The organism is Jeotgalibacillus sp. JSM ZJ347 (assembly GCF_044383825.1).
Taxonomy (GTDB): Bacteria; Bacillota; Bacilli; order Bacillales; family Jeotgalibacillaceae; genus Jeotgalibacillus.
Genome location: NZ_JBISEN010000006.1, coordinates 1 through 87,331, shown reverse-complemented (window position 1 = coordinate 87,331; position 87,331 = coordinate 1). Strand labels below are relative to the sequence as shown.

The window sequence follows — 87,331 nt, the reverse complement described above, 5'->3', positions numbered from 1 at the left end:
CGAACACGGAAGTTAAGCTCTTCAGCGCCGATGGTAGTTGGGGGTTTCCCCCTGTGAGAGTAGGACGTCGCTAGGCAATCTGAGTCTTCCCTGAGGGGGAGGCTTTTTTTGTGCGTTGGAATGCTTCTGAGGGATAAGATCCCAAAGGCATCTAAGGCAAAAAGACGAAACCCTAAGTGCATATGTGGACGACGGAATTCCTTCTATTCGAAAGTTGTTGCCTCAATCCTGGGATCGATCACTTCAATATTCAGTTTGATCCCCTCAACCCAGATATTAATTCCTTCAGCAGCCACAATATCACCCTATATTCCCCTCATTTGACCGCGCCACCACCCTTCACCCTCTGAACCCAGTTTAGAAAGGTGAAATAGGTCTTAATTTTTATAGTTTCGTTTAATGGAGTGTAGAAAGGGTATCTAAATATAGTGTAAGAAGATAACATCCATTACTGAAAAGGTGGTATGTAGACGATGAGTAAAAGAGTATTAATGGTATTAACGAATACGAGTGAAATTGATAAAGATCATCCGACTGGACTATGGCTGTCTGAATTCGCTGAGCCTTATGTAGAATTTAAAAATAATGGTTATGAGGTTACAGTGGTGAGTCCTAAGGGCGGCGGAATTCCGCTTGACCCAAATAGTCTGGATGATGGTGAAAATCCTGCTGAGTGGAAGCAAGCTGAGGAAGAACTTCAGAATACTGAAAAGCTCTCAAGTGTAGTTTTTGAGAACTTTGATGGCATTTTCCTGCCAGGCGGACACGGCACGATGTTTGATTTGCCGAATGAGCCACAGCTTCAGGATGCACTAGCGCATTTTGCTGAAAATAATAAAGCAATCGGAGCTGTATGTCACGGACCAGCCGGGTTTGTGGATGTAGAGCTGTCAGATGGCACGTATCTAGTGAAGGGCAAGAAGATGACTGGTTTTACAGATGAAGAGGAAAAGGATACTGGACTAGATTCATTAATGCCATTCCTTCTTCAGTCTAAGCTTGAGGAGCAGGGTGCTCATTTTGTTGCGCAGGGTAACTGGGCAGAGCACGTTTTGACTGATGGAAAGTTTGTGACTGGACAGAATCCACAGTCCAGCCAAAAAGCTGCTGAAGCATTTGTAAAAGTCTTATAATCGAAACCAAAAGGGCAAATCCAAGTGGGTTTGTCCTTTTTTATATGCTACTTAATTTGAAACAATTGCGCTTTCTATCCTTATATTAGTCAAGGAGGGTATAATGTATATCATTGTTACGATCCTGCTCATTAGTTTATTACTGTTTATCTTGTTCAATTGGCTGATGGGTTATAAAAAAGGAAATAATATTATTGATTTCAATGAAAGTTACTTTAATTTTAATGAATATATTGAAGCGATTAAAAAGAAGCTGGAGGATGATGGGAGAGAGGTTACTTAAAAGGGGAATGGTCAGTTTGAAACCGATGGTAAGGATTATTTATTTATTGAACAGAACGTGAGCATGGGAGGGGTTCCGGTTCAGTGGACGATTTAAAGCTTTATGTTCATCAAGCTTCAGGCGCTAGCTCCTTGGGTCATAAGCCACGAATCGGTAAACGGGAAAGTTCACCCGTTTTCCGCTCCGTGTCTTACGCTTGTCGGGTCTTAACGAGGCGCTTCTGCTTTTCGATTTACAGCAGTTGTTCGAATACTTTTTGGACAGCTGTCCCTTCTTCGAATGATATGAGGTCCGACGGTTGTCCGGTCGTAATGGCGTGATGAAAAGCGTTTAAGAGTGAGCCTGAAGCAGATGTTGCACGCTCTTGAATCAGCTCAAGCGGCTGCTCCGGTGTTCCATATTTTAATTCAGCCCACTGATCGAGTGAAAGAACCCCTTTTGTCCCATAGATTCTGTAGGTCAGGTCATCTTTCATACCGATTCCGCTATGACCGTTGATCAGAAAAGGAATATGTCCGGCTGTGCCGAATGCGATGATGTTGGTTTCGCTTTCTTCTTCATTATCTGGATACTGTGTTTCTTTTGATGTGATCGCAATTTTTCCAAATAATTTATTTGTTAATTGAATAAAATGAGGTGTGATTTCTCTGATAAATCCGCCCTGCTCACGTTTTGCGATCCAGTCATTTTGCTGCCAGAAGCGCGGCCAAGTTTCAAATCGCATTGTTAGCTCGATTCGTTGTATGTCCCCGATCTTTGTAAGCTTTTCTTTTAAAAGAGCCACTTCATTACTATAATGAAGCGGGAAATGAATTGCGTTAATCACTTTTGCTTTTTTCACGGCTTCCGTCATGTCTTCTGCCTCTTTTACTGAATTGGCAAGCGGTTTTTCGCATAGAATGGCGATACCGCGTTTGGCAGCGAGTGTTGTATAGTGATGGTGAAACTTTGGTGGAACGGCTATGTATATTGCATCAAGCGCGCCATATTCGATTAATTCTTCAGCGTCAGTATAGTGTATGGCTTTTAGTGAGTGCTGTTGTGTGGTTTGTTTCATCAGCTCTTTATTCACATCACTGATCGCTGAAACAGTAAAACCTTCGTGTTGTTCAAATGCCGGAATCAGGCGCTGTCCTATAGCGCCAAGACCGATAATTCCAATGGATAACTCTTTCATTATGTTCACTCCTGTATGTAAGATAATACAATTATATCACTTAGGTACACGAAGTAATGAAAAGTTCATGATTTGGGACGGAATGACCTTTACATTTTCAGTGAAGGCTAGTAGGATTGCTTTTAGGATTTGAAAATATCGGAAAAGAGGAGAATAAAGTTGCTTGAGAACAGCTTAGTAATGGTAGCGATTATTTTTTCAATTAATATTTTTTATGTATCGTTTTTTACCATTCGTATGATTTTAACGTTAAAAGGATATCGCTATTATGCTGCAGGTGTCAGCATGGTAGAGGTTGTTATATATGTAGTTGGTCTGGGTCTTGTACTTGATAACCTGAATGAGATTCAGAACCTGATCGCTTATGCGGTCGGTTATGGCCTGGGTGTCATTATCGGCATGAAGATTGAGGAGAAATTAGCGCTCGGTTATATCACGGTAAATGTGATTACGACTGATAACGGGCTTGAACTTCCAAGTAAGCTGAGGGCACTCGGATATGGTGTGACAGACTGGGAAGCGAATGGTCTTGAGGGTGACCGCTTTGCAATGCAGATCCTCACGCCAAGAAAATATGAACTGAAACTTTATGACAGAATTAAAGAGATCGATCCAAAGGCATTTATGATATCATATGAACCAAAAGCAATTCACGGCGGCTTCTGGGTAAAGAGTGTGAGAAGAAGAATGTCACAGGAGGAAAAGAATGAGCAAAAAGTGGTTTGATGTCGAAGAGCACGAGTCGATTGGTGACTGTCTCGACAGAATGGCAAAAGAGGGCTACATGCCGGTCAGAAGAATGGAAGAACCGGTATTTCAAGAAGTAAAAGATGGATCTTCTGTAAAACACGAGCCAATCAGACAGAAAATCAGATTCCAGGGTCAAAAAAGCGAACAATGAAATGTTCAGAAAATACAATGTTCGTTTTTGTGTTGACGTTCTGATGTCAGCTTGTTATGATGATTACGAAATCAATTGAATGAACGGCCTCATATAAAATCGGGAATATGGCCCGAAAGTTTCTACCCTGCACCGTAAATGACAGGACTATGAGGGAAAGAGTCAGGCGACCCGTATATTCTGCAGGTCTCCCTGACATAAGTCAGCAGCTTTCCTTCATCCTTACCAATGAAGAAAAGCTGCTGATTTTTTATTTATTGTATTTATAAATACAAGTGTGATGAGTAACTATCAGATTAATTAATTGCACAGAGTTAAGCATCCGCCTGAAATGCAGCTTAACGGACAATGTATATAAAGATCAATAAACCTGGATGGAGTGAGAGGATGTCAGCACTGGTTAGCGTCATTATGGGAAGTACGTCAGACTGGCCGTCGATGAAAAAAGCATGCGAAAAACTGGACGAGCTGCAAGTACCTTATGAAAAGCAGGTAGTCAGCGCTCACCGTACACCGGACCTCATGTTTTCATTTGCAGAACAGGCAAGATCACGCGGAATCAAAGTCATCATTGCAGGAGCAGGCGGCGCAGCACACCTGCCGGGCATGGTAGCAGCGAAGACTACCCTGCCTGTGATCGGTGTACCGATTCAGTCGAAAGCGCTAAACGGACTGGATTCACTGCTATCAATCGCCCAAATGCCAGCGGGCGTCCCTGTTGCGACAGTTGCAATCGGGGATGCAGGTGCAGCAAATGCAGGTCTTCTCGCAGCGCAGATGCTTTCATCATTTGATGAAGAATTGGCTGAAAGAATTGCTAAAATGCGAAAGAAGAGTGAAGAAAAAGTACTTGAAAGCAGTGGTGATCTCGTATGACTAACATGATTCTCCCTCCAGCAGTGATTGGCATTATCGGTGGCGGCCAGCTTGGCAGAATGATGGCACTTGCTGCAAAGGAAGCGGGTTTTAAAATAGCAGTCCTTGATCCTGCTGAAAACTGCCCGTGCGCGCAGGTTGCTGATTACACAATCCAGACCGCTTATGACGATGAGAAAGGCTTAGCAGAACTCGCTGAATTAAGTGACATCATCACATACGAATTTGAAAATATAGATTATGAATCTTTAAAACATTTAGCAAAAAAAGCACATGTGCCTCAAGGTGCTGAACTCATCAGAATCACACAAAACCGTCAATTTGAAAAGGAAACACTTACAAAAGCAGATGTTCCGACTGCTTCTTATAAAATCATAGAAAACGAACAACAATTATATGATATGATAGGAACGTTCGTTTTTCCGATGTTATTGAAGACAATTACCGGTGGGTACGATGGTAAAGGTCAGGTAAAGCTCGAAAGTGAAAAGGATATTGAAGAAGCTGCACAGCTGATCAAAAATAACGGCACATGCATATTAGAAGCTTTTGTTGATTTTGACTGTGAGATTTCAGTGATCATTCACCGCAATGAAAAAGGCGAAACCGTCACCCAGCCAATCGCTGAAAATATTCATGAGCATCAGATTCTGCACACTTCTATTGTGCCCGCGAGAATAAGTGATGATGTAAAAGCGGATGCAATCAGGCTCGCTGAACAGGTAGCCGATCAGCTAAAGCTTGTTGGAACGCTTGCAGTTGAAATGTTTGTTGGTAAAAATGGAGAGCTTTATGTGAATGAACTTGCGCCAAGACCGCATAACTCAGGTCACTATTCAATAGAAGCAAGTTCTTCATCACAATTCCATCAGCACATCAGATCCATTGCGAACTGGCCGCTTGCACTATCAAATCTTTTAAAGCCGGCTGTGATGGTGAATTTACTCGGTCAGCACGTTGAACCGGCGCTAAATTCAATCGCACATTACCCGCACTGGTCACTTCATTTATACGGAAAAGACGAAGCGAAAACTAACAGGAAAATGGGGCATATCACAATACTGACAGATGATATTGAAAAGACGCTGAAAGAAATTGAAACATCAGGCGTCTGGACCCCTGCAGTCAAGGAGGCACAACGATGATTGAACGTTATACGCGACCTGAAATGGGTGCGATTTGGACTGAGCAGAACCGCTTCGAAGCATGGCTTGAAGTTGAAATTCTGGCATGTGAGGCATGGTCAGAGCTTGGTGATATTCCGAAAGAAGATGTAAAAAAAATCCGCGAAAACGCTTCATTTGATGTAGACCGCATTAAAGCGATCGAAGAAGAAACGCGCCATGATGTTGTGGCATTTACAAGAGCGGTTTCTGAGACGCTTGGTGACGAGAAGAAGTGGGTGCATTACGGACTGACATCAACAGACGTAGTAGATACGGCACTTTCATATCTGCTTAGACAGGCCAACGAAATTCTGCTTGCAGACCTTGAGCGTTTTGTAGAGATTTTAGCTGAAAAAGCAAAAGAACATAAAGACACAGTGATGATGGGCCGTACACACGGTGTCCACGCTGAACCGACGACGTTCGGACTGAAGCTTGCACTCTGGTATGAAGAAATGAAGCGTAACCTGGACCGCTTTAAGCGCGCAGCAGATGGCGTTGAATTCGGAAAAATGTCAGGTGCAGTTGGTACTTATGCAAATATCGATCCATTCGTTGAATCATATGTATGTGAAAAGCTCGGCTTAACACCTGCACCTGTTTCAACTCAGACCTTGCAGCGCGACCGCCATGCAGATTACATGGCAACACTTGCACTGATCGCGACGTCTATCGAAAAGTTCGCTGTTGAAGTCCGCAGCCTGCAAAAGAGTGAAACGCGCGAAGTGGAAGAATTCTTTGCAAAAGGTCAAAAAGGATCTTCTGCTATGCCGCATAAGCGTAATCCAATCGGCTCTGAAAACATGACGGGACTTGCACGTCTGATCCGTGGTTATATGCAGACAGCTTATGAAAATGTTCCGCTTTGGCATGAGCGGGATATCTCCCACTCATCAGCAGAGCGTGTCATTTTACCGGATGCAACAATCGCATTAAATTACATGCTGAACCGCTTCGGTAACATCATCAAAAACCTGACAGTGTTCCCTGAAAACATGAAGCGCAACATGGACCGCACACTCGGTCTGATCTACTCACAGCGCGTACTGCTCGCACTGATTGACAAGGGACTATCACGCGAAGAAGCCTATGATACAGTCCAGCCAAAAGCAATGGAGGCATGGGAAAAGCAGGTACACTTCCGTGAACTCGTTGAAGCAGAAGAAAAAATCACGTCAAAGCTGTCACCGGCAGAAATCGAAGACTGCTTTGATTATACTTACCATTTGCAGCACGTAAATACAGTATTTAAGCGTATCGGACTTTTATAATCGTTAGATGAAGAAGCAGTCACTTTCTATTTAGGATATCGTTTATTTTTACAATCTGAGTTGATCAGAGTGTAAGGCGACTCCAGCGGGATGTGACGGACAGCTGAGACCCCGCAAGGCGAAGCCTGAGGAGGCTCAGCGCCGTCCCCGCGGAAAGCGTCCGCCTGAAACGCAGATCAACGGTTCTTAATGAGACATTATCCGAAATAATCCCAATATTCCGACATTCGAAAGGATGAAATCCAGTTGAAAAAAGAACAGCTCCTTTACGAAGGAAAAGCAAAACGACTCTATCAGACAGATCAAAAAGACGTTCTATGGATTGAATATAAAGACTCAGCCACTGCATTTAACGGTGAGAAAAAAGAAACGATTGCCGGTAAAGGTGTGCTGAATAACCTGATTACAAGTCTTCTTTTTGAAAAGCTGAAGGCTGAAGGCATTGAGTCTCACTTTATTAAAAAGATTTCTGATCACGAACAGCTGGTAAAAGCCGTTGAGATCATTCCAATTGAAGTGGTTGTCAGAAATACAGTAGCAGGAACGCTTGCGAAGCGGATTGGTCTGGATGAGGGAACAAAGCTTAAGAAAACGATTGTTGAGTGGTATTACAAGGACGATGATCTCGGTGATCCGCTCATTAATGAAGATCACATTGAAGTACTCGGACTTGCTTCAGCTGAAGAGCTGACACTTTTAAAAGAAAAAGGACTTCAGGTAAATGAAGTCATGACTGCATTTTTCAAGGGAATCGGTCTTGATTTGATTGATTTCAAGCTTGAATTTGGCCGTGATGAAAACGGACAGGTGCTGCTTGCTGATGAGATTTCACCTGACACGTGCAGGCTTTGGGATATTAAAACAGGTGAGAAGATGGATAAAGATGTGTTCAGACGGAATCTTGGAAGTCTGACAGAAGCTTATGAAAAGGTATTAAACCGACTGGGAGGCGTCAAATCATGATTAAAGTTAAAGTTCATGTAACGTTAAGAGAGAGTGTACTTGATCCGCAGGGAACAGCAGTAAAGAATTCCCTTCATGCAATGAATTACAGTGAAGTGCAGGATGTACGAATCGGAAAATACCTTGAGTTGTTAATCGAGCCTTCTGAGCGTCCGATTGAAGAATCAGTAAAAGAAATGTGCGAGAAGCTGCTCGCAAATACAGTTATTGAGAACTATGAGTTTGAAGTGGAGGAGGCCGTTACACAATGAAGTTTGCGGTCATCGTATTTCCAGGATCAAATTGTGACATTGACATGTATCATGCCGTAAAGGATGAGCTTGGTGAGGAAGTGGAATATGTCTGGCATGATGAAGCTGACTTAAGTCAGTTTGACGGCGTATTACTGCCTGGCGGATTCTCTTATGGAGATTACCTTCGTTCAGGGTCAATCGCGCGCTTTTCAAATGTCATGAGTGAAGTGGTGAAAGCGGCTGAAGAAGGTAAGCCGGTGCTCGGCGTATGTAACGGATTTCAGATTCTGCTTGAAGCAGGACTGCTGCCTGGCGCTATGCTTCGCAACCAAGGACTGAAGTTTATCTGTCGTCCTGTCGAACTTGAAGTTGTCAATAACGAAACCATGTTCACTAAAGCCTATCAGTCTAATGAGCGCGTCACAGTACCAGTCGCTCATGGTGAAGGGAACTATTTCTGTGATGAAGAAATATTAAAGCAGCTTGAGGCAAACGGACAGATTGCTTTCCGTTATGCTGACAATCCAAATGGAAGTCTGCTGTCAATTGCAGGGATCACGAATGAAAAAGGGAATGTACTTGGCATGATGCCTCACCCTGAACGTGCTGTGGACGAGCTGTTGGGTAGTGCAGATGGACTTAAATTGTTTCAATCAATCGTAAAACACTGGAGGGACTCTCATGTCGTTAATGCTTGAACCGGTACAGCAGCAAATCAAGGATGAGAAAATCTACCGCGAAATGGGGCTGACTGATGAAGAATTCAGCCTTGTAGAAGGTATCCTTGGCAGATTGCCTAACTATACAGAGCTTGGATTATTTTCAGTCATGTGGTCAGAGCACTGCAGCTATAAAAATTCAAAGCCTCTTTTAAAGAAATTCCCTGTAACAGGCGAGCAGGTACTGCAGGGACCGGGAGAAGGAGCTGGCATTGTTGATATTGGAGACGGCCAGGCAGTGGCATTCAAAATCGAGAGTCATAATCACCCATCTGCCATCGAACCTTATCAAGGCGCGGCAACAGGTGTTGGCGGCATTATACGTGACGTATTTTCAATGGGAGCTAGACCCATTGCGATACTCAATTCCCTACGCTTTGGAGAACTGGATTCTCCTCGTGTTCGGTACTTATTTGAGCAGGTAGTGGCAGGAATCGCGGGCTATGGTAACTGTATCGGAATCCCGACAGTCGGTGGGGAAGTACAGTTTGACAAATCGTATGACGGCAATCCACTTGTAAATGCCATGTGTGTTGGACTGATCAATCACGATGAGATCCAGAAAGGTCAGGCAAAAGGTGTCGGCAACACAGTAATGTACGTTGGCGCTAAAACAGGCCGCGACGGTATTCACGGAGCGACATTTGCATCTGAGGAATTAACAGAGGATTCAGATGAGAAGCGTCCGGCAGTACAGGTAGGGGATCCATTTATGGAGAAGCTTCTGCTTGAAGCATGCCTTGAACTGATTAAAAACGATGCCCTGATTGGTATTCAGGATATGGGTGCAGCGGGTCTGACGAGTTCATCAGCTGAAATGGCAAGTAAAGCGGGTTCTGGGATTGAAATGAACCTTGACCTTGTACCTCAGCGTGAGAGTGGTATGTCAGCTTATGAAATGATGCTTTCAGAGTCACAGGAGCGTATGCTGATTGTCATTGAAAAAGGACGTGAAGCGGAAATCCAGGAATTGTTCCATAAATACGATCTTGATGCAGTAGCAGTCGGAACGGTAACGGATGATAAACGTCTTCGCCTTCTTCATGAAGGAAACGTTGTAGCAGATGTACCGGTTGATGCACTTGCTGAAGATGCGCCGGTTTATCACAAGCCCTCAAAAGAACCTGCTTACTATCGTGAATTCCAGGCGATTGAAAATGAAGAGCCTGAAGTTGAAAACGTGGAAGAAACGCTTCATGCATTATTGAAGCAGCCTACAATTGCAAGTAAAGAGTGGGTCTATGACCAGTATGATTACCAGGTGCGCACAAATACAGTTGTAACGCCTGGATCTGATGCGGCAGTCCTTCGTATCCGCGGCACTGAAAAGGCGCTGGCGATGACGACAGACTGCAACTCACGCTATCTGTACCTTGACCCTGAAACAGGCGGGAAGATCGCAGTAGCAGAAGCTGCACGTAATATTGTCTGCTCAGGCGGTCGTCCGCTTGCGATTACAGACTGCCTGAACTTCGGCAGCCCTGATAAGCCGGAGATCTTCTGGCAGATGGAAAAATCCGTTGATGGCATGAGTGAAGCGTGCCGCGTGCTGAATGCACCGGTTATTGGCGGAAACGTATCTTTATATAACGAAACAAATGGTACAGCAGTCTACCCGACACCGGTTGTCGGTATGGTCGGGCTGATTGAAAACCTTAAACATATTACAACACAAAGCTTTAAACAGGCTGGCGATGCAGTATACCTGATCGGTGAGACGAAAACTGAATTTGGCGGAAGTGAGCTGCAAAAGTTGACTACCGGAGAGATTACAGGTAAAGCGCCTGAGCTTGACCTGGCAACAGAGCTTGATCGTCAGGAAAAGGTTTTAGCAGCGATTAAGCAGGGACTCGTACAATCAGCTCATGACCTTGCTGAAGGCGGACTGGCAGTGGCGCTTGCTGAATCAGCATTCGGATCAGGTTTTGGTGTAACAGTAGAAACTGAAGGGTCTGCAGTTACAGAACTTTTCAGCGAAACACAGTCAAGGTTCTTAATCAGCGTAAAGCCTGAGGATCAAAAAGCTTTTGAAACACTGACAGGCGCTAGAAAGATCGGTGAAGTGACAGCACAGCCTGTATTAAAAGTTGTGCATAACGGAGCGGCCGTCATTGACCAGCCAATTGAAAAATTTGAAGAGAGCTGGAGAGGAGCAATCCCATGCTTGCTGAACTAAAAGGATTAAATGAAGAATGTGGCGTTTTTGGCGTCTGGGGTCATCACCAGGCTGCACAAATGACGTATTATGCACTTCAAAGCTTACAGCACCGGGGGCAGGAAGGAGCGGGTATTGCTGCCACTGACGGGGAAAACTTATCTTTTTCCAAAGGTGAGGGGCTTGTAACGGAAGTATTTACGCAGGAAATGCTTGCTGAGCTGAAAGGTCACGGTGCAATCGGTCACGTACGCTACGCAACGGCAGGAGGAGGCGGCTATGAAAACGTTCAGCCGCTCGTCTTCCGCTCACAAAGCGGTACGTTGACACTGGCTCATAACGGGAACCTGGTGAATGCAAATCAGTTGAAGCATCAGCTTGAGCGCCAAGGAAGCATTCTTCAGACAACTTCTGATACAGAAGTACTTGCCCACCTGATTAAAAGAAGCGGCTATGCATCACTTGAAGAACGTGTGAAGAACGCACTGACCATGTTAAAAGGTGCTTATGCGTTTGTCATTATGACTGAAACTGAATTAATGGTTGCACTGGATCCGCATGGTTTAAGACCACTGACGCTTGCGAAAGTGGGCGATGGCTATGCAGTGGCATCTGAGACGTGCGCATTTGATATTATCGGAGCAGAAGTGATCCGTTCAGTAGAACCTGGAGAACTGCTGATCATCAATGATGAAGGCATTCGCTCAGAGCGCTTTTCATATGCAACAAACCGTGCAATCTGTTCAATGGAATACATTTATTTTTCACGTCCTGACAGTGATATTGACGGAATCAACATTCATTCAGCAAGAAAGCGTCTTGGCAAACAGCTTGCACATGAATTCCCGATCGAAGCAGACGTAGTAACCGGCGTACCGGATTCAAGTATTTCAGCGGCAATCGGCTACGCTGAAGAAGCATCGATTCCATATGAAATGGGTTTAATTAAAAACCGCTATATCGGACGGACATTTATCCAGCCTTCACAGGAGCTTCGGGAACAGGGTGTAAAAATGAAGCTTTCACCTGTTCGTGGTGTTGTTGAAGGTAAACGGGTTGTGATGGTAGATGATTCAATCGTTCGTGGCACAACCAGCCGACGTATTGTGAAAATGCTAAAAGAAGCTGGCGCAACAGAAGTACATGTTGTCATCAGCTCACCACCAATTAAAAATCCATGCTTTTACGGCATTGATACAAGCAGCCATGAAGAGCTGATTGCATCAAAACATTCAGTAGAAGAAATCCGCCAGCAAATCGGTGCAGATACTTTATCATTTCTAAGCGTAGAAGGTCTTGTCAAAGCAATTGGCCGTGAAGATGAAGGTGAAAACCGCGGTCACTGCCTTGCGTGCTTTACAGGAAAGTATCCAACTGAGATCTACCCGGATACACTTCACCCATACGAAAAAGAACTGGCGCGTTAACATCAAAAGATAAATTCAAAAATAAATGATAGCAGGCGTTAAATTTCTAAAGTGATTTTCTTATTATCTACAGCGCAGGTCGCAGTGGGAGTGGCGGCTCACAGGAAGGGACAGATGAGGCTTATGGCGAAGCCTGCTGGCTCACCGCCCGGCCGCGGAAAGCGTTCCCCTGAAACGGAGATTGCACGCCAATATACCAAGACCCAACAGCGTATTCAAGGAGGAACATTCATGTCTGATGCCTACAAACAGGCCGGAGTTAACATCGAAGCAGGATACGAAGCAGTAGAACGGATGAAAAAGCACGTCAAACGTACAGAACGCGCAGGCATCATGGGCGCATTCGGCGGATTTGGCGGCATGTTTGACCTGTCAGCCCTCGACTATAAAGAACCCGTGCTGATCTCAGGCACAGACGGCGTCGGAACAAAGCTGAAGCTTGCATTTGCCATGGATCAGCACGACACAATCGGTATTGACTGTGTAGCAATGTGTGTGAATGATATCGTTGCACAAGGCGCAGAGCCGCTGTATTTCCTTGATTACCTGGCAGTTGGTAAAGCAGAGCCTGAAAAGATTGAACAGCTGGTGAAAGGAATCGCAGATGCTTGCGTTGACTCCGGTTGTGCTTTAATTGGCGGGGAAACTGCTGAAATGCCGGGAATGTATGAAGAGGACGAATACGATATGGCCGGATTTGCAGTTGGTGCAGCTGAAAAGAGCCGGATCATTACAGGTGAAGCGATTCAGCCTGGAGATGTGTTAATAGGACTGCCATCAAGCGGGATCCACAGCAATGGCTTCTCACTAGTCAGAAAAGTACTGCTTGAACAACATCAGATGCAGCTGACTGACCGTCCTGAAGGCTTTGAAAAAACACTTGGTGAAGTGCTTTTAACACCGACACGACTTTATCCTAAAGCGGTGAAAACGGCGCTTGCAGCAGGTGAAATCACTGGGATGGCACATATCACGGGAGGCGGATTTTATGAAAATCTTCCGCGTATGCTTCCTGAAGGAACATCCATTGAAGTGAACAATAACAGCTGGCCGGTGCTTCCGGTATTTGACCTGATTCAAAAAGCCGGAGATTTTTCAGACCAAGCAATGTTCAGCGTATTTAACATGGGGATCGGTTTTGTATTTGCAGTCAGACCTGATTATGCAGCAGCGGTTCAGAGAAAACTTGCTGATTCAGGTGAAGAAAGCTATGAAATCGGCCGTGTGACAGCTGAAAATGGAAAGAAGGTTACAATCTATGAGTGACATTAAATTTGCTGTATTTGCATCAGGAAACGGGAGTAACTTTGAAGCAATCGCACAGGCGGTCCGTGACGGCAGATTAAAAGGTTCACTCGTTTTACTCGTAACAGATAAGCCTGGTGCGTTCGCAGTCAATCGCGCAAAAGCATTAGGCATTGATGTCTGTGCAGTGAACCCGAAGGACTTTCCGTCAAAAGCTGAATATGAAACAGCAATCCTTGAAATGCTTCATGAAAAAGAAGTAGAATGGCTGGTATTAGCAGGGTATATGAGACTTATTGGTCCTGTCCTTCTTCATGCTTACCCAAAACGCATTGTCAATGTTCATCCATCACTGCTTCCCGCATTTCCGGGGAAAGACGCGCTTGGACAGGCAATCGACAGCGGGATGAAAGTAACGGGTGTGACCATTCATTACGTAGATAAAGGAATGGATACTGGTCCTGTTATTGTGCAGGAACCTTTTAAGATTCCGGACGGATGGGAAAGAGAAGAGATTGAAAAGGTGATCCATGGAATTGAGCATCGTCTATACCCTGAAACACTCAACCAGCTATTTGCTGAAGCATTGGAGGAAACAAAATGACTAAACGTGCATTAATCAGTGTATCTGAAAAAGCGGGGATTGTAGAATTTGCAGAACAGCTGCAGTCGCTTGGCTATGAAATCCTTTCAACAGGCGGGACAAAGACGTTGCTTGCTGATAACGGAGTTGAAGTAAAAGGTGTGGATGAAGTAACCGGCTTCCCTGAAATTCTTGAAGGTCGTGTAAAAACACTTCACCCATCTATTCACGGCGGACTGCTTGCCAAGCAGGATCAGCCTGATCATCAGCGCCAGCTTCAGGAGCAGGGGATCGAAGCGATCGACCTTGTTTGTGTGAACCTGTATCCATTCCAGCAGACGATTGCAAAGCCGAATGTATCATTTGAAGATGCGGTTGAAAATATCGATATCGGTGGACCTACCATGCTGCGCGCAGCTGCAAAGAATCATGCGTATCTGACAGTTGTCGTTGACTCAGAGGATTATGAAAAAGTAATTGAAGAGTTAAAAGCAGGCGGCGTATCGCCGGAGTTCAAAAAGCGTCTTGCTGCAAAAGTGTTCAGACATACAGCAGCCTATGATTCTTACATTGCACAATACTTAACAGAGGAATCAGGAGAAGAGAACCCTGAGCGAATTACGGTTACGTATGAGCGCAAGCAGGATCTGCGCTACGGTGAAAACCCTCACCAAAAAGCAGCATTCTATCGTAATCCTTTAGGGTCTGAATTCTCGATTGCTCACGCACGACAGCATCACGGGAAAGAGCTTTCCTATAACAATATTAAAGATGCCGATGCAGCGCTTCAGATCGTAAAAGACTTTGATGAAGCAGCAGCCGTTGCGGTCAAACATATGAATCCATGCGGTGTTGGTACCGGTGAAAGTCCGCAGGAAGCATTCCAGCGCGCATTTGAAGCAGATTCCACTTCCATCTTTGGCGGTATTGTTGCATTTAATAGAGGTGTGAATAAAGAAACAGCCGAAAAACTGGCTGACATTTTTCTTGAGATCATCATTGCTCCAGCATTTTCAGATGATGCACTTGAGATTCTGACAAGAAAGAAAAATATCAGACTGCTGACTGTTCCTTTTGACCGTCATTTAAAGCATGAACATATTTATACGTCAGTTGAGGGCGGTCTGCTTGTTCAGGATCAGGACCGCTATACGCTTGAGGACGCTGACTTAAAAATCGTCACAAAACGTGAGCCGACTAAAGAAGAGTGGACAGCAATGAAGACTGCCTGGAAGGTGGTGAAGCACGTTAAGTCGAATGCGATTGTTGTTGCTGAACAGCACATGACGCTTGGAATTGGCGCGGGTCAGATGAACCGTGTCGGCGCTGCGAAAATTGCGCTTGAACAGGCGGGCAAACGCGCCGAGGGAGCTGCACTTGCTTCTGATGCCTTCTTCCCGATGAATGACACGGTTGAAGCGGCTGCGAAAGCCGGTATTACGGCGATTATTCAAACGGGTGGATCGATTAAGGATGAGGATTCGATTCAGAAAGCTGATGAGTATGGCATTGCTATGGTCATGACAGGCGTACGCCACTTTAAGCATTAATTTGTTTTGTTTTCTGGAAAATGGCGTTTGATCTTCATTTCAGGTGAACGCTATTGAGTAACCGTAAGTGAAACTTTTCTATTTGCGTAAGAGGTCCATGTCAAAGCCGCTTACAGAATATTTTTAGCCGGCTTCTCTTTGAGGCCGGCTCTTTTTTAAAAATCACTTCAGGAGGAATACACATGAATGTATTAGTAGTTGGACGCGGAGGACGCGAGCATGCACTTTGCTATAAATTTCATCAGGACACATCAGTTAGTAAGGTATATTGTGCACCGGGTAATGCAGGCATCGCAGCGCATGCTGAATGTGTGGATATTCAGGAAACAGATCAGGGTGAGTTAGTAACGTTTGCAAAAGAAAACAATATTGCCTTAACGGTTATTGGACCCGAGCAGCCGCTTGCTGAAGGGTTGACAGATCTTTTTTTAGCTGAGGGACTGAAAGTATTTGGTCCGACTAAAAAAGCCTCTGCAATTGAGGGCAGTAAAGCATTTGCAAAGGAACTGATGAAAAAATACAGCATCCCGACAGCCGACTACGAAACATTTACAAGCTTTCAGAAGGCATCTGATTACATAAAGAGTAAAGGGGCTCCGATCGTTATTAAAGCAGACGGTCTTGCAGCCGGTAAGGGTGTAGTCGTTGCAATGACTGAAAATGAAGCGCTTGAAGCAGCCGAGGATATGCTTGAACATAACCGCTTTGGTGACTCATCCGGTAAAATCGTAGTAGAAGATTTTCTGGATGGGGAAGAGTTTTCATTTATGTGTCTTGTCAACGGGGGATCTATTATTCCACTTGCGCTCGCCCAGGATCATAAAAGAGCATATGACAATGATAAAGGTCCGAATACGGGTGGCATGGGTGCATATTCACCTGTTGCGCATCTGCCTGCTGAAACAGAAGAAAAGGCAATGAATGAGATTATTGAGCCGGTTGTTCAGGCAATGATGAAAGAAGGGACGCCTTTTACAGGTGTGTTATATGCAGGATTAATTCTGACTGAAGGCGGCCCGAAAGTGATTGAATTCAATGCCCGCTTTGGCGACCCGGAGACGCAGGTTGTTCTGCATAGAATGAAATCTGACCTTGCACTGCTGCTGCTAAACTTGTTAAGAGGTGTAACGGCACAGGCTGAATGGAGTGATCATACGGTTATTGGCGTGGTCCTTGCATCAGAGGGATACCCGGGCTCCTATGAAAAAGAACATTCAGTCCAGACTATACTGGATGCGGAAACATTCTTCTATCACGCGGGTACAAAAGTACATGGCTCTGACATCGTTTCCGACGGAGGAAGAGTGCTCCTTGCTGCCGGATCAGGAGAGGGGATTGAATCGGCACGTGATGAAGTATATCGTGCGCTGGATTCAGTTCACACAGACCATTTTTTCTATAGAAAAGATATTGGCAGTAAAGCATTAAAAAGAAGTTAAAATTTTCAGAAAAATTAACTTATATGGAGCGATTGAGAGCATTTAGTTGAAAAACATTCTTTTTGCACCCTTTAAGAGCGTTTTTCCCTCTTGTATATCACTGACTATCACTTATAATGAGATTACATATATTCTTTATAGAGAACGAGAGGTGATCATATGGTGCGAAAAGAATGTCCTAAATGTATGCGCTCATCCTATAGCAGCGGGTCACGCGAAACCTGGATATGTCCGGTATGCGGTGAAGATCTCACTACATATCCGTCACTTAGAGCAATCTCTTATTACGAACTGAATCAGCATATTCGTCAATCTGTGTACCAGTATTCACCAAAATAAGTCAATTTGATATTGTAACACAAATTTAATGTTGAAAAAGTCAGAATATTTAGGTAAATATGACTATTTATTTACTTTAAACCAAGTGATAATATAAGTCTATAACATAATTCAATACTTAAACTCAAACTTTTAGCCCAATGTTGATCCCGGTGCCGCAATCGCTATGAGAGAACAGAAAAAGGCAAACCATCTGAAAGGATGGGACGCAAAGCTTACGGGTCTAAGGCCAATAAAGAGATAGGGGAGCTATGACGGCTGAGCCGCCTGAAGTACTGTAGAAAGTATTTTAGGAGGGGAATGTAATGGGTCATAAAAATGAAATCGATGTTGAATGGATGGCGCTAATTGAGGAAGCTGTACAAGCGGGAATTTCACAGGAAGAAATCAGAGATTTTCTGGAGAGTGCAGGTTCAGCCAATTGGAGGAGGAATGATTTAGTTGTTGGTTAATTCATACGCGAGACAATGAAAAAGCCTGTGCAAAGTTAGACGCTGCACAGGCTATTTTTGATTGATCCGCCATTTATTAAATTCAATAAACTCTTTAAATTGTTCTTTCGAGATCCCTGACTCCATCGCTGTCTTCGCAAGGTTTACCCATTCACTATCCACATTTTTTTCATCGCTGTCCGGATCCAGTAGAGAGTTGACCGTTACACCAAGTACAGGAGCTATTTTTTCTAAAAATTGGATAGAAGGATTTTTCTGAAGATTTCTCTCAAGAGAACTGATATATGATTTAGCAACGCCTGCCTGTTCAGCCAGTTCAGTCAGCGACATTTTCTTTTCTTTTCTTAAAGCTTTAACGCGGTCTCCAATCATGACAATCACTCTCTTTGCTTAAATATTCTTATATAAATAATATCATACAAATAAAAAAAGACCACTAATAACTGTAATTGAAAAAAATCATTTGACTGAATATTCAATATATTTTTTAACAACATATGATTAATACAGTAAATGTATATTTATCTATCGCACTTAAGAATATTTTAAGATGCTAAAGGAAAAGATTGATGATCAATATGGATTTAAATGTATTTTTTAAAAATAATGTTCACTTATGCACATAATCATTAAAAAGTCACATTTCTTTTGTGCGGTGACGCGTAAAATATGGTAAACTGAATGAAACTTTTAGAGGAATGCTTGGAGTGATGAGAGTGGAACAGAGATTCCCGTGGAAGATCAGTCATTTAAGAGGCCATACCTCCATTTTGGAAGGGAAAAAATCCCCTGATCTTGTACTTGCTGATGTAAATTATTTAAATTCGTCCCTTCATCAATGGGTGAGAGGGAATATATGGATCTATCAGGATAGAATTATTTATGCAGGGAGCGGTATGCCTGAGAAAATGAATGGAACTGAAGTGCTTCACCTTGAGGATAAATGGATTGTACCCGGTTATATTGAACCACATGTCCATCCATTTCAATTGTATAATCCGCAAAGTTTTGGAGAATATGCAGCGAAGCGTGGAACGACCACATTTATTCAGGATAATTTAATGCTCCTTTTATTATGCGACAAAAAGAAAGCGCTTCCTTTTATGCAGCAATTCAAAACTTCACCGCTGACTTACTACTGGTGGAGCAGGCTGGATTCTCAGACTGAGCTTCGCAATGAAGAAGAAGTTTTTACAAATGGTGAAGTGCTTTCCTGGCTTGATGACCCGAGCGTTTTACTTGCTGGGGAGCTGACTTCATGGCCTAAGCTTGCTGAAGGGGATGATCTGCTGCTGAGCTGGGTGCAGGAAGCACGTCTGCGATATAAGAGGGTTGAAGGTCACCTGCCGGGAGCATCAGAAAAGACGATTGCAAAAATGTCGTTGCTCGGTGTAACGGGAGACCATGAAGCGATGACAGGTGATGATGTGTGGAAGCGTCTTGAGCAGGGGCTTGCCGTGACGCTCAGACATTCATCAATCAGACCTGATCTGCCAAAGCTGATTAGAGAACTTAAAGAGCGGAAGCTTTATTCTTTTGACTCATTAATGATGACCACCGATGGCTCAAGTCCGTCATTTTATGAAAGCGGTATCATGGATCAGCTAGTACAGATTGCGATTGATGAGGGTGTAGAACCGATTGAAGCCTATCACATGGCTTCATATGCCATTGCAAAATATTACCGCCTGGATTATATGCAGGGGATGATTGCGACGGGACGACTCGCAACGTTAAATATTCTAAGCGATCCGGAAAATCCGGTGCCTGAATCAGTGATGTCAAAAGGGGAATGGATCTTGAAAGATGGACAGGAGCAGGAACCACAGTTCAAACCCGACTGGTCAGAGATTAACCCGCTTGAGATCGACTGGGAGCTGGAAGCTGACGATCTTCAGTTTTCTATGCCGTGTGGGATCGATATGGTCAATAACGTGATCACCAAGCCATATTCAGTATCCATTGATGCGAGTGTGAACGAGCTTCCTCGGAATAATGATGAGAGCTTTCTCATGCTTGTTGACCGTCACGGAGAATGGAAAATCTGTACGCTGATTAAAGGGTTTGCGAGTACCCTTGGTGGACTGGCTTCTTCTTTTTCAAGCACAGGTGATATTTTACTGATTGGCAAAAGCAAAAAAGATTTGCTGGATGCCTTCAAAAGAATGAAAGAAATCGGTGGAGGCATCGTACTGATGGATCAGGGGGAAATCTTGCATGAGATTCCACTGTCACTTGGCGGTGTCATGTCAGATCAGCCGATGGAAACACTGATTGAGGATGAAAAGAAACTGCGCTGTGTTTTGAAGGAATGCGGGTATTGTTTTGATGATCCTGTGTATACATTGCTATTTCTATCTTCAACTCACTTACCTTATTTAAGGGTGACACAGCGCGGAATCTATGATGTAAAGAAGAAAACGGTACTCTTTCCAACGATAATGCGTTAAAATGTAAAAGAGTCCTATTTTTAGCTGAGCACACGTTTGCTCTTGCAATACTTTTAAAAGGAGCTGTATCTGTCTGATGCAAATCGATAAGTTAAGAGGGAAGGAACTGGACCAGCTATGCGAAGCCGTCCTTTCACTTAAAGACAAAGACGAAGCCTACCGATTCTTTGATGACTTGTGCACAATTAATGAAATACAATCTCTTGCTCAGCGCCTTGAAGTAGCACGTATGCTGCGCGAAGGGAATACTTATCATAAAATAGAAACACAAACCGGTGCAAGCACTGCAACGATCTCGCGCGTAAAGCGCTGCCTGAATTATGGCAATGATACGTATGCAATGGTGCTTGAGCGCGTTCATCAGAGTGGTGACAGCGAGGAAGATAAAGCGTAATATTTTTAAGGGGGCGGGACATTGTGTCTTGCCCTCTTTAATCGTTTCGCTGCGCTTCAGGCGGACGCTTTCCGGACGGAGGTTGCTGAGCCTTCTCGCCTTCGGCTGCGGGGTCTCAGCTGCCCTCTAATCGTCCCGGAGTCACCGCCCGGCCGCAGAAAGCGTCCGCTTGAAACGGAGATCAGAGCCAATATGCTAGAAAACCTCTCCATTTCAGGAGGTTTTTTAACACTTCATATCTTCATCCCCACTTCTCTTTTAGAGTCAGTTTTTCGGTGCTATAATAGTACGGATAATGAGTGTTCGAATGGAGGATTTGGGATGTACGATGTCCGGGAGTGGAAGCATGTATTTAAACTGGACCCTAATAAAGAAATAACTGATGAAGCACTTGAACAAATTTGTGAATCAGGCACAGATGCAGTCATGGTTGGCGGCTCTGATGGCGTAACACTTGAAAACGTACTTGATCTCATGGCAAGAGTACGCAGATATACCGTGCCGTGTGTGCTTGAAGTATCGGCACTTGAAGCCATTACACCGGGCTATGATTTATATTTTATCCCGACCGTTTTAAATACAGAGGACCCGAAATGGTTTAAAGGCCTTCATCATGAAGCAGTGAAAGAACATGGTGACCTGATGAACTGGGAGGAGATTCTTGCAGAAGGATACTGCATTTTGAATCCGGATTGTAAAGCAGCATCATTAACAGGAGCGGATGCAGCAATCAGTGATGACGAGGTCATTGCCTATGCCCGTATGGCTGAACATCTATTTTCACTTCCGGTTTTCTATATGGAATACAGTGGAACCTACGGAGATCCGTCACTTGTAAAACGGGTCAGCAAAGAATTAACAAATACAGTGCTGTTTTACGGTGGCGGTATTAAAAGCGAAAAGGAAGCCAAGGAAATGGCAGCACACGCTGATGTCATCGTGGTCGGTAACATTATTTATGACGACCTGAAAGAAGCGTTGAAAACAGTTTTAGATTAGTATTTTATTAAAGACAGTTTCTGTTTTTGCACAGCTGCTGATTGAAGCGTAAGGGGGCGGCTCGCAGGAAGGGACAGGTGAGACAGAGTATGGCGAAGCCTGCTGGCTCACCGCCCGGCCGCGGAAAGCGTCCCCCTCTCGCTGTAATCATCAGCCATCTTCAAGGAAGCTTAAATTAAAGTTGTCCGGAAGCAAATATCCGGGCTATAATAAGAACAAACGTTCGAGGTGGTGCAACGATGCAATTTTTAACAGATCGTCTGCTGAACGGGATGAACCCTGAGCAGGCAAAAGCAATAAAAGCTACTGATGGCCCACTGCTGATTATGGCAGGAGCAGGTTCCGGGAAGACTAGAGTACTGACACACCGGATCGCGTATTTAATGATCGAAAAAGGTGTAGCCCCATACAACATTCTGGCGATTACCTTTACCAACAAAGCTGCGCGTGAAATGAAAGACCGTGTAGAAAGCATTCTTGGCGGAGCAGCTGAGGATGTCTGGATTTCAACATTTCACTCCATGTGTGTGAGGATTTTAAGAAGAGATATTGACAGAATCGGATATAACCGCAATTTCACCATTTTGGATTCAACAGATCAGCAGTCAGTGATCAAACGTATTTTGAAAGATAAAAACCTGGATCCGAAGAAATTTGATCCGCGCGGCATACTTGCTGCAATCAGCTCTGCAAAAAATGAGCTGACAACGCCTGAACAGTTCGCAAAAGATACAGGCAGCTATTATGACCAGACAATTAGTGAAGTGTTTTCTGAATATCAGAAGAGACTGCGCAAAAATTCAGCGCTTGATTTTGATGATCTGATTATGCAGACGATTCATTTATTTGAACGCGTACCTGAAGTGCTTGAAAACTATCAGCGAAAATTTCAGTATATTCACGTGGATGAGTATCAGGATACAAACAGAGCGCAGTATCTGCTTGTAAAGCAGCTGGCGTCACGCTTTAAAAACCTATGCGTAGTCGGTGACTCAGATCAGTCGATTTACCGCTGGAGAGGCGCAGATATTACGAATATCCTGTCATTTGAAAAGGATTATCCGAACGCAAAAGTCATTCTGCTTGAGCAGAACTACCGTTCAACTGAAAAGATCCTGAATGCAGCGAATGCAGTCATTCAAAACAACCCGAACCGTAAAGTGAAGAACCTGTGGACAGATAATAAAGGCGGACAGAAAATCACGTATGTGCGTGCAGACAGTGAACAGGGAGAAGGACAGTTTGTTGCTGGTAAGATCAATGAACTGGTCCGCTCAGGTGTCAGAAAGCCATCTGATTTTGCGATTCTGTACAGAACCAATGCACAGTCCCGCGTCATGGAGGAAGTACTCATGAAATCGAATATTGAGTACACCATTGTTGGCGGTACAAAGTTCTATGACAGAAAAGAAATCAAAGATATTCTGGCTTATCTGAGACTGGTTGCAAATCCGGATGATGATATCAGCCTGATTAGAATTATTAATGTACCAAAGCGAGGTGTCGGTACAACTTCGCTTGATAAGATTGCAAACTACGCACGAGACAATGAAATGTCTATGTATAATGCGCTTGAGCTTGCAGACTTTATCGGACTGAGCGGACGAGCTGCGAAGACAGTGCTGGAGTTCCGTGATTTTATTAAGAACTTCACTCAGATGCAGGAATACTTATCCGTGACTGAACTGGTGGAAGATATTATTGATAAGTCGGGCTACCGTGAGTCGCTACAGGCTGAAAAAACGATTGAATCACAGAGCAGACTTGAAAACATAGATGAATTTCTGTCTGTAACGAAAGAATTTGAAAAAGCAAGCGATGATAAGAGTCTGATCGCATTCCTGACAGATCTTGCACTTGTAGCAGACATTGACCAGCTTGATAAAGATGATACCCCGGCAGATGCTGTCACGCTCATGACGCTGCACTCTGCGAAGGGTCTTGAGTTTCCGGTTGTTTTCCTGATGGGTCTTGAAGAAGGTGTATTCCCACACAGCCGCTCGCTCATGGAAGAAGCTGAAATGGAAGAAGAAAGACGTCTTGCATACGTCGGAATTACACGTGCAGAAGAAGAGCTGTATATTACCAATGCACAAATGAGAACGTTATTCGGGCGAACCAATATGAACCCGGTATCAAGATTTATCGCTGAAATTCCGGCTGAATTGCTTGAAGAGCCAATGAAAAAAGAAACATCTTCAGGCAGCAGAAGCTTTGGCTCACCAGCAAAACCACAACCAAGAAAAAGTCCGGTCAGACGCCCTGCTCCTCGTAACACCGGTGGCAGTGATATGGGATGGAGTGTTGGCGATAAAGCTCAGCACGGTAAATGGGGAACAGGTACTGTGGTCAGCGTAAAAGGTGAAGGGGATTCAATGGAGCTTGATATTGCATTTCCAAGTCCGACTGGTGTAAAACGTCTGCTTGCGAAGTTTGCGCCTGTTAATAAAGTGACATAAGGAGTTGAGCCTGTGAAGCCCACAGAAAAAAGAGTACAGGAGCTGCATGAGCTGCTGAACCAGTACAATTACGAATATCATGTGCTGGACAAGCCTTCAGTTCCTGATGCTGAATATGATCAGTTATTAAATGAGTTAAAAGAAATAGAAGAAAAAACCCCTGACCTGAAAACTTCAGATTCACCGACTCAGCGCGTCGGCGGAGCAGTGCTTGAACAGTTTTCAAAAGTTACACACCGTACATCCATGCTGAGCCTGGGCAACGCCTTTAACGAAGAAGATCTGAGAGATTTTGATCGAAAGGTGAGAGAGGTAGCGGGTGACAGTGTGATGTACAGCTGTGAGCTGAAAATAGACGGACTTGCAGTTTCACTCAGATATGAAGACGGTCTTTTTGTACAAGGCGCGACTAGAGGAGACGGATCAGTTGGCGAAGACATTACAGCCAACCTGAAAACGATCCGTTCTATTCCACTTCGTCTGAAAAAGCCCCTTTCGATTGAAGTCCGTGGTGAAGCATTTATGCCGAAGTCTTCTTTTCTCAAGTTGAATGAAGAAAGAGAAAAGAAAGAGGAAGCACTTTTTGCAAACCCGAGAAATGCAGCGGCAGGATCACTCAGACAGCTCGATCCGCGCATTGCAGCTTCAAGAAACTTGGATATCTTTCTTTATGCGATTGGAGACCCGGGCGATACAGGTGTCAGATCTCAAAGCGAAGGCATGAAGCTGCTTGATGAAATGGGACTGAAAACCAACCCTGAAAGAAAAATGTGTAGTTCCATTGATGAAGTTATGGATTATATCCATGAGTGGACTGAAAAACGCGCTGATCTTTCCTATGATATTGATGGAATCGTTATTAAAGTGGATTCACTGGATCACCAGGATGAGCTTGGCTTTACTGCAAAAAGTCCGAGATGGGCAATTGCGTATAAGTTCCCTGCAGAAGAAGTTGTTACGGTTCTTCACGACATTGAACTGAGCATCGGCAGAACAGGGGTTGTTACACCAACTGCACTGCTTGAACCGGTTAGAGTAGCAGGGACAACTGTGCAGCGTGCTTCTTTGCATAATGAAGATCTGATTCGGGAAAAGGATATTCGTATCGGCGACCACGTTGTCATTAAAAAAGCAGGAGATATTATTCCTGAAGTGGTCAGTGTGATCACTGATAAACGGACGGGTGATGAAAAAGAGTTTCATATGCCGACGCACTGTCCAGCCTGTGAAAGTGAGCTTGAACGTCTTGAAGGAGAAGTCGCATTGCGCTGTCTGAATCCGAAGTGTCCTGCTCAACTGCAGGAAGGTCTGACTCACTTTGTATCCCGTAACGCAATGAACATTGACGGTCTTGGCGAGAAGGTCATTGCCCAGCTTTACCGCAGTAAATTAATTCAGGACGTGGCTGACCTGTACCGCTTAACAAAAGAACAGCTGATCGGACTTGATCGGATGGGTGAAAAATCAGCTGATAATCTGTTGAAGGCAATCGAAGCCTCTAAAAATAATTCGATGGAAAAACTTCTGTTTGGACTCGGTATTCGCCATGTCGGTTCAAAAGCTGCCAAAACAATTGCAGAACACTTCAGATCAGTGGATGCGTTAAAAGCTGCAACAGCGGAAGAATTGTGTCTAATCGATGAAATTGGTAACAAAATGGCCGATGCGATCGTCACATACTTTGAGAACGAAGAAGTGCTTGAATTAATAGAAGAACTCCGTGAAAATGGCGTCAACCTTACGTATACAGGACCGGTGAAAATGAAGGCTGAAGAGATTGATTCAGCTTTTGCAGGAAAAACAATTGTACTCACTGGGAAATTAGCACAATTGACACGTGGGGACGCGAAAGAGAAAATAGAACTGCTTGGTGGAAAAGTAACCGGCAGTGTCAGTAAAAAAACAGACCTGCTGATTGCAGGAGAAGATGCCGGCTCAAAGCTGACAAAAGCACAAGATTTAAATATTCCGGTGTGGGATGAAGATCAGCTGGTAGAAGAAATCACAAAACAAGAGGTGTAGCAGTTACATGAAAAAATGGTTAGCCGCTGCGACGGGTACTGCACTGCTGATGAGCGGCTGTATGCCGTCTTTTCAACAGGAAGATGAAGTTGTGCAGGAAAATGCCCCTGAAAACAGTGAAGAGCAGACGGTCATTATTCCTAATTTCCAAATATCTGATGAGTTTTACCGCACATTGCTTCCATATGAAGCATCGCCATCGAGAGGGATGGTCGTCAATAACTTAAATACAAATTATGATATTGCTGAGTTTGAAAATGGTTTGATGCGAGTGGCACAGCAGAACTTCTCACCTGAAGAATATTTCTTTCAGGCCGGGCAGTTTCTTGAAAGTGAAACCATTTCAAGTTGGCTAAATCGCGAGTTTACCCCTGAGCAGCTTCAGGAATACGGCATGGAGCCTGAAGAAAATATTGGATTAAATCCGGTTGACAATGGTGAAGGGACCCGCGCTGAAAGAGCAGAGAGAAGCCCGATTTACCTGGCCCATGTTCTTGAACATAATTACTTCGTAAAATCATCTGAAGATGAATCGAAGGTAAGACTTGGCGGAGTTGTAATCGGTCTTGCGATGAATTCTGTTTATTACTATAACAATGATGGGGATCCGTATGGTCCGACGTTTGAAGAGAATATTCCGCAAAGCAGATTAGCAGAAGAAGGACAAGCGATGGCAGCAGAAGTTGTCACACGCATTCGTGCAATGGCTGCTGAAGACCCTGAAAAAGCAGAGCTTGCAGAAGTTCCGATTACAGTCGCTTTATTCAAGCAGGAACCAAAAAGCACTGTGATCCCAGGCAACTTCTTTGGCTATGCCACTGCAGATAGCGGAAGTAGTGAACTTGGCGGATGGAACGAAATGAATGAGAATTATGTGTTATTTCCATCTGAAGAAGCAAGAGAAAGTTATCGGAATGACGAGACTGCTTTTCTGAATTTCAAGCAGGATGTAGAGACGTACTTTCCAAACTTTAATAGCGTAATCGGAACAGGTCTTTACCGCGGCGATCAGCTGTCTCATTTGCAAATTGATATTCCGATTCAATTTTATGGGAAGTCAGAAATTGTGGGCTTTACTCAATATATAGCTGGTAGATTAATTGATTTGTTCCCGGAATACTTTGACATTGAAGTAAGCATCACATCAATCAATGGCCCGGAAGCGCTCATTATAAAAGAGCCTGATGATACAGAGCCGTTTGTTCATATTTATGAGCAGTAAATAATGAGTTGATAAATATCGGATGATTGCAGCTCCAGGCGAACGCTTTCCGGACGGTTGTTGCTGAGCCTTACGCTGCAATCACCTTGAACATTTCTTATGATATTAATATCAAAAAAGAGTATCATGCTGGTTGAATTGACAGCGTGATACTCTTTTTATTTAGTTATGTTAAAGACCAATGTTGTTTTAGCACAGCTGGTGATTGTAGCGGAAGGGTGACGACTCCAGCAGGAGAAGCGTGACAGGTGAGACCCCGCAGGCGAAGCCGAGGAGGCTCACCGCACGCCCTGCGGAAAGCGTTCCCCCTGGAGCGGAAATCAACAGCCCCCTTAAACAGAGCTTTTTACTTTAATACATATTAATAATTGCGCAGCCAACGTTTCAGAAAAGCATTTATAACTTCCAAATCTCATCCGCATACTGCTGAATCGTCCGGTCGCTTGAGAAGTAGCCGGAGCGTGCAATGTTGTGGATGCTAGAAGTCAGCCAGCGTTTTCTATCCTGATAAGCTTCAGATGCTTTCTCCTGCGCGCGCACATAGGCATCGAAGTCCTTCAGCAGGAAGTACTGATCGTTTTCCATCAGAAGTGAATCGGAAATCATTTCAAAGTCATAGAAAGTATCCGGGAAGAAGCCGGAAGTAAACTGATCAATGATCTTTTTGATTCTAGGATCTCCGTGATAATAATCGTAAGAATGATAACCACCGTGCTTTTCATATTTCATGACTTCCTGTGCAGTCAGACCGAAGATAAAGATGTGTTCAGGTCCGGTCAGTTCTTCAATCTCAACATTGGCACCATCAAGCGTACCAAGTGTTAATGCACCGTTCATCATAAATTTCATATTCCCGGTTCCGGACGCTTCTTTACTAGCAGTTGAGATCTGCTCACTGATATTTGTCGCAGGGATAATTTTTTCTGCCAGTGATACTCTGTAGTTTTCAAGGAAAACGACAGTTAAATAATCCTTTGATACAGGATCATCGTTCACAAGGTTGGCTACTGAATGAATAAGTTTGATCACCTTTTTAGCATAATGATATCCAGGGGCCGCTTTCGCACCGAAAATAAAGGTTTGCGGATGCGGCTTGAAAGAACTGTCTTCTTTCATTCTGTTATAAAGATGCATTACGTGCATGATATTGAGCAGCTGTCTTTTGTATGCATGAAGTCTTTTAATCTGTACATCAAAAATTGAATCCGGATTAACTTTAATACCGTTTTTCTCATAAATGAGGTCTGCAAGAACTCTCTTTTTATCATGCTTTATCTGATCAATCTCGTATTGGAAAGAAGCATCATCTGCATGTTTTATGAGATCATTCAACTTTTCAGTATCCTTCATCCAATTGGTACCAATCGCATGATTAATGGCATTGGTCAGTTCAGGATTTGCCTGAAACAGCCACCTTCTATGTGTAATGCCATTTGTTTTATTGTTAAAACGGTCAGGGTAAAACTCATGAAAGTTTTTCATTTCACGCATTTTGAGAATTTCTGTATGTAGCCTGGCAACGCCATTAATACTATGACTCCCTACAATCGACAGGTGCGCCATTTTGACGAAACCGTGTGCAATGACAGCCATTGACTCAATACGGTCCCAATCACCCGGATAAGTCTCCCACAGTTCCTCACAAAATCTTTTATTGATTTCTTCAATAATCAGATAAATTCGCGGGAAAAGCGGTCTGAATAAATCAATGGACCATTTTTCAAGCGCTTCAGATAAAATGGTATGGTTTGTATAGGAGATGGTTTCAGTTACAATGCTCCAGGCTTCTTCCCAGCCCATACCTTCCTCATCCATCAATACACGCATTAACTCAGGGACTGCGAGTGCTGGGTGTGTGTCATTAATATGAATGGCGACATGCTCATGAAGTTCGGTCAGGTCCTCATGATCTTCTTTATAATCGCGAAGAATGCTTTCAAGGCTTGCTCTTACAAGGAAATACTGCTGTTTTAACCTGAGAATTTTACCGTCGTCAGACATATCATCCGGATAGAGAAATTCAGAGATCTGCTCGGTATCACGCTTATATTGCATATAATCTTTATGAGGAGGGAAGTGTTTTGCAGGTTCTGCTCCCCATAGCCGCAGCGTATTCACTCGGTTTGTATCATAGCCGATGATAGGCATATCATATGGTACAGCAAGAACAGTTTCTGCTTTTTCGTGCGTGAAGATCATTTGTCCATTTTTTTCAGTCCACTTCACTTCACCCCAGTAAGGCACTTCTACAGCCAGATCCGTTTTTCTGACTTCCCATACATTTCCGTTGCGCAGCCACTGCTCAGGCAGTTCAACCTGATAGCCATTTACAATTTTCTGCTCAAATAATCCATGCTTGTAGCGAATTCCGTGACCATGACCTGCCATCGAAAGAGAAGCCATTGAGTCAAGGAAGCAGGCAGCAAGACGTCCTAATCCGCCATTACCAAGTCCTGCGTCAGCTTCTGCTTCTTCAAGATCACTCAGATTGATGCCAAGTTCTGTTAAGCCTTCTTCTACAAGATCTTTTACTCCAAGGTTTACTAAAGAGCTAACAAGCAGCCGGCCGAGAAGGAATTCAATTGATAGATAATAGACTTCCTTATGATCGCCTTTACGGGAGTCTTCATTCGAAGCAATCCAGTTCGTACTAACGTATTCCCGCACCATCATGCCAAGTGTATGGTACTGGTGCTGAGGAGTTGAATGTTCAAATGATAAACCGCTTGATTGTTCAAGCCGTTGTGAAAAGGCTGCTTTAAATGCTCTTTTATTTTGGAACATGCATTATTTCCTCCCTTGAAGTCCTTGATAAAGGTCGTAATATTCTTTCGCAGAACGTGCCCAGCTATAATCACCGGACATTGCATTTTCCTGCAGAATTGTCCAGACTTCTTCATTGTTAAAATGCGCTAAAGCGCGTTCAACTGTATGTTTCATATCATGTGCATTGTATGCGTTAAAAGTGAATCCGTTGCCTGTATGGTCTGTTTCATGCCAGGAATGGACTGTATCATTTAATCCACCGGTTTCACGGGCAATAGGGATCGTTCCATATTGAAGTGAAATCAGCTGACTCAGTCCGCATGGTTCGAAGAGAGAAGGCATGAGAAAGAAGTCTGCACCTGCATAAATTCGGTGGGCAAGTGCTTCACTGAATCCGATATAAACACCTGTTTTCTCAGGAAAAGCGCTCGCCAGGTAATTAAAATAGCTTTCAAATTCGTGATCACCGCTGCCAAGTACAATCAGCTGCATATTCTGTTCATTTAACAGTTCATGCATGACCCGTTTCACGAGTGACAGACCTTTTTGCTCAGTCAGTCTCGTGACCATTGCAACGACAGGGACATGTTCAGAAACTGGCAGATTGAATTCCTTCTGCAGTGCAGCTTTGTTGATTTTCTTATCATCAAGTGTCTTATAGGAATAAGGCTTCTCAATATAAGTATCTTTTTCAGGGTGATAGGAATCAGTATCAATCCCATTTAGAATCCCACTCAGCTTAAATGACTGATCACGCAGAAGACCGTCCAGTTTTTCGCCAAAGAACGGTGTCTGGATCTCGTCTTTATAAGTCGGACTCACTGTTGTCAGCGCATTTGCACTCAGCAGGGCACCCTTCATAAAGCTGACCGCCCCGTAGAATTCAAGCTCACCCGATGTGAAATACTGATGATCAAGATTCAGCAGGTCACCAAGCACACTTTCCGGGAATAGCCCCTGAAATTGCAGGTTATGAATCGTGAAGACTGTTTTTATGTTTTTATAAAACGGATACGCTCTGTACTGGCGGTCAAGTAAGAACGGTACCATACCCGTATGCCAGTCGTGGGCATGGATGACGTCAGGCTTAAATGGAATGAGTGGCAGTGCATCAAGAACAGCTCTGCTGAAAAAGGCAAAGCGCTCACCATCATCAAAATCGCCATACAGTGTGTTTCGTTTGAAATAAAATTCATTATCGAGCAGGTAGTATGTAACGCCCTCATGCTTTAATGTTTCAATTCCACAGTACTGACGTCTCCAGCCGACATCAACATAGAAGGTTTTAATTTTCTTCGCTTTGGAAAGCAGTTCTTCTGAAATGGATGAATATTTCGGAAGCATCACCCTTACATCTGCTCCAAGCTTCATTAATTCTTTAGGAAGAGCCCCGGCGACATCACCGAGGCCTCCTGATTTTGCAAATGGTGCACATTCAGATACAGCAAACAAAACTTTCATTATTGCACCACCGCCGCTTCACGTACGCTGCCTTTACGAAGTACCAGCGGCTGTTCAGCTGTTCCTTTTAATGACGTTCCATCAAGCACTTTTACGTCTTTGTCTAAAATAACGTATTCTAAAGAACAGTTTTTACCGATCTGAGACTTCTGCATGACAACGCAGTTTATAACTTTGGAACCTTCACCGATTTTCGCAGCTCTTGAAACGATACTGTTCTCAACGCTTCCGCGGATATCAGCACCATTGGCAATCATCGAGTTACGCACCTGGGCAGTAGAGCTGTATTTGGTTGGCGGCTCATCTTTTACTTTTGTATAGATTGGACGCTCCTGTGTAAATAGCTGGCTCCATACATCATGGCGCAGAAGGTCCATTGAGTGCTTAAGGTAAGCAGGAATTGAATCAATCACTGCTGTGTAATCACTGTGTTCATAAGCCCCGATTTTAAAATTATGAAGCGGCTGCTTGACAACATCAGATACACTGATGAACTGGGAATTTCTTCTGGCTTCAATCAGTTCAATCAGCAGTGCTTTGCTGATGACATAGGTCTCGAGCGACTTACCGTTATGCTGGACTTCAGTAATGTCATAGTCATGAATTAAATGTTCAGCTAATGCTTCTTCAAAGTCGATATTCGCAATTACGTAGCTGCTTGCGATCACGACATAGTCCTGATGGCTGCGCTTGAAAAATTCAATGTGTTGTTCAAGTCTTGAGAAAGACCCGATACTTGTTGTTTCATCTGGCTCAAAGTAAGGAGGGAAGAAGAAGAGACCATCTCTTTTTCTATCCATATCCCAGTTCTTACCTGAACCGATATGGTCCATTAATGAGCGGTACTGGTGCTTCGGAAAGATCGCGACACTGTCTACACCTGAATTCACCATATTTGAAAGAACGAAATCAATAAACCGGTAGCGCCCTGCAAAAGGAATAGAGGCAACGGAGCGGTTTAAAGTCAGATCCTGAAGTCCACCCATTACAGTGGCTGCGTCAATTACTCCTAATAAACGACTCATGCCGTCACATCCTTTCTTAATTTTTCCACAAGATCTTTTGTGACAAGAATGATTTCATTATCATCATTTTCCGGTGCGATCGTTAAGCCTTCAGGAACCTCGATATCACCCGGAACAATCGCGCGTTTGATTGTTGTATCTTTTCCGATGACCGCATCCGGCATAATCACCGATTCATGAATGTTCGCATTCACTCCAACTGACACTCCCTGGAAAATAACGGAGTGTGAGACTTTCCCTTCAATGACACAGCCTTCATTAATGAGAGAATCCGTTACTTCAGAAGTGGCAGCCAGATATTGAGGCGGCTGGTTCGGGTTACGTGAATAAATTCTCCATGAATGGTCAAACAGATTCAGTCCAGGATTTTCTTTTAACAGATCCATATTGGCTTCCCACAAACTTTTCACCGTACCAACATCTTTCCAGTACCCTTCAAAAGGATAAGCCATTAAACGTTTACCTTCGTTCAGGAATAAAGGAATAATGTCTTTTCCAAAGTCATGTGATGAGTTTTCATTCATATTATCCTGATCGAGATACTTCTGAAGTGACTTCCAGTTAAAGATATAGATCCCCATTGACGCCAGGTTATTCTTTGGTTCTTCCGGCTTTTCATCAAACTCAAGAATCTCAAGGTCATCATTTGTGTTCATAATACCAAAGCGGCTTGCTTCATCCCAAGGCACTTCAATCACTGAAATCGTGGCTTCGGCTTCATTCTGAATATGATAATCAAGCATCTTGGAATAATCCATTTTATAAATATGATCACCTGACAGGACAAGGACGTATTCAGGATCGTATTGTTCAATATAGTTCAGGTTCTGATAGATGGCATTTGCGGTTCCACTGTACCATTTTACTCCTGTTGCTTCAGTATAAGGGGGAAGTACAGTCACACCACCGTTGCGTCGGTCAAGATCCCAGGCGCTTCCAATTCCGATATATGAATTCAGTACCAGTGGCTGGTACTGCGTCAGTACACCTACTGTATTGATTCCTGAGTTTGTGCAGTTACTTAGTGTGAAATCGATAATCCGGTACTTACCTCCGAAAGGTACTGCCGGCTTGGCAATTTTTGTTGTAAGGGAATGAAGGCGGCTTCCTTGTCCTCCTGCCAGTAACATCGCTACACATTTTTTCTTAACCATCATGTCACGCTCCTTGTTTATTTTTTTGCCGGCTTCCAAATGGTGATGCCAAGCGGTGGGATCTTAATATCAAGAGACTGTTTTCTATTGTGAATCGGATTTTCCTCAGTGGCTGCTGTCTGATTCAAATGATTAGTTCCGCCGAAGTCCTGCCTGTCACTTGAAAACACTTCTTTCCACTTTCCTTCAAATGGGGCACCAATCCGGAAATGATCATAGCTGACATTTGTGAAATTACAGACCACCATCAGCGTATCACTCTTCCGTTTGCCTCTTCTGATAAATGAATAAATACTTTGGTCTGCATTATCTGCATCAATCCACTCAAAGCCCTGCGGATCGTGGTCAAACTCATGTAGCGCTTTATGAGCCTGATAGAAATTCATTAACTCTTTAGTGAAAACGTCTGACTGGGCATGTGAATCATAATCTTTTAAAAACCAGTCAAGACCTTGTACATATTTCCATTCATCAAACTGTGCAAATTCGGCACCCATAAACAGGAGTTTTTTACCTGGGTGTGTCATCAGATAACTGAGAAGTAGACGCCATTGTGCGAACTTTTCCCAGTATTCCCCCGGCATTTTATGAAGAAGGGATCGCTTGCCATGGACCACTTCATCATGTGAAAGGGGAAGGATGTAATTTTCCGAATAAGCATAGACAAGCGAGAAAGTCAGCTTGTGATGGTGATGTCTGCGCTCAAAAGGAGGATGCTCCATATAATCCAGCAGATCATTCATCCAGCCCATATTCCATTTATAATTAAATCCGAGTCCACCTTCATGAACAGGTTTTGTGACACCCGGCCAATCAGTAGAGTCTTCAGCCATCATCAGAAAACGCGGATTTTCATTGAATACCGCTTTATTTAATTCCTGAAGAAACTCAGTTGCATAAGGATTAGCTGTTTCAGGTTCGCTATTAGCCCAGTAAATAATATTGGCAACTGCGTCCACTCTCAGTCCATCTATTCTGAAAAAGTTCATCCAGTAAAGTGCATTGGAGATCAGAAAGCTTCTGACTTCTCCTTTTGCCAGGTTAAAGTTTGCCGTGCCCCACTCAAGATTTTCCCGGTCGTTGAATGAGTCATATTCATATAAGGGCTCTCCATCAAACATATATAAGCCATGGGAATCCTTACAAAAATGACCCGGAACCCAGTCAATCAGGACGCCTATATCCTCCTGATGACAGCGGTCAATGAAGTACATCAGATCATGCGGTGTTCCAAATCGGCTGGTAGGGGAGAAGTAACCTGTACCCTGATAGCCCCATGAAGCATCCAATGGATGTTCAGTTAAAGGAAGCAGTTCGATATGGGTAAAACCTCTTTCCTTTACATAAGGAATTAATTCTTCAGCATATTCTCTATATGTAAAATAAGAGCCATCTTCTTTTTGCTTCCATGAATTTAAGTGAAGTTCATAAATAGCAAGGGGTCTTTCATATATGGGTCTTCTTTTTCTTACACGTTGGCGATAAAGCTGATCGCCCCACTTATACCCGGAGAGGTCATAAACGACTGAAGCAGTCTGTGGACGCAGTTCAGAATGGAAAGCATAGGGGTCTGACTTCATAATCAGGTCACCGGATGCCGTCGTGATTGCATACTTGTAAAGTGCTCCTTCCAGATTTTGATCAATGAAACAGCTCCAGATTCCTTCTTTATTAACCCGTGTCATTTCATACTGGCCAGGTTCCCAGTCAGTAAAACTGCCTGTTACAGACACTGCCTGTGCATGAGGTGCCCAAACGGTGAAGCGTGTCCCGGTCACCTGCTTTTTCTGTTTTACAAGATGAGCGCCAAATATAGCGTGTGCGTTGTAAAGTGTACCTTCATGGAAAAGGTGTATGTCAAAATCACTAATTGTCTGATCCATGCGCGCCATCCTTTCTAATTAAATTCGTCTATACAATTTCCACATTACCATATAAAACTCCTTGTTTTATCGAAAATTCGATAAAAATTTTGAAAATTCAGAAGTAAGCGTTTGCATTGCTTTTTTGCTCAAAATTGAATAGAAAATCACAGAGTCTGACTTGAATAGGAAATTTTCACTGAACACTGCATAATTTTCCCTCAATCTGTACTGGTAAAACTTATATGATGAGAAAGTTTTTATTATAGGAGAAATTTATTAGAATCAGGTCACAGATGATACTAAAGAGGGGGGGATAAAAAAACGGCTGGTCATATCGACCAGCCGTTCATGAATCTATTATTTATTTGATTCTACTTCGTGTACCTTTTCGAACTTGTCATAACCTTCACGTACTGTTTCGCGTGAATTGGATGACATTAAGCTGACGACGACAATTGCAATTGTACTTAAGATAAAGCCTGGAATCATTTCATATAAGAATCCGCTTAGATCAAGTACGTATACCCACAGGATAACTGTTACGGCACCTGTAAGCATACCTGCAAGGGCACCCCAGCGCGTCATACGCTTCCAGTATAGAGAGAATAAGATAGCAGGACCAAATGCAGAACCGAATCCAGCCCATGCGTTACTTACAATATCAAGGATCGTGCTGTCAGAATCAAGTGACAGGATGATCGCAACTAATGCAACTAATAGTACTGAAATACGTCCAACAAGTACAAGCTCTTTATCTGAAGCACTGCGCTTTAAGAACGTATTGTAGAAATCCTCTGTCAGCGCACTTGATGTAACAAGCAGCTGAGAAGAAACTGTACTCATAACTGCCGCAAGGATGGCTGCAAGTAAGAAACCTGAAATTAACGGGTGGAACAGTACCTGAGAGAAGAAAATAAAGATTGTTTCAGGATTATCAAGCGTACCACCTGTTTCTGAAATATAAGCAATACCGATTAAACCGGTGAAAAGCGCACCGATGATCGCAATAATCATCCATGTCATACCAATACGGCGAGCTGATTTTAGTGATTTAACATCACGGATTGCCATGAAACGTACGATAATGTGCGGCTGACCGAAGTAACCAAGACCCCAGGCCATTAACCCGATGAAGCCAAGGAATGTTGTGCCTTCAAAGAAAGAAGTTAATGTCGGATCAATTGTATTTAATGTATCAAATGTCGGTCCAATACCACCGAGCTCCATAAATGCAACAATTGGTACTAAAATAAGTGCAACAAACATAATACAACCCTGTACGAAGTCAGTCATACTAACTGCCAGGAATCCACCAAATAGCGTATAAGCAAGTACAACCCCTGCAGTAACAAACAGGCCAGTTGTATAGTTCATTCCAAATGCACTTTCAAATAATACTCCACCAGAAACCATACCTGAAGATGTATAAACAGTGAAGAAAATAATGATGACAATTGCGGATACGAAACGCAAAATCTTTGTATTGTCTACAAAGCGATTCTCAAAGAAATCAGGTATTGTAATAGAATCGTTTGCCACTTCCGTATAAGTTCTTAAACGAGGTGCTACTAAAATATAATTTAAATATGCCCCAATGGATAAACCAACCGCAATCCACATGCCCGAAATTCCGGATACATAGATCGAGCCTGGTAGACCAAGCAACATCCACCCACTCATGTCGGATGCTCCTGCTGATAGTGCTGTTACAGCCGGGCCCATCTGTCTGCCACCCAGCATATACTCTGATAAGTTGCCGGTTGACTTTTTATAAGCATAATAGCCGATTGCCAGCATCCCGATGAAATACAATGCGAGAGATATATAGACTTCAAAAGTAATCTCTACAGCTTCCACCAAATCTCCTCCTTGTAAAATGAATTTTCTGTGTCAATTGTTTCATGACGCTTACAATTGAATAACCTAACAAAAATTTTGCGGCTGTTCAAGGAATATAAACTGCGTCATACCGGCTCAAACAGCTGTCATCCTATTAAGCGCAAGGGATAGAGCATGATTTAATAAAGATTAAAGTAAAATAATTCAGAAAATTAAATCATACCTTATTTTAATCTTAAAGCTTAATCTTTGGCAAGCGAAATCACCGCTGGGGTTGATATATAAGTGTTTGCGAATGGAATATTCATCCTGGATCAGACTCGAAAAAGGAATTATATGTGAATCTATGCATGAATAGATGACCTGTAAAGAGATATTTTGTACAATGGTGATATGATCTAAGAAAGGGTGAGCGTATGGCACAGGGAAAGAGTGTTGATGATTATATTCAGGAAGGAATATATGGTGCCAGAGAAACTTTACCGGATGAAAGAAGAATGTTTTTAACGTCAATCAGAGAACGTGTGGAATTTGTTCTACTGCAAAATCAGGTGCGCGAATCTAATGTGTATCCTGAAATTGAGCAGTCAGTAAAGAAATACAGTGACCTTAAAATGTTCTTAAACGGAAATATGAATTACCGCTTTTTATCAAAATATATTCAAATGGCTGACCGTTATAAAGTACCTTATCAGGTCGTTACAAATAAGGAGCATAACTCTGAATATGGTCTTGTGCTGGCGCACGCAGAGGCAGTGGATAAAGAAACGATCAAACTTCCAAAGAGACATGCAGATAACGGGGCAGCACCATCTTTTTGGGAGCGTCTCTTCCGTTCATAACATGTTTCTTCTATATTAATTATTGCAAAGCTGGGTATCATGTACAGTAAATGAAAAAAATGAGTCAGCCAATAGGCAGGGTCTTCAGGTAAAGTTGCCTGAGACCCTGCCTTTTTGGTATGATAAACAGTATTGTGAGTGTTCGAACATACACGGAGGTGAGTCACAATGACGAAAATTACAAAAGATGAAGTAAAACACGTAGCGCATTTGGCGAGACTGAATATTGATGAGCAGGAAGCTGAGAAATTTGCAGACCAGCTGGGCTCAATCATCACATTCGCTGAACAGCTGAATGAGCTGGATACAGAAAACGTTGAACCGACAACGCATGTTCTTGATATGAAGAATATTTTGCGTGAAGATAAGCCAGTTGACGGGCTGCCGCGTGAGCAAGTATTAAAAAATGCACCGGATCACCAAGATGGACAGGTGAAGGTGCCGACGATTTTAGAGTAGGAGGTCAAAAGAATGTCTTTATTCGATCACAAACTGGCTGATTTGCATGATCTTTTACATAAAAAAGAGATTACAATTGCTGATCTTGTCCGTGAATCATATAAGCGTATTGAAGAAGTTGATGGAAAGGTCCAGGCCTTTTTAACACTTGATGAAGAGCGTGCACTTGCACGTGCAGAAGAGCTTCAAAATAAAATGGGCACTGACGAAGGCCTTCTTTACGGAATGCCAATCGGTGTAAAAGATAACATTGTTACGAAAGAACTGCGTACAACTGCAGCAAGTAAGATCCTTGGAAACTTTGATCCGATATACAATGCGACAGTAGCGGACAAACTGCACACAGCTGATGCAATCACAATCGGAAAGCTGAATATGGATGAATTCGCAATGGGCTCTTCAACAGAGAACTCTCATTTTGCAAAAACAAAAAATCCGTGGAACCTTGAGACTGTTCCAGGCGGATCTTCAGGTGGATCTGCAGCAGCCGTTGCAGCCGGGGAAGTGCCATTTTCACTTGGGTCTGATACAGGCGGATCAATCCGTCAGCCTGCTTCATTCTGTGGCGTTGTAGGTCTTAAGCCTACTTACGGCCGCGTGTCACGTTTTGGATTAATTGCATTCGCATCTTCTCTTGATCAGATTGGTCCTATTACGACAAATGTAGAAGACAATGCGTATCTATTAGAAGCGATCGCAGGACTTGATCCAAACGATTCAACGTCTGCGAATGTAGACGTACCGAAATATCGCAGTGCACTGACTGGCGATATTAAAGGGATGAGGGTCGCTGTACCGAAAGAATACCTTGGTGACGGGGTAAGTGAAGAAGTACGTCAATCTGTACGTGAGGCGCTGAAGGTACTTGAAGGACTTGGTGCAACAATTGATGAAGTATCACTTCCACACTCTAAATACGGCGTAGCAACTTACTACCTGCTATCTTCTTCTGAAGCTTCAGCGAACCTTGCACGCTTTGACGGGATCCGTTACGGCTACCGTGCTGACAACGCTGAAAATCTGATCGATCTTTATAAAAAGACACGTGCTGAAGGCTTCGGTGACGAAGTAAAACGCCGTATTATGCTTGGAACGTATGCACTGAGCTCTGGCTATTACGATGCTTACTATAAAAAAGCACAAAAAGTACGTACATTAATTAAGCAGGACTTTGAAAAAGTGTTTGAAGACTATGACGTAATCGTAGGTCCTACAACACCAACTCCTGCATTTAAAATCGGCGAGCAGATTGATGATCCGCTGACAATGTATGCGAATGATATTCTGACAATCCCAGTGAACTTAGCTGGCGTACCTGGTATTTCTGTGCCTGCAGGACTTTCTGAAAGCGGGCTGCCGCTCGGTCTACAGATTATCGGGAAGCACTTTGATGAAAGCACTGTTTACCGCGTAGCACATGCATATGAGCAGGCAGCAAATCACAACATGAAGCCGGAACTGTAGGAGGGAGAAGACATGACAAACTTTGAAACGATTATCGGACTTGAAGTCCACGTAGAATTAAAAACTGATTCAAAAATGTTCTCTCCTGCACCTGCGCATTTCGGTGCGGAGCCGAACACAAATACAAACGTCGTAGACCTTGGCTACCCGGGCGTATTGCCTGTCATCAACAGACGCGCTGTTGACTGGGGTATGAAGGCAGCAATGGCACTGAACTGTGAAATCGCTGAACATACGAAGTTTGACCGTAAAAACTACTTCTATCCGGATAACCCGAAAGCATATCAGATCTCACAATTTGATCAGCCAATTGGTGAACACGGGTGGATTGAAATTGAAGTAGACGGTTATAAGAAAAAAATCGGTATCACGCGTCTTCACCTTGAAGAAGATGCAGGTAAACTGACGCATACAGATAAAGGGTATTCACTTGTCGACTATAACCGTCAGGGAACACCGCTGATTGAAATCGTATCTGAGCCGGACCTTAGAACACCGGCTGAAGCATACGCATATCTTGAAAAAATCAAGTCAATTATTCAGTACACAGGCGTTTCTGACTGTAAGATGGAAGAAGGGTCACTTCGCTGTGATGCGAACATTTCACTTCGTCCGGTTGGACAGGAAGAATTCGGTACAAAAACGGAGCTGAAAAACCTGAACTCATTCAACTTTGTTAAAAAGGGTCTTGAGTTTGAAGAGAAGCGTCAGGAAGAAGTACTGCTTTCAGGCGGAGCAATCCAACAGGAATCACGCCGCTTTGATGAGTCGACAGGCAAGACGCTATTAATGCGTGTAAAAGAAGGCTCTGATGACTACCGCTATTTCCCTGAACCGGATCTTGTATCAATGGTGATTGATGAAGAGTGGAAGGAGAGTGTACGTAAAACGATCCCTGAACTTCCAGATGCACGTAAAAAGCGCTATGTAGAAGACCTTGGTCTGCCGGCATATGATGCAATGGTACTGACGCTCACAAAAGAAATGTCAGATTTCTTTGAGCTGACGCTTGAACAGGGTGCTGATGCGAAGCTTGCTTCTAACTGGCTGATGGGTGAGGTATCTGCTTACCTGAATGCTGAGCAAAAAGAACTTGATGATACAGCGCTGACGCCACAAGGTCTTGCCGGCATGATTAAGCTGATTGAAGATGGCACGATTTCATCTAAAATCGCAAAGAAAGTCTTCAAGGAACTGATTGAAAAAGGCGGAGATCCACAAAAGATCGTAAAAGAAAAAGGTCTTGTTCAGATTTCTGATGAAGGCCAGCTGCTTGGCTTTGTTACTGAAGCACTGGATAACAATCCACAGTCGATTGAAGACTTTAAAAACGGTAAAGACCGTGCAATTGGTTTCCTGGTTGGTCAGATTATGAAGGCATCGAAGGGGCAGGCGAACCCTCCGATGGTGAATAAGCTGCTGATGCAGGAGATTAAGAAGCGATAAGTACATTGGGAAGAAACGCACTTTTGGGGTGCGTTTCTTTTTTGCGAGTGGTTGTTGTAGGATAGTCAGGGGAAGGATCCTGGTGCGCAGTAATGATTGCTTCACATTTCTGATTAATTCAATGAGCAATCAGGTTTATTCGTCCTGTGGCAGGATGTGGGTAGATGATTCCATTACTTTTTGATAAGATTTCGATCAGCCCAGGCATTTTAACTTACACTTTTTATTTTTTTCCAATACCCCGCCACTCTGTATTATCGGGAAAAAGCAAGCTATCTATGGTAAAATCCGTTAAATAACAGTATGATGAGGGTAAGCCTTACTATAAGGCTTATTCTTTTTTGTTTACATACAATGAAAAGTGATTATAATTTTATAGTATGCTTAATTTAAAAAAGGCAGGCTGAATATGATGAAACGAGCTAGAATTATTTATAATCCAACTTCAGGCCGAGAGATTTTCAGAAGGCATTTACCTGAAGTTTTAATGAAATTAGAGCAGGCCGGATATGAAACTTCCTGTCATGCGACAACGTGTGCGGGTGATGCTGCGGTTGCTGCGGCTGCAGCAGCTGATCGGGGATTTGATCTGATTATTGCTTCGGGCGGGGATGGTACGCTGAACGAAGTAGTAAATGGTCTTGCTGAAAAACCGAACCGTCCAAATTTGGGACTCATTCCGATGGGGACAACAAATGATTTTGCGCGTGCGCTTCACATTCCGAGAGATATTGAAGATGCAGTGGATATCATTATAAAAGGTGACACGATTCCTGTGGATGTCGGCAGAATGAATGATAAATATTTTATTAATATTGCCGGCGGCGGGCGCATGACTGAACTGACATATGAAGTACCCAGTAAACTGAAAACCGTACTTGGGCAGCTGGCATATTACTTAAAAGGTATCGAGATGCTGCCTTCTTTCAAGCCTACAAATGTCCGGATTGAATATGATGGAAAAGTGTTTGAGGGAGAGGTCATGCTCTTTTTGATCGGGCTGACGAACTCAGTGGGCGGATTTGAAAAGCTGGCACCTGACTCTTCCATTAATGATGGGTTGTTTACACTGATGTTCCTAAAGAAAACGAACATGGCGGAAACCATCCGTGTGATTTCACTCGCACTTCGCGGAGAACACCTGCAGGATCCACATCTTGAGTATGTGAAAGCAAATCATATTAAGGTAACGTCAAAGGAAACGGTTCAGTTGAATCTTGACGGAGAATTCGGCGGGCTGCTTCCTGCAGAGTTTCAGAACCTGTATCGTCACCTGAACGTTTGTGCTCCGCTGGATAAGCTGCGTAAGGAAGACCGTGTAGATAATGATAAAAATGTAGTATTAAAGAACAGTCTGATTGATGAAGAAGATGAAATCAGAAGTGATAAATAAGTAAAAGCCCGGCGCAATTGCCGGGCTTTTATACTATACCTGTTCCAGCCAGTCGACTGCATTGTCCATGTCAGCTGCAAGCTTTGAGGCTTCTTCTATTGGCTGCCACTCGAAGTGGAATTTCATGCCGTCATCTTTCCCATCGCTTTCCACTGTATATTCCCACTCATTTTCTACCGGACGTATTAATGCCAGATGGAAAAAGTTACGCTCATAATACTTTGAGCGATCCTCTGAATAATACATCTGTTTATGAAGTTTACCCTGTAATTGAAGCTCATCTCTCTTCAACCCGGTTTCTTCTTCAATTTCGCGATAAAGTGCATCAATCAGCAGTTCATCGTCTTCAACGCCGCCGCCAGGTACCTGGAGGCCAGCTTGCGGACGATCCTTCTGTGAAAAGACAAGCAATTCAGTCTTTCCTTCATTCTCCCGCGTGATATATGCGAGTACTTTCTGTTTAACAATCTGTCCCATATCGCTTCCTCCTTAGTTTGAATTTTTAGAATAAAAAGAATAGTTTCTCTATTCTACACACCATTAAATAAAAAATCAAGGTTATTTAGGTAATTTTATATATACCCCTTATAGGGTATGGTTAAACAAAAAGGTGAATATTTATTACTTTGGCGAATGATTTCCGCTTCAGGGGGATGCTTTCCGCGGCCGGGCGGTGATTCGCCATGCCTTGTCTCACCTGTCCCTTCCTGCCGCAGGAGTCGCCCCCTTACGCTTCAATCATCCACTGTGAATAAACTTGAATGGTGGATTAATAAAAAGAAATGAAATGATTATTCATACTTTGATTCATGATCAATTAATTTCAGTCATTGAAACAAATATGTGCTACAATAATGGGCAGCGATTCTAACGAAGAGGGCGATGTACTAATGACAAAAAAGCAGGCTTTACCTGTTAAAAAGAATGATACTGTGACAGTGACGATAGAAGATTTAACACATGAGGGACATGGTGTTGGAAAAGTGGACGGTTATCCGTTGTTTATTCCACTGACGCTTCCTGATGAAGAGGTGAAAGTAAAAGTCCTTAAAACGACGAAGAATTTTGGTTTTGGCAAGATGCTTGAACTTGAATCAGTGAGTGAGCATAGAACGGAACCGCCATGCCCTGTCTATGACAGATGTGGAGGGTGTCAGTTGCAGCATTTCAGCTATGAAGGACAGCTTTCTGCGAAACAGAAGCAGGTGCAGGATGTACTTGAGCGGATTGGAAAGATCAACGATGTCCCGGTTCACCCGACACTCGGTATGGAAGATCCTTGGCGCTACCGTAATAAAAGCCAGATTCCTGTCGGCAGTGAGAGTGGGCGCGTCATTGCAGGATTTTATGCAACGAGAAGCCACCGGATTGTGGATACGGATGTGTGCCTGATTCAGGAAGATATCAGCGACCGTGTGATGAATATTGTTAAGGAAGAAGCAGCGCGTTTTGGCATTCAGCCTTATGACGAAGAGCGGCATAAAGGAGTGCTGCGTCATGTCGTTGTCCGCTACGGCAGAACTTCAGGTGAAGTGATGGTTGTGCTTGTAACAAGAACAAAGCATCTGCCGCATGCCGAGGACTTAACGGCTGTGCTACGTGAAAAAGTGCCAGGTATGAAGTCCATTGTTCATAACATTAATGATCAGCGGACGAATGTGATTCTTGGAAATAAGGGACAGACGATCTGGGGCAGCGATGTGATTTATGATTCAATCGGTGATGTAAAGTTTGCGATCTCAGCGCGCAGCTTCTATCAGATTAACCCTGTACAGACAGAAGTTCTTTACCAGAAAGCCCTTGAATATGCGCAGCTGACAGGAGAGGAATTTGTGATTGATGCTTATTGCGGCATTGGAACGATCTCACTCTTTTTAGCGCAAAAAGCGAAGAAAGTGTTTGGTGTTGAGATTGTCAAACAGGCGATTGAAGATGCGAAAGCCAATGCAGAACTGAACGGCTTTGATAACACTGAATTTGAAGCGGGACCAGCTGAAGAAGTGATTCCTGCATGGTATAAAAAAGGCAACCAGGCAGATGTCATTGTTGTGGACCCACCGAGAAAAGGCTGTGATCAGGCACTGCTTGATACGATGGTTGCGATGAAGCCGAAGCGTATTGTGTATGTGTCATGTAACCCTGCAACACTTGCGAGAGATCTGAGGATATTGGAAGACGGCGGGTATAAGACGCAGGAAGTACAGCCTGTTGATATGTTTCCTCAGACATCGCACGTTGAGAGTGTTGCCTGGCTTGAACGAGCGTAAAAGTTTTTAAAATGAGGAGATATGGAAGTAAACAGAAAATGGCTATCAATAACTGAACAAACGAGAAAAATGCTGATCGGAAATGTATGCTGTGGTCAATGTCTGGATGCAGTAACCATAAAGGATGTTATCATCGCAAGTGATCCAATTGATGTTGTGCTTGAGGGGAAGTGTGCCGATTGCGGGCATCCTGTGGCAAGAGTGGTCGAAATGAATGAGTGAAGTTTGTAAAATAAATTAATCAGGACTTTATTTTAAGGATCTTGAGCCACATCAGGGTTTATGAAATAGAGGGTTAGCTAGCTGACTTGGATCAATGATCTGAGTCGGCTTTTTTAAGTTGACCTGGATATAATGAAGACAGAAAATGCAGTGGGTGTATTATGTCTTACTACGAACTACCCAAGTGAAAGTGATAGATGAGTTATCCTGATCGTGCGAAATTTCACAATATATAATCTTTATGATTTTATATTGTGTAAAAGTTCTTCCTCATGTTAAAGTGTCAAAACAAACTTCATATGAATTCCTTGTATATCTATGGTGATATGGACCATAAGTCTCTACCTGGCAGCCTTAAATTGCCGGACTATAAGGAAAGTCATTCTATGCATGAAAAGTGTATGGGGCTTTCTTTATATTGTGAGAAAGTCACATACACTTTTTATTTTTCCTTTAAGTGGTCTGACATCTTACGACTATATAGAATTATAAGCAATGATTGAAGTAAAACATCACCGGGAGGTATTTTGCTTTGAGTTTAATTTATGGCATTTTTTCTTTGATAGGAGTCCTTTTTTTAGCATGGTTATGGAGTAGTAATCGTTCTGCGATTAAATGGCGTACAGTCATGATTGGGATTGTTCTTGAATTTTTACTCGTATTGTTTGTATTGGAAGTTCCTTTTGGGCAAACACTGTTGAACCAGGCGGCGCTCGGTGTGCAAAAGGTTATCGATTATAGTACAGAAGGTATCATGTTCGTTTTCGGAGGTTTTTTTGAAGAAGGGACCAACATCACTTACGTTTTTGCGATTAATGTCCTTGGCGCGATCATTTTCATTTCCGCTCTTATTTCAGGGCTTTACTATTTACGCATCATTCCGTTCTTTGTAAAATATATCGGAATTGGGCTTGGCAAAATTTTAGGTACAACAAAGGTCGAATCGTTCAATGCGATCGGCAACTCTTTTTTAGGTCTTGTAGAAGCTCCGTTATTGATCAAGCCTTACCTGATCAAGCTGACCCGATCTGAGGTATTTGCTGTAATGGTTGGAGGCACCGCATCTGCAAGCGGGGCAATTCTGATCGGGTATTCTTTAATGGGGATTGATATGAGGTTCCTGCTTCTCTCCGTTTTCAGTGTGCCGATCGTTTCACTCATCATTGCCAAGGTGATGGAGCCTGAGACTGAGGAGTCGCAGACAACAGGGGATATTGCACTTGGAAAAACAACGCATACGAATATATTCGAAGCAATATCAGATGGTGCGCTGAACGGTACAAGACTTGCCATCAATATTGGAGGGCTCCTGATTGCTTTTATTGCCATCCTGGCGATGATTAACGGGCTGCTAGGTCTAATCAACACAGATCTTTCCACCATTTTCGGTTATGTCTTCTTTCCTTTAGCATTACTGATTGGTATTCCAATGGATGAGGCATTCAGGTCAGCTTCTATTATAGGCACAAAGCTTTCAGTTAACGAATTTGTTGCCTTTAACGAGCTTTCAGCAATGATGGATGACCTTTCTCCAAAAACAGTGGCCATTTTATCCGTTGCACTATGCAACTTTGCTAATCTGTCTTCAATTGGCCAATTGATAGTTGGATTAGGTTCACTTGAGCCAAGTCAGCAAAAGACTGTATCCAAATTAAGCTTAAAGGCAATCGTGGCAGGGACCCTGGCAAGCTTTATTACAGCGATTATTGTCAGCATCTTTTTATAAGTATTATAACGATCGTGAAGGTAGTATGCGGTCAAATATCAGTAAAGAACCAATCAGAGACAAAGCTGATTGGTTCTTTTAAAAATGGGGGTTTTAAAAAGAACTTCCTGAATAGTTGATCTGCTAATGACGATAAGAGCACAATATTATCTGTGATGATAGCAAGTTGAAACAAAATGACTTTGCTGCTGATTTGCAAAGGAAAAAGATTTATTGTTAAATCTGACCCTGCAGGCGTTATACTGGTAGAATACTACGCTGCGTCAATGGTGTAGGCGGAGTGATGGTAATAGATGAACAAAGAACAGGAGATTTAAATGAATAACTATAAATTAACAATTCAATATGATGGTGGCCGTTATAAGGGCTGGCAGCGGCTCGGAAATAGTGACAATACGATTCAGGGTAAAATTGAAAATGTGTTAACAGAGCTTGCTGGTGAAAAGATTGAAATCATTGGATCAGGCAGAACGGATGCGGGTGTGCATGCACTTGCACAAATCGCGAATTTCAAAATGAGTAAGCATGCAACTGAGGAAGAGGTCATGCAGTATCTGAACAAGTATCTTCCTCATGATATCAGTGTGATTGATGTGAAAATGGTGGATGACCGTTTTCATTCCCGCTACAATGCAAAGGATAAAACGTATATGTATAAGATTTGGAACGAGCAGTATACGCACCCATTTATGCGGAAATACAGCATGCACGTTGAGGAAAAGCTTGATACCAAAAAAATGAGAAAAGCATCTGCATATTTCCTCGGGGAGCATGACTTTACTTCCTATTCCAATGCAAAGTCGAAGAAAAAGTCTATGGTGCGTGAAATTCACTCACTTGAAATCAATGAGCATGACGGTTTTATCGAAATCAAAATCCGGGGCAATGGTTTCTTATACAATATGGTAAGAAAAATTGTTGGTAGTTTAATCGAAGTTGGATTGGGAGAAATGGATGCTGCTGCAATACCCGGCATTCTTGAATCAAAAGAAAGAATTCAAACAGGTCGTATGGCAATTGCAGAGGGATTGTATTTAGAAAAGGTCGGTTTTTAGACTATACTTATATAAATAATACAAAATGCTTAATTGACCCAGTACTCACATTAATTAGTGAGTGCTTTTTTTTTATATTTTTATTGATTATCAATAAAAATATATTTATAATCATATTAAATATAATGATTTTCAATTAATTTGAAATCGGAAGGTGATGGGAAGATGAATCAGACAACAGGTATTTCACATATCGCAGTCATTATGGATGGGAACGGACGGTGGGCAGAGAGAAGAGGTCTTTCTCGAACGGAAGGTCATCTTGAAGGGGTGTCAGCGGTCGTAAGAATTGTCAAAAAAGCGTCTGAGAGAAACGTGAAGTTTTTAACGCTATTTGCATTTTCATCGGAAAACTGGAAGCGACCGCAAAAAGAAGTTGAATTTATTCTTCAGCTGCCAAAAAAGTTTTTGTTTCAGTATCTGCCCGAACTGATAAGAAATAATGTGAAAATAAATCTGCTTGGAGATCTTCAGCAGCTGCCATATAGCACACGTGAAGCGCTGAAGCATGCAGTGAAAAAGACGGCTAAAAATGACGGGCTGCAGCTGAACTTTGCTTTGAACTACGGTGGAAGACAGGAGATTCTAAAAGCTTTTGAAATGATGAAAGAAGACGACGTGGAATTTACTGAAGCTGCCGTATCAAAATATCTATACACGAATCAGATGCCGGAGCCGGATCTGCTGATTAGAACAGGTGGGGAGAAAAGGCTGAGTAATTTTCTGCTCTGGCAGATGGCATATACGGAATTTTATTTTTCCGCTGCACTTTGGCCTGACTTTTCAAATGAAGAATTTGATCTGGCAATCAACGAGTTTAACGGTAGACACAGGCGTTTTGGAGGATTGTAGAAAAAAGAATCTCGCCTGCCGGAAACGAATTAACTCTCACAACATACTTGACCTGAAACGCGTTTCATCCTTTACGTTCAATTCAAATGAACTGAAGGAGGGAACGCGTATGTTGTATTTACCGGTATTGTGTGCAATTGTTTATGTAGCATGTCTGACTGGTTCAAGGGTTAAGCCTGAGGAGGTTCAGCCGATTGAATCAATTGAGGATTATTTCCGATGAGGTGAAGGTATGACAAATATTCGTGATGTGGCAAGACTCGCCGGGGTCTCTGTTTCAACCGTATCAAGGGTGCTGAATCAACATCCATATGTTCAGGAAGAGAAGCGGCAGGCAGTGCTTGCAGCGATTGAAGAAAGCGGGTATGTGAAAAATCTGAATGCAGTGAGTCTCAGCAAAGGAAAAACCGAAATGGTTGGGATTGTACTTCCATTTACTGACCATTCGTATTTTGCAGCACTGCTTAAAGGCATTGCTGAAGAAGCCCGAATCAATAGCAAAAAGCTTGTCATGTTTCAGACAGATTATGAAACTGACCAGGAAATTGCAGCACTTGAAATGTTAAAGCATAAGCAGATTGATGCCTGCATTTTCTGCTCACGCTCGAGTGACTGGGCACTGATTGAACCGTATCAATTATATGGACAACTTGTCATGTGTGAGGAAATTCATCAGGAGGTTTCCTATACGTTTATCGATCAGTATGGGGTATTCATGAAGGCGCTCCATTATCTTGAACGAAAGGGCTATAATCGGATAGGTTACTGCATTGGCAGAAGGTCAGGAACAAATAGTCAGGAAAGAGAACGTGCATATAGAGACTTTTTAAGCAGCAGACAGATTCCATTTAATAAATCCTGGATTTTTGATGACTGTTATCATGTGCAGGACGGGGAGCGGGTGTTAGAAGAAATCAGCCGCATGACCGATAAGCCTGATGCCCTTTTAGTCACGAATGATCAGACAGCTGCAGGTATTTTGCTCACCGCTGAAAAAACAGGGCTTAATATACCTCAAGATCTCGGTATCATGGGTTTTGAGAACCATCCGATTGCTGAAATGCTATCAATTACAACGATCGATCTGCCATTAGAAGAAATGGGAAGGAATCTTTTCAAACAGGCGATAAAGCATGGCATCGAAAAGCATGAAGTAACCGTTTCATTGATTGAAAGACGAACGTTGTAAACCTGTTTCAAATAAAATTTTATCTATACAAGTGAATAATAAAAGAAAAATGGAAAGGTTGAAGAAGCTTACTTTGACGAGATATGTGATGATGTAAAACGTGACGTAGGAAAAGTATAAATACTTGATCTTAAACTCGTTTCATCCATTATGTGAGACTTACACATAACTAAAAATAGAAACATACAACTTATATATGGCTGAAAGAAGATCAATATAGTAATTGTCACAGGCGTGCTAAAGCAATTGACTTAAGCACGTTTTTTTATGTTTTTGTATAAACAGAAAATTCTTAATTGAGAAAATATACCTTTGACAATGGTGAAAAAAGGAGGATAATTATATTAAAACAGATAAAAATGGGTCTTTTGCTTTGTATCCCAATTGGATAGGAGAGGGAATATGGATTACTTAGTGCAATTCCAGCTGAATGTCTTTGCCTTTGCCATATTAATTATCCTTTATATTATCGTGAAAATGAGGTCGAAAGTTGAAACCTTCAGTAAGAAGTTGCTGATCCTGATTATGATCACAAGCGCGGTCGCGATGGCACTGGAGCCTGCTACATGGATTTTTGATGGTATGCTTTTCCCTGGTGCTTATTTTCTGGAATACAGCACCAACTTTTTACTGTTTCTTATTGGTCCTGTCCTTGGCGGATTCATGCTGTCTTATGTGGAATATCATATTTTTAAAGACCCGAAGCGTATCATTAAAAAAGGTTACTATCAGCACTTAAGTGTTCTGACATTTTTCGTACTACTGGTGAATATGATGTATCCATTGTATTTTGACGTGGACCCTGTCTCAAACAGCTACAGCAGTGGAGCATTTAAGGACATTCATTACGTTGTACTGGCAAGTTTTTATATCTACATGATGTACTTTCTGTTAAAAAACCGCAAAAATACGAATTCATATGTCATTAATATTTTTCTTGGTTTCTTCGCGCTTCCGATATTTGGAATGGTGATTCAGATGTTTGATTCAAAGCTGTACTTTTCATGGACATCCGGTGTGCTTGGTATTCTGGTGGCATACATATTTTTAGAATCCACTACAACAGAAGAAGATTTTCTCACCAAGCTTTATAACCGTCACAGCTCTGAGGTTTATCTGAAACATTTAAAAGAAGTTGAAAAGCCTTTTGGTATCATGCTGATGGATTTAAATAATTTTAAAGACATCAATGATGAGTATGGTCATCAAAAAGGTGATCAGGTTTTAATCGGGTTTGCAAATGTATTAAGAAAAGCATTTCAGCAAAAGGGATTGATTGCGAGAATTGGCGGCGATGAATTCATTATAATATTTGAAGGTGAATATATGAAGCCCGATCAAATTGCTGCAGATATCGACCTTCATCTGAATAAACTCGAGGACCCGGTGTTGAAGCAACTAAGCTTCAGTTATGGGTTTGAAATGTATCAGCAGCAGTTCACATTAAAAGAAATGTACATGGCTGCAGATGAAAAAATGTATCGTTATAAACGCGAATTTAAATCAATGAAAGATAAAGAGCAATTGATGTAATGATATAAGGTGATATAAATAAACGGTGATAGACGAAAAGAGCCTGGAGCTGATCCAAGGCTCTTTTTAATATGACCAATGCCCTGTTTATAAAAATCTATGGAAAGCAACCCAGCTTTTAAAAGTTTTAAACATAAACTATCATATCCGGCTTAAAAGAGGGGAATAAATAGCTTCTTCAAGTCAATCAGGCTGTGACTGCGGCGGAACAACAGCAGCTGCAAACCGTTGAAGTTTGTGCAGAGGCTACTGTGACACTTACACCGACCGTTACCTGTATCAATGGACCATTAGTGAATACCAGCTGTACATTTACAGTCTCACAGGTCATCTGTGTAACGATTCCTCTGAAGTTCTCTGCGGATGTAAGTGCAGTGCCATCAGGAGGCGCATGCGGCGAAGCTGTTGCAGGTAGCTTACGTCCATCCAATCAAGACGATGATCTCGAATAACTGAGCGAGGCTGAGACAAAGTGTCCCGGCCTCTTATCAATCTTTAAGACTCATCATCCAGACAGTCAGGTGCTTCAGTATCACAAAAAACTTTACTGGTTTCACAAAAGCATCTGCTTCAAACTTCAGCGGTATTTTAATACATAAATCCTGAGAAACGGTGAATCTGCAGCCATCATCATGTTTTTTATCTTTTGCTTTATATTTGTTCAGACCAAACCTCGGATAGGACGGCTCAAAATCCGGTTCTTCCTCTACATTGGAAGGTGCACACTCAATACTTTAACCCTCCGTTATTTTTACAGTCGGCTTAATTGTGACGATGGCTTCTACTCTCACATTCTTATGCATGATGGAGATACACGTCTCAGTCTGCGATGGTTTATCATTTATTTTTTCATCCTCTGTGGAATGTTCTATATAACAGTTAATGCTTTAAAAAGAAATTATGTCTGTAGTGTTTCAGCAGAAAATTTGTGATTTTGAAACCAAATGACTGATTCTTTGGTACGATAAATAAGAAGTTTTTTAAGGGAAGGTGATCATTGATGTCATCTGTACTGTCAAAAATATACGAGGGCTTCATGATCATACTTGTGATCTTTACGATTACAACCTTGTGGAGTGACCAGCCGTACAGCTCACTGACAAACTGGATTGTCTGGCTAATCTTTTTTATTGACTTTGCTGTCAGGTTTTACAGAGCAGATTCAAGATGGGGATTTATCAAAAAGCACCCATTTCTGACAATCGCGATTATTCCATTTGACCAGTTTTTTCAGGCTGCAAGAATCGTCAGGGTCATCTATCTGTTCCGTACAAAAACGATTACCAAGCATTATGTGCAGCCAGTGATCGATAAATTCAGCAACGCTTCAAAGCTGATTTTACTGGCAAGTGTAATTGGCTTATTTTTCATAGAATCCTTGGTCATCTGGCTACTTCCAAATGTCATTACCACTTACGGGGAAGCGCTCACCTTTATATTTAGTCAGCTATTATTCTTTGGCCGACGCATTTATGAAATAGAATCTACACTGATGCATACCTTTGTTATTGTCAATTCAATTATCGGCGTGATTATGCACGGGATTGCCCTGCAGTGGCTTTTCAATAAATTTGATCATACATTTGCTGCCGCTAAAAAGTACATGAAAGACAAGGTGTCTTCATCCTGACGTTTATATTTCCTTCAACTGGGAACAAGTGGTGTATGACTTGTTAATAGGAGGAATTGATCGATGACTAAGACGATTTTTATTACCGGTGCAGGTACCGGTCTTGGAAGAGGGGCTGCGCTCGGGCTTGCGAAAGAAGGACATAAAGTCATTGCAACAACGGAGTTAACTGCGCAAAAAACAGATTTGATGAGAGAAGCTGAAGATCAGGGTCTTGAAATGGACGTATTCAAACTCGACATTACCAATCAGCGTGACCTGGCAGAAATCGCAAAATACGATTTTGATATTTTTGTTGCCAATGCTGCTATAAATGAAGGCGGACCGCTTGGTGAAGTGCCGATGGACCGTTTTCGTGCATTATTCGAGGTCAATGTGTTTGCAACACTTGAAACAGCGCAGCTAGCAGCTCAGAAGCTTGTGAAAAAGGGGAGCGGGAAGATTGTCTTTATGAGCTCAATGGCAGGCATTTCTGCTACGCCATATGTTGGACCATACACTGCTACAAAACATGCACTAGAAGGCATCGCCCAGACAATGAAGGCTGAGCTTGAAGAATTCGGTGTGAAGGTGGCAACCATTAATCCAGGTCCATTTGCCACAGGCTTTAATAAGCGCAGCGCTGAAGAAAAGTGGAAATGGTATAACGAAAACGAACACTTCACACGTAAAGAGGACATGATCGAGCAGGAAGAAGGACTAAAAGAATTTGATCCTGAAGATATGATTAAAAAAATGATCGAAATTATCCCGGCCGATCACCATAAATTCCGCACGGTTTATCCGCAGGAAACAGAGGATCAGCTGAAAGAAACGCAGAAAGAACGCTGGAATATGGAGATTTAAACAATAAAGCAGCTGACTATCAGCTGCTTTTTCTGTGCGAAAAATCATAATCTGCGTTAGACTGTATATACAAACCAATTGAAAAAGGTAGGATGGACAATGGAAAAAAGTATCATTTTCTTCGATATAGACGGCACACTACTCAATCACGATAAAAAATTGCCCGCTTCAACAAAAAAGGCAATCTTTGATCTTCAGGAACTCGGTCACGAAGTCGCAATTGCAACAGGACGCGCACCGTTTATGTATGAGGATCTGAGAAAAGAACTCGGAATCCGCTCATTTATCAGCTACAACGGTCAGTATGTTGTACTGAATGATGAAGTGATTTATACAAATCCCCTTAACGCTGATGCGCTCGAAAAGCTGACAGCGACGGCCGTTGAAAATGAACACCCGGTCGTATACATGGATCATAAAGATATGAAGGCCAACGTTCGTCAGCATGCTTATATTGAAGAAAGTATCGGCACATTAAAAATCGATATGGAACCGACACATGACCCGGACTATCATGTAGATCGTCCGCTATATCAATCTCTTCTGTTCTGTGAACGCGGAGAAGAAGAACAATACAGACAAACATTTGAAGACTTTGACTTTATCAGATGGCATGCCTATTCAGTCGATATTCTGCCTAAGGGCGGTTCAAAGGCGCAGGGTATTTCAAAAATGATTGAAAAACTGGGCTACCCCCCTGCACGCCAATTTGCATTTGGAGATGGTTTGAATGACATTGAAATGCTGACTGCTGTTGAAAACAGCTTTGCCATGGGGAATGCGATGGATAAAGTGAAAGAGTCAGCTAAATTCGTGACAAAATCCGTTGAGGAAGATGGAATTTTACATGGGTTGAGGATGGCAGGTTTAATAAAGTGAAAAAAATCCGGCGTGATGCCGGATTTATTTTATAGTGGGGGGAGAGAGGAAGTAGTTATTTTTACACTATTCTAAGAACAGGGTTGCTTTTTCTAAGAACGTCAGCTGTTGTTCTGAGAATCACACGTTGCATTCTAAGAACAACTCATGTTTTTCTCCGAACACCACTCATTTTTCTACGAACCCAGAACCCCAAACAAAAAACGAGTCACTCATCCCCCGACCAATATACCTTCACCGATTCATTAAATTTCTTTAACAGCACGCCGAACTGTTCACGTTCCTCATCCGTCCAGTCAAATAACAGCTCGTCTACTTTTTCTCTTCGTATTTTCTGATATTCAACCATTTCACGCTGCCCGGCTTCAGTAATTTCATATAAATAAGAACGTTTATCCTGAGGGAAAGGGACTTTTTTGATGTAGCCCTTCTGATCGAGTGAAGCTGCCTGCCTGCTGACAGTTGAAATATCAAGCTGCAGTTCTTCAGCAAGCCCTTTAACACCGGCAGGACCGTGCGTTGATATTTGAAACAAGAGCAGATAAGCTGCCCGGACGAGATTTTCTTCCCGTTTACTTCTTGAAACTGATGCGATCCTTCTGGAGAGCACAGCCATTTCTAATTCTATTTGTGCCAACGATTCTTCTTTCATGTGTATACCGCCTTTATTACGTGATAAAGCAAGTTGTTTGCCACCTGATAGTTGTATGATACAATTATATAGTTGTATAATGCAAATACTTGATTCGTTTTGAGAAATTAAATAGACAGAAAGAAGGATATAACTATGGCACATGCAGAAAGTCAGCCGGCTGCCGGAGCCGGAATTAATAAGGTACCACTGCTGATTGTGTTAATTTCAGGCGCATTTGCAGCGATCTTGAACCAGACACTTCTGGCAACTGCGATTCCTGTTATTATGGAAGACCTTCAATTGAATGCTTCTACTGCACAATGGCTGCAGTCAATCTTTATGCTGGTAAACGGGATCATGATTCCGATTACAGCATTTTTAATTGAGAGATTTACGACAAGACGATTATTTTTAACAGCTATGGGGCTGTTCGCATTTGGTACGCTGGTCTGTGCGATTGCACCAAACTTTGGCGTTTTACTGACAGGCCGTGTACTTCAGGCATCCGGGGCGGGAATTATTATGCCGCTTATGCAGACGATCCTGTTTTTAATTTTCCCGATTGAAAAACGCGGACAGGCAATGGGGATGTTTGGTCTCGTTATTGCTTTTGCGCCGGCAATCGGACCGACATTGTCAGGATGGATGGTTGATCAATTTCCGTGGAGAAGTTTATTTTATATTATTCTTCCGGTTGTGATCATTGATATCATCGTCGCCTATTTCATTTTGAAAAATGTCACGAAGCAGACGTTCCCTAAGGTTGACCCAATGTCAATTGCGCTATCCACACTTGGTTTTGGCGGACTGCTGTATGCTTTCAGTACAGCCGGAAACAGTGGATGGGCAAGTGCCCAGGTGCTGATTTCACTGGTCGTCGGACTGATTGCGCTGCCAATATTTATTACTAGACAGTCAAAGTTAAAGCAGCCGATGCTGGAATTCAAAGTGTTCCGCAATAAAGTCTTTACGATCACAACCATTATTGGAATGGTCGTATTTATTGCGATGATCGGAGGGGCGGTTGTACTGCCGCTGTTAATGCAGAATATGCTTGGATTTTCTGCTTTTGAATCAGGACTGATGCTGCTTCCTGGAGCAGTACTGATGGGACTGATGAATCCTGTATCAGGTAAGCTTTTTGATATGTTTGGTGCGAGATGGCTTGCGATTACGGGAATGTCGTTACTGACCATTACAACCTTTATGTTTACAAATCTGACGACAGAAACGACGTTCACTTATCTTGCTTCAGTTAATGCAGTGCGGATGTTTGGTCTGGCGCTTGTCATGATGCCGGTCACAACAGCCGGCCTGAATCAGCTGCCGACAAGCCTGATTCCACATGGTACCGCCATGAATAATACAATGAGACAGATTGCAGGAGCAGTCGGAACAGCATTACTTGTCACAGTTATGTCCACTGCTGCCATTCCTTCTGAAGGAGTGGAGGGGATGGTCCACGGTGTAAATATTTCATTTATTGTAGCAGGGATTACAGCGCTTATCGGTCTTGTCCTCGCATTTTTTGTGAAGTCCAAAAAAGAAATCGATCGTGACATTGCGAATGAAAATCGCGCGTAAATCAGGACAGTGCTCTGCAGAGAGCACTGTCTTCTTTAGTTTTTCAAATGAACGTTTCTTAACTGGAAATATAGGGTAGAGTCAATCATCAACCATTATTGGAGGAAATCAAATGGCATTAAAGAGTTCAGGATTACTGACAAAAGAAGACATGGAAAACCACGAGCAGCTGCCGGAGTGGCTGATCAAAGAATACCAAACGTTCGAAAAAACTGTACTGGATCCAACGTTCCCCTGCTATTTTGGCATGAAAGGCCAGCGTAAAGGAGAACTTCGCTATGCATACATATCACAGGATGACTGGACCAATTTACCGGAGGCAGTCGGAGAATTTCTGACACTTTTTAATGAAGCGACAAAGATTAAGCATGGACTGTTTATTTTTGTTGAGCCGTTTGAAGAAGAAGGTAGACTTGATGATTATCGCGCACAGTTCTGGGATATCATTCAATATCTTCATGATCAGGATACAGTGGAATGGCCTGAAGACCATCCCAAAGACCCTGAGCACTTTCTGTGGGATTTTCATTTTAAAGGGGAGCCAATTTTTGTCTTCGGAAATGCGCCAGCCTATAAGCAAAGAAAGACAAGAGATCTTGGAAACAGTATGGTGCTCGGATTTCAGCCGCGAGCCATTTTTCAGGGGCTTGAAGGTACAGAAAAGGGTGGTATCATGTCCCGTGAAAAAGTCCGAGAGCGCGTTGAAGCATGGGATCAGCTGCCTAAGCATCCTGATATCAGTCATTTTGGTGATCCAGACCACAATGAATGGAAGCAGTCCTTTATTGGGGACGATATAGAGCCGATCACAGGGAAATGTCCATTTATGCATAAAGACTTGAAAATCCATTCATGAGAGGAGCCGGCATGATGAAAAAGTGGCAGGCAGAAGATGTAATAAATACACTACCAGAAAGAAAGGCAGATGCACATAAAGGTACATATGGTACAGCACTCATTGCTGCAGGAAGCAGATTCATGCCGGGTGCTGCTGTCCTTTCAGCAATTGCGTGTATGAGAAGCGGAGTCGGAAAACTTGAAGTCGGTACAGAAGAATCAGTCATTCCATATATCATCCAGCATCTACCTGAAACAACGTTTGTTCCGGGTTTTTATGAGCGGCTGGAGAATCTGTCATTTGACCACTATCGCGTTCTAGCGGCAGGACCTGGAAGAGAAGCGGATGATGAAACTGAACAGACGGTCAAAGCGTTTCTGTTAACAGACCTTCCTGTGATTCTCGATGCCGGTGCACTAAGTAAAAGAACATATTCAGGTCGAAAAGCGCCAACTATATTAACCCCTCATCCGGGGGAGTTTGTGCGTATATCAGGATGTTCAAAAGAGGAGCTTGAAGAAAACAGGCAATCAGTCGTGACTCAATTTGCACAGGAAGCAGGTGTTACGATTGTGTTAAAAGGAAAACAGACGCTCATCGCATTTCCTGATGGTGAAATGTACGAGAATACAACCGGAAACAGTGCATTGTCTAAAGGAGGGACGGGTGATACTTTAACAGGTATGATCAGCGGGATGATCTGCTGTCATGAAGATTGGAAGTATGCTGTATTGAATGGAGTCTACATGCACGGAGCAACTGCAGATGACTGGGTTAAAACGAAATCTGCACACACCATGCTTGCACATGAGATTAATGATTTACTCCCGGAAGTGTGGAAAAAATATGAGAAATAATCAGTCCGTGAACGATTTGTGAAATACTGAACAAAATATTGCGTAAATGGAAAACATCCTTTATTATAAAGGTATCAAATAAATGTGAAATGTTTCACAAATCAAACGTCAGCAAACAGCACTTATTTTTTTATCATCTTATGTGAAATATTTCACAAATAAAAGGAGAGTTGTACATTGGGTGAAAAATGGTGGAACGGTAAAGTGGCAGCGGGTATTTGGACAGTATTAAGAGTCTGGTTAGGTGTTCAGTGGCTTCAGGCAGGGTGGGGGAAAGTGACAGGCAAATTCGATGCGACAGGTTATCTGCAGGGTGCGATTGCGAAAGCGGGAGGAGAAGCACCGGTAGTCGCAGGCTGGTATGGTACATTCCTTGAAACGGTGGCACTGCCAAACGCAGAGATTTTTAACATTCTGATTCCCTGGGGAGAATTGTTTGTGGGACTTGGTTTGATTGTCGGATTGCTTACAATGCCGGCTTTAGTCGCAGGTGCATTTATGAACCTTAACTTCCTGCTTGCAGGAACAATCAGCACAAACCCTGTATTACTTGCAGCAGCAGTGGTTCTGATGTTTGCAGGATATACGGCAATCCGCTTCGGCTTAGACAGATGGGCAGTACCAATGGCGAAAGAAAAAGTAACGAAACGTACTTTGAGAGAGGTACACGCATAAATTAGGGAAAGAGAGCTGGAGGGCTGAGGTCCTCTGGCTATTTTGTGGTTTTGAGGAGGGGGCTACAAAGAGGCCGGTCCGGTGAATATATCTATCGGCAATCGGTTGGATTCGATCAGCAATGATGATCATTCCATCATCTTTACCGATTATTCGGCCTGAACGGATTTTGCGGGATTTTTCCGCTCACCGATCAAAATTTTTCACTCATTTCTTGATTTTATTCTATCACCCATTAAAGTTTTCAAGCGTTGCTACTGCCTGCCCGTCTTCTTCATTGAAGTCAGCCCGTACAACGTTCATTTCTTTTTCCTCAAATGCTTCAACTGTTGCAAGTCCAATTCCTGAGGCGCCACCTGTTACGATTGCAGTCTTCCCAGCAGATTCATCATCGTTTCCTCCTTAAAATTGACTTCCAATATCTTCATTCGACATAAGTATAGAGATTCCTTTAAACTCATATCAACAAGCAATTAGATGTGTCTTTACATCAATGTCATTAATGAATACTATGATATTAGATTTGGATTATATTTTAGGAGGATGAGTCCATGAATCATGAGCATCTTCTGTACAGAGTAGTTATGAGTGGAATTAAAGAAATGGTTTTTATTGTGAAAGTGGAAATTGATGGGGAATTTACATACGCTTTTATCAATGAAGAAGCTAAGATGAGGGCTGGATTAAGTGAACGTGATTACGGTAAACCAATCAGACTCATTCAGGATCCAGACGTAACATCTTATTTATATGAACAGTATAAACAGGTGGTGATGACACGGGAAGACGTGATCTATAAGGACGCTTATCAGTCTTCATCAGGAGAAGTCTATTATTCGAAGACGCGACTTTCACCGCTCTTTGATGAACAGGGAAACTGTGCATATATCACTGCGCTGGTTCAGGATATTACTGAATCAACCTGGGCTGAGAGAAGTGCGATCGAATCAAAAAAGCGTGCTGTTGAAAGCAGCGAGCGGTTCAAATCATTATTTGAACATAACCTGGATGCGATGATGCACCTGAACCTTGAAGGTGAGATTGAATCCATGAACAGAGCGGCAGAGGATCTGTTTCATCAGGAAAACATTAGAGGAATGAATTATACTCACTGGATCGCATCTGCTGACAGGCTTCAGACTAAAGACTGTTTTCAATCGGCGGTTGAAGGTAAAGCAGAGTCACTCAGGCTGTCGATCAGACTTTCTGAAGATGAAGTGATTGAAGGGATCTCGCTGTTTGTGCCTGTTTTAGTGAACGGTGAAGTGACAGGGATCTACTGGATCCTGAAAGATGTAACAGGGGAAATAAACGCTGTAAGGAAGTTTGAAGAAAGTGAAGAGAAATTCAGAATCATTGCAGAAAATGCACAGGACCTGATTACACTAGTTGATCATAGAGGATTGATTATCTATACTTCACCTTCCTATAAAAAACTGCTTGGCCATGATGAAACTGATTTTGAAGGAAAACCTTTTTCATTCGGCGTAGAAGAAAAGTATATCGAGAGAATAGATCAGGCATTCGTCCGAGCAATAAAAGAGGGGGAACCTTTCAATCTTCAGGTCAGACAGCTTACTGCTGATCATACAACGATTTGGACTGAAGTGCAGGGGACGCCTGTATTTGACGAGCAGGATACGTTTAAATATATGGTTGTGATCTCAAGGGATATTACTCTGACCAAACAACAGGAAACAAAGCTTAAGCATTTTGCCTATCATGATTCCCTGACAGGACTCCCGAACAGACGGATGCTGCAGGAGGAAATGAAGAAGGAATTAGCTAAAGCTGACACTGTATTTTCTGTAGTAATTTTAGATATCGATCACTTTAAGTCAATCAACGATCAAAAAGGGCATGATGCTGGTGATGCAGTCATTGAAGAATTTGCTGCACGGCTGACTGGCAGTGTCAGGTGGTCAGATCTGGTTGTCAGGCTTGGAGGAGATGAGTTTGTCATCCTGTTATATGATGTGCAGTCAAAGGCAGTTCTTTCTCAAATTGCAGATAAGATTCTTGAGTCAATAAGAGCGCCTTGGTTCATCCGGCATCATCAGTTTGATGTGACGACAAGTATTGGCATGACGATTGTCAGGGAAAAAAACCACTCGGCTGAAGAGATTCTAAAAGCTGCTGATGAAGCACTTTATCTGGCAAAAGAAAAAGGGAAAAATACCTTTGCAGTGCTTGAGCTGAACTAACGGTCTATTTGCCTTCTTTTGTTAAAATCAGTATAGTGAAAAGGCAGACAGTTATGAATGAAAGAGAGTGAAAAACATGGGACGTAAGTGGAATAATATTAAAGAGAAAAAAGCAGCAAAAGATGCAAATACGAGTCAGGTATATAATAAGTTTGCAAGAGAGATTTATGTAACGGCAAAACAGGGAGAGCCGGATCCGGAAGCAAATACGGCGCTTCGGATGGTGCTTGATCGTGCAAAGACATATAATGTACCAAAAGCCATTATTGAAAGAGCAATTGAAAAAGCGAAAGGCGGCGGAGAAGAGAATTACGACAGCCTTCGCTATGAAGGGTTTGGACCTGCCGGGTCAATGATTATTGTGGATGCACTGACAAACAACGTGAACCGTACAGCTTCTGAAGTGCGCGCAGCTTTCGGTAAAAATGGCGGTAACATGGGTGTGAGTGGATCTGTTTCATACATGTTCGATTCAACTGCTGTGTTTGGCGTTGAAGATCAATCAGCAGAAGAAATCCTTGAACTGATGATGGAGCATGAGATTGATGTGCGTGATGTGCTTGAAGAAGAAAGCACAGTGATTATTTATGCTGAACCTGATCAGTACAATGCGGTTCAGCAGGCTTTAAAAGAAAACGGAATCATTGAATTGACTGTGGCGGAACTGACAATGCTTGCACAGAATGATGTAGCGGTATCTGAAGTAGACCAGGAACAGATTGAGAAGCTGATCGGTGTACTTGAAGAGCTTGAAGACGTTCAGCAGGTTTATCACAATGTAGAAATGAATTAAAGGTATAAGACGGTTGTCCAAAATGGACAGCCGTCTTTTTTGAGATACGGTTTTTAGTCTTTCTCTACTTCATACGTGATCTGGTGCTTAAATGATCCGGTGTAGGCCTGACCGAATGAGTTAACCGTGATACGGACAACTTCATCGTGGACAAAAGTCAGAGAAGAGCCAGCCTGTACTGCGATTGTTTCCTGTGAGTTTCTTCGGAAAATTGTTACGTTGATGCCGTCTATGCTGAAGTTTTCAATTGTTGCAGCCATCGTGACCGGAAGAGAGTTTGGCTCTGTGTCGAAGATAATGTTGTTTGGGGTATTCCTGTTTCCGGCGATCGGTGCGCAGTTTTCAAATAGCATCAATACTTTTTTGTCAGGACGCGGACGCTTTGGGCAGTCACAGTCGCATTTTCCAATCGAACCAAGTGGCATTTTGTAATGGTTTTTGCAAGTCATTCTTTTCACCTCCTGATAATAGAATATGAAAGTAATAGAGTTCGGACAGGGCTTCTATGAAAAAAGGCGAAACACTCTATTCATCAGAGAAACGATCTAGGGAGGCAAACTATTTATCTATACGGTAGATAGGTATATCGTGTAGATTGCACTACATAAGAGAATAGTAATGCGTAATATAGCACATAAAATTTATTGGGAAAATAAGAAAATACACTCTAGAAAAATTAACTAAAATGTCTGAATATTATATATGTTCGGTATTTTAAAATAATGGAAGGGGTGGATGATAAAAGTTTCACATATGTAAACTCGAAAGGGGAAAAAGGATGAAAAAGAGATCGGATAAATCACTCATTTCAACATTAGTACTGCTGTTGTTATTATCAGCATTCGGCATGGGGGCCGGAGCAAACTCAGCGCCAAAAGATGCAGAGAGCCTCGCTCAGCTAAAAGGAGACTTTAACTTTCAGTCCGGCAAAGAAACAACGGTTATTGTTGAGCTGGAAGAGCCTTCGATTGCTGAAGCTAAGTCTAAAGGCGTTTCACAGTCAAAAGGAAACCTTAAAAATGAGCGCGGGGCAGTAAAGTCTGACGTGCTTAATAAAATTTCAGGTGCTGAAGTTCATAAGGAGTACGATACGGTATTCTCAGGATTCTCATTAGAGCTTTCTGAAAAGGATGTACCGGCTTTACTCACTATAGAAGGTGTAAAAGCAGTTTATCCAAACGTTACATACACAGCATCGGTTGTTGATGAAGCAACACCGGTTTCACAAGATAACCTGAAAGCTGAAATGTTCGACAGTGCCCCGTTCATCGGTTCTGATGAAGCATGGGCTGAAGGATTTACAGGTGAAGGCGTTACAGTTGCTGTCATTGATACAGGTGTAGATTACACTCACCCGGATCTTGCACATGCATTTGGTGATTACAAAGGATATGACTTTGTAGACAATGATGAAGATCCACAGGAAACACCGGCAGGAGATCCGCGTGGTGAATCAACACTTCATGGTTCTCACGTAGCTGGAACAGTTGCAGCTAACGGCGCAATTAAAGGTGTTGCACCTGATGCTACACTGCTTGCATACCGTGTGCTTGGACCTGGCGGAAGCGGTTCAACTGAAAATGTTGTAGCAGGAATTGAAAGAGCCGTTCAGGACGGGGCTGATGTGATGAACCTTTCACTGGGTAATTCACTGAATGCACCTGACTGGGCAACATCTATTGCACTTGACTGGGCAATGGAAGAGGGCGTTGTAGCTGTTACTTCTAACGGTAACAGTGGCCCAACGAACTGGACTGTCGGTTCACCTGGTACATCACGTGAAGCGATCTCAGTTGGTGCAACTCAGCTTCCTTACAATGTATTCTCTGCGTCAGTTGATACTGCAGGAGATGCAGAATATCCATCAGCTAAAGTGATGGGCTTCCCATCAGATGAAGCAATTCTTGGACTGGATGGTCAGGAACTTGAATTTGTCTACGTCGGTCTTGGTAGTCCGGCTGACTTTGAAGGAAAAGACCTTGAAGGTAAAATTGCGCTGATTCAGCGTGGACAATATCCATTTGTTGAAAAGTCGGATAATGCAAAAGCTGCTGGTGCAGTCGGTGCCATTATTTTTAATAACGTAGTGGGCGAGCAGCCGGATATCCCTGGTATCTCTCTACCTACAATTAAAATGATGAAGGAAGACGGCGAGAAATTACTTGCTGAGCTTGAAGCAGGAAATAATACAGTAACATTTAACGTAGCATTTGACCGTGAAGTAGGCGAGTCAATGGCAGGGTTCTCATCCCGTGGACCGGTTGTCGATACATGGATGATTAAGCCTGACGTCTCAGCACCTGGTGTAAATATCGTCAGCACTATCCCAACACACAACCCGGATCAGCCATACGGCTATGCAGCACTTCAGGGTACAAGTATGGCGGCACCGCACGTAGCCGGCGCAGCAGCACTTGTTCTTCAGGCAAACCCTGACTGGTCAGTTGATGATGTTAAAGCAGCGCTGATGAATACAGCTGCTGATATCATTGACCCTGCAATAGGTGAAGAATATCCGCACAATACACAGGGAGCAGGCAGCATCCGTGTACTTGACGCGATTGAAACTGAAGTACTGGTTGAAAATGGCAGCCATTCATTTGGTAAGTTTGTTAAGTCAAATGGTAAGCAGGTTGAAAAGAACCACTTTGAAGTGAAAAACCTTTCTGACAAAAAAGTAAACTACTCTTTTGATGTTGACTTTGGTGTAAATAACAGTGCAATTAAAGTTAGCACAAGCGGGAACACTAAAGTAAATGCAAACAGCTCTAAGAAAATCAACATGAACGTTCAGGTTGATGCTTTTAAGCTTGAGGCTGGCTATTATGAAGGCAGCATTACAGTATCTAACGGTGAGCAGACAGTAGACGTACCAACGATCCTGTTTGTAGGCGAGCCGGATTACCCTCGTGTATCTAGCATGGGTGTCTATCAGGCCGGTGATGCATTCACAATTGAAGGGTATTTCCCTGGTGGAGCAGAGACTGTAGAACTGTTTGTCTATGCATCAAATGAAGCTGGTGCACCATTAGCTTACGTTGGTGACATTGCAATTGTTGAAGATGTAGAAGCAGGATTCCAGACATTTGCATGGGATGGTAAAATAAACGGCACTAAGCTTGAGGCAGGACAGTACTATAACGTATATGCTTACGCAACGTTAAAAGGTAAAACAGACCTTGCCGGAGTTAATTTTCAGGTTCAATAAGAATAATAAAAAGCGCGTCAGGGTCTCTGACGCGCTTTTGTTAATAATTGACCCACGCTTTGTCATACATCTCAAGCAGAATCGGGTCAATTAATGTATTAGGCTGATAATCCAAAGTATTTCCACTGTTATCCGTAATATCACGGTCAATGTCTTTCCCAAAAGTTCTTAAACTCTGTAAAGTTTCCTCATTTAAAAACTCAGTCTCTACATTGAAGGTCATATCATCCAAGGCCTCTGAATCCTCACGCTCTGCAAAGACAAATCCCCAGTCACCAAAGCTCGGTACATCCACATGAAGGTTTTCAACATGCAGTCCGGTTTCCCTGACTGTATGACTAATGGTCCAGTATACTTCAGTTGCGAAAGTAGGGCTTGTTGCCTGAATCATCATTGCTCCACCAGGAACAAGTGAGTTACGGAGCAGCTGATAAAACTGAAGCGTATAAAGCTTATTCAGTGACTCATTATTCGGATCAGGCAGATCAACAATAATCACATCATAAAATTCACCAGACTGTTCCATAAAAGAAAATGCGTCTTCGTGATGAACGGTTACACGCGGATCACTAAATGAATCTTCATTTAGCTGAAGCAGATCGTAATTCGTTGCAGCAAGGTCAACCACCGCCGGGTCAAGATCTACTAAATCTACAGATTCAACGTCATCATATTTCCAGAGTTCACGCAGAACGAGGCCGTCACCACCGCCGAGCACTAATACATCCGCAGGTGAATCAGCAGCTTCAACAGCAGGGTGGACGAGCGTTTCGTGATAGCGGTATTCATCTGTTGAGCTCATCTGAAGCTGACCGTCTAAAAACAGTCTGACATCACCGCGCTCTTTTGTAAGAATGATCTGCTGGTAATCGGTTTGTTCGTGAAAGATGATCGGATCGCGGTACAATTTCTGCTCAAAAGAAAAAGCCATTTCCTCTCCCCAGAAGATGCCTGAAAACAGAACAAGGAAAAACCCTATACCTGCAGTAAGATGAAGTCTGAAACGTTTGATCTCTTTTTTGAAATAAAAGAGTACCCATAAGGCAACCGCTACATTAATCAAGCCGACTAGGAAAGCAGATTTGACAAGTCCGAATTCAGGTCTCAGAAAGAATACAAATAGTAATCCGCCGATTAACCCGCCTGCATAATCCGAAAACAATACCCTGGCTGTACTTTTACGCAGCGTCACGCCAATATCATTGGCTTTTCTGATCAGAATTGGCAGTTCAAGGCCGGTCAATCCGCCAACAATTAAGGTGATCGAATAAAGAAAGATGGCATCAGTGCCATCAGGAAGAAAAGCTGTCACACCGAAAAACAGGAAGGTGGAGAGACCACCGATAATTCCGATAGCATATTCGATCCAGATAAAAGAGGGGATTAGGTTACGCGTGACGCGTTCACTAATCGATGCACCAACCCCCATTCCTGTTAAAAAAAGTGAGATGGTGAGCGTATACTGCTTCACACCATCTCCTAAAATGTAAGAGCCTGCAGCTCCGAATAATACTTCAAATATAATTCCGCATATCGAAACGATTCCTGAAGCCCAGTAGATGGTCTTGCTCTGTTTGATGCCCAGTTCATTCATCGTCTTCATGGTGAAGCTCCTTACCGTTTAAATTATGTAATTGACGCGCCAATTACAAATGCAAGTCCGACTGATACACCAAAGCTGATAATGCCGACTGCAAGGTTACCCTTATGAAGCTGTTCTTCAACTGAGAATTTACGTGTAAATGCTTCAAACAGTAAGTAGCCGATCATCTGAAGCACTACGCCGAGTCCACCCCAGACCAAAGTTTCCCATACTGCAAAACTGTGATAGATCGCAAAAGCAAGGATAATACTGATACCGATAATTTTTCCGCTGATTGATAATGCAACAGCTTTATTTCCGGCAAGGATTTCATCCCAGTCCTTATATTTCGTAGTAATCAATTCAAATACTGCAACCCCGACCAGGATGACGACAATCGCAATTGCAAAATACATAATCGTTAATAAAAATGGTTCCATTTCATTTGCTCCTCTCAAAATAGAAGTTATTTTCCAAATCCGATACCGCCACCGCGATTACTAGATCCGCGTATTGTGGGTGTAGAGTTTTTACCTACGTAAGAACCGGCTGAATTATAGCCGCCATAGCAGCGTTCAGGGTTCAAGTTACATTGTCTATTACGTGAATCATACCAGTTGTTTCCAAATATATTTGAGATCAGGCTTGCAAGCAGATAGCCTTCAAAAAAACTCGGACCGTAGTTATTACGCGCAAATTCTTCTTCTGCTACTTCGATCAGCGTTGTATCCGGATCATCTTCTGATTCAGTCAGCGTCACAAAAACATTATCAAAGATGAAAATCTGTTTTCCATCGTTAATGTCACTCATTTCATCAGGTGTTTCATGATTTTGGAGTTCATCGGACACTGTTGCCAGATCTCTATTTTCAGCCTGATAAATTCTTGCATAGCGATCACTGATTTCCGCGCTTTCCACCGTATCGTATAAAGTATATGTAGTGCTGATATAGTCTTCGATGCCATCTTTAAATATAGAGCCGCCACTGTTTCCGCAGGCTGCTACAAACAGCATGACAGCGATAATCATGACTGACATAATCGACCGTTTCATATTCTCACCGCCTTTTTTCGGATAAAGATATTTAGTATTTTACAGCAAAAGAAGGGCCTTGGTGACAAATAATGTCACACCGGCCCTGGCAAGTTTTACTCTTTACCCATTTTCTTTTTCAGTGCTGCAAGCTCATCATCAACGCTGTTATCAAGTGCATCAAATTCATCATCAAGGCTGCGGTTTGACTGGCGAAGGTCTTCACTCGTTTCAGCTTCCGCCTCAAACTGCATCACTTTTTCTTCCATTCTTTCAAACCCGCCGCGTGAAGCATCGTTGTTGATTCCTGAAAGTGTGCGGTTCATTTTCGTGCGTGTTTTTGCTGATTCTGCACGTGCTTTCAGTGAATCTTTCTTCAGTTTCATTTCATTGTATTCTTTCTTCATTTCATCAAGCTTTGTTCTTAGACCTGCAACGTCTTCTTTAGCTCTTGCATATGAGTCTTCAAGAGAAGCTGCCTGATCTGCATGATTCTTTTTGTCTTCAAGTGCGCGGCGGGCAAGGTCTTCGTTACCGGATTCAATTGCCTTCATTGCCTGCTCTTCACGCTTTTTCATCATGCTTTCCGCATCTTCAACTTTCTTTTGAAGCATTTTTTCGCTGGCAATCTGCTTTGCAACTGCAGTTTCTACTTCGCGGATATCTGCTTCCATTTCACGCATAAACTGATCAAGCATTTTTACCGGATCTTCAGCCTTATCCAGCATAGAATTTAATTCTGAACCTACTACTGTTTTTACTCGTTTAAAAAATTGAAACATTTTTCATCCCTCCAATTATTTTAATGTGATCCTGCAATAATTTTAAGCTCATATTCTTCAATACTATAGCCTGTGCTGGCTTCAACATCGCCACCCCAGATTTCTACGGATAATGCTTTTTCATCATCTTCATCATAGTATTCAGCGTATTTACATTTTACACCGTCGACATTCTGACTTCTGCCTTCACCTTTCACAATTGCTGAGCCGGTTTCATCCAGGTAATACATAATGCCTTCGTGCTCTATTTCTTTAGGAAGTGGCTCCTGAAGCTTCAGCGTTGATTTTTTGTAAATGCCAAGCTCAAGCTCATCATCCATCTCAACACCAAGCCAGATTACTTCCTGCACACCCTGAAGCTGATAGGCTGACCACTTAAACCCGTGATCATTGTATGAAAGCTTACCGACTACTTCATAATCCTGCAGATCATAGGTGACAATATCACCGATCTTCAGGTTATGAACGGTTCTGTCCTTCACTTCCGGACGCGATTCTGTTTTTCCGCCAAACAGCCGCTTAAAAAAGCTCATCTGTTCATCATCCTTTTTTCTATGTCTTTCCTGTTACAATACCTTATACGTGAGAAAAGATAAAAGGTTTCATTAAATTAATTAAAACTTTTTTAATCGGAAGTTGTTCTAATATATAGATAGAGATTAAAAGGGGGAGACAGATGGATCTTGAGAAAATCGCATCTGATGCCGTCAGCGGAGATGAAGATGCATTTGTCATGCTGATGAAAGCATACAAAATGGACTTATACAAAACGGCGTATGCCTATTTAAAAAATGAACAGGATGCAATTGAAGCAGTACAGGAGACGACTTACAGGGCTTATAAATCCATTCAGACGCTAAAACAGCCGGCCTATGGTAAAACCTGGATGATCAGGATAGTGATTAATGTATGTCAGGCCGAATTAAAAAAGAAAAAAAGAATGTCACCTCAGATTATTGAGGAAAATGAAATGGTATCTGATGCAACAGACTCTTTTCTGGAAACAGCAGAAGCACTCGACAGTCTGGAGCCACAAGAAAGGGAACTGGTCCATATGAAATACTTTCAGGATATGACGATTACACAGGTCGCATATGCACTGAATATGCCTGAAGGTACAGTGAAAACAAAACTCTACAAGTCATTATCACGTTTGAAACGCTGGTTTGAGAAGGGGGAGCATACCCGTGTATCAAAATGAGAAGAATAAATTAAAAGATTATCAGCAAAAAATTCAACAGCTGCCAGTACCGGATGAGCGGCTGGACGATGCAATTCTGAAAGGAATGAATAGAGCACGCGGTAAACATAAGCGTGCATTTAAAAAATGGTTCATTCCACTGACTGCAGCAGTCATTCTCATCCTCTCATTTGTCATGACTGTCAGAGTATCCTCTGTCATGGCAGGCCATATTTCATCCATTCCGGGGATGGACGGGATTGTAGAATTAATCCGTGATGACAAGGGACTTCAACAAGCGGTTGAAAATGATTATATGGAAGCAATCGGCGTCAGCCGTTCCAGAGACGGCGTGATCATCACGATTGATTCTGCCATACAGGATGAGCAGGGGCTTGTCATATTCTACACTGTAGAAATTCCGGAACCGGTAAGAGATCCGTTTTTTGCAGTAAGTGATTTGCTTGATGAAAACGGTGAAAGTGTGGATACATCTTATTCAACAGGAACGGATCTAGATGCAGACCCTGAGAGTACGTTGCTTACAGGATCAGCAAACTTTTTCTTCGAAGATGGCTATTCTCCTGGAAGAGAGCTGACAGTGGTATTCGGTGACAGGCAAAATCAGCACGTGTTTGAAGGTGAAATCGAAATACCAATTATGTTATCTGCTGAAAAAGCGGACACACAAACGTATGAGCTGAATAAAATTGTCAGTATTGAAGGGCAGGAACTTACCATTAAAGAAGTGAATATATCACCGATCAGAGCCAGTGTTGAACTGATACCCGATCCTTCCAATGAGAAAAAAATCCTGGCCTACGAAGCGATGAAGATGACAGATGAGCGCGGAGAGGAGTGGAAGCAGGCAGCCCACGGACTTACCTCGACCGGTGATGCTGAAGCAAGAACCGTTTATTTTGAAAGCAGCTATTTTGATATGCCTGAAAGCCTTTCTCTCATTATCGGAAAAGTGCAGGCAGTCGAACGGGGGCATGAATCAGTAAAAGTCGATACTGATACCGGGAAAGTGATTTCGGTACCGGATGATTCGGGGATCACGTTTACATCCATTGACCGCCTCGGGATCGAGCTTGAAATTAACAGGGCTGACTTTGGGTACAGTCTTTTCAGTCAGGCGACAGATGCTGATGGCGAAATTGTTGATATTCCGTCAGCAGGTTACCGCTCATACGATGGGAAATCCATGATGAACTTCAGATTTGAAAACAGCAATTATCAAAACCCGCTGACGCTTGAGTTTGCCTTTTATCCGGGGTGGATTGAATCAGATGAAGCGATTCGGATCTATGAATGATGTATTCAATTGACTTGTCGTTAAGTGTAAAAGTAAAAAATGATTAGATGATAGGGTATGGGAGAGTAGGACCGGGTAAGAAATTGACTGCGACAGCAATTTCTTTCTGGTAGGGCTGCTGTTAACGAGAAGAAAACGACAATAATCAAAAGGCCGGGACAAAGTAAAAAACGTCCCGGCCTTTTAGCTGTTCTATGATATTTTTGACTGTTGCTCTTGTTCATCTGTCTTATCGTCTTCACTTTCATAATTATACTCATCTACAAAAGTGTCTCTATCCATCTCTTCGCCTTGCTCATCTTCAAAGGCAGGTTCTTCAAATAATTTATTGTCTTCAGAAGTGACTTCAGCCGGCAGTTCGAACCTTGCAATCAGATCCTGAAGTTCTTCTGCCATACCGGTTAATGCTGAGGCAGAGGCTGTGACTTCTTCCATAGATGCGAGTGTTTGCTGGGCAGCGGCACTGACGCTTGCAGAATGATCGTTTGTATCCTTTGCAATTCCGGTCATGCTGCCAACCGTTTCAGTTACTTCATCTGATTTTGCAGCAATCGATTGTGCTGTTTCGTTCATCTGCTCAATTTGTGTCGTCATCTGTTCCACTGAACCTACGATGAGCTGGAATTTCTCACGTGTTTCCTGTGCAGAGGTGATACCGCGTTCAACTTCCGCTTTAACCAGATTCATTGTTTCAACTGATCTTGAAGAATCTTTTTGCATTTCAGCAATGAGATCATTAATTTTGTGAGTAGAACCGGCAGATTGTTCTGCAAGCTTTCTGACTTCATCAGCGACTACTGCGAATCCTTTACCATGTTCGCCGGCACGTGCAGCTTCAATTGCTGCATTCAGCGCCAGAAGGTTTGTCTGATCTGCGATACCCCTGATTACTTCAAGGATTGAACCAATTTCATTTGTCCGTGATGACAGGTTCTGAATCGCATGGTCAGATTCTCCAACGCGTTCACTGATTAATTCCATTTTATCTACTGTATTTTTGACTAAAGTACCGCCTTCATTTGCATGAGAGAGGGACTCATTAGAATAATTTTCTATCACATTGGCACTCTCAGCAATTGTCTGAATACCGAGCGTGACATTACGAAGAGATTCCACGCTTCTGTCAGCAGCAGTCACCTGATTTTCAGAACCTCTAGAGATTTCTTCAATTGACCCTGCAGTCTGTTCAGTTGCTCTTGAAGTCTGTTCAGCATTAGCTGAAAGCTCTTCTGATGAAGCGGCCACCTGAGCAGAGTTAAGTGAAATCTGCTGAATTAAATCTTTCAGATTATCCTGCATCGCAATAAATGAATGCTGAAGCTTAGCGATTTCATCTTTTCCTTTCATCGGTACAGGCTGATCAGTTAAGTTTCCATCAGCTACCCGTTCTGCCATCGCAGTCATTGCCTTAAGCGGCTTTGTAATGCGTGAAGTTAAAATAACACCAAGTAAAATCGCAATGATAAAAGCTGCACCCATCATAATAGTTGAAAGTGTACGTGCCTGTGCAATTGAAGCGTTGGACTCAGCCAATGTAGATGAAATATCTGCATTAATCATATCGATCATTTCATTTGCTTCACCTGCGAGTTGATTTGCAAGCGGCGTCATTGTACCAGTTGCTCTGACCCTTGCAATATCAGGGTTTGATTCAAATAAAGGCAGCAGGTCTTCACCAATTGTCAGCATCTCAGCATTTTTAGTACGAATCGAAGAGAGGAGCTGCAGAGAGCTTTCATCATTCATTAACGATTCAACCCGATTACTGAGCTCCGCTGTTAATGTATTCAATTCATAAAAATTATCCAGGTAAATGGTCTGAGAAGATAACATATAACCTCTGTATGTACTGTTTTGTTCGTGAACAGTGCTTTCTAATTCAAGTATGGCAGCTCGTGCTTCAAAAAGTGACTCAGTGACATCTGCAAATGTCTGGCTCATTGCACGCATATTAATATAAGAATAAACGCCTGAGGCTGCAAAAATCAGTGCAACGATCAGGAAAGCAGAAACCAGCTTTTGACCTACGGACCCCTTCATCGTGTCATCCTTTCCTCTAGTTATATGGGTATAAAGTAATAATCAATTCATCATAATATTATGGGAATATGTATTTCGAGTCAAGAAAATTTTTTGACGATTCTTGTAATTTGGATAATAAAAAGAGACTGAAAAAATCTTCAGTCTCTTAAGCGTTTCGCTACGCTTCACTAAAATTTCAATAAAAATTAAATAAATACCTCGTATCTATTATATGATTTCATTCCTGAAATGAATGATTAGTCTTCCTTCGCTTCCTGCCAGTGTTCACTGCAGAATGCTTTGACGGTTTCGATTTCTTCCTCTTCAAGTTCGAAACTTAAAACCTCGCCATCACTGCTTTTGATCAAATCATACTTCATCAATTGTTCTTCGTCGTCTTCAACCTTAAAAAGCGCTTTAATGCTGACATCGCCATCCTGAAAAAGTTCATCTTCTTCATCCTTTGCAAGCTCAAGCATAAATTCAAAGCGGTCTCCCGATAGAATACCAAACGCGTCATTTATTTTTTCAACTGTATAAGCTGTAATGTTCATATGAATGTCCACCTTTCATGTGTTATTGTTTCAGTATACATCAAAGCGGTAATGGTATGTACGAAAGCAGTAAATGAGGAGGTAATCAAATGAATTTGAATGCTAAAAAAGTAATTGCACTTGTAAGTGATGATTTTGAAGATCTGGAGCTTTGGTATCCGGTTATGCGACTGCGGGAAGAAGGCGTGGTTGTGCATATCGTAGGTGAAAAAAATGGACATGAATATAAAGGTAAATATGGCGTTCCTGCTGTAAGTGATTATGCATTTAGTGAAATTAACGTAAGCGAATATGATGGAATTTTAGTTCCGGGTGGCTGGTCACCAGATAAATTAAGAAGATATAAAGAAGTGATTGAAATGGTTCAGCATATGAATCAGCACCAGAAAATGATTGGACAGATCTGTCATGCAGGCTGGGTGCTGATTTCAGCTGATATATTAAAAGGTGTCAATGTTACAAGTACGCCTGGTATTAAAGATGATATGACCAACGCAGGGGCGATTTGGCATGATGAAGCGGTTGTGACTGACGGACATATTATTTCAAGCAGAAGACCGCCTGATTTACCTGCATACGGAAACGCATTAGTGAAAGCTTTAAGCTGAATGAGTTATTGAAACACCCGGGTGGTATTGAAGAAACCAACCGGGTGTGTTTTGTATGTATAATGCTTCACAAGCGTTTTTGAAATTGTTTTTTGATATAATTTAATGATCGCATGATTTAAAGGAGTGAGTCCGTGGATTTTACGGTAGACGGTTTGATTTTTCTTATGGCTGCCATGCTCATTATCGGTGTAGCTGCTACAAAGTTTTCTTCGCGTCTAGGAATGCCTTCTCTAGTACTTTTCTTAATTGCCGGTATGCTTCTCAGTGAAATTATCTACTTTGAAAACACAGAATTTGTCCAGCTTGTTGGGATATTAGCACTTATTATTATTCTTTTTGAAGGTGGTACACAGACCAGCTGGCAAAGCATCAGACCTGTAGTTGGTGCATCGACCTCACTCGCGACAGCAGGTGTTCTGATTACATCTGGAATTGTTGGTGTAGCTGCTGTATGGATACTGGACCTTTCATGGCTTGAAGGATTATTACTTGGTGCCATTGTTGGCTCTACAGATGCTGCGGCTGTTTTTTCAGTGCTTGGCACAAAGAATATTAAAGCAAAACTGACTTCCACACTTGAAGCTGAATCAGGTACAAACGATCCGATGGCTGTTTTTTTGACAGTGATGTTTATTGAACTGATTCAAATACCTGAGACAGGGGTCTGGTCAATGATCTCAGGGTTTATCATTCAAATGTCTGTCGGTTTGATTGCTGGGCTTGTACTTGGAAGACTGACGGTTTTTGCAATTACGAAGATCAACTTGGATGCATCAGGTTTATATCCTGTTCTGGCTTTATCTTTTGCAATTTTTACATATTCAGGTACTACTTTTATAGGCGGTAGTGGTCTATTAGCTGTTTATATAATGGCGGTTGTTGTTGGGAATTATGAAATTCCTTATCGTCATTCAATTCTAAGGTTTAATGAAGGATTTGCCTGGATGATGCAGATTGTCATGTTTATTATGCTGGGTCTGCTCGTATTTCCGAATCAGCTGCTTGAAGTCATCTGGCAGGGCATGCTGCTATCATTGATTCTGATGCTGATTGCACGGCCGATAGGGGTTTTTCTGAGTATGATAGGAATGAAATATAATGGGAAAGAAAAGCTCTTTATTTCATGGGCGGGCTTAAAAGGAGCCGTACCGATCGTATTAGCGACTTATCCAATTGTTGCCGGTGTTGATAATGCGATGCTGATTTTTAATACTGTATTCTTCGTTGTTTTGACTTCAGCTTTAATTCAGGGTGGAACGCTCTCCTGGCTTGGGAATAAGCTTGGTCTTGCAGGTGATGACAAGCCGCAGAGTCCATATAGCCTCGAGTTAATCGCGCTTGGTAAAACAGAATCAGAAATGGTTGAATTAACCATACCAAAAGAAGCGGCGGTTGCCGGAATGAAACTGGCTGATATTACATTACCTAAATATACGCTTATTACTGCAGTCATCAGGAAAGAAAAGATTCTCACACCAACCGGAGTGACGAGACTGAAAGAAGGGGACACGCTGTATGTCCTGACGAAAAAGAAAACCCGTGATCTTGTGAAAGTACGCTTTTACCAGAAAAAGTGGGTTGATGAAGAAAAGAACGAAACAGTTGAAATGGAAAACGATGAAACAAAAGAGTCTGGCTCCTGAGCCTGGCTCTTTTGCTGTTTTGGTATGAGAACATCGTAGTAAGATGACTTAATTCAACAGTCCGGTCACCAAATCTCTCTGAAAAGTCGCAAAATTATGGTACAGTACGAGTAGGTATTTCGAGTCTCAAATGTTCTGGAAGGAAGAATGCGCATGACAAAAATCACTTCATTTTTAACACCTTATAAAGTCGCTATTATCATTGCACTTTTATTAATGTTGACCGAACTGGCAGTTGAACTGGTTCAGCCTTTAATTATTTCTTATATTATTGACCAGGGAATTCTTCAAAATGATTTGTCCGCCGTCATGATGTGGGGGGCGGTACTTGTCGGCTGTTCGCTCGCCGCATTTGCAGCCGGTGTGACTAACTCCTTTTATTCTTCACATGTCAGCCAAAGCTTTGGCTTTGATATCAGAGAGGCACTGTATAAAAGAGTGCAAGATTTCTCTTTTTCAAACTTCAGTGTTTTTCCAACATCTTCATTGATCACGCGTCTGACAAATGATGTCACGATGCTTCAAAACACAGTATTTATGAGTTTGAGAATTATGATGCGTGCGCCGCTGCTCGTGATCGGAAGTGTCATTATGGCGCTGCTTGTCAATCCGATGCTTGCACTGGTTCTTGTGATTTCGGTTCCGGTATTAATCCTGTTTTTAATTGTTGTTATGAGTAAAGCAGGAAATCTGTTCAAATCTGTTCAGGAACGTCTGGACCATGTAAATAATGTGATGCAGGAGAATCTGAGCGGGATCCGCCTGATTAAAGCCTTTTTAAGAGGAAAGCATGAAATGAAAAGGTTCCGTCAATCGAGTGAGCAGCTGATGGATAAAACCGTTTCAGCGCTGCGCCTGATTGAGGTGACGATGCCGGTCATCTTGCTTTTAATGAATATCAGTATACTTGTCATTCTCTGGTTTGGAACGGTTGAAGTGAATACCGGAGGCGCAAGTGTAGGGGAAGTAGTAGCGATTGTAAACTATGCGACCAGAATGACCGGTGCACTTTCAATTGTCACGATGATCATCATGGTATTTTCGCGTGCAAAAGCATCAAGTACAAGAATTGGTGATGTGCTGAATACAGACATTGATCTGTATGACCAGACTTCAAGCAAAAACTTTACCATCAAAAAAGGTGAAATATCATTTGATCATGTCAGTTTTACATATCCGGAGACTTCAATGAAAATCATTGATGATTTGTCTTTTGCCGTAAAAGCAGGCGAAAGAGTATCAGTGCTTGGAGGCACGGGTTCAGGTAAATCAACCATTTTCCAGCTGATTCCGAGGCTATATGATGTAAACGAAGGAACCATCAGAATTGATGGACATCCAATCAGTGATATGACGTTAAAACACCTTAGAAATCAAATTGGTTTTGTACCCCAGGAAGCGATGCTTTTCACCGGTACAATTCAGGAAAATATTAAGTGGGGAAATGAACACGCTACATTTGAAGAGGTACAGGAAGCTGCAAAGCGTGCGCAGATTCACGATACAATCATGAGCCTGCCAAAGCAGTATGAGACAGTTCTTGGTCAAAAAGGCGTTAACCTGTCAGGAGGACAAAAACAACGGCTATCGATTGCAAGGGCACTGGTGAAAAAGCCGGTTATTCTGCTGCTGGATGACAGTACAAGCGCACTGGATATGAAAACGGAGGCAAAGCTGCTTCAGGCGCTTGAAGAGCTTTCATGCACAACGATCATGATTACCCAGAAAATCAGTACGACAATGGCTTCAGACAGAATTCTGCTGATTGAAGATGGTAAGCTGCTTGATCAGGGGCACCATGATGAGCTTGTAAAAGAGTCAGATCTTTACAGAAAAATCGTTGAATCCCAAGCTGGTAAGGAGGCACTACCGTATGCTGAATGAAATCAGACGTCCTTTTCAATATAAAAGGAGATCACTTGATGAAATCGAGGAAGCAGCTGCCGGATCCAAAAAACGTAAAGCGGATGATTTTACCGGGACTGTTAAGAAGATCTGGCATTACCTGTCAATGAACAAATTGAAGCTTTATCTTGTGCTATTAATGGTGGTAATCAGTTCAGCTATGGCACTGCTGGGACCGTTCCTTGTTGGGATGGCGATTGATGACTACATTGTTTCGGGAGATATTGAAGGACTGCTTCAGCTGATCTGGGTGCTTGGAGCGGTGTACGTTGTTTATTCACTGTCTATGTGGTTTCAGGCGATGTGGATGGTCAGAATTGCACAGCAGACGGTCTTTACAATGAGAACCCAGTTATTTAACCATCTGCAGAAGCTGCCAATTCCTTTTTTCGATAAAAGACAGCACGGTGAATTAATGAGTCGTGTGACAAATGATATGGAAAATGTCAGTTCGACGCTTAACAGTTCTGTGATTCAGATTGTCTCAAGTATACTGACGCTGGTTGGAACGGTTGGCGTTATGCTTTATTTAAGCCCGTTGTTAACACTCATTACAGTGCTTGTGATTCCGGCAATGGTCTTTGGACTGAAATGGATTACGAAGAGAACGGGAAGACTGTTTAAAGAACAGCAGCGAAATCTTGGAGATTTAAACGGCTACATTCAGGAAACTTTATCAGGTCAGAGGATTATTAAAACATTTTCCCAGGAAGACCGGGTCATTCATCAATTTGAAGAAAAAAATGAAAAGCTGAGGCTTGCGGGGTTCTGGGCCCAGACATTTTCAGGATTTATCCCGAAGCTGATGAACTTCTTAAATAACCTGAGCTTTGCAGTGATTGCGCTGATTGGCGGTGTGTTGGCACTGAATGGTTATATTACAATTGGGGTCATCGTGATCTTTGTGGAATATTCAAGACAGTTCACTAGACCGCTGAACGATCTGGCGAATCAGTTTAATACGCTGTTATCAGCGGTCGCTGGTGCTGAACGCGTATTTGATATTATGAATGAAAATGAAGAAAGAAAAGATGAAAAAGCTGCCCGTGATCTTGAAAAGCTGGACGGATATGTCGTATTTGAAAACGTTTCTTTTTCTTATGAAGAAGATGAGCCGATTTTAAAAGGCATCTCATTTAAAGCTTCACCTGGTGAAACGATCGCACTGGTTGGTCCTACAGGTGCAGGTAAGACTACAATTATTAACCTGCTCTCGCGCTTTTATAATCCGACAGGAGGGAAGGTGCTGATCGATGGGATAGACCTGACGAATATCAAGCGGTCAAGCCTGAGAAGTCATATGGCTTTTGTGCTTCAGGATTCTATTCTTTTTCAGGGCACCATCCGTGAAAACATCCGTTACGGAAAACTAACTGCAACCGATCAGGAGGTTGAAAAAGCTGCAGCAATGGCAAACGCTGACAGCTTTATCAGGAAAATGCCTGATGGATATGATACGGTGCTGAAGGCAGACGGAGAAGGAATCAGTCAGGGGCAGCGTCAGCTTCTTGCAATTGCCAGAGCGATGCTGGCAGACCCTGAATTGTTGATTCTTGATGAAGCTACTTCAAGTATTGATACAGTGACTGAAATCAAAATTCAGGAAGCGCTTGAAGCGCTGATGAAGGGCAGGACAAGCATCGTCATTGCCCACAGACTGAATACAATTCAAAGCGCTGATCAGATACTGGTGCTTAACAATGGACAGCTGATTGAAAAAGGAAATCATGAAGAGCTGCTGAAGCAAAACGGCTTCTATGCTGACCTGCAGCGGAGTCAGCTGAAAGAACAGCTGATGGGGTCATGAAAAATGAGGGGGTCTCTCCTCTCATGTTTTGTGTCCAGCTCCAGCGCCTAGACCCTCGAGTCATAAGTCAACCTGAGAAAATGGGTAAGACCGCCCATTTCTCAGGTCGCCTTATGCTTGTCAGGTCTGAACAAGGCGCTTCCGCTTTTCTTTGTGTCCAGCTCCAGCGCCTAGACCCTCGAGTCATAAGCTGCGATGAGAAAATGGGGAAGATCGCCCATTTCTCTCATCACATCTTATGCTTGTCGAACCTGAACGCCTGCTTCCGCTTTTCTTTATTAAAGCGGCTGCCAATCCGGTTTCATATTGTCTTCATCAAATGATATTACAACATCAGAAACACTCTTTTGCGCATAAATCAACAGCTTCAGACGGTCGCGGATATCATCTGCTGCAGCAACTGAGATGGTATTGTCCACTTCAATTACGGTTTCCACATGCAGACTTTCCCCTTCTTTAATAACCTGCAGGCGCTTGATGTCCTTCACGTGCTCATCATTTAAAATAATTTCACTGATATGAACGCGCATTTCTTCATCCGTTTCCCCGATTGCTCCCCGGGCGTTTTCAAGAAATACACGTCCAACAACATAAAACATCATTAGTCCAATGATAATTGAAGCGATTCCTTCAGTCTGCCCTAATCCCGTGAAGTGGGCAATTAATACAGCGATAATCGCGAGTATGCCACCGCTTGTTGCAACAAAGTCCTCCATATAAACGAGTTTTGTTGCAGGTTTTGCCTGCTTAAGGTGTGTAACGCTTTTTGTAAAAACAGTTAAGCCTTTGCTTGTAACTCCTGCTTCATGAAGCACTTCTTTCCCGGCCTTATAAAATACAAACAGTTCAAGTACCACGCCGATTCCAAGTACGCCAAGGATAATGGGAAGACCGGCCGTTTCTACGGGATGAAGGATGTGATGAATTCCTTCTTTAATGGCTTCATATGAAAGTATGCCCACAATGATCACAGCGCCAAGGCAAACCAGATTCACGACTCTCCCAAATCCATTTGGGAAGCGCGGGGTAGGCGCTTTTTTTGACAATGCTGAACCGATAAATACAAAGAACTGATTGGCTGCATCTCCAAATGAGTGCATCATCTCTGCAAACATCGCAATATTTCCGGTCAACAGGTATGCGACCATTTTGAGTAACCCAATAAAAGTGTTTACAATCGCAGCAAGTAATGATGGTTTATTCCCACCTTTTAAAAGCCTGAAAAATTCCGTCATATGTATGCTCCTCTCTTTCTCTTCTATTATTCTATATTCCCCAATTATACTGAATTTTCTCCTATCTGCGTAAATGTAATGAAAATGGTACAATAATAAGCAATGAGATGAACGGAGAGTGGATAAGATGCTTGAAAAAACACTAAATAAATGGAATGACACAGGATTTGAAAAAATGACAGCAGTTCAGGAGAAGGTAATACCGCTTTTGACTGAAGGAAAAGATGTGATTGCAGAATCCCCTACAGGAACAGGGAAGACACTTTCTTATGTGCTGCCTCTAATTGAAAACCTTCATACAGACCAGAAGCTTCCGCAGGCATTGATCCTTGCGCCTTCTAAAGAGCTTTCAATGCAGATACTTGATGTACTGCAGCAATGGGGAAAGGATGAAGGAATGAAATCCGCATCAATTATCGGTGGAGCGAATCCGAAAAGACAGCTTGAAAAGTTAAAAAAGCAGCCTCACGTGATTGTAGGAACACCAGGGCGCATTCTTGAGCTGATTAAGCAAAAGAAACTAAAAACGCATGAGATTAAGACGATCATTCTTGATGAAGCGGATCAGCTGCTTTTACCTGAACATAAAGAATCAATTGGACAGATTATCAAAAGTACACTTGCAGACCAGAGGCAGATGGCGATGTTCTCTGCTACACTGCCTGAGGAAGTCATTGAAGACGGTAAGGGGATCATGAAGTCTCCTGAGATCATTAAGATTGGCCGTAAGGAAATTCAGCAGGGTGATGTGCGCCATCAATATATGGTGTGTGAGAATCGTGAAAAGATCGATATGATCCGGAGAATGGTAAGAATGGATTCAATGAAACTGGAAAAGTCACTGGCATTTATGCAGGAAGTACTTGATGTGATGACTGCAGCGGAAAAGCTGAACTATAAAAACCTGGAGATTGCTGTGCTGCACAGTGATTTAACAAAGGAAGAGCGGGCACGTGCAATGCGGAAGTTCCGTAAAGGCGAGCTGCCGCTTCTGTTGGCAACTGATCTGGCAACGAGAGGGCTGGATATTGAAGAGGTAACGTACGTCATCCATATGGACGCTGCAGAATCGCTTGACCAATACATCCACCGTTCAGGCAGAACAGGACGCGCAGGTGCAAAAGGGACTGTTTTAACATTCGTTACGCCGGGAGAAGTGAAAAAAATCAAGCGTTATGCAAAGGAACTCGGTGTAGAACTTGAAGAAGTGACAATGTACCGCGGTGAATGGCGGTCAGTCTGAATCCTGAAAGTGGAATAGTTGACTTTCGCTAACAGAACAACGAGAATCTGTATATAAGTTAGACACTCGAATGGATAAGGAGTGATTATATGATGGAAACCGTATCGGATTTCACGCATGTCCTGCTTGATGGAGATCAGGAAAAGGCATGGGAATATGTGATGAGTGAAGTTGAAAAAGGAACGTCTACAGAAGATATATTTTATCAGCTGCTGACACCGGCAATGGTAGAGATCGGAATGAAGTGGCAGGAGAACGAAATTTCAGTAGCTGATGAGCACCTCGCAACGACTACATGTGATTTTACACTCGCACGCTATAAACATGAAGTGTTATTGCCAAGAATTAAAAATAGAGAGCAGGATCAGGGGAGAGCTTTGTTTTTCTGTGTTGAGCAGGAAGAGCATGACCTGGGGATCCGTATGATCGCTCAGATTTTTGAGGAAAATGGATATGAGGTACGCCTGATGGGTGCAAATCTTCCAGTTGAGTTTGTACTTACAATGGCAGTGAACTGGGAGCCGGATATCATTGGTATGTCAGCGAGTATGCTGAAACAGGGAGAGAAAGTTCCTTCTTATATACAGAGACTGATGGAACGCTTTGAAAATATCGAGCTTTTAATTGGCGGGCGTTTTCTGTCGTTGCCTGATCAGTTGTTAGATAAGGCTGATGGTGCTAAAGTTACGATCATTCAGGAAGGAAGCGAGCTATCTGCCTGGCTGACAGATCGCGCTAAAGGAGGAAAATAAAAGTTGATCCACCTTGATGCCATGCCTATGCCTGTGGTAGTCATTGATCATTCTTTAAATATAATTGAAGCTTCTGGCAAAGCATTAAAACTATTTGGCAGGTCCGCTTCATTTCTCAACTGGGTTGATCATGAAAGCCGTGAAAAAGCAGTTAGATTTATGCAGGATGAGCATGTAGAGAAGTTAGAGTTGAATTTGGTCACGGCAGAAGGGGTTATTTCACTGTTTACCGTCAAGATTGAATGGGATGAAAAGCAGGCAGTTGTGATTCTTCAGCAGGAAGACCACATGGTTGTTCAACTCATGAATCGTGTGAAGGAACATCAGCGCCGTCTTGAAGAAAGTGATATGGAACTGATTCTGAAGAAAAATGAACTTGAAAGGTCGTTTGTGAGAATCAGTGAATTAAGTACTGCTGTTATTCAGCTGACAGATGAGGTTGTACTGATTCCGATTTTTGGAGATTTAAGTGTTTCTTTGATTCATCATAATCAGCAGCGGATTTTATCTGATCTATATTCTGATCACATTGACGAGGTCATTATTGATCTGCAATCCGTCGGAATGATGGATCAGCCGGGTGTTGAAGAATTGATGAAAATGATAAAAAGCTTTTCACTATTTGGAACTGCGTGTACAATAACCGGTGTGAAGCCGGAGCATGCTCCATTTCTTCATCAGATTAAAACGATGCAAAAACTTACTTTTATCAATCATTTAGAGGACAAACTTTCCAGAATTGTATATTAAAACGTAAGTGAAAAGGAAAGAAGGATTGACATGAATAAACAATTTGCAGTGCTCGGGCTTGGCAGTTTTGGCGGACACCTGGTTGAGGAGTTCCACGAAATTGGTGCAGAGGTGTTTGCGATGGACCGCAATGCAGAGTTAGTTGACAAATACTTTGATATTGCCACACATGTCATCCAGGGAGATGCACAGGATGAGCAGCTTCTGATTCAGGCAGGGATCAGAAACTTTGATCTGGTCGTTGTTTCTTTCGGGGAGAATATTGAAGCGAGTATATTAACGACCATTGTATTGACAGACCTAGGTGTAAAAGAAATCTGGGTAAAGGCATCAAGCCTCTATCATCAGAAGGTACTTGAGAAAATTGGTGCCACCCGCGTCATCCGTCCTGAAAAGGATATGGCCAGGCGTATCGCTCACAGACTTGCCTCAAAACACTTTATTGATTATGTTGAATTGACGGAAGAGCATTCAATGGTAGAGATTAAAGCAACTCCTAAAATTATCGGTAAAACCATTGCTGCGCTTAACGTTCGAAACCGTTTTGGCTGTAACATTGTCGGCATATACAGAAGACATGACATGCTTGTACAGCCCAGCGGAGAAGACAAAATTGAAAAAGATGATGTGCTGATTGTGATCGGTGAGAATAGAAAACTTCACCGCTTTGAAAAGCAGGGTGTGTGACAAAAGATCCGGAGTCTCTCTTAAGATGTTCCGGATCTTTTAAATCTGTCACCAGATATTTCTTCGACGCTCAGCAATTTACTTACGCATGGTTTCAACAGTTGACTGAGTGACGCTTGATCTTCTTCAGGATTCAGCCATTGATTGAAGTCATTCCGCTCAAGTATGACAGGCATCCTATTATGAATATCAGCCATCAGATCATTTGGTTCTGTTGTTAATATGGTAAAGCTCCTGACGATATCGTCACCATTCCGCCAGGACTCCCACAAACCTGCAAACGTGATTGGATCACCATCACGTCTTTTAATTTCATAAGGCTGTTTTTCCTTCCCTGACTTTTTCCACTCGTAAAATGAAGTGGCAGGGATCAGACAGCGCTTTGATGCAAAGGCTTTTTTAAAGCTTGGTTTTTCCGCTACCGTTTCAGATCGGGCATTAAATGTTTTATAACCGATCTTTTCATCCTTTGCAAAAGGTGGAATCAGTCCCCATCTGAAAGAGGCTGGATACCGCTTGCCATTTAGCTGGACAATAGCTGCAGCCTGCTGGCTAGGTGACAGGTTCTGATTAGGTGTGTAAATGAAATCATCCCGCATTTCAAATGCGTAATATTGCTGCAAATCGTACATTGCCTCGACTAAAGAAAACCTTCCGCACATATGACATCTCTCCTTTACATGCATTCTAACAAAATATTGCGAAGATAGAGAAGATTAGAACTTATTTCCTTTTAAAGGTAAATGGTTGAATTGTTTCGACTTACGAATCATACTGGATACAGACATACATATTCAGGAGGGTTTTCCATATGAAGAAATTTTGGTTAGTATCTGCAATGGCAGCTGCACTTATGCTTGCAGCGTGCTCAGATGAATCATCAGAGCCTGCAGAAACAGAAGAAGCAGCAACGGAAGAGACTGCAGAAGAGGCTTCAACAGAAACAGAGGAAGCGGCTGAAGAAAGCACAGAGCCGACGCTTTATCTAGTAGGGGACGAAGTTACATCAGGCGACCTGACAGTGACAGTGACTGATACAGGTGTTGCAGAACAGATCGATGAAACAAACCGTGTTTACGAAATTAATATGACCGTGACAAACAATGGTGAAGGGGAAGTAAGCTTATCTTCAGAAGACTTTTCACTTACTGACCTTTCAGATGAAGAAAAAGCGGCTTACGGCGACGCAGCTGAATGGACAATCGCTGCGGGCGAAACAGCTGAAGGCTCACTACAATACGAATCAGCAGCTACAACTGCATTCAAACTCTTCGGCACAATCGGTGAAGAAGAAGTAGAATGGAGACTGCCAGGGATTACATCTTTAGACTAATTTTTACAGAATTTTGATTAAAATTGTCACAGATTTTAATAGTAATATTTAGTGTAGCGGAGCGGAAGGCGGCGACTCCCTCCAGCAGGAGAAGCCGGACAGGTGAGACCCCGCAGGCGCGAAGCGATGAGGAGGCTCACCGCCGGCCCTGCGGAAAACGTTCGCCTGAAGCGCAGCGAAACGATTAAGAAGACTGAGACATGCTCAGTCTTTTTTGTTTACCTGTATATGCATTTTATCCGTCACTCCTATTGACACAACAGCAATGTTTCTTGTAAAGTTGTCATAATTAATTGAATAGCGTGGATTCTTATCAAGAGAGGCGGAGGGAACAGGCCCGTAGAAACCTCAGCAACCTTCACAAAAGTGAAAAGGTGCTAAATCCATCCTGCAATTGTGCAGGGAAGATAAGAAGCTTAGTTGTCTAAAGCCTTCTTATCTATGATGATAGAAGGCTTTTTTGTGTCTAGCTTCAGGCGCTAACTCCTCGGGTCATAAGCGACGCATCGGTAAACGGGGGAACTACCCGTTTTCCGCTGCGCGTCTTATGCCTGTCGGAGCTGAACGAGCGCCTTCAGCTTTTCGAAGTGTCTAGCTTCAGGCGCTAGCTCCTCGGGTCATAAGCCACACATCGGTAAACGGGGAAGTTCACTCGTTTTCCGCTGCGCGTCTTATGCCTGTCGGAGCTGAACGAGCGCCTTCAGCTTTTCGAAGTGTCTAGCTTCAGGCG

General features: G+C 42.7%; 77 protein-coding genes, 1 rRNA gene, 1 pseudogene and 4 riboswitches. Of the genes and pseudogenes, 58 read left to right on the top strand and 21 right to left on the bottom strand.

Features of this window, described 5'->3' with window-relative positions; genetic code table 11:
* The 3 genes from rrf to ACH6CZ_RS14630 all read left to right on the top strand — a co-directional run.
* Positions 1-76, top strand: a 5S ribosomal RNA gene (gene rrf, locus ACH6CZ_RS16235); the annotation flags it as partial.
* A gap of 397 nt (positions 77-473) precedes the next feature.
* Positions 474-1,133 carry a type 1 glutamine amidotransferase domain-containing protein gene (locus ACH6CZ_RS14635; protein WP_374098200.1) on the top strand — a complete coding sequence of 220 codons (660 nt, stop codon included), beginning with the start codon at positions 474-476 and terminating at the stop codon, positions 1,131-1,133.
* Between the two features lie 103 nt (positions 1,134-1,236).
* A complete protein-coding gene (locus ACH6CZ_RS14630) occupies positions 1,237-1,416 on the top strand; it encodes a hypothetical protein (protein WP_374098199.1) in 180 nt (59 codons plus the stop codon).
* A gap of 232 nt (positions 1,417-1,648) precedes the next feature.
* On the opposite strand, the gene ACH6CZ_RS14625 is transcribed toward ACH6CZ_RS14630, so the two are convergent.
* Positions 1,649-2,593 carry a Gfo/Idh/MocA family protein gene (locus tag ACH6CZ_RS14625; protein WP_374098198.1) on the bottom strand — a complete coding sequence of 315 codons (945 nt, stop codon included), beginning with the start codon at positions 2,591-2,593 and terminating at the stop codon, positions 1,649-1,651.
* A 159-nt stretch (positions 2,594-2,752) separates the two neighbouring features.
* Between ACH6CZ_RS14625 and ACH6CZ_RS14620 the strand changes: the two genes are divergently transcribed.
* The 15 genes from ACH6CZ_RS14620 (at position 2,753) to ACH6CZ_RS14550 (ending at position 17,912) form a co-directional block, all read left to right on the top strand.
* The gene (locus ACH6CZ_RS14620; protein ID WP_374098197.1) at positions 2,753-3,319 is read left to right on the top strand and encodes a DUF2179 domain-containing protein; all 567 of its coding nucleotides are present in this window, start codon (positions 2,753-2,755) and stop codon (positions 3,317-3,319) included.
* Positions 3,300-3,494 (top strand): NETI motif-containing protein, encoded by a 195-nt coding sequence (locus ACH6CZ_RS14615; protein ID WP_374098196.1) that lies wholly within the window; start codon positions 3,300-3,302, stop codon positions 3,492-3,494. Before ACH6CZ_RS14620 ends, ACH6CZ_RS14615 begins: the two co-directional genes overlap by 20 nt.
* A gap of 69 nt (positions 3,495-3,563) precedes the next feature.
* Positions 3,564-3,664, top strand: a riboswitch (purine riboswitch).
* Positions 3,665-3,881: 217 nt separating this feature from the next.
* Positions 3,882-4,370: a 5-(carboxyamino)imidazole ribonucleotide mutase gene (gene purE, locus ACH6CZ_RS14610; protein ID WP_374098195.1), complete on the top strand. Its 489-nt coding sequence runs from the start codon at positions 3,882-3,884 to the stop codon at positions 4,368-4,370.
* The gene (gene purK / locus ACH6CZ_RS14605; RefSeq protein WP_374098194.1) at positions 4,367-5,515 is read left to right on the top strand and encodes a 5-(carboxyamino)imidazole ribonucleotide synthase; all 1,149 of its coding nucleotides are present in this window, start codon (positions 4,367-4,369) and stop codon (positions 5,513-5,515) included. The genes purE and purK overlap by 4 nt, the downstream gene beginning before the upstream one ends.
* Positions 5,512-6,807 carry an adenylosuccinate lyase gene (gene purB / locus ACH6CZ_RS14600; RefSeq protein WP_374098193.1) on the top strand — a complete coding sequence of 432 codons (1,296 nt, stop codon included), beginning with the start codon at positions 5,512-5,514 and terminating at the stop codon, positions 6,805-6,807. Before purK ends, purB begins: the two co-directional genes overlap by 4 nt.
* Before the next feature lie 246 nt (positions 6,808-7,053).
* Positions 7,054-7,770 carry a phosphoribosylaminoimidazolesuccinocarboxamide synthase gene (gene purC, locus ACH6CZ_RS14595; protein ID WP_374098192.1) on the top strand — a complete coding sequence of 239 codons (717 nt, stop codon included), beginning with the start codon at positions 7,054-7,056 and terminating at the stop codon, positions 7,768-7,770.
* On the top strand, positions 7,767-8,021 hold the full coding sequence (purS, locus tag ACH6CZ_RS14590; RefSeq protein ID WP_374098191.1) for a phosphoribosylformylglycinamidine synthase subunit PurS: 255 nt from the start codon (positions 7,767-7,769) through the stop codon (positions 8,019-8,021). The genes purC and purS overlap by 4 nt, the downstream gene beginning before the upstream one ends.
* Positions 8,018-8,701, top strand: coding sequence for a phosphoribosylformylglycinamidine synthase subunit PurQ (gene purQ / locus ACH6CZ_RS14585; protein ID WP_374098190.1), 684 nt, complete (start codon positions 8,018-8,020; stop codon positions 8,699-8,701). The genes purS and purQ overlap by 4 nt, the downstream gene beginning before the upstream one ends.
* Complete coding sequence (purL, locus tag ACH6CZ_RS14580) at positions 8,685-10,898, top strand: phosphoribosylformylglycinamidine synthase subunit PurL (RefSeq protein WP_374098189.1); 2,214 nt, start codon at positions 8,685-8,687, stop codon at positions 10,896-10,898. Before purQ ends, purL begins: the two co-directional genes overlap by 17 nt.
* Complete coding sequence (gene purF, locus ACH6CZ_RS14575) at positions 10,883-12,304, top strand: amidophosphoribosyltransferase (RefSeq protein ID WP_374098188.1); 1,422 nt, start codon at positions 10,883-10,885, stop codon at positions 12,302-12,304. Before purL ends, purF begins: the two co-directional genes overlap by 16 nt.
* A gap of 231 nt (positions 12,305-12,535) precedes the next feature.
* Entirely contained in the window at positions 12,536-13,570 is a 1,035-nt protein-coding gene (gene purM, locus ACH6CZ_RS14570; RefSeq protein ID WP_374098187.1) for a phosphoribosylformylglycinamidine cyclo-ligase, read from the top strand.
* Positions 13,563-14,153, top strand: coding sequence for a phosphoribosylglycinamide formyltransferase (gene purN, locus ACH6CZ_RS14565; protein WP_374098186.1), 591 nt, complete (start codon positions 13,563-13,565; stop codon positions 14,151-14,153). The genes purM and purN overlap by 8 nt, the downstream gene beginning before the upstream one ends.
* Positions 14,150-15,682, top strand: a complete 1,533-nt coding sequence (gene purH / locus ACH6CZ_RS14560) for a bifunctional phosphoribosylaminoimidazolecarboxamide formyltransferase/IMP cyclohydrolase (protein WP_374098185.1) — start codon at positions 14,150-14,152, stop codon at positions 15,680-15,682. Before purN ends, purH begins: the two co-directional genes overlap by 4 nt.
* Positions 15,683-15,864: 182 nt before the next feature.
* Positions 15,865-17,121 carry a phosphoribosylamine--glycine ligase gene (purD, locus tag ACH6CZ_RS14555; protein WP_374098184.1) on the top strand — a complete coding sequence of 419 codons (1,257 nt, stop codon included), beginning with the start codon at positions 15,865-15,867 and terminating at the stop codon, positions 17,119-17,121.
* Between the two features lie 512 nt (positions 17,122-17,633).
* Positions 17,634-17,731: riboswitch (cyclic di-GMP riboswitch) on the top strand.
* 34 nt (positions 17,732-17,765) lie between these two features.
* Complete coding sequence (locus ACH6CZ_RS14550; protein ID WP_374098183.1) at positions 17,766-17,912, top strand: anti-repressor SinI family protein; 147 nt, start codon at positions 17,766-17,768, stop codon at positions 17,910-17,912.
* A 51-nt stretch (positions 17,913-17,963) separates the two neighbouring features.
* On the opposite strand, the gene ACH6CZ_RS14545 is transcribed toward ACH6CZ_RS14550, so the two are convergent.
* Entirely contained in the window at positions 17,964-18,284 is a 321-nt protein-coding gene (locus tag ACH6CZ_RS14545; protein WP_322422456.1) for a helix-turn-helix domain-containing protein, read from the bottom strand.
* A gap of 338 nt (positions 18,285-18,622) precedes the next feature.
* On the opposite strand from ACH6CZ_RS14545, the gene ACH6CZ_RS14540 reads away from it, so the two are divergent.
* From ACH6CZ_RS14540 to ACH6CZ_RS14515, 6 genes are all read left to right on the top strand, one after another.
* Entirely contained in the window at positions 18,623-20,362 is a 1,740-nt protein-coding gene (locus ACH6CZ_RS14540; protein ID WP_374098182.1) for an adenine deaminase C-terminal domain-containing protein, read from the top strand.
* 76 nt (positions 20,363-20,438) lie between these two features.
* Positions 20,439-20,756: a YerC/YecD family TrpR-related protein gene (locus ACH6CZ_RS14535; protein WP_374098181.1), complete on the top strand. Its 318-nt coding sequence runs from the start codon at positions 20,439-20,441 to the stop codon at positions 20,754-20,756.
* Between the two features lie 321 nt (positions 20,757-21,077).
* Positions 21,078-21,755 carry a heptaprenylglyceryl phosphate synthase gene (gene pcrB, locus ACH6CZ_RS14530; protein ID WP_374098180.1) on the top strand — a complete coding sequence of 226 codons (678 nt, stop codon included), beginning with the start codon at positions 21,078-21,080 and terminating at the stop codon, positions 21,753-21,755.
* A gap of 239 nt (positions 21,756-21,994) precedes the next feature.
* Positions 21,995-24,214, top strand: a complete 2,220-nt coding sequence (gene pcrA / locus ACH6CZ_RS14525; protein ID WP_374098179.1) for a DNA helicase PcrA — start codon at positions 21,995-21,997, stop codon at positions 24,212-24,214.
* Between the two features lie 12 nt (positions 24,215-24,226).
* A complete protein-coding gene (ligA, locus tag ACH6CZ_RS14520) occupies positions 24,227-26,236 on the top strand; it encodes an NAD-dependent DNA ligase LigA (protein ID WP_374098178.1) in 2,010 nt (669 codons plus the stop codon).
* Between the two features lie 7 nt (positions 26,237-26,243).
* Positions 26,244-27,458, top strand: coding sequence for a CamS family sex pheromone protein (locus ACH6CZ_RS14515; RefSeq protein WP_374098177.1), 1,215 nt, complete (start codon positions 26,244-26,246; stop codon positions 27,456-27,458).
* A gap of 396 nt (positions 27,459-27,854) precedes the next feature.
* Here the strand turns inward: ACH6CZ_RS14515 and ACH6CZ_RS14510 are convergent, their stop codons facing one another.
* The 6 genes from ACH6CZ_RS14510 to putP form a co-directional block, all read right to left on the bottom strand.
* Positions 27,855-30,242, bottom strand: a complete 2,388-nt coding sequence (locus ACH6CZ_RS14510) for a glycogen/starch/alpha-glucan phosphorylase (RefSeq protein ID WP_374098176.1) — start codon at positions 30,240-30,242, stop codon at positions 27,855-27,857.
* 3 nt (positions 30,243-30,245) lie between these two features.
* Positions 30,246-31,685 carry a glycogen synthase GlgA gene (gene glgA / locus ACH6CZ_RS14505; RefSeq protein ID WP_374098175.1) on the bottom strand — a complete coding sequence of 480 codons (1,440 nt, stop codon included), beginning with the start codon at positions 31,683-31,685 and terminating at the stop codon, positions 30,246-30,248.
* Positions 31,685-32,710 carry a GlgC family sugar phosphate nucleotidyltransferase gene (locus tag ACH6CZ_RS14500; RefSeq protein ID WP_374098174.1) on the bottom strand — a complete coding sequence of 342 codons (1,026 nt, stop codon included), beginning with the start codon at positions 32,708-32,710 and terminating at the stop codon, positions 31,685-31,687. Before ACH6CZ_RS14500 ends, glgA begins: the two co-directional genes overlap by 1 nt.
* Positions 32,707-33,864 carry a glucose-1-phosphate adenylyltransferase gene (locus ACH6CZ_RS14495; RefSeq protein WP_374098173.1) on the bottom strand — a complete coding sequence of 386 codons (1,158 nt, stop codon included), beginning with the start codon at positions 33,862-33,864 and terminating at the stop codon, positions 32,707-32,709. The genes ACH6CZ_RS14500 and ACH6CZ_RS14495 overlap by 4 nt, the downstream gene beginning before the upstream one ends.
* Before the next feature lie 17 nt (positions 33,865-33,881).
* Positions 33,882-35,747: a 1,4-alpha-glucan branching enzyme gene (gene glgB, locus ACH6CZ_RS14490; protein ID WP_374098172.1), complete on the bottom strand. Its 1,866-nt coding sequence runs from the start codon at positions 35,745-35,747 to the stop codon at positions 33,882-33,884.
* Between the two features lie 339 nt (positions 35,748-36,086).
* Positions 36,087-37,526 (bottom strand): sodium/proline symporter PutP, encoded by a 1,440-nt coding sequence (gene putP / locus ACH6CZ_RS14485; protein WP_374098203.1) that lies wholly within the window; start codon positions 37,524-37,526, stop codon positions 36,087-36,089.
* 458 nt (positions 37,527-37,984) lie between these two features.
* Here putP and ACH6CZ_RS14480 point away from each other — a divergent pair, with 458 nt between their 5' ends.
* The 5 genes from ACH6CZ_RS14480 to ACH6CZ_RS14460 all read left to right on the top strand — a co-directional run bounded on the left by ACH6CZ_RS14480 (position 37,985) and on the right by ACH6CZ_RS14460 (position 43,172).
* Complete coding sequence (locus ACH6CZ_RS14480) at positions 37,985-38,410, top strand: YueI family protein (protein WP_374098171.1); 426 nt, start codon at positions 37,985-37,987, stop codon at positions 38,408-38,410.
* Between the two features lie 168 nt (positions 38,411-38,578).
* Positions 38,579-38,869: an Asp-tRNA(Asn)/Glu-tRNA(Gln) amidotransferase subunit GatC gene (gatC, locus tag ACH6CZ_RS14475; protein ID WP_374098170.1), complete on the top strand. Its 291-nt coding sequence runs from the start codon at positions 38,579-38,581 to the stop codon at positions 38,867-38,869.
* Positions 38,870-38,881: 12 nt separating this feature from the next.
* On the top strand, positions 38,882-40,333 hold the full coding sequence (gatA, locus tag ACH6CZ_RS14470) for an Asp-tRNA(Asn)/Glu-tRNA(Gln) amidotransferase subunit GatA (RefSeq protein ID WP_374098169.1): 1,452 nt from the start codon (positions 38,882-38,884) through the stop codon (positions 40,331-40,333).
* A gap of 12 nt (positions 40,334-40,345) precedes the next feature.
* On the top strand, positions 40,346-41,779 hold the full coding sequence (gatB, locus tag ACH6CZ_RS14465; RefSeq protein WP_374098168.1) for an Asp-tRNA(Asn)/Glu-tRNA(Gln) amidotransferase subunit GatB: 1,434 nt from the start codon (positions 40,346-40,348) through the stop codon (positions 41,777-41,779).
* A gap of 412 nt (positions 41,780-42,191) precedes the next feature.
* On the top strand, positions 42,192-43,172 hold the full coding sequence (locus tag ACH6CZ_RS14460; protein WP_374098202.1) for a diacylglycerol kinase: 981 nt from the start codon (positions 42,192-42,194) through the stop codon (positions 43,170-43,172).
* A gap of 33 nt (positions 43,173-43,205) precedes the next feature.
* Here the strand turns inward: ACH6CZ_RS14460 and ACH6CZ_RS14455 are convergent, their stop codons facing one another.
* Positions 43,206-43,649 (bottom strand): NUDIX hydrolase, encoded by a 444-nt coding sequence (locus tag ACH6CZ_RS14455; protein WP_374098167.1) that lies wholly within the window; start codon positions 43,647-43,649, stop codon positions 43,206-43,208.
* Positions 43,650-44,062: 413 nt separating this feature from the next.
* On the opposite strand from ACH6CZ_RS14455, the gene rlmD reads away from it, so the two are divergent.
* The 11 genes from rlmD (at position 44,063) to ACH6CZ_RS14400 (ending at position 55,371) form a co-directional block, all read left to right on the top strand.
* Positions 44,063-45,439, top strand: a complete 1,377-nt coding sequence (gene rlmD / locus ACH6CZ_RS14450; protein ID WP_374098166.1) for a 23S rRNA (uracil(1939)-C(5))-methyltransferase RlmD — start codon at positions 44,063-44,065, stop codon at positions 45,437-45,439.
* Between the two features lie 21 nt (positions 45,440-45,460).
* On the top strand, positions 45,461-45,661 hold the full coding sequence (locus ACH6CZ_RS14445) for a hypothetical protein (RefSeq protein WP_374098165.1): 201 nt from the start codon (positions 45,461-45,463) through the stop codon (positions 45,659-45,661).
* Between the two features lie 288 nt (positions 45,662-45,949).
* Positions 45,950-46,051: riboswitch (purine riboswitch) on the top strand.
* A 142-nt stretch (positions 46,052-46,193) separates the two neighbouring features.
* Positions 46,194-47,387 carry a NupC/NupG family nucleoside CNT transporter gene (locus ACH6CZ_RS14440; RefSeq protein WP_374098164.1) on the top strand — a complete coding sequence of 398 codons (1,194 nt, stop codon included), beginning with the start codon at positions 46,194-46,196 and terminating at the stop codon, positions 47,385-47,387.
* Positions 47,388-47,704: 317 nt separating this feature from the next.
* Positions 47,705-48,442, top strand: coding sequence for a tRNA pseudouridine(38-40) synthase TruA (truA, locus tag ACH6CZ_RS14435; protein ID WP_374098163.1), 738 nt, complete (start codon positions 47,705-47,707; stop codon positions 48,440-48,442).
* Positions 48,443-48,607: 165 nt separating this feature from the next.
* On the top strand, positions 48,608-49,294 hold the full coding sequence (locus ACH6CZ_RS14430; RefSeq protein ID WP_374098162.1) for an undecaprenyl pyrophosphate synthase: 687 nt from the start codon (positions 48,608-48,610) through the stop codon (positions 49,292-49,294).
* A gap of 232 nt (positions 49,295-49,526) precedes the next feature.
* Complete coding sequence (locus tag ACH6CZ_RS14425) at positions 49,527-50,483, top strand: LacI family DNA-binding transcriptional regulator (protein WP_374098161.1); 957 nt, start codon at positions 49,527-49,529, stop codon at positions 50,481-50,483.
* A 402-nt stretch (positions 50,484-50,885) separates the two neighbouring features.
* Positions 50,886-52,016 carry a GGDEF domain-containing protein gene (locus ACH6CZ_RS14420; protein WP_374098160.1) on the top strand — a complete coding sequence of 377 codons (1,131 nt, stop codon included), beginning with the start codon at positions 50,886-50,888 and terminating at the stop codon, positions 52,014-52,016.
* 251 nt (positions 52,017-52,267) lie between these two features.
* A complete protein-coding gene (locus tag ACH6CZ_RS14415; protein ID WP_374098159.1) occupies positions 52,268-52,468 on the top strand; it encodes a hypothetical protein in 201 nt (66 codons plus the stop codon).
* A gap of 548 nt (positions 52,469-53,016) precedes the next feature.
* Positions 53,017-53,646 carry a transporter gene (locus ACH6CZ_RS14410; protein WP_374098158.1) on the top strand — a complete coding sequence of 210 codons (630 nt, stop codon included), beginning with the start codon at positions 53,017-53,019 and terminating at the stop codon, positions 53,644-53,646.
* Positions 53,647-53,709: 63 nt separating this feature from the next.
* Positions 53,710-54,492: an SDR family oxidoreductase gene (locus tag ACH6CZ_RS14405; RefSeq protein WP_374098157.1), complete on the top strand. Its 783-nt coding sequence runs from the start codon at positions 53,710-53,712 to the stop codon at positions 54,490-54,492.
* 99 nt (positions 54,493-54,591) lie between these two features.
* A complete protein-coding gene (locus ACH6CZ_RS14400) occupies positions 54,592-55,371 on the top strand; it encodes a Cof-type HAD-IIB family hydrolase (protein WP_374098156.1) in 780 nt (259 codons plus the stop codon).
* 208 nt (positions 55,372-55,579) lie between these two features.
* On the opposite strand, the gene ACH6CZ_RS14395 is transcribed toward ACH6CZ_RS14400, so the two are convergent.
* Complete coding sequence (locus ACH6CZ_RS14395; RefSeq protein WP_374098155.1) at positions 55,580-56,023, bottom strand: MarR family winged helix-turn-helix transcriptional regulator; 444 nt, start codon at positions 56,021-56,023, stop codon at positions 55,580-55,582.
* Positions 56,024-56,158: 135 nt separating this feature from the next.
* On the opposite strand from ACH6CZ_RS14395, the gene ACH6CZ_RS14390 reads away from it, so the two are divergent.
* From ACH6CZ_RS14390 to ACH6CZ_RS14375, 4 genes are all read left to right on the top strand, one after another.
* Positions 56,159-57,589 (top strand): MDR family MFS transporter, encoded by a 1,431-nt coding sequence (locus ACH6CZ_RS14390; RefSeq protein WP_374098154.1) that lies wholly within the window; start codon positions 56,159-56,161, stop codon positions 57,587-57,589.
* Between the two features lie 112 nt (positions 57,590-57,701).
* Positions 57,702-58,445 carry a YqcI/YcgG family protein gene (locus ACH6CZ_RS14385; RefSeq protein WP_374098153.1) on the top strand — a complete coding sequence of 248 codons (744 nt, stop codon included), beginning with the start codon at positions 57,702-57,704 and terminating at the stop codon, positions 58,443-58,445.
* Between the two features lie 11 nt (positions 58,446-58,456).
* Positions 58,457-59,284, top strand: coding sequence for an NAD(P)H-hydrate dehydratase (locus ACH6CZ_RS14380; protein WP_374098152.1), 828 nt, complete (start codon positions 58,457-58,459; stop codon positions 59,282-59,284).
* Between the two features lie 177 nt (positions 59,285-59,461).
* Positions 59,462-59,959: a DoxX family protein gene (locus ACH6CZ_RS14375; protein ID WP_374098151.1), complete on the top strand. Its 498-nt coding sequence runs from the start codon at positions 59,462-59,464 to the stop codon at positions 59,957-59,959.
* Between the two features lie 255 nt (positions 59,960-60,214).
* Here ACH6CZ_RS14375 and ACH6CZ_RS14370 read toward each other — a convergent pair.
* Positions 60,215-60,325, bottom strand: a pseudogene (locus ACH6CZ_RS14370) (short-chain dehydrogenase); the annotation flags it as partial.
* Between the two features lie 185 nt (positions 60,326-60,510).
* On the opposite strand from ACH6CZ_RS14370, the gene ACH6CZ_RS14365 reads away from it, so the two are divergent.
* Complete coding sequence (locus ACH6CZ_RS14365; RefSeq protein ID WP_374098150.1) at positions 60,511-62,163, top strand: sensor domain-containing protein; 1,653 nt, start codon at positions 60,511-60,513, stop codon at positions 62,161-62,163.
* 76 nt (positions 62,164-62,239) lie between these two features.
* Positions 62,240-62,956 (top strand): YebC/PmpR family DNA-binding transcriptional regulator, encoded by a 717-nt coding sequence (locus tag ACH6CZ_RS14360; protein WP_374098149.1) that lies wholly within the window; start codon positions 62,240-62,242, stop codon positions 62,954-62,956.
* A gap of 53 nt (positions 62,957-63,009) precedes the next feature.
* Here ACH6CZ_RS14360 and ACH6CZ_RS14355 read toward each other — a convergent pair whose 3' ends face one another.
* Entirely contained in the window at positions 63,010-63,405 is a 396-nt protein-coding gene (locus ACH6CZ_RS14355) for a hypothetical protein (RefSeq protein WP_374098148.1), read from the bottom strand.
* A gap of 329 nt (positions 63,406-63,734) precedes the next feature.
* On the opposite strand from ACH6CZ_RS14355, the gene ACH6CZ_RS14350 reads away from it, so the two are divergent.
* Positions 63,735-66,164 (top strand): S8 family serine peptidase, encoded by a 2,430-nt coding sequence (locus ACH6CZ_RS14350; RefSeq protein ID WP_374098147.1) that lies wholly within the window; start codon positions 63,735-63,737, stop codon positions 66,162-66,164.
* A gap of 40 nt (positions 66,165-66,204) precedes the next feature.
* Here the strand turns inward: ACH6CZ_RS14350 and ACH6CZ_RS14345 are convergent, their stop codons facing one another.
* From ACH6CZ_RS14345 to ACH6CZ_RS14325, 5 genes are all read right to left on the bottom strand, one after another.
* Entirely contained in the window at positions 66,205-67,758 is a 1,554-nt protein-coding gene (locus ACH6CZ_RS14345) for a polyamine aminopropyltransferase (RefSeq protein WP_374098201.1), read from the bottom strand.
* 32 nt (positions 67,759-67,790) lie between these two features.
* Positions 67,791-68,186: a DUF350 domain-containing protein gene (locus ACH6CZ_RS14340; RefSeq protein WP_374098146.1), complete on the bottom strand. Its 396-nt coding sequence runs from the start codon at positions 68,184-68,186 to the stop codon at positions 67,791-67,793.
* 26 nt (positions 68,187-68,212) lie between these two features.
* Positions 68,213-68,800, bottom strand: coding sequence for a DUF4247 domain-containing protein (locus ACH6CZ_RS14335; RefSeq protein WP_374098145.1), 588 nt, complete (start codon positions 68,798-68,800; stop codon positions 68,213-68,215).
* Positions 68,801-68,895: 95 nt separating this feature from the next.
* Positions 68,896-69,561, bottom strand: a complete 666-nt coding sequence (locus ACH6CZ_RS14330; protein ID WP_039807952.1) for a PspA/IM30 family protein — start codon at positions 69,559-69,561, stop codon at positions 68,896-68,898.
* 20 nt (positions 69,562-69,581) lie between these two features.
* Positions 69,582-70,094 (bottom strand): DUF4178 domain-containing protein, encoded by a 513-nt coding sequence (locus ACH6CZ_RS14325; RefSeq protein ID WP_374098144.1) that lies wholly within the window; start codon positions 70,092-70,094, stop codon positions 69,582-69,584.
* Between the two features lie 143 nt (positions 70,095-70,237).
* Here ACH6CZ_RS14325 and ACH6CZ_RS14320 point away from each other — a divergent pair, with 143 nt between their 5' ends.
* Entirely contained in the window at positions 70,238-70,762 is a 525-nt protein-coding gene (locus ACH6CZ_RS14320; protein WP_374098143.1) for a sigma-70 family RNA polymerase sigma factor, read from the top strand.
* Positions 70,749-72,059 (top strand): DUF4179 domain-containing protein, encoded by a 1,311-nt coding sequence (locus tag ACH6CZ_RS14315; protein ID WP_374098142.1) that lies wholly within the window; start codon positions 70,749-70,751, stop codon positions 72,057-72,059. The genes ACH6CZ_RS14320 and ACH6CZ_RS14315 overlap by 14 nt, the downstream gene beginning before the upstream one ends.
* Before the next feature lie 192 nt (positions 72,060-72,251).
* Here ACH6CZ_RS14315 and ACH6CZ_RS14310 read toward each other — a convergent pair whose 3' ends face one another.
* Positions 72,252-74,099, bottom strand: coding sequence for a methyl-accepting chemotaxis protein (locus ACH6CZ_RS14310; protein ID WP_374098141.1), 1,848 nt, complete (start codon positions 74,097-74,099; stop codon positions 72,252-72,254).
* Between the two features lie 239 nt (positions 74,100-74,338).
* Positions 74,339-74,635, bottom strand: a complete 297-nt coding sequence (locus tag ACH6CZ_RS14305) for a DUF6509 family protein (RefSeq protein WP_374098140.1) — start codon at positions 74,633-74,635, stop codon at positions 74,339-74,341.
* A gap of 89 nt (positions 74,636-74,724) precedes the next feature.
* Between ACH6CZ_RS14305 and ACH6CZ_RS14300 the strand changes: the two genes are divergently transcribed.
* The 4 genes from ACH6CZ_RS14300 (at position 74,725) to ACH6CZ_RS14285 (ending at position 80,601) form a co-directional block, all read left to right on the top strand.
* Positions 74,725-75,243, top strand: a complete 519-nt coding sequence (locus ACH6CZ_RS14300) for a type 1 glutamine amidotransferase domain-containing protein (RefSeq protein ID WP_374098139.1) — start codon at positions 74,725-74,727, stop codon at positions 75,241-75,243.
* Positions 75,244-75,377: 134 nt separating this feature from the next.
* Complete coding sequence (locus ACH6CZ_RS14295) at positions 75,378-76,889, top strand: potassium/proton antiporter (RefSeq protein WP_374098138.1); 1,512 nt, start codon at positions 75,378-75,380, stop codon at positions 76,887-76,889.
* A 153-nt stretch (positions 76,890-77,042) separates the two neighbouring features.
* Positions 77,043-78,773: an ABC transporter ATP-binding protein gene (locus ACH6CZ_RS14290; RefSeq protein ID WP_374098137.1), complete on the top strand. Its 1,731-nt coding sequence runs from the start codon at positions 77,043-77,045 to the stop codon at positions 78,771-78,773.
* Positions 78,763-80,601 carry an ABC transporter ATP-binding protein gene (locus ACH6CZ_RS14285; protein WP_374098136.1) on the top strand — a complete coding sequence of 613 codons (1,839 nt, stop codon included), beginning with the start codon at positions 78,763-78,765 and terminating at the stop codon, positions 80,599-80,601. The genes ACH6CZ_RS14290 and ACH6CZ_RS14285 overlap by 11 nt, the downstream gene beginning before the upstream one ends.
* A 278-nt stretch (positions 80,602-80,879) precedes the next feature.
* Here the strand turns inward: ACH6CZ_RS14285 and ACH6CZ_RS14280 are convergent, their stop codons facing one another.
* Positions 80,880-81,836 carry a cation diffusion facilitator family transporter gene (locus ACH6CZ_RS14280; protein WP_374098135.1) on the bottom strand — a complete coding sequence of 319 codons (957 nt, stop codon included), beginning with the start codon at positions 81,834-81,836 and terminating at the stop codon, positions 80,880-80,882.
* A 127-nt stretch (positions 81,837-81,963) separates the two neighbouring features.
* Between ACH6CZ_RS14280 and ACH6CZ_RS14275 the strand changes: the two genes are divergently transcribed.
* The 4 genes from ACH6CZ_RS14275 (at position 81,964) to ACH6CZ_RS14260 (ending at position 85,268) form a co-directional block, all read left to right on the top strand.
* Entirely contained in the window at positions 81,964-83,079 is a 1,116-nt protein-coding gene (locus tag ACH6CZ_RS14275) for a DEAD/DEAH box helicase (RefSeq protein WP_374098134.1), read from the top strand.
* A 92-nt stretch (positions 83,080-83,171) separates the two neighbouring features.
* Complete coding sequence (locus ACH6CZ_RS14270) at positions 83,172-83,831, top strand: cobalamin B12-binding domain-containing protein (RefSeq protein ID WP_374098133.1); 660 nt, start codon at positions 83,172-83,174, stop codon at positions 83,829-83,831.
* A gap of 3 nt (positions 83,832-83,834) precedes the next feature.
* Positions 83,835-84,581: an STAS domain-containing protein gene (locus ACH6CZ_RS14265; protein ID WP_374098132.1), complete on the top strand. Its 747-nt coding sequence runs from the start codon at positions 83,835-83,837 to the stop codon at positions 84,579-84,581.
* A gap of 30 nt (positions 84,582-84,611) precedes the next feature.
* Positions 84,612-85,268, top strand: a complete 657-nt coding sequence (locus tag ACH6CZ_RS14260) for a potassium channel family protein (protein ID WP_374098131.1) — start codon at positions 84,612-84,614, stop codon at positions 85,266-85,268.
* A 20-nt stretch (positions 85,269-85,288) separates the two neighbouring features.
* On the opposite strand, the gene ACH6CZ_RS14255 is transcribed toward ACH6CZ_RS14260, so the two are convergent.
* Positions 85,289-85,930, bottom strand: a complete 642-nt coding sequence (locus tag ACH6CZ_RS14255; protein ID WP_374098130.1) for an SOS response-associated peptidase — start codon at positions 85,928-85,930, stop codon at positions 85,289-85,291.
* 149 nt (positions 85,931-86,079) lie between these two features.
* Between ACH6CZ_RS14255 and ACH6CZ_RS14250 the strand changes: the two genes are divergently transcribed.
* Entirely contained in the window at positions 86,080-86,601 is a 522-nt protein-coding gene (locus tag ACH6CZ_RS14250) for a DUF4352 domain-containing protein (RefSeq protein ID WP_374098129.1), read from the top strand.
* Positions 86,602-86,908: 307 nt separating this feature from the next.
* A riboswitch (SAM riboswitch) is annotated at positions 86,909-87,015 on the top strand.
* Positions 87,016-87,331 lie beyond the last annotated feature (316 nt).

What these genes read in the sequence shown, in the direction of transcription:
- ACH6CZ_RS14630 (WP_374098199.1), top strand. Translation starts at nt 1,237, where the DNA reads ATGTATATCATTGTTACGATCCTGCTCATTAGTTTATTACTGTTTATC.
- ACH6CZ_RS14365 (WP_374098150.1), top strand. Translation starts at nt 60,511, where the DNA reads ATGAATCATGAGCATCTTCTGTACAGAGTAGTTATGAGTGGAATTAAA.
- gatA (WP_374098169.1), top strand. Translation starts at nt 38,882, where the DNA reads ATGTCTTTATTCGATCACAAACTGGCTGATTTGCATGATCTTTTACAT.
- ACH6CZ_RS14480 (WP_374098171.1), top strand. Translation starts at nt 37,985, where the DNA reads ATGGCACAGGGAAAGAGTGTTGATGATTATATTCAGGAAGGAATATAT.
- purL (WP_374098189.1), top strand. Translation starts at nt 8,685, where the DNA reads ATGTCGTTAATGCTTGAACCGGTACAGCAGCAAATCAAGGATGAGAAA.
- ACH6CZ_RS14300 (WP_374098139.1), top strand. Translation starts at nt 74,725, where the DNA reads ATGAATTTGAATGCTAAAAAAGTAATTGCACTTGTAAGTGATGATTTT.
- ACH6CZ_RS14425 (WP_374098161.1), top strand. Translation starts at nt 49,527, where the DNA reads ATGACAAATATTCGTGATGTGGCAAGACTCGCCGGGGTCTCTGTTTCA.
- ACH6CZ_RS14290 (WP_374098137.1), top strand. Translation starts at nt 77,043, where the DNA reads ATGACAAAAATCACTTCATTTTTAACACCTTATAAAGTCGCTATTATC.
- ACH6CZ_RS14635 (WP_374098200.1), top strand. Translation starts at nt 474, where the DNA reads ATGAGTAAAAGAGTATTAATGGTATTAACGAATACGAGTGAAATTGAT.
- ACH6CZ_RS14380 (WP_374098152.1), top strand. Translation starts at nt 58,457, where the DNA reads ATGATGAAAAAGTGGCAGGCAGAAGATGTAATAAATACACTACCAGAA.
- ACH6CZ_RS14340 (WP_374098146.1), bottom strand. Translation starts at nt 68,186, where the DNA reads ATGGAACCATTTTTATTAACGATTATGTATTTTGCAATTGCGATTGTC.
- ACH6CZ_RS14420 (WP_374098160.1), top strand. Translation starts at nt 50,886, where the DNA reads ATGGATTACTTAGTGCAATTCCAGCTGAATGTCTTTGCCTTTGCCATA.
- purQ (WP_374098190.1), top strand. Translation starts at nt 8,018, where the DNA reads ATGAAGTTTGCGGTCATCGTATTTCCAGGATCAAATTGTGACATTGAC.
- ACH6CZ_RS14535 (WP_374098181.1), top strand. Translation starts at nt 20,439, where the DNA reads ATGCAAATCGATAAGTTAAGAGGGAAGGAACTGGACCAGCTATGCGAA.
- ACH6CZ_RS14355 (WP_374098148.1), bottom strand. Translation starts at nt 63,405, where the DNA reads ATGACTTGCAAAAACCATTACAAAATGCCACTTGGTTCGATTGGAAAA.
- glgB (WP_374098172.1), bottom strand. Translation starts at nt 35,747, where the DNA reads ATGGATCAGACAATTAGTGATTTTGACATACACCTTTTCCATGAAGGT.
- ACH6CZ_RS14500 (WP_374098174.1), bottom strand. Translation starts at nt 32,710, where the DNA reads ATGAGTCGTTTATTAGGAGTAATTGACGCAGCCACTGTAATGGGTGGA.
- truA (WP_374098163.1), top strand. Translation starts at nt 47,705, where the DNA reads ATGAATAACTATAAATTAACAATTCAATATGATGGTGGCCGTTATAAG.
- ACH6CZ_RS14405 (WP_374098157.1), top strand. Translation starts at nt 53,710, where the DNA reads ATGACTAAGACGATTTTTATTACCGGTGCAGGTACCGGTCTTGGAAGA.
- ACH6CZ_RS14410 (WP_374098158.1), top strand. Translation starts at nt 53,017, where the DNA reads ATGTCATCTGTACTGTCAAAAATATACGAGGGCTTCATGATCATACTT.
- ACH6CZ_RS14390 (WP_374098154.1), top strand. Translation starts at nt 56,159, where the DNA reads ATGGCACATGCAGAAAGTCAGCCGGCTGCCGGAGCCGGAATTAATAAG.
- pcrA (WP_374098179.1), top strand. Translation starts at nt 21,995, where the DNA reads ATGCAATTTTTAACAGATCGTCTGCTGAACGGGATGAACCCTGAGCAG.
- pcrB (WP_374098180.1), top strand. Translation starts at nt 21,078, where the DNA reads ATGTACGATGTCCGGGAGTGGAAGCATGTATTTAAACTGGACCCTAAT.
- purS (WP_374098191.1), top strand. Translation starts at nt 7,767, where the DNA reads ATGATTAAAGTTAAAGTTCATGTAACGTTAAGAGAGAGTGTACTTGAT.
- purN (WP_374098186.1), top strand. Translation starts at nt 13,563, where the DNA reads ATGAGTGACATTAAATTTGCTGTATTTGCATCAGGAAACGGGAGTAAC.
- glgA (WP_374098175.1), bottom strand. Translation starts at nt 31,685, where the DNA reads ATGAAAGTTTTGTTTGCTGTATCTGAATGTGCACCATTTGCAAAATCA.
- ACH6CZ_RS14320 (WP_374098143.1), top strand. Translation starts at nt 70,238, where the DNA reads ATGGATCTTGAGAAAATCGCATCTGATGCCGTCAGCGGAGATGAAGAT.
- ACH6CZ_RS14310 (WP_374098141.1), bottom strand. Translation starts at nt 74,099, where the DNA reads ATGAAGGGGTCCGTAGGTCAAAAGCTGGTTTCTGCTTTCCTGATCGTT.
- ACH6CZ_RS14510 (WP_374098176.1), bottom strand. Translation starts at nt 30,242, where the DNA reads ATGTTCCAAAATAAAAGAGCATTTAAAGCAGCCTTTTCACAACGGCTT.
- ACH6CZ_RS14305 (WP_374098140.1), bottom strand. Translation starts at nt 74,635, where the DNA reads ATGAACATTACAGCTTATACAGTTGAAAAAATAAATGACGCGTTTGGT.
- ACH6CZ_RS14495 (WP_374098173.1), bottom strand. Translation starts at nt 33,864, where the DNA reads ATGGTTAAGAAAAAATGTGTAGCGATGTTACTGGCAGGAGGACAAGGA.
- ACH6CZ_RS14430 (WP_374098162.1), top strand. Translation starts at nt 48,608, where the DNA reads ATGAATCAGACAACAGGTATTTCACATATCGCAGTCATTATGGATGGG.
- putP (WP_374098203.1), bottom strand. Translation starts at nt 37,526, where the DNA reads ATGCTGGCAATCGGCTATTATGCTTATAAAAAGTCAACCGGCAACTTA.
- rlmD (WP_374098166.1), top strand. Translation starts at nt 44,063, where the DNA reads ATGACAAAAAAGCAGGCTTTACCTGTTAAAAAGAATGATACTGTGACA.
- ACH6CZ_RS14360 (WP_374098149.1), top strand. Translation starts at nt 62,240, where the DNA reads ATGGGACGTAAGTGGAATAATATTAAAGAGAAAAAAGCAGCAAAAGAT.
- purD (WP_374098184.1), top strand. Translation starts at nt 15,865, where the DNA reads ATGAATGTATTAGTAGTTGGACGCGGAGGACGCGAGCATGCACTTTGC.
- purH (WP_374098185.1), top strand. Translation starts at nt 14,150, where the DNA reads ATGACTAAACGTGCATTAATCAGTGTATCTGAAAAAGCGGGGATTGTA.
- ACH6CZ_RS14460 (WP_374098202.1), top strand. Translation starts at nt 42,192, where the DNA reads ATGAAACGAGCTAGAATTATTTATAATCCAACTTCAGGCCGAGAGATT.
- ACH6CZ_RS14255 (WP_374098130.1), bottom strand. Translation starts at nt 85,930, where the DNA reads ATGTGCGGAAGGTTTTCTTTAGTCGAGGCAATGTACGATTTGCAGCAA.
- ACH6CZ_RS14395 (WP_374098155.1), bottom strand. Translation starts at nt 56,023, where the DNA reads ATGAAAGAAGAATCGTTGGCACAAATAGAATTAGAAATGGCTGTGCTC.
- ACH6CZ_RS14550 (WP_374098183.1), top strand. Translation starts at nt 17,766, where the DNA reads ATGGGTCATAAAAATGAAATCGATGTTGAATGGATGGCGCTAATTGAG.
- ACH6CZ_RS14270 (WP_374098133.1), top strand. Translation starts at nt 83,172, where the DNA reads ATGGAAACCGTATCGGATTTCACGCATGTCCTGCTTGATGGAGATCAG.
- ACH6CZ_RS14455 (WP_374098167.1), bottom strand. Translation starts at nt 43,649, where the DNA reads ATGGGACAGATTGTTAAACAGAAAGTACTCGCATATATCACGCGGGAG.
- ACH6CZ_RS14260 (WP_374098131.1), top strand. Translation starts at nt 84,612, where the DNA reads ATGAATAAACAATTTGCAGTGCTCGGGCTTGGCAGTTTTGGCGGACAC.
- ACH6CZ_RS14540 (WP_374098182.1), top strand. Translation starts at nt 18,623, where the DNA reads ATGAGAGTGGAACAGAGATTCCCGTGGAAGATCAGTCATTTAAGAGGC.
- ACH6CZ_RS14325 (WP_374098144.1), bottom strand. Translation starts at nt 70,094, where the DNA reads ATGAGCTTTTTTAAGCGGCTGTTTGGCGGAAAAACAGAATCGCGTCCG.
- ACH6CZ_RS14615 (WP_374098196.1), top strand. Translation starts at nt 3,300, where the DNA reads ATGAGCAAAAAGTGGTTTGATGTCGAAGAGCACGAGTCGATTGGTGAC.
- ACH6CZ_RS14515 (WP_374098177.1), top strand. Translation starts at nt 26,244, where the DNA reads ATGAAAAAATGGTTAGCCGCTGCGACGGGTACTGCACTGCTGATGAGC.
- ACH6CZ_RS14545 (WP_322422456.1), bottom strand. Translation starts at nt 18,284, where the DNA reads ATGATTGGAGACCGCGTTAAAGCTTTAAGAAAAGAAAAGAAAATGTCG.
- ACH6CZ_RS14330 (WP_039807952.1), bottom strand. Translation starts at nt 69,561, where the DNA reads ATGTTTCAATTTTTTAAACGAGTAAAAACAGTAGTAGGTTCAGAATTA.
- ACH6CZ_RS14625 (WP_374098198.1), bottom strand. Translation starts at nt 2,593, where the DNA reads ATGAAAGAGTTATCCATTGGAATTATCGGTCTTGGCGCTATAGGACAG.
- ACH6CZ_RS14275 (WP_374098134.1), top strand. Translation starts at nt 81,964, where the DNA reads ATGCTTGAAAAAACACTAAATAAATGGAATGACACAGGATTTGAAAAA.
- ACH6CZ_RS14335 (WP_374098145.1), bottom strand. Translation starts at nt 68,800, where the DNA reads ATGAAACGGTCGATTATGTCAGTCATGATTATCGCTGTCATGCTGTTT.
- ACH6CZ_RS14280 (WP_374098135.1), bottom strand. Translation starts at nt 81,836, where the DNA reads ATGACGGAATTTTTCAGGCTTTTAAAAGGTGGGAATAAACCATCATTA.
- gatC (WP_374098170.1), top strand. Translation starts at nt 38,579, where the DNA reads ATGACGAAAATTACAAAAGATGAAGTAAAACACGTAGCGCATTTGGCG.
- purM (WP_374098187.1), top strand. Translation starts at nt 12,536, where the DNA reads ATGTCTGATGCCTACAAACAGGCCGGAGTTAACATCGAAGCAGGATAC.
- ACH6CZ_RS14250 (WP_374098129.1), top strand. Translation starts at nt 86,080, where the DNA reads ATGAAGAAATTTTGGTTAGTATCTGCAATGGCAGCTGCACTTATGCTT.
- purF (WP_374098188.1), top strand. Translation starts at nt 10,883, where the DNA reads ATGCTTGCTGAACTAAAAGGATTAAATGAAGAATGTGGCGTTTTTGGC.
- ACH6CZ_RS14400 (WP_374098156.1), top strand. Translation starts at nt 54,592, where the DNA reads ATGGAAAAAAGTATCATTTTCTTCGATATAGACGGCACACTACTCAAT.
- ACH6CZ_RS14445 (WP_374098165.1), top strand. Translation starts at nt 45,461, where the DNA reads ATGGAAGTAAACAGAAAATGGCTATCAATAACTGAACAAACGAGAAAA.
- ACH6CZ_RS14350 (WP_374098147.1), top strand. Translation starts at nt 63,735, where the DNA reads ATGAAAAAGAGATCGGATAAATCACTCATTTCAACATTAGTACTGCTG.
- ACH6CZ_RS14385 (WP_374098153.1), top strand. Translation starts at nt 57,702, where the DNA reads ATGGCATTAAAGAGTTCAGGATTACTGACAAAAGAAGACATGGAAAAC.
- ACH6CZ_RS14285 (WP_374098136.1), top strand. Translation starts at nt 78,763, where the DNA reads ATGCTGAATGAAATCAGACGTCCTTTTCAATATAAAAGGAGATCACTT.
- gatB (WP_374098168.1), top strand. Translation starts at nt 40,346, where the DNA reads ATGACAAACTTTGAAACGATTATCGGACTTGAAGTCCACGTAGAATTA.
- purE (WP_374098195.1), top strand. Translation starts at nt 3,882, where the DNA reads ATGTCAGCACTGGTTAGCGTCATTATGGGAAGTACGTCAGACTGGCCG.
- purB (WP_374098193.1), top strand. Translation starts at nt 5,512, where the DNA reads ATGATTGAACGTTATACGCGACCTGAAATGGGTGCGATTTGGACTGAG.
- purK (WP_374098194.1), top strand. Translation starts at nt 4,367, where the DNA reads ATGACTAACATGATTCTCCCTCCAGCAGTGATTGGCATTATCGGTGGC.
- ACH6CZ_RS14345 (WP_374098201.1), bottom strand. Translation starts at nt 67,758, where the DNA reads ATGAATGAACTGGGCATCAAACAGAGCAAGACCATCTACTGGGCTTCA.